The following is a 113448-nucleotide window of genomic DNA, read 5'->3' as shown; positions in this document are numbered from 1 at the left end:
ACGCCGAGCACGCGGCGCAGGTGCGTTCCCTCGGTGGCGGATGCCGCGTGGCCGGGCGTTCCGGCGACGGTGGTCTGTGACATCGCGGGGTGGGTCCTTTCAGGGGTGGAGCGCGACGCTGCGCTCGGATTCTGCGTGGGGGTCCGGTGCGGAGGCGGTCGGAACCGCGTCCGCCGGCGTGAGTCGTGGTGCGCCGGCGAGGTAGGTCTCGCGCACCGCGACGGCGGGCAGGTCGTGCGGGTCGACCGTGCGCGGGTCGCGCGCCAGCCGGACGAGGTCGGCGCTCGCACCGGGGACGATGCGTCCCCACGGTGCGGCGGCGTGGTCGGCGAACGCCTGGTGGGCGACCGCCGAGGTGTAGGCGCCGAGCGCGGCCTCGATCGGCACGATCTCGTGCGGGGTCCATCCGCCCGCGGGCTCGCCGTCGATCGTGCGACGGGACGCCGCGATCGCGAGCCCGTCGCGCGGGTCGCCCGACGAGACGGGCCAGTCGGAGCCGAACGCGAGGGTCGCGCCCGTACCGGCGAGCGAGCGCATCCGGTACTGGCGGTCCGACCGTTCGCGGCCGAGCCGCGGCACGGTGAGCACGGTCATGAGCGCGTCGAGCTGCGCCCAGAGCGGCTGCATGTTGGCGATGACGCCGAGCTCGGCGAACCGGGCGAGGTCGGCGTCGTCGACGAGCTGGGCGTGCGCGATGACGGGGCGGCGGTCGCGCGGGCCGTTCGCGTCGATGGCGCGCTCGATGGCGTCGAGCGCCTGGCGCACGGCCGCGTCGCCGATGGCGTGGACGTGCACCTGGAAGCCCGCGGCATCCGCTGCGCGCACCGCCTCGGCGAGGCGCTCGGCGCCCCAGACCGACATGCCGTGCGAGTGCAGGCCCGAGCAGTACGGTTCGAGCAGGGCGCCGGTCTCGTTCTCGACCACGCCGTCGGCGAAGAACTTGATCGTGTTCGCGGTGAGCAGCGGCGACCCGGCCGCCGCGACGCGGTCGCGGGCCATGGCCATCTCGGGCAGCTCGCGGAGGAACCGCCGTGGGTCGGCGTACAGCGCCAGGTTGAACCGCAGCGGCAGGGCCCCGGATGCCGCGGCGGCGAGGTAGACGTCGAGGTCGGCGGGTTCGACCCAGGCGTCCTGCACCCAGGTCACGCCGCGCTCGAGGTAGTAGCGGCCGGCTCGCTCGAGGGCGCGGACGCCGGCCTCGACGGAACGCGGCGGCATGACCGCCGTCACGAGGTCGACGGCGCCCCACTCGCGGAGGGTGCCGAGGGGCGTGCCGTCCTCGCGGCGCGGGATCCCGCCGAGTTCGGGCTCGGGCGTCGCGGCGTCGATGCCGGCGAGCTCGAGCGCCCGCGAGTTGACCCACACCGTGTGGTAGTCCCAGGCGCGCAGGAGGACCGGCCGGTCGGCGACCGCGTCGTCGAGCCATCGCGCGTCGAAGAGGCCCTGCTCGGCGAGGCTGCCGTCGTACGACGCGCCGGTGATCCACTCGAGTTCGGGGTGCGCCTCGGCGTACCGGCGCACCTCCGCGACGATCTCCTCGACCGACCGGCAGGAGCGCACGTCGGGCCCGTCGGCCTCGAGCCCGCCGAACATCGGGTGGGCGTGCCCGTCGCCGAACGACGGCATGAGGAACTCACCCTCGAGGTCGATGCGCTCCACCTCGCCGGCAGCGGATGCCGCGGCCTCCGCCGCCGCGCCCACCGCGACCACCACGCCGTCGCGCACGAGCAGGGCGCGCTCGTCGCCGCCTCCGGCACCGGTCCACACCGTGCCGCCGTGGAAGAACGTCGTCGTCACCGCACCTCGTCTCGTCGGGGTCGTTCGCCGGACGTCGCGGACCGCGGCATCCGTTTACGAACAGTGTTCGTGTTTGCGTGCGGTCACGTTACACTCCGGAGCACGGCGACGGAAGACCCCGGGAGGGATTCGTGACACGGCTGAAACGCGAACAGCTCATCAGCGCCGCGCTCGACCTCGTCGACGAGGAGGGCGGCGACGCCCTCACCATGCGCTCGCTGGCCGCGCGGGTCGACCGGCAGGTGTCGTCGCTGTACAACCACGTGGGCAGCCGTGCCGAGCTCATCGAACTCGTCCGGGCGCGGATCGTCGAGGGCATCGACGTCTCGGCCTTCGGGGTGCACCCGTGGGATGCCGCCCTCGAGGCCTGGGCGCGCTCGTACCTCACCGCGTTCGCCGCCCACCCGAACGTCATCCCGCTGCTCGCGACCACCCCGATCCGCGACCGATCCACCCTCGAGATGTACGAGACCGTCGTGGGCTCCCTGCTCGAGGGCGGGTGGTCGACGCGCGACGCGGTCGCGGTCATGCGCACCGTCGAGGCGCACGTGCTCGGCTCGGCGCTCGACATCGTCGCCCCGGGCGACCTGCTCACGCAGGCGTCGGTGCCCGTCGAGCTCGCGTCGCTCCGCTCGGCCCTCGACCCGGAGCACGCCGACGCCTCGGGCGCCGAACGCGCGTTCCGCCTCGGCCTCGACGCGCTCATGCACGGCCTGCGCGCCCGGCACGCGCGCGCGGGCAGCGCCTGACGCGTCGCCGCCGAGCGCGCGGGCGATCACGAACGTGCAACACCGCGCACGAAAGCCGCGCCGGGTCGTGTCGCGGCGCAACGAACGGTCGTACACTCCCCACATGGACAACCTCGACCGCGCCATCCTCGACCTGCTCCGGCAGAACGCCCGGGCGGGGTACGGCGACATCGGGTCCTCGGTGGGCCTGTCCGCCTCCGCCGTGAAGCGCCGCGTCGACAAGCTCGTCGCCGACGGCGTCATCAAGGCGTTCACCATCCAGGTCGACCCAGCCGTCGACGGCATGAGCACGGAGGCGTACGTCGAGCTGTTCTGCCGCGGCACCGTCGCTCCGGACGAGCTCCAGCGGATCCTGCAGAACGTCCCCGAGGTGGTCTACGCGGGCACCGTCACCGGCAGCGCCGACGCCATCGTCCACATGCGGGCCCGCGACATCACCTCGCTCGAGGACGCCCTCGAGCGCGTGCGCATCGCCCCGAACGTCGACCACACGCGCAGCGCCATCGTGCTGTCGCGGCTCGTCAACCGGAACCGCGACTGACGCCCGCCGGCATGCGGTTCACGGTCGACGGCGACTCGGGCACCCCGCCCTACGAGCAGCTGCGCATGCAGGTCGTCGACGCCGTGCGCGACGGCCGGCTCCCCGCCGGCGCCAAGCTGCCCACGGTGCGCGCCCTCGCCGAGGAGCTCGGCCTGGCCGTCAACACCGTCGCGCGCGCCTACAAGGAGCTCGAGGCCGACGGCGTGGTCGAGGGTCGCGGGCGGGCCGGCACGTTCGTGCTCGCAACCGGCGACCCGGTCGAGCAGGCGCTGCAGGCCGCGGCATCCGTCTACGCCGACGCGGTCGGCCGGCTGGGCGTCGCCGCACCCGAGGCGCTCGCCGCGGTCGAACGGGCGCTCCGCTCGCGGTCGGCGACCGGCTAGCGCGCGGTCAGCCGGCGGCCTCGGCGGGCGCCGGGATCGGCTCCTTCGGCAGCTTGCGCACCTTCTGCCGGCGCCGCCGCCGCTCGGGGATCATCGAGCGCATCTCCTCGAGCTTGCCGAAGCACAGCAGCCGGTCCTCGGCCTCGAGCACGACACCCTTGCGCGGGTTCGGGATCACCGTCGTACCGCGGTGCACCGTGAGCACCGTGATGTCCCGGTCCCACAGCCCCGACTCGCCGAGCGTCGTGCCGACGAGGTCGGCCGCGCCGTGCACGACGAGCTCGGCCACGCCGTAGCCCGTCGAGACGGTGAGGCGCTGGCGCACGTCGATCTCGGGGAACGCGACCTGGTTGGCGATGTAGTCGATGATGGCGCCCGCGACATCCAGGTTCGTCGCCGTCTCGATGCCCTGCAGGCCGGGTGACGAGTTGACCTCCATCACGAGCGGACCCTCGTTGCCCTCGAGCATGTCGACGCCGGCGACCTTGAGGCCCATGATCTGCGCCGAGCGCACGGCCGCCTGCTCGTACTCGGGCGTGAGCTCGACGGCGGCCACGGTGCCGCCCCGGTGCACGTTCGAGCGGAACTCGTCGCCCGCCGCGCTCCGCCGCATGGCGGCCACGACGCGGTCGCCCACGACGAGGGCACGGATGTCGCGCCCGCGGCTCTCCTTGATGAAGCTCTGGATCAGCACGTTCTGCTTCGTCGAGTGCAGCGTCTCGATGATCGCCTCGGCGACCTTCACCTCGGGGGCGAGGATGACGCCGATGCCCTGCGTGCCCTCGAGCAGCTTGATCACGACGGGCGCACCGCCGACGCGCTCGATGGCGGGGCGCAGGTCGGCGCGGTTGCGCACGAACGTCGTGGCGGGCATGCCGATGTTGTGACGCGAGAGGATCTGCGTCGCGCGGAGCTTGTCGCGCGCGTTCGTGATGCCGTTCGCGGTGTTGGGCGTGTAGACGTCCATCTGCTCGAACTGGCGCACCACGGCCGTGCCGAAGTACGTGATCGAGTTGCCGATGCGGGGCAGGATCGCGTCGTAGTCCGACAGCTGCCGGCCGCGGTACTGCAGGTCGGGTTCCGGGCCGGACAGGTCGATGCCGAAGCGGAGCGTGTTCAGCACCTTGACGTCGTGACCGCGCTGCTGCGCTGCAGCACGGAGACGCTGGGTCGAATAGGCGTGGGGCGCGCGCGACAGGATCGCGAGTTTCATGGGGTGGTCCCTGCGAAGATGGTTCGGATGACAGAGCCCACCCATTCAAGCACCATCGCCGGATGGCGCGAGTGGGTGCGCCTGCCCCAGGCCGACGTCGAGTGGATCAAGGCCAAGCTCGACACGGGCGCGCGCTCGTCGGCGCTGCACGCGTTCGACGTCGAGGAGTTCACGCGGGACGGCGTCGACCGGGTCCGGTTCGGCATCCACCCGTGGCAGGACACCGACCAGGACGCCGCGACGGTCGAACTGCCGGTGCACGACCGCCGCGTGGTGCGCAGCTCGACGGGCCACACGCAGGAGCGGATCGTGGTCCTCATGGACCTCGTGCTGCTCGGCCGCGCAGTGACCGCCGAGGTGACGCTCACGAACCGCGACGAGATGGGCTTCCGCATGCTCATCGGCCGCGAGGCGCTGCGCAACGGGTTCCTCGTCGACGCCGGCCGGTCCTTCGTCGGCGGGCGGGCGCCGCGTGCCATCCGTCGCCGCAACCGCGGTCGCGTCTAAGCGGCCGCCAGCTCTCCCTCGAGCCGCGCCACGTCCTCCGCCCGGCACAGCTCCGTCGCCGGCAGCATCGCCGTCGCACTGCCCGCGGCGACCGCGGTCCGGAACGCGTCCGCGAGCGGGCGCCCCTCGGCGAGCCGCAGCACGAGCCCGGCCAGGAACGAGTCGCCTGCGCCCACCGCGCTCGCGACCTCCACGCGCGGGGTCGCGAGCCGGAGCGTCTCCCCCTCGCTCACGAGGATCGCGCCGCGGCCGCCGAGCGTGAGCGCCACGATGCGCGACCGCCCCGCCGCGACGAGCGACCGGGCGGCGTCGACCATCGCCGCGTCATCGAGTTCGCCGTGCGCGCCGACGAGCTCCGCGAGTTCGTCGCGGCTGGGCTTGATCAGGTGCACGCCCGCGTCGAGCGCGGCCGCGAGCGCCGGCCCCGAGGCATCCACCACCAGCCGGATGTCGTGGTCGGCCGAGATGCGCGCGAGCATCGCGTAGAAGTCGTCGGGCACGCCCGGCGGGAGGCTGCCGCTCGCGATGAGGAACCCGCCGACGGGCAGGTGGTCGGCGACGACCGAGAGGCACGCGCGCCACTCCGGCTCGCGCAGCGTCGGCCCCTGGAGCACGAACCGGAACTGCTCGCCCGTCGCGAGCTCGTCGACGGTGAAGCTCTCGCGGGTGTTCCCCGCGATGGTGACGACGCGCCCGATGATGCCCGCCTGCTCGAGGAACCCGCGATACGCCTGGCCGGTGGGCCCGCCCAGCGGGTACACCGCGATCGAGTCCCCGCCGAGGTTCCGGATGGCGCGGCTCACGTTCACGCCGCCGCCGCCCGGGTCGAACCGGCTCGGGCCGCACCGCAGCTTGTGCTCGGGCATCACCCGTTCGACCGTGCTCGACACGTCGAGCGCGGGGTTCATGGTCAGCGTGACGATCGGCGCGTGCACGGACATGCCCCGAGCCTACGGCGACCGCTTCCGACGTGCTCGGAGCACGCACTCGAGCGCAACGGAACCGGGTTCCGCCGACGGAACCACGTCGGTCCCCGGTTCGAGCGGCGGAACCTCGTTCGAACGGGACCCGGGGACGGGATGGGGGCGGCCGCTCGCGCGACCGCCCCCCTCGTGGCATCCGTTCGAGACGCCCTAGATGACGCCGTCGGAGATCGTCGTCGGGTTGCCGAACCGGTGGTTGGTGATCGAGATGGCCTGCTCGTGCAGGAACGGCAGCAGCTCGACCCGGCCCGACGGGGTCACCGGGTGCGCCCACACGGCGAGGTCGGGCGTGCCGTTCGTCGCGTCGGCGAGCGCCGCGGCCGAGCCGCCGACCAGGCGCACGCGCGAGGTCGTGATCTCGCCCTTGGCGGCGCGCGCCAGCCACCCAGCGTCGCCCTCGCGCACCACGCGGATGTCGCGGGCCGCGAGGATCGCCCGCACCCCCTTGGGCAGCTCGTGGGCGGTCGAGACCTCGAGCTTCGACTTGGCGAGCAGGCCCGCGGCGATCACGCGGAGGCCGTCGGCGAGGGTCGCGTCCTCGCCGATCCGGACGGTGACGGGCAGGGGCAGGTAGCGGAACAGGTTGCGCTCCACGCCGACGCCCGAGACGTCCTTGACGGTGCCGTACTCCTCGGCCCAGGCGACCTCGTCGGAGAGGGCGCCGCGGCGCAGCACCTCGTAGGACTCGTAGTCGAGCGACGACTGCGACGCCTCGATGAGCTCCGCGACGCGCTTCTCGAGGCCGCGCAGGTGGAGCGAGCGGCTGCCGTCGCCGTGGTCGGGCTGCCAGTCGCCGAGCCCGAGCAGGTAGTTCGGACCGCCCGCCTTCGCGCCGGCGCCGACCGACGAGCGCTTCCACCCGCCGAACGGCTGCCGCTGCACGATCGCGCCGGTGATCCCGCGGTTGATGTACAGGTTGCCGGCCTCGACGGTGTCGAGCCAGGTCGCGATCTCCTCGGAGTCGAGCGAGTGCAGGCCCGCGGTGAGCCCGAAGTCGACGGCGTTCTGGAAGCGGATGGCCTCCTCGAGGTCCTTGGCGTGCATGACGCCGAGCACCGGGCCGAAGAACTCGGTGAGGTGGAAGTACGAGCCGGGCTTCACGTTCGCACGGATGCCGGGCGACCAGAGGCGGTTCGTGTCATCCAGCGGCTTCGGCTCGACGAGCCACTCCTCGTCGGCGCCGAGCGTCGTGAGCGCGTGCAGCAGCTTGCCGTTCGCGGGCTCGACGATCGGGCCCATCTGGCTCGACGGGTGCTCGGGCCACCCGACGCGGAGGCTCGTCGCGGCATCCACCAGCTGGCGGCGGAACCGCTCGGACTTCGCGACCGAGCCGACGAGGATCACGAGCGAGGCGGCCGAGCACTTCTGGCCGGCGTGGCCGAACGCGCTCTTGACGACGTCGGATGCCGCGAGGTCGAGGTCGGCGGACGGCGTCACGATGATCGCGTTCTTGCCGCTCGTCTCGGCGAGCAGCGGCAGGTCCTTGCGGAACGAGCGGAACAGCTCGGCGGTCTCGTACGCGCCCGTGAGGATGACGCGGTCGACCTTCTCGTCGGAGACCAGCTTGGTGCCGAGTTCGCGCGAGCCGAGGTCGACGAGCGCGAGGAGGTCCTTCGGGATGCCGGCCTCCCACAGCGCCTCGACCATGACCGCGCCCGAGCGCTGCGACAGCTTCGCGGGCTTGATGATCACGCCCGAGCCCGCGGCGAGCGCGGCGAGCACGCCACCGGCGGGGATGGCGACGGGGAAGTTCCACGGCGGGGTGACGACGGTGAGCTTCGACGGCACGAACGTCGCGCCCTGCACGTGGTCGAGCTCGCGGGCGCGCTCGGCGTAGTAGTGCGCGAAGTCGATCGCCTCGCTGATCTCCGGGTCGGCCTCGGCGATCGTCTTGCCGGTCTCGGCGGCCATGACCTCGATGAGGCGGTCGCGGTTCGCGGCGAGCGCGAGGCCCGCACGGTGGAGGACGGCGGCGCGCTCATCACCCGACATCCGGCCCCACTCGGCGCCGTTCGCGGCGACGGCCGACATGAGCTCCTCGAGCTCGTCGGCGGTCTCGATGCGGTTGGCCTTCAGGGTGTCGATGCCGAGCGTGGAGGTGGGCACGCGCTCGAGGATGCGGCGACCCCAGTCGCGGTTCGCGGCGAGCGCCGGGTCGGTGTCGGGCTCGTTGCGGAAGCCGGGGGTGACGCCCGGGCCGGCCAGCGCGGCGGCCTCGTCGGCGTAGCCGAGCACGGGCTCGCCGTCGGAGCCGCGCGTGATGCCGAGCACCACGCTCGTCAGCGAACCCTCGTGCTGGTCGCCCGGGGCAGGGGCGCCGGTGACGGTGCCCGCGAGCTCCGCGGCATCCTTCTCGTCCCACTCGGTGCGGCGGTTCTGGGTGCGGTTCGGGCCGGGCGCGGGGTCCTCCGGGTCCTCGCCCTCGAGGGCGGCGAGCGAGGCGAGGTAGCGGTCGCGCTCGCGCTCGAACAGGGCGCGGTTCTCGCTCAGCTCGAACACGGCCGACATGAAGTTCTCCTGGCTCGCGTTCTCCTCGAGCCGGCGGATGAGGTACGCGATCGCGACGTCGAACTCCGACGGGTTCACGACCGGCGTGTACAGCAGCAGGCGGCCGACGTCGCCGCGCACCGCCGCGGCCTGGCCGGTGGCCATGCCGAGCAGCATCTCGAACTCGACGCCGTGCTCGACGCCGCGCTCCTTGGCGGTGAGCCACGCGTGGGCGACGTCGAAGAGGTTGTGGCCGGCGACGCCGAGCTTCACGGCGTCGATGCGCTCGGGGGTCATCGACCAGTGGAGGACGCGCTTGTAGTTCGTGTCGGAGTCCTGCTTGGTCGAGTACGTCGCGATCGGCCAGTCGTGGATGGCGGCGTCGACGTGCTCCATGGCGAGGTTCGCGCCCTTGACGACGCGCACCTTGACGGGTGCGCCGCCGGCGGCACGTCGGGCGAGCGCCCACTCGGTGAGGTCCTGCATGGCGCCGAGGGCGTCGGGCAGGTACGTCTGCAGGACGATGCCGGCCTCGAGGCCGCGCAGCTGCGGCTGGTCGAGCACCTTCTTGAAGACCGCGATGGTGAGGTCGAGGTCGCGGTACTCCTCCATGTCGAGGTTGATGAACTTCGCCTGGCCGCGCGCGGCGCCCTTCGCGGCGAGCTCGTACAGCGGCGTGAGCTTCTTCACGACCTTCTCGACGGCCTCGTCGAACGACCACATCGAGAGCTGGCTGACGACGCTCGACACCTTGATCGAGACGTAGTCGACGTCGTCGCGCGCGAGGAAGTCGTAGGTGCCCTTGAGTCGGCGGTCGGCCTCCTGCTCGCCGAGCACGGCCTCGCCGAGGAGGTTGAGGTTCAGGCGGTTGCCGGTCTCGCGGAGCTTCTCGATGGCCGGGCCGAGCTTGGCGGGCGTCGCGTCGAGCACGAGGTGGCCGACCATGGCGCGGAGCACCCGGCGGGCGATCGGGATGACGATCCACGGGAACGCGGGCGCCATCGCCCCGCCCAGGCGGATGGCGGCCTTGAGGTACGCGGGCAGGAACTTCGGGGTGAGCTTCGCGACCTGCGCGAGGTTGCGACCGGCGACGCCGAGGTCCTCGGGGCGCATGACGCCGTCGACGAAGCCGACGGTGAAGGCCAGGCCGTTCGGGTCCTTCAGCACGCCGGCGAGGCGCTGGGCGGCGGGGTCGACGGGGTGGGTGCTGCTCTCGGCGAGCCAACGCTCGACGAGGGCGACGACGTGGTCGGTGCTCGGCACGACGTTCGCGAGCGTGTTCTGAGTGGTCACGACGGCGATGTCCTTCGGTCTCTGGGTAGGGGGGAGTGCGCGGGGTGGTGCGCACCCGCCGATTCCAGTGTGCGCCCGCGGCATCCGTTCAGTACAGCGAACGAATCCGATGCATACTGTTCATGTTTCCCGAATGTTCGGTGTCCGTCATCCGGCACGCCGAACCTAACCCCGCGGATGCCGCACGAGGAGGTGCCACGCGATGCTCGACGTACGCCGCCTGCGCCTGCTCGTCGAGCTCAGCCGCCGGGGCACGCTCGCCGCGGTCGCCGACGCGCTCGCGTACAGCCCGTCGTCGGTCTCGCAGCAGCTCGCGCAGCTCGAGAAGGAGGCCGGCGTCCCCCTCCTGGTGCAGGTCGGCCGCCGGGTGCAGCTCACGCCGCAGGCCGAACTGCTCGTCGGGCACGCGCAGGCCGTGCTCGAGCGGCTCGAAGAGGCCGAAGCGGATGTCGCGCGGTCGCTCACGACCGTCAGCGGCACCGTGCGCATCGCCGTGTTCCAGTCCGCGGCGCACGCCGTCGTGCCGCAGGCGCTCACCCTCCTCGCGCAGGAGCACCCGGACCTGCGCGTCGAGATCACCGAGCGCGAGCCGGAGCTCGCCCTGTTCGACGTCGCCGCACGCGACTTCGACCTCGTCGTCGCGGAGCAGTACCCGGGAACGACGAGGCCGCTGCACCCGGAACTCGACCGGGTTCCGCTCGCCCGCGACGCCATCCGCCTCGCGCTCCCGCCGCATCCGTCGTCGCGCCGCCGTGCCGCCCGCCGGGTGGACCCCGCCGCCGCCCCGGTCGACGTCGACGCGCCGCCCGGGCCGGCGCCCGCCGATCCCCCGACGCCCGGCGGCGTCCGCTCGGCTGAGGACCCGGCCGCGGCCGCGACGGGACTCGGCGCGCTGCGGAGCAGCCCCGCCGTCGAGCAGCTGCGCGGCGCGGCCTCGCTGCCCTGGGTCATGGAGCCGCGGGGCACCGCCGCGCGCCGCTTCGCCGAGCAGCTCTGCCGCGAGGCGGGATTCGAGCCCGACGTGCGCTTCGAGACGGCCGACCTCATGGGGCACATCCGGCTCATCCGCTCGGGCAACGCGGTCGGCATGCTGCCCGACCTCGTGTGGGCCGGCGAGCCCCCGAGCGTGCACCTGGCTGAGCTCCCGGGCGACCCCGAGCGCGAAGTCTTCTCGTCGACCCGGCGGGCGTCGGCCCGGCGCCCGGCCGTCCTCGCCGCGCGCGACGCACTCGCCCGCGCCGCGGCGCGCAGCGACCGCCCGGATGCCGCGACCCCCTGAGGCCGGCGGCCCGGGCGCTCAACCCGGCTCGTGCATCCACGGCGTGTGGCTGACGCCGACGAGCAGCCCCTCGGGGCTCTGCAGCCGCGACGTGGTCTGCCCCCACGGCTCCTCGTGCGCCTCCACGAGGATCTCGAGGCCCTTGGCCCGCAGCTCCTCCACCGCCGGCGCGACCGCCTCGGGCGAGGCGACGTCGAACTCGATCCACGCCTGCGGCACCGGCCGGTCGGCCGGCCACTCGGCCGTGCCGAACGTCGCCTCGGCGGCCTGGTCGAGCGGCCAGATCGCGAACGCCCGGGCACCCGCGACCTCCTCGGTGTGGAAGTAGCGCGGCGCGTTCTCGTGGAACGGGATGCCGAGCGCGCCGGCCCAGAAGTCGTGCGAGGTCGAGTCGACGGTGCCGATCGGGCCGAACCCGGCGATGAAGGCGAAGTCCATGCGGCCATTCGACCGCGGGCCCCCGACACCCGCAAGGGTCACCCGGCGGCGGCCGCCGCGAACCGGGCCGACTGCGCGCGGAGGTACTCGTGCAGCTCGGGCGGCCCCTCGACGCGGTATCCGGCGCCCTCGGGCACCCAGAGCAGCGCGGCCGCCACCGCCGCGACCGACTCGCCCTCGATCGGCCAGACCGATCCGGCGCCATCCGCCGATGCCACCGCGTCGCGGGCCCACCAGCCGAGCCGCGACCGCAGCTCCGCGAGCGGCATCGCCACGTGCAGGGTCGCCCGCACGGTGGTCTCGCGCCAGCGCACCGCCTGCTGCACTCGCTCGAGGGCCTGCTCGTCGGTGAGCGGCCTCGGTGTGAAGCGCACACGGGTCGGGAACACGTCGCCGACGCGGTCGAGGCGGAACGTGCGCCAGTCGTCGCGGTCGCGATCCCACGCGAGCAGGTACCAGCGCCGACCGAGCGGCACCAGCCGGTACGGCTCGATCGATCGGGCGGATGCCGCGCCCGTGGCATCCGTGTACGTCATGCGCACGCGCTCGGCGTCGCGGCAGCAGAGGGCGAGCAGTCCGAGCAGTTCGCTGTCGACGGATGGCGCCGCCTGGCCGCCGCCTGGACCGGAACCGCCGCCGCCCGCGGGCCCCAGGGGCGCCGCCACCGACTGCATGGCCTCGATGCGCCGCCGAAGTGCGGGCGGCAGCACCTGCTCGAGCTTCGCGAGCGCGCTGAGCGTCGTGTGCTCGGCGCCGCGCAGCCCGGCCGCCGCCTGCGACCTGAGCCCGACCGCGATTGCGACGCCCTCGTCGTCGGTCAGCAGCAGCGGCGGAAGCCCGGTGCCGGCCTGGAGCCGGTAGCCGCCGGCGACGCCGCGGGTCGACTCGATCGAGTACCCGAGCTCGCGCAGCCGCTCGACGTCCCGGCGCAGGGTGCGCTCGGACACCTCGAGGCGATCGACGAGTTCGCGCGCCGTCCAGTGACGGTGGCTCTGCAGGAGCGAGAGCAGGTCGAGGGTGCGGGTGGTGGTCGCGGCCATGGGTCGATTCTCCTCGAATTCAGGACAGGAACTGACCGGATGCCTCGAGAGGCTCGAGGCATGACCAACCAGATGATCACGGCGCGGGGCCTCACCAAGACGTTCCGCGCGAAGGGCCAGGAGGTCGCGGCCGTGCAGGGCGTCGACCTCTCCGTCGCCGAGGGCGAGCTCGTGGCGTTCCTCGGACCGAACGGCGCCGGCAAGTCGACCACCGTGCGCATGCTCACGACGCTGCTGCCGCCGACCGCGGGCGACGCGGTCGTCGCCGGAAGCGACATCCGCCGTGACCCCGCCGGGGTGCGGCGCCGCATCGGCTACGTCGGCCAGGGCACCTCCGGCGGGCACACGCAGCGGGTGCGCGACGAGCTGCACGCGCAGGGCGCGTTCTACGGCATGGGCCGGCGCGAGACCCGCGCGCGGGCCGCGGAGCTCATCGACTCGCTCGAGCTCGGGCAGGTCGCGAACCGGCAGGTGCAGTCGCTGTCCGGCGGTCAGAAGCGGCGCGTCGACATCGCACTCGGACTCATCCACCGGCCCGAGCTGCTCTTCCTCGACGAACCGTCCACGGGCCTCGACCCGCACAGCCGCGCCAACCTGTGGGAGCACATCGTCGACCTCCGCCGCGAGACGGGCACGACCATCTTCCTCACCACCCACTACCTCGACGAGGCCGACCAGCTCGCCGAGCGCGTCATGGTCATGGACGAGGGACGGGTCATCGCCGACGACACCGCGCCCGCCCTCAAGCAGCAGCTCGCGGGCGACCGCGTGACGCTCGCGTTCGGGTCGGCGACGGATGCCGCGGCCGCGGCCGCTCGCGTCGGCGGCGAGTCGCACGGGGCCATCGTCACGGTCACCGCCCCGGACGGCGACCGGGCGCTCCCCCGCTGGATCCGCGAGCTGGCCGACGCCGGACTCGACGTGCACGCCGCGACCCACCGACCGCCGACGCTCGACGACGTGTTCCTCACCCTCACCGGGCGGAGCCTCCGCGAAGAGGGCGCCGCCGCATGACCCCGCTGGTCGAGTCGGACGCGAAGCGCCCGTATCGAGACCCCGCTGGTCGAGTAGGACGCGAAGCGCCCGTATCGAGACCCACGATCGAAAGGACCCCTCCCATGGACACCATCACCACCGACGCCGCCACCGCGGCGCCGCGCCCGGCCGACGCCCGCCCCGCGGCATCCGTCGCCCGCCCCACCGGATTCGCCCGCGACACCGCCGCCGTCTTCGTGCGGGAGTCGCGCCCGCTCGTGCGCGACCCGTTCAGCGTCGTGTTCTCGCTCGTGCAGCCGCTCGTGTTCCTCGGGCTGTTCGGGCCGCTCCTCGTCGGCGCGGCCGGCGGCGACGTCGCGGGCACCCTGCAGTGGTTCGTGCCCGGCATCCTCGTCATGGTCGCGCTGTTCGGCACCGCGGCGACCGGCTCGAACCTGCTCTTCGAGATGCAGACGGGCTCGCACGAGCGCACCCTCGTCGCCCCGCTCTCGCGCGGCGCGCTCCTCGTCGGCCGCGCGCTGAAGGACGTCGTGCCGCTCGTCATCCAGGGCACCATCGTGGTGCTCGTCGCGGTCCCGTTCGGGTTCCGGCTCGACGTGCCGGGCCTGCTCGTCGGCCTCGCCGTGCTGGCCGTGTTCGGCGTCGGGCTCGGTGCGCTGAGCTACACGCTCGCGCTCGCCTGCCGCAACCGGGACTGGATGTTCTGGATGGTGCACCAGACTCTGCTGTTCCCGCTTATGATCCTCTCGGGCATGCTGCTGCCGCTCGACGAGGGTCCGGCGTGGATGCGGGTCGCTGCGGCGGTCAACCCGCTGAGCTACGTGGTCGACGCCGAGCGGGCGCTGCTCGCGGGCGAGTTCGGGGACCCGTCGATCCTCGGCGGCGTGCTCGCGGCCGTCGCGACCTGCGCGGTCGGGCTCACCCTCGGGGTGCGCGCCATGCGCCGCGCCCGCTGACGGCACGGAGGATCCCGGCGGCGGTCCGGGATCCTCCCGTTCGTCTACGCTCGATGGATGCCCGACGCAGCGCAGCCGACCTCCGTCTTCCCCTCGCCCGCCCACGACCAGGGCGCTGCCCAGGACCACGACGTCGTCATCGTCGGCGGGGGCCACAACGGCCTCACCGCCGCGGCCTACCTCGCCCGCGCCGGCAAGCGCGTGCTGCTGCTCGAGCGCGACGACCACCTCGGCGGCGCCGCGGTCTCCGCGCAGGCGTTCGACGGCGTCGACGCACGCCTCAGCCGCTACTCGTACCTCGTGAGCCTGCTCCCCCAGCGCATCGTCGACGACCTCGGTCTCGACGTCCGGCTGGTGCGCCGCCGGTTCTCGTCGTACACGCCCGACCCGCGCGACCCGAGCCGTGGCCTCCTCGTCGACGTCGAAGCGGATGCCGCAGCCGCCCGCGACGCGTTCGCCCGGGTGGGCGCGGCCGATGACGCCGACGCGTGGCAGGCCTTCTACGCCGACACCGCGCGCGTCGCCGAGGCGCTCTTCCCGACGCTCACCGAGCCGCTGCCGACGCGCGACGAGGCGCGTGGGCTCGTCGGCGACGACCGCGTGTGGACGGACCTCGTCGAGCGCCCGCTCGGCGAGACCGTCGACGCGCGCTTCGCCGACGACCTCGTCCGCGGCGTCGTCGCGACCGACGGCCTCATCGGCACCTTCACCGACCTCGGCGACGCGTCGCTCGACGCGAACCGCTGCTTCCTGTACCACGTCATCGGCGGCGGCACGGGCGACTGGGACGTCCCCGTCGGCGGCATGGGCGCCGTCTCCGGCGAGCTCGCCCGGGCCGCACGCGAGGCCGGCGCGAGCCTCCGCACCGAGGCCGAGGTCACCGCGATCGACCCCGACACCGGCGAGGTCCGCTGGGTCGAGGCGGGCAGCGAGCGGATGGCGCGTGCGCACGTCGTCCTCGCGAACGTCGCCCCCGTCGTGCTCGACCGGCTGCTCGCGGCATCCGCTTCGCCCGACCGGACCGCCGCCGCACCCGGCGCGACCACCGCCGACGGCCCGGCCTCGATCGCCCCCCGCGACGAGCGCCCCACCACCACCGACCCCGAGGTCCCCCTCGACGAGTACGCGCGCCGCCGCGTCGAGCGCCTCGGCATCCCCGAGGGCGCCCAGGTGAAGGTCAACCTGCTGCTCACGCGCCTGCCCCGCCTCCGCGACGAGCAGGTCGCGCCCGAGCAGGCGTTCGCCGGCACGTTCCACATCAACGAGCTCGGCTCGCAGCTCGCCGAGGCCTACGCGAGCGCCGCCGGCGGGGTCCTGCCCGACCCGCTGCCGTGCGAGATCTACTGCCACACGCTGAGCGACCGCAGCATCCTCGGCCCCGAGCTGGCCGACTCCGACGCGCAGACGCTCACGGTCTTCGGCCTGCACGTGCCCGACCGCCTCGTCGACCGGTACGGCAACGACGAGCTGCGCGACCTCCTCCGCGACGCGGTGCTCGCGTCGCTCGACTCCGTCCTCGCCGAGCCGATCGCCGACGTGATCGCGACGGATGCCGCAGGCCGCCCCTGCATCGAGGTGAAGACGACCCGCGACCTCGAGGAGGCGCTCGGCATGCCCGGCGGCAACATCTTCCACGGGCCGCTCTCGTGGCCGTGGGCGGAGCCCGACGCGCCGCTCGCGAGCCCCGCCGAGCGCTGGGGCGTCGCGACCGCGCACGCGCGCGTCCTGCTGTGCGGTTCCGGGGCCGTGCGCGGCGGCGCCGTCAGCGGTGTCGGCGGCCACAACGCCGCGATGGCCGTGCTCGAGGGCGAGCTGCCGTGAGCGGACGCCGCGACCTCGCGCCGCGGCATCCGCTCGCCCGCGACTAGAAGACGAACATCTGGCCCAGCACGAGCACGGCGATGAAGAACGCCGCGACCACGCTGCCCACGATCAGCAGCGCGCGCGGCGACATGCGCGCGATGCCGTAGCCGACGAGCACCGGCAGCGCGAGGAGCATGAGCGTCACCACCCACCAGAACGCCTGGTAGCCCGCGCTCGTCGCGTCGGAGAGCCGCCCGGCGAACAGCTGCTGCGTGCCGGGGTTGGTCGCGAACGCGAACGCGGCGCTGAGGGGCACCGCGACCAGCGCGAACACGATGAGGCCGACGAACCACCCCCACATGTCCGGATGGCGTCCTCCGAGCCGGAGGCGGTCGTCGTCGTCATGATGCGGTGCCTGCGGGGGGTGGTGCCGGACCCGCGGCTTCGAACCGGAGCTGCCCATGCGCGTCACTCTAGCCCTGCGCTCGCACCGGGATTAGCCTGAAGCCAGGACGACACGCGGGGGGCGAAGATGACCAGCATCCGACCGACCGGCCACTACACGCAGAAAGCCGACGGGTTGTACCTCCAACTCGATCGCCTGTTCCGTGCCCCGATCGAGGAGATCTGGTTCTCGCTGACGAACCCCACGGCGCTGAACGGGTGGATCGGCACCTACACCGGCAGCCCGTCGACGGGTGCCGTGCGGTTCCGCATGGGCGCCGAGGGTGCCGAGGCGCCCTGGCAGGACGTCAGCATCCTCGAATGCGCCCCGCCGCACCGCGTGCACCTCGACATCGACCAGGGCGAGGACGCACCGCCGTGGCGGCTGCTCGTGCACCTCAACGAGGGCAGCGGCCTCACGACGCTCACGCTCGCGCACCGGCTTCCCCCGGGCGAGGACGTCGGCAGCCTCGGCGCCGGATGGGACTACTACCTCGACCGCCTCACGGCGGCGCGCGCGGGCGACCCGCTGCCCGACTGGGACCGCGACGGGTACCTCGACACGCTCGGGCCGCACTACCGCGACCTCCGGATCCCGGCCGCGTAGGCCGCCCGGTGAGCATCGAGCGCAGGCCGGGCGGTCGGCCCGGTCGCGCCGTCATCCGTTCGCGAGCCCGGAACGGGCGGGCGGTCAGCCCCGATTCGCCCCGACCGACCGAGGAGCTGTTCGCGCACCACCCGGTGGTGTGGGGCTTCCGCGTCGCGCTGGGCCTCCTCGCGGCGGCGCTGCTCGCCCTCGTCGTCGTCAACCTCAGCGACGTGCTGCTGTCGGTGTTCATCGCCGCGTTCGTCGCCCTCGGGCTCGATCCGCTCATCCGCTGGTTCGAACGTCGGGGGATGTCGCGGCCGACCGCCATCGTGACGGTGCTCATCCTGTTCATCGCGGTCGTGGTGGGCATCGTGTGGATCCTCATCCCACCCGTCGTCGCCCAGGCGACCGCACTGATCACCAACCTGCCGTCGCAGCTGCGCGGCCTCGAGGACTCCGGATGGTTCGAGCGGGTCAACGAGACCACCAACGGGCTCGCCGCGACCCTCGCGAACGGCATCGGCGACATCCTCTCCGACCCGAACACGTGGGCGACGATCGGCGGCGGGGCGCTCGCGTTCGGCGCCAGCATCCTCAACGCGGTGTCGACCGGGTTCTTCGTCGTGGTGCTCTCGATCTACTTCATCGCCACGCTCGACAGCTCGAAGCGCGCGATCTACACCCTCGTCGCGGCATCCGACCGGCCAGTGGTCGTGCCGCTCGCCGAGAAGATCATGCAGTCCATCGGCAAGTACCTCAGCGGCATGGTCGTGCTCGCCTTCCTGAACGCGCTGTTCTCGACGATCCTGCTCGTGCTGACCGGCAACCCGTACGCGCTGATCCTCGGCGTCATCGCGCTGTTCGTGACGCTGATCCCGCTCATCGGAACCGTGCTCACCACCGTGCTCATGACGGTCGTGTCGCTGTTCGTCTCGCCGACGGCGGCGCTCATCGTGTTCATCGCGATGCTCGTCTACATGCAGGTCGAGGCGTACATCCTCACGCCGCGCGTGATGGGCAAGGCCGTGCAGGTGCCGGGCACGATCGTGCTGATCTCGGCACTCGCGGGCGGCACCCTGCTCGGGCTGCTCGGCGCCCTCGTGGCGATCCCGATCTCGGCGGGCATCCTGCTGATCCTGCGCGAGGTCGTGGTGCCGCGGCAGGCGGTGTCGTAGGCCGGCCTCGCGGCCGTCGGCCGTGCTGCCGGTTCAGGCCCAGACGGACGGCGCCTCCGCCCGGGTCGCGGGCAGCGCGACATCCGCCCCCCAGCGCTCGATCCACTCGGGGAGCTCGTCGCTCACGGGCGGCGCGCCGAACGCCTCGATGAGTTCCGACACGGGAACCGTGCCGCCCTCCTTGCGCAGGAAGCGGGCGCGGATGAAGCCCTTCGCGTAGATCTCCGGCTCGCCGTCGGCGCCGGGGCGCACGAAGCGCTGCTCGCAGTACACCGCCTTCTCGTCGAAGCCGAGCAGCCGCGACTCGATCGTGAACCGCTGCCACGGCTCGAGCGACTTGCGGAACGTGATCGTCTCGCTCACCACCACCGGGTACCAGCGGCGCTGCCGCATGATGCGGAACACGTCGCTGCGCACGAGCAGGTCGAACCGCGCGACGTCCATGATCGAGAAGTACACGCCGTTGTTCACGTGCCGGTTGATGTCGAGGTCGGTCGGCAGCACGATGAACCGCGTGTGTGCGACGTCGTAGTGACCGAGGTCGGGCTTGCGTCGCGACAGGAAGAGCACGTGCAGCAGCGTGCGGAACAACATGTGCATAGTCCACGACTGTAGGCGCGATCCGTGGTGGATCCTCCATCGTTCGTGGTGGCGCACAGTGCGACGACGGATGCCGCGGCGCGCCGTTGTGCGCAGCCGCGAACCGCCGCCCTACGGCAGCACCGCCACCGCGAGGCTCGCCCGTTGCGCGGTGGTGTAGCCGGCCTTCTCGCCGGTGACCACGACCCTGAGGTTGCGGCCGGCGTCGCCGGGTACCGGGGTGTAAGTCGGCCCGGTTGACAGCACGGTCGTGCCGCGCATCCACTGGATGGTGAGCACATCGGGCTCAGGCGTCCACACCCCCAGGTCAACCGAGAGCTCGACGCCCACCTGCGGTGCCGGCACGATGACCGGCCGATCGGCGCGGAAGACCCCCTCCGTGACTGGCCCGCTCGGCGCGGTCACGGCGGTCGCCGCGGTGTAGCCGAGTCTGCTTCCGGTGATCTCGGCCCACAGGCGCGCACCGAGATCGTCGGCGCCGACGGTGTAGTACTCCCCCGTCGCACCGTCGATCGGGACGCCGTCGCGGTGCCACTGGTACGTCCACGCCTCCGCCGCGGGGCTCCACGCGCCGTGCACGGCACGCATTCGATCGCCGACGCGCGGCTCGGCCGCCATCCGATCCGTCTTGAGGACGGCCGACGGCGTCGCGAACGAACCTTCGGCGACCGGCGCGGTGGGACCGCTGGCCCGAACGGTCGTCCGATGCCCGTCGAGCACCCCCGTGACGACGAAGGTCAACTCGCCGCCCAAGTCGGTGCCCTTCGGCACATACCCGCGGTTCGTGGCGCCCTCGATCGGTTCGCCATCCCGGAACCACTGGAAGGTGCGGGTCGTACCGGTTGCCCAGCTGCCGAGGGTCGTGTCGAGTCGTACGCCCACCGTCGGCGAGCCCACGATCTGCGGGGTGGGCGCAGGGGCGATCTCGGGGTCGGTCGCGGGCGACACCGGGCCGACGGGCAGCGCCTCGATCCGGGTGCGGAAGTAGCCGAGCATCTGCACGGCGTCGGCGGTCGCGGTGATCTCACCGCCGACGGCGTCCGGAGGAACGACCAACGTCGGACCCACGGCGCCGAGGATCGGCTCACCGTCGAGGTACCAGGTGATGCGCCCGATCCGGGTGTCGTTCAGGCCCGGGATGTCGAACGGGTCGGCGAGGTCCGGCGCGAGGCTCAGTAGGCCGCCCTCGACGGGGTCGCCTTCGATGGCGAGCCGTTCGCCGGGCGCGGTCGTCTCGGGCGGGGCGAACGTCGCATCGATCGCGACCCATCCTCCGCCGGTCGACGGCACGTTCAAGATGTCGGCCCTCGATCGCGTCGCCTCGTACGGCCACCACTGGTCGACGCCTTCGGACACGAATCGGACCTGGTAGTTGCCCTGGGGTACGTCGTCGAAGACGTACTGACCGCGCTCGACCGTCGTCGTGCGCGCGGGCGCGCCCTGCCCGATCCGGTAGAGCTCGACGGTCGCCGACTCCGCGGCGGACTGCTGCTCGTTGAACACGACGCCGCCGAGGAACGCCGCCGAACGCGCGGCGAGGACGTTGACGTACGCCGGCTGCTCGAACGACTCGTCGCCGACCTCCACCTCGAGCACCGGGGCATCGGAGAATCCGCGCACGGGCGCGAACGGATGGTACGCGTCGATGAGGCCGCCGAGGCGACCCGGCTCGTCCGTCGCCTCCGCGCCACCGTCGGCCACCCAACCCGCCCAGGTCGGAAGGTAGCCCTCGACCGTGGCTCGCATCCGGTAGGAACCGTCGGGCAGGTCTAGCCACGTGTACTCGAAGAGGAACATGGGCCCGATGTCGACGGTCATGAGCGGCTCGGAGCCGTCGCCCGTCGCGTCGAAGACCTCGATGACCCCGGGCGGCAGCTCCTCACCGTCCGCGGGGCCGAAGAAGTCCGTCGACGCCAGCAGGACGCCTACGCCCACGTTGCCGTCCGCGGCATGAGCTGGCTGCGTCGCACCGACGCCGGCGACGACCAGCGCTGCGGTCGCGAGTGCGGCGAGGAGCCGTGTTCGTCGCGAGCCGGACTCCCGGGCGGGACGTTCGGGCATGAGCGGACCTCCATCGAGGGCCGGTCGGACGTCGGGTCGGCGTCGGCCGCTGAACCGAAGGATACTCAGCTTCGAAGGGGGAGGTTGGCCCCCGAAGGAGGCAGATCAGCGATTCAGGCCGCGGGCTCGCCCGTCGCCTTGCCGCGCGGCGGCACGTGCCGCTCGTCGGGGCCGTTGTAGACCGACAGCGGGCGGATGAGCGCGTTCGCCGCGTTCTGCTCCATGATGTGCGCGGTCCAGCCCGTGACCCGGCTCGCCACGAAGAGGGGCGTGAAGGTCTCCGTGTCCCACCCCATCAGGTGGTACGCCGGCCCGGCCGGGTAGTCGAGGTTCGGCTTGATGTTCTTGCGCTCGCCCATCGCCTGCTCGAGCGCGGTGTACACCTCCAGGACGTCCGGACGACCGTAGTGCTCCGCCATCCGCTCGAGCGCATCGCGCATGGTCGGCACCCGGGAGTCGCCGTTCTTGTAGACGCGGTGGCCGAAGCCCATGATCTTGCGCTTCTCGGCGAGCGCGGCGTCGAGCCACGTCACCGCCCGCTCGGCCGAGCCGTCGCCGAGGCCGATCTCGTCGAACGTGTGCATGACCGCCTCGTTGGCGCCGCCGTGCAGCGGGCCCTTGAGCGCGCCGATCGCACCGACGACCGCCGAGTACAGGTCGGACAGGGTCGAGGTGATCACGCGCGCCGTGAACGTGGAGGCGTTGAACGAGTGCTCGGCGTACAGGATCATCGACACGTCGAACGCGTTGACGACCTCGAGCTCGGGCGCCTCGCCGAACGCCTGCCAGAGGAAGTTGGCCGAGTAGCCGAGGTCGGCGCGCGGCTCGACGAACTCCAGCTCGTGTCGCCGGCGCTGGTCGTAGGTGACGATCGACGGGAGCTTCGCGAACAGGCGGATCGCCTTCTCGAGGTTCGCCTCGCGCGAGTCGTCGGGCGTGGTCGGGTCGCTCGCGCCGATGACGCTGACGGCGGTCCGCACGACATCCATCGGGTGGGCGGTGAGCGGCAGCTCGTCGACGATGCGCTTCACCTCGTGGTCGAGGCCGCGGTGGCTGCGCTCGAGCTCCTCGAACTGCGCCAGCTGCGCGTCGTCGGGCAGCTCGCCGTGCCAGAGCAGGTACGCGACCTCCTCGAAGGTGACGGATGCCGCGAGCTCCTGCACCGGATAGCCGCGGTAGAGCAGCGAGTTGGTCTCGGGGTTCACCTTCGAGATGGCGGTGTAGTCGACGGGCACACCGGCGAGGCCCTTGAAGATCTGGGGCTGGAAGGCCGCGGCCGCGGTGGTCTCCTGCGTCTGCTCGCTCATCGTGCTCCTCGTGGGATCTCGGCTCGCCCGCCGCGTCGCGGGCGCCACCCCAGCCTACGACGCCCCCTCGCCCTCCGGCGATCGGACAGTATCCGGCGCCTCCACTGCCACCCGGGCGTCCGATCCTGTCCGACCGGCGAGATGCGCGCGCGGGGGAACCCGTCCTCCACACGGTGAGGGGCGGCATGCCGGGCGGTGGCGGGCGGCCGGGGTCGACGGTGGGACGACGGTAGATCGGATGATGTGGGGATGCCGCATCCACGTCCGCTGCCGGCCCCGTTCGTCGACAGGCCCTTCACCGTCGCTGCCGCCCGGTCCGCCGGGGTCGACGCGGATCGGTTGCGGCGACGCGACCTCGCTTCGCCGTTCTCCGGGGTCCGGGTGCCGAATGGCGCACTCCCCGCGGCGAAGCTCGCAGCGGTGGCGCTGCTGGCCTGCGGACCGACGGCCTTCCTGTGCGGCGGGTCGGCGGCGGCGTGGCACGGCATGCCCCTTCCTCCCCGCCTCGCGCGGCGGACGGCGGTCGAAGTCGCCGTGCCCGCCCCCGGTCGCGCCATCCGTCGTCGGGGGATCATCGGGCGAGTGCTCGACGTGACCCCCGCCGAGGTGGTCGCTTCGCGCGATTCGGTGCGCGTCACCTCGCCGGCTCGCACCTGGTGCGACCTGGCCGTCCAGCTGACGGTGCCGGAGCTCGTGGCTGCCGGGGACCGCCTGCTGCGAAGCGGCCGAGTCTCACTCGGAGACCTGCGGTCCGCCGCCGACGCCCGACGCGACCGTCGCGGCATGGTGGCCATCCGGTCCGCCCTGCCCCTCCTGGACCCGCGGTCCCTCTCCCCGAAGGAGTCGGAACTGCGAGCCCTCGTCGTGCTCGCAGGGTTCCCGGTACCCGGCGTCAACGTCGACGTCCACGCGCCGACCGGCGAGTTCGTCGCCATGGTCGACCTGTTCTTCGAGGAGTTCGGCGAGATCCTCGAGTACCAGGGCGATCATCACCGGACCGACCGACGCCAGTGGCGACGGGATCGAACCCGCGAGGCGGAACTCGAGGCCCTCGGATACCACGTGATGGAGGTGACCGACGACGACCTGGCGAACCCCGAGGCGCTGCTGAGCCGCATCGCCAGAAACCTCGTGCGCCGCGGCTGGCGCGGCGAACTGCGCCCGTTGGACGAGATCCGGCGCCACCTTCGGATTCCGGGCGCCTGATTTGGTCTCATCGACGGGAGGGACGAGCTCAGAAGAGGCCGGTCGGGATCTCCACGTGGTTGAGGGCGCCGGGCGCGGCCGTGAGGGTCAGCTGGCCGAGCTCGTCGGGTCCGAGCTCCGGCAGGCGCTGCGCGACATCCAGGAACCGCTCGATCTCGGCCTCCTCGAGCACCCACTCGGCGAGCGTGCGGAACTTCTGCACGTACTGCTCGCGCCCGAACGGCCGGGCCCCCAGCGGGTGGGCGTCGGCGACGGCGATCTCCTCGACGATCTCGCTGCCGTCGGCCAGGCGGATGACGACGCGGCCGCCGAACGCCTTCTCGGAGATGTCGAGCGAGTGGTAGCGGCGGGTCCACTCCGGGTCCTCGACCGTCGACACCTTGCGCCACAGCGCCACCGTGTCGGGACGGTGCGCGCGCTCAGGCGCGTACGAGTCCGCGTGGTGCCACGTGCCGTCCTGCAGGGCGACCGTGAAGATGTACGGGATGGAGTGGTCGAGCGTCTCCCGCGAGGCATCCGGGTCGTACTTCTGCGGGTCGTTCGCGCCCGAGCCGATCACGTTGTGCGTGTGGTGCGACGTGTGGATGGTGATCGAGTCGACCCGATCGGGGTCGTCGAGCACGAGCGGGTACTCGTCGTGGATGCGGCGGGCGAGGTCGATGAGCGCCTGCGCCTGGTATTCGGCCGAGTGCTCCTTCGTGTACGAGTCGAGGATGGCGCGCTTGGCCTCGCCCTCCTCGGGCAGCGGCACCTCGTAGTTCGCTTCGGGGCCGCCGAGGAGCCAGGCGATGACGCCGTCCTCGCCCTCGTAGATCGGCACGGGGCTGGTCTCGCCGCGCATCGCGCGGTCGACCGCCTCGACGGCCATCTTCCCCGCGAAGGCCGGCGCATACGCCTTCCACGTCGAGATCTCGCCCTTGCGCGACTGGCGCGTGGCGGTCGTGGTGTGCAGCGCCTGCCCGATCGACTGGAAGATCGTCTCCTGGTCGAGGCCGAGCAGGGTGCCGATGCCGGCCGCGGCCGACGGGCCCAGGTGGGCGACGTGGTCGATCTTGTGTGCGTGCAGCGTGATCGCCTTCACGAGGTCGATCTGGATCTCGTAGCCCGTCGCGATCGCGCGCACGACGTCGCGGCCGGTGAGCCCGCGGCCCGCGGCGAGGTGCTGGGCGACGGCGACGATCGGCGGGATGTTGTCGCCGGGGTGCGAGTAGTCGGCGGCGAGGAACGTGTCGTGGAAGTCGAGCTCGCGAACCGCGACCCCGTTCGCCCAGGCGGCCCACTCGGGCGAGGTCCGCCGTGCGGCATCCGCGCCGAACACGGTGGCGCCGTCGCCGCCGATCGAGACGGGGTGCGCGAGCGCCTGGCTGCGCGCGGCGACGACCGGCTTGCGGGCGAGGGATGCCGCGGCGACGGCGGCGTTGTCGATCACCCGGTTCACGACCATGTCGGCGACGTCGTCCTCGACGTCGACGGGGTCGACGGCGACGGCCGCGAGCTGCCAGGCGAGCTGGCCCTCGCGCGCGAGGTTCTCGTCGCTCCGGTGGGTGCGCAGGTGGTGGGTCTTCACGTGGCCACGCTATCGAATGGGGTGACGGATGTCGCGGACCGGCCGCTCCCGTCCTCCCAGCCTCGTCCGCTATCGCGCGTGAGACCATTGAGGCGATGAATCACACCGACGCCGACTCGGTCGGCGGCCGCCCGGTCCGCGACATCCGCCTCGACTTCCCCGCCTTCGCGACGGCCGGCGACGCCCGGCCGACCGCCTACCTCGACTCCGCCGCGACCGCGCAGCGGCCCACCGCCGTGCTCGACGCCGAGCGCGACTTCCTCGAGCACCACGTCGCGGCCGTGCACCGCGGCGCGAGCGCCGCGACCGGCGACTCGACGACCCGGTTCGAAGCGGCCCGCGCCGACGTCGCCCGCTTCGTCGGCGCCGGCGAGCGCGAGATCGTCTGGGCGCAGAACGCCACCGACGCCCTGAACATGGTCGCGCTCGGCATCGCCGACGCGAGCGCCGGCATCGGCGGGGCGGATGCCGCGCGCTTCGCGCTCCAGCCCGGCGACGAGATCGTGCTGACCGAGGCCGAGCACCACGCGAACCTCCTCCCGTGGCAGCGCGTGGCGCAGCGGACCGGCGCGCGCATCGTGCCCGTGCGGGTCGACGAGCACGGCTGCTGGTCGGTCGACGACGTCGCCGCGGTGCTCACCGAGCGCACGCGTATCGTCGCGTTCGCGGAGGTCTCGAACGTCACGGGCCAGATCGCTCCCGTCGCCGAGGTCGCCGCGCTCGCGCACCGCCACGGTGCCCTCGTGGTGCTCGACGCGTGCCAGTCGGTGCCGCACCGCCCGGTGGACTTCGCGGGATACGGCGTCGACTTCGCCGCGTTCTCGGGCCACAAGATGCTCGGCCCGAACGGCATCGGGGTGCTCTACGGCCGCGACGAGCTGCTCGACTCGCTGCCCCCGGCGCGCACCGGCGGGTCGACGATCACGAAGGTCACCATGGAGGAGGCGCGCTTCCTCCCGGCGCCGCACCGCTTCGAGGCCGGCACCCAGGCCGTCTCGCAGGCCGTCGGCCTCGGCGCCGCCGTCCACTACCTCGAGGCGATCGGCATCGACGCCGTCGCCGCGCACGAGGAGGCGTTCGCGGAGCGCGTCGTCGCCGGCGTGAGCGCGATCCCCGGCGTCCGCGTCGTCGGCCCACAGGTCGGCGAGCGCCGCGGGGGCCTGGTGAGCGTCGCCGTCGACGGGGTGCACGCGCACGACGTGGGCCAGTTCCTCGACGAGGCCGGCCTCATCGTCCGCGTCGGCCACCACTGCGCGCAGCCGCTGCACCGCGCACTCGGCATCACCGCCACGACGCGCGCGAGCGCCCACGTCTACACGACCGCCGACGAGGCGGACCGGTTCGTCGACGCGATGGGCGAGGTCCGCGGGTTCTTCGGACTCGGACGGAAGGTGTCCTGATGGCCGGACTCGAGGGCCTCTACCAGCAGATCATCCTCGACCACTCGAAGGAGCGGCACGGTGCCGGCCCCCTCGACGGCGCCGACGGCGAGCACCACGAGTTCAACCCGACCTGCGGCGACGAGATCACCCTGCGGATCAAGCTCGACCCCGCGCACGAGCGCATCGAGCAGGTCGCCTGGGAGGGCGACGGATGCAGCATCTCGATGGCGTCGGCCTCGGTGCTGACCGACCTCGTGCAGGGCCGGCCCGTCGAGGAGGCGCTCGCGACCGCCGAGTCGTTCCGTGAGATGCTCCGCTCGAAGGGCGAGGGCGAGCCCGACGAGGAGGTCCTCGGCGACGCGATCGCGTTTCACGGCGTCGCGCGGTACGTGATGCGCATCAAGTGCGCCATGCTCGGCTGGGTCGCGCTCGAGGCGGCGGTGGCGAAGGCGCGGTAGGTCTCGGTACGCCGGCTTCGCGCGGTTACTCGACCACCTCGGCCGCGGGCCACACCGGCTCGTGCAGTTGCTCGGTGAGCACGCGCTCGGCGAGCCCCGGCGGCACGCCGTCGAGCGTGGGCGGATCCCACTTCGGGTCGCGGTCCTTGTCGATGACCTGCGCACGGATGCCCTCGTGCAGGTCGTGCTCCCCGATGAACCACGACACCGCTCGGAACTCCTGCTCGAGCGCCTCCTCGAGGGAACGCAGCGTCCGAGCCCGTCGCACCGCCTCGAGCGTCACGGTGAGTGCGGTCGGCGAGAGGGCCTCGAGCTCGTCGGCGGCGCCGGCCGCGTAGGCGGCGGCCGCGGCATCCGCTCGCCCCTCGGCGAACGCCCGCAGGCGCTCGATGATGTCGGCGACCGTCGGCGCCGAGTAGCACGCGTCGACCCACGGACGCGCGGCGGCGAGCGCCGACGGGCCGGGCGTCTCGTCGAAGAGCATCACGATCTCCCACGGCGTGCCCGGGTCGGCGCGCTCCTCGAGGGCCTGCAGCAGGTGCGGGATGCGGTCGGACGGCACGAACGCGTCGGCGAAGCCGGCGTGCATCGCGTCGGCGGCGTCCATCGTGCGCGAGTTCAGGGCGAGGTGCACGCCGAGCTCGCCCGGGGCGCGGCCGAGCAGCCACGAGCCGCCGACATCCGGGGTGAAGCCGATGCGCGTCTCGGGCATGGCGACCCGCGACCGCTCGGTGACGATGCGGATCGACGCATGCCCGGCGAGGCCGATGCCGCCGCCCATGGTGATGCCGTCCATGATGGCCACGACCGGCTTCGGGTAGCGGGCGATGGTCGCGTTCAGGCGGTACTCGTCGCGGAAGAACCGCAGCGCCTCGGCCGCGTGGCCGCCCGTGGTGTACCCGTAGAGCTCGCGGACGTCGCCACCTGCGCAGAACCCGCGCTCGCCCGCGCCGTCGAGCACGACCATCGCGACCTCGGGGTCGTACCGCCACGCGTCGAAGACGGCGCTGATCGAGCGGATCATCTCGTAGCTCAGCGCGTTCAGCGCCTGCGGGCGCTGCAGGGTGAGGCGCCCGACCCCGTCGGCGACGGTCGCGGAGATGTGCTCGGTCACCCTGCAACGCTAGCGGCATCGGTCGGGGCCGCGTAGCGTCGGGCGCAGGAGGGGTCATGATCGAATCCGCGTTCCCCATCGTCGAGGTGCCCGACATGGATGCCGCGATGCGCTTCTACCACGACGCGCTCGGCACGACGGTGGTCTACCGCTATCCGGCCGAGGGCGACCCGGTTTTCGTGACGCTGCAGGCCGGGTCGGCGCAGCTCGGACTGGGTCTCGCCGAGGGCGCGACGGCCGGCGAGGGCGCGGGCATGCTGCTGTGGTTCTACGTCGACGACGTCGACGAGACGACCGCCGCCCTGGCTCGCGCGGGCTACCCGGTCGTCGAGCAGCCCGACGACACCCCGTGGGGTGAGCGGATGTCGATGGTCGCCGACCCGTTCGGTACGCGCGTCCGGCTGGCGCGCGCCATCCGGCCGCAGCCCGAGGAGGAGTAGCGGCGCCCGACCGTCGACGGCCCCGCCTCGCGCGAGTAGCATCCCTGCATGCTCCCTCTCGAGAACGTGGCGGCGTTCGCAGCCGCATCGGCGCTGCTGATCGCCGTACCCGGTCCGAGCGTGCTGTTCGTGATCGGCCGCTCGATGGCGCTGGGGCGTGTCGGCGGACTCGTGAGCGTGGTCGGCAACCTCCTCGGCGTGCTGCTGCAGATCGCCCTCGTCGCCGCGGGCGTCGGAGCCCTCGTCGCACAGTCGGCGGCGGCGTTCACCGCGGTGAAGCTCGCGGGCGCCGCCTACCTGGTCTACCTGGGCGTGCAGACGATCCGTCATCGCCACGCGTCGGTGACCGCGCTCCGGGAGGCCGCGGAGGCCGGGACCCGACCGACGCCTGCCGGTCGTGCGACGCGACACGGGTTCTCGACGCGTCGGGTCCTGCTCGAGAGCGCCACGGTGGGCGTGACCAACCCCAAGTCGATCGTGTTCTTCGTCGCGGTGCTCCCGCAGTTCGTCGACTACGGCTCGGGCGCCATCCCGCTGCAACTCGCCGTGCTCGGCTCGGTGTTCGCCGTCATCGCCCTGGCCTTCGACGGCGCCTGGGCGCTCGCGGCCGGCACCGCACGCGACTGGTTCGCGCGGCGCCCCGCGCGCATGTCGAAGCTGTCGGCGACCGGCGGCGTGATGATGATCGGCCTCGGCGGCGCGCTCGCCCTCTCCGGCAACAAGAGCTGACGCCGTCTCCGCGCTCCGGAACCATGTTCCGGCGATCGAACCAGGTCGTCGGCCGGTTCCGCGGCCGGAACCTGGTTCCACGGCGAGTCACAACAGGAGGCCCGGGCGGGGGCGTCGGGTACGGGGGACGCCCATCGCTTCGAGTCGCTGCTCGATCGGCGTCCGCCGACGGACGTCCCGCCAGTCCCACCGGTCGAAGGCGCGGACGCGCCGCCGGATCGCGTTCTCACGATCCTTCTCGGCGATGACGGTGTCCGCGGACTCCGCGACCCCGTCGCGGCGGTACTTCCCTCGTCCGTCGGCTTCCGCGGCGGCATCCGCCTCGGGCCAGTAGAAGTCGAGGCGAGCCGTGCGCCCGAGTTCGGGGAGCGCGACGACGTGCTGCAGGACGGGCTCGGCGAACCCGAACTCCTCGAACACCAGGCGACTCGCCGTCTCGAGCACGGACTCGCTCCCGGTCGCCGCCCGCGCGAGCACCGCCTCGGTCCTCCGGCTGCCCTGGTAGGGCCGGAGCCGGTCGTGCTCGGCGCGGAGGCGGTCCATCGTCGTGAGCGGAGGGACACGACCGAACGGATCGACGCGCACGGCGGCGTCCGTCGCCGCCAGCGCATCGGCGAGGGGCGCGGTCCGGCAGAGTTGGATCAGCGAGAACTCGACGGCGGTCACGGCGACGCCCTCCACCATCGCGAGCGGCACCTCGGACCGGCGCGCGACCGAGATCACGCCGGGTCGCCGGCGGCCGTGCGGCCCGTCCGACATGACGTACACCTCGGTCGGCCAATCGCCCATGATCGGCAGTCCGTAGAGCGCCATGGCCGAGTACCCGGTGAAGACGGGTGCCTGCAGGGCCCCGGCAGCGGCGTGCACGAGTCGGACATATCGCAGGGCGTCGCGCTCGCGCGGGGAGCCGGGCGTGGCATCCGTCGACTCGTACGCCCCGCGGCGGACCCTGCGGACGCGACCCGCAGCGAGCGCCGCCCGGAGCTCGGGGATGAGGCCGGCGGCCTCGACCGCCTCGTAGCGGATGATGCCGTGCCGGTCACCGGTCAGTTCGCGCATGTGCCGAGTGTCGTCCCCGCGCACCCGTCCGACACCGCCTCGACCCCGAACTCCGTCCGCGTCGGCCGATTCGAACCGCTGTGGAGGACGGCTCCCCCTGGCGGAACCACCTTCCCGCGCCGGAACCAGGGAACGCGCGCGTTCCGCGGCCGGAACCTGGTTCCGGCGGGCACGGGTGAGGGGCCCTGGTGAGGGGAACGGGTGAGGGGAACGGGTGAGGGGGCAAGGGTGAGGGGACCGGGGCCGGTCGCGCGCCGGTCAGTCGCGGGTGGCGGTGCCGGTCAGGATGCCGCGGGCGAGCCCGTGGAAGAAGCAGCGGCTGCCGAGGATCGCGGGCGAGGTCGCGGGGTCGAGCTCGAGGCTCGGCACGTCGAGCGCGTGCACGACGAACAGGTAGCGGTGCATGCCGGTGCCGCGGGGCGGGGCGGCGCCGCCGAAGCCGCGCTCGCCATCCTCGTTGCGGAGCACCAGCGACCCGGCGGGGAGCGGCGGTCCACCGGCGGCACCCGCCCCCGCCTCGAGGCTCGTGGTGGTCACGGGCAGGTTGGCGACCGCCCAGTGCCACCATCCCGAACCGGATGGCGCGTCGGGGTCGAGGCACGTGACCGCGAAGCTGCGCGTGCGCTCCGGGAAGCCCGACCACGACAGCTGCGGCGAGCGGTCGACCCCGCCGGCGGCGGCGCTCCACTGCGGCCGGGCGAGGGGCCCGCCGTCGTCGAAGTCGGTGCTCGTGACCGTGAACGAGCCCACGGGCCGGAGCTTCTGCAACGCAGCGTAGGGGTCCACGTCGAGCATCGCGATCCTCCTCGTCGGGGGTGGTCGGCGTCGCGGTCAGGATACGACCGCGGGTCCGGCTCGGGCCGAGCACGCGCCGCGGGGCGGCATCCGCTCAGCGAACCCGCCTATGATCGGCCGGTGCCGCTCGCCAAGATCCTGCTCTTCTACGTGTTCACGCCCCTCGCCGACCCCGACGCGGTGCGGCTGTGGCAGCGCGACCTCGCCGAGTCGCTGGGCCTGCGCGGCCGGATCCTCATCTCGAAGGACGGCCTGAACGGCACGCTCGGCGGCGAGATGGGCGCGCTCAAGCGCTACGTGCGGAAGACGCGCGACTACCCGGCGTTCAAGGCGATCGACTTCAAGTGGAGCGAGGGCACCGGCCTCGACGACGAGGGCCGCAGCCTCGACTTCCCCCGGCTCAGCGTGAAGGTGCGCGACGAGATCGTGTCGTTCGGCGCGCCCGGCGAGCTGCGCGTCGACGGGGCGGGCGTCGTCGGCGGCGGCACCCGGCTGAGCCCCGACGCCCTCCACCAGCTCGTGGCCGAGCGGGGCGACGAGGTCGTCTTCTTCGACGGCCGCAACGCGCTCGAGGCGGCGATCGGACGGTTCCGCGGCGCGGTGGTGCCCGACGTCGAGACGACGCGCGATTTCGTCGCCGAGCTCGACTCGGGCCGGTACGACGACCTCAAGGGTCGGCCGGTCGTGACCTACTGCACCGGCGGCATCCGTTGCGAGGTGCTGTCGAGCCTCATGGCGAGTCGCGGCTTCGGCGAGGTGTACCAGCTCGAGGGCGGCATCGTGCGCTACGGCGAGCGCTTCGGCGACGACGGCCTCTGGGAGGGCTCGCTCTACGTGTTCGACGGGCGCGGCTCGGTCGACTTCAGCGACCACGCCGCGGTCATCGGCGTGTGCGAGGGCTGCGGCGGCGCGACGAACCAGACGGTGAACTGCACGGATGCCGCGTGCCGCACGCAGCTCGTCCGGTGCGCGTCGTGCGGGCCGGCGCCGTGCGGCCGGCACGCGGCATCCGTCGCCTGAGCCGCACTCTGCAGGGCCCCGCCGTCAGTCGCCGCGAATGACCCGCGCCATGAGGTCCTCGGCGAGCGCGTCCACGGGCTCGCCGCCGTTGGAGAGCACGATCACCGCGCGACCGGCCGTCCGGTCGATCATGAGGCTCGCCCCGAACCCGGCCGTGAGGCCGCCGTGCGACGCGATCTCGTGGCCGTCGTACCCGGTCGACAGCACCCAGAACCAGCCCGTCTCCGACCCCTCCCGGGACTGGGCGGGTTCGAGGGCCGGGCTGTCGGCGAAGGGGCCGTCGATGACGCCGCGGGCGTACGCGGCGAGGTCGTCGACGGTCGCGACGATGCCGCCGGCGGGTGCGAACGCCGCGAGCGTCGACGGCTCGGCCGGTCGGCCGTCGGCGAGGAAGCCGGGCGCGAGGGCGTCCGGGACCTCGTCGTCCTCAACGGGCAGGGTCGCGGTCTGGAGGCCGAGCGGCTCGAAGATGCGCTCCTCGAGCAGCGTGGCGTAGTCGGTCCCGGCGGCGGCAGCCGAGGGCCTGGCCGGCGAGGGCCGCGCCGAGGTTCGAGTACTGCGGCGGCGCGTCGGGCGGGATCGGCTCGGCGCGGGCGAGGGCGAGCAGCTCCGGCACGGTCTCGTCGAGCACGTCCGCGCCCGCGAAGAACCCCTCCTCGACGGACGCGACCCAGTCCGGGTCGCTCGGGAACGTCGGCAGGCCCGATGAGTGCGTGGCCAGTTCCTCGAAGGTGACGGATGCCGCGGGCGCGTCGCCGAGCTCGAGGTACTCGCCGATCGGATCGTCGGGGGCGACCTCGCCCCGGTCGACCGCCTCGGCCAGCAGCAGTCCGATGAACGTCTTGCTCACCGACCCGATCTCGAAGGCCGTGTCGGCGTCGGCGCCGATGAACGCCGTCCGCAGCTCGTCGCCGTCGACCACGGCGACCGCGACCACGTCCTCCGGGTCCGAGAAGGTCGGGCGGATGGCGCGCAGCAGCTCGGCGTCCTCGGTGGGCGTGACCGCTTCGCTCGCGCTCGGCGGGGCGGGCTCCCGGTCTCCGGCGCAGGCGGTGAGCGAGGCGAGCGCGGCGACGAGGGCGGAGGCGAGGACGACGGTCGGGGCGAGGCGACGCGGCGCGTCGCGGCGGGCGGAGGAGTCGTGGGGCACCAGCAGAACCTACGACGCCGTCGCGGGCGCGTCCTCAGGGTCGTCCCCGACGGGTCGGCGGGGATGCGAGGCCGCGGCGTGCCGCCCGTGGCGCCGCAGCCGGGCCCACGCGCGCGCGTCCCGGCTCGAGAGCGCGAGCAGGATCAGGATGTCGATCGCGACGGTCAGGAAGGTGGTCCGGATGGTGACCTCGGTGTCGCCCGTGAACGAGTCGATCGCCGCGACGCCGATGTTGATCGTCGCGAAGAGCATCACGGTGATGCGGGCCCAGTTGCTGCCGAACCAGATGAGCACGGCGAGCACGAGGTCGATGAGCAGCACTGTGCCGCCGATGAGCAGGACGACGGAGCGCGCGACGTCCGAGGCCGCCGCCTCGGCCGCGCCCCCGAGCTGCAGGTCGAACTCGCGCTCGATCGCCGACCAGTTCAGGGCCACCGCGGCGAGCCAGATCGCGCCGGCGATCGCGCGCAGCACCGCGAGCACCGCGCCGAACGAGGTCGCCGCCGGCCGCCGCATCCGTCGCTGCAGCGGTTCGTGCTCCGCGAGGCGCGCGGGCGGCTCGAACGCGGTGCGCTTCCCGACGGGCAGGTCGGGCCCGGTCGCGGCCGTCACGACGTCGCCTCCCCCACGACGGATGCCGCGGCATCCGTCACCCGCACCGATCGCACGTCGACCACCGGGAGGTCGCCGTCGGTGCGGATGGTGTCGCCGCCGCCGTTGCGGGAGTGGTACCCGGTCGAGAAGTCGTGCAGGACGCGCACGCGCACGCCGACGTCCGCGCCGGTGAGCGACGCGACGATGTGGTCGCGTTCGATGTCGATGTCGGCGTCGATCTTGTGCGTGACCTGCAGGGTGAACAGCGAGAACCCGACCGCGCGGTCGAAGGTCCCGGCGGCGAGCCAGTCGACGCGCAGCCCGCCGGGCAGCAGCCAGCCGTCGGGGGTGCGCCAGAAGCGCACGTGGTGGCGCCTGGCCGGGTTGCCCTCGACCTCCTGCTGGTAGGCGAAGTCCTGCTGGCGGCCGAACAGGAACAACGGGCTCACGGGCGCCTCGTCGTAGCTGCGGCGGCGGAGCGTGGAGGTGACGATGCGCCAGCTGGAGGCGAGCGTGATGTCGTCGGCGCGGGTCCACCCGGCGGCGCGCATGGCGGCGTGCACGGATGCCTCGGGCCCGTCGAACGCGATGTTCACCGGGTCGCCGAGCAACCCGTCGCTCGTGCGGGTGCGGCCGATGAAGTAGTCGGGCACGTAGATCGTCGTGAGGATCCGGTGCAGGCGGGGCAGGACGAGGTACGCGAGGACGAGCCAGAACACGACGAAGAACGCGATGCCCCACCAGCCGAACTCGAACGACTGCTGGAACAGCAGCCACGCCAGCCACACCGCGGCCGCACCGGCGAAGACGAAGAAGAACCCGTCGAGGAGTGCCGTGAACGACAGCCGCGGCGGCAGGTCGGGCGCCGGACGCTCGTCGCGCGGTTCGGGCGACTCCCCTGCCCCCTGCATGGGTGCATGCTAACCCCCGACGCCGGTCACGTGACCTAGGCTCTGGCGCATGGCCTACGACGTCGCCCGCATCCGCTCCTGGTTCCCCGCGCTCGACTACGGGTGGGCGCAGTTCGACGGCCCCGGCGGCACGCAGACCCCGCGGCAGGTGGGCGAGGCCGTGGCATCCGTGCTCACCGGCCCGCTGTCGAATCGGGGCATGACCGGAGAGTCGGAGGTGCGCGCCGAGGAGGCCGTGACGTCGTTCCGCCTCGCGGTCGCCGACCTCGTGAACGCGCACCCGCGGGGCGTCGTGCACGGGCGTAGCGCGACGCAGCTCGCGTACGACTTCTCGCGGCACCTCTCGCGCGACTGGGACGACGGCGACGAGGTCGTCGTCACGCGCCTCGACCACGACTCGAACGTGCGGCCCTGGGTGCAGGCCGCCGAGCGCGCCGGGGCGACCGTGCGCTGGGCCGACTTCGACCCGGAGACCGGCGAGCTGCCGGTCGAGGCGATCGCCTCGGTGCTCGGTCCGCGCACCCGGCTCGTCGCGGTGACCGCCGCATCCAACCTCATCGGCACGATGCCCGACATCCCCGCCATCGCCGCGGCCGTGCACGCCGCGGGAGCCCTGCTCTTCGTCGACGGCGTGCACTACGCCGCGCACGAACTGCCCGACATCGTGACGCTCGGCGCCGACTTCTTCACGTGCTCGCCGTACAAGTTCCTCGGCCCGCACTGCGGCGTGCTCGTCGCCCGGCCCGAACTGCTCGAGACCATCGAGCCCGACAAGCTGCTGCCGTCGACGAACGCGGTCCCCGAGCGGTTCGAGTTCGGCACCCTGCCGTACGAGCTGCTCGCGGGCGTGACCGCCGCGGTCGACGTGCTCGCCTCGCTCGACCCCGAGACGACGGATGCCGCGGCCTCCCGTCGCGCCCGCCTGGCGACGTCGTACGCGGCGCTGCACGAGCACGAACGCGCGCTCGCCGACCGGCTCCGGGCCGGGCTCGACGACCTCGACGTCGTCACCGTGCGCTCGCGCGCCGAGCGGCGGACGCCGACCGTGCTCATGACCTTCGAGGGACGCGCCGCGGCCGAGGTCACGCAGCGGCTCGCCGCCGACCGCGTGCTGGCGCCGAGCGGCAACTTCTACGCGCTCGAGGCGTCCCGGCACCTCGGCCTCGGCGACGAGGGCGGACTGCGCGTCGGGCTCGCCCCGTACACCGACGAGTCGGACGTCGACCGGTTGCTCGCGAGCCTCGCGGCCGCGCTCGGCTGATCGGCCGTACCCTCGTGCCATGAACGCCTCCCCCGCGGCGGCCGCCGAGCTGCGGCGCCTCCACGACGACCCGCGTCTGCTCCAGGTCGTCAACGTCTGGGATGTCGCGAGCGCCCGCACGGTCGCCGCGCTCCCCGAGACCCTCGCGCTCGCCACGGCGAGCCACGCCATCGCCGCGACGTTCGGCTACCCCGACGGCGAGAGGATCCCCATCGACCTGATGCTCGACATGGTGGGTCGGATCGCCGCCGCCGTCGACGTGCCCGTGAGCGCCGACCTCGAGGCGGGCTACGGCGACCCCGGCGAGACGATCCGTCGCGCCGTGGGCCTCGGCGTCGCCGGGGCGAACCTCGAGGACGAGCTGCGGCCGCTCCCGGAGGCGGTCGCCGCGGTCGAGGCCGCCGTCGCCGCCGCCGAGGCCGAGGGGGTGCCCTTCGCGCTCAACGCGCGCACCGACGCATGGCTGCGCGGCCACGACCGTCCCCGCGACGTGTGGGTGGCCGACGCGATCGAGCGGGGGCGCGCGTACCTCGACGCGGGCGCCACGTGCGTGTTCGTGCCGGGCGACTTCGGCGAGGACGTCGTCGCCGAGCTCGTCGACGGCCTCGGCGAGCGCCGCCTCAGCGTCATCGGGCTCCCGTCGATCCCGCCGCCGGCGCGGCTCGAGGAGCTGGGCGTGGCCCGAATTTCGTACGGGCCGTACCCGCAGCGCCTCGCGCTCGGGTCGTTGCAGGATGCCGCGGCGTACCTCTACCGCGGCGGGGTGCTGCCGAGCGGCATCCGCCCGCTCACCTGAGGCCGGCGCGGCCCCGTCGCGGCCGTGTCGATAGTCTGTCCGGGGCGCGCGACGGACGCGCGCCGCACCCGACCCGAGGAGTGCGCATGGCCGACGGCATCCCCATCGAGATCAGCGGTCTCACGAAGCGCTTCGGGCAGGTGACCGCGGTCGACGACCTCTCGTTCACCGTCGAACCGGGGCGCGTCACGGGGTTCCTCGGACCGAACGGCGCCGGCAAGACGACGACGCTGCGTGCGCTGCTCGGCCTCGTGCGCCCCACGGCGGGCACGGCCACCTTCGGCGGCACCCGCTACCGCGACCTGCCGCGCCCGCTCGAGACGGTGGGGGCCGCGCTCGACGCCGCGTTCCACCCGGGGCGCACCGCGAGGGATCACCTGCGCGTCGTGGCGAGCGCCGGCGGCATCCGCTCGGCCCGGGTGCCCGACGTGCTCGCCCAGGTGGGACTGTCGGAGTTCGCCGACCGCCGCGTGGGCGGCTTCTCGCTCGGCATGCGCCAGCGGCTCGCGCTGGCGACGACGCTGCTCGGCGACCCGCGCGTGCTCGTGCTCGACGAGCCGATCAACGGACTCGACCCCGAGGGCATCAAGTGGATCCGCGGGTTCCTGCGGAGCCTCGCAGGCGAGGGCCGCACGGTGCTCGTGAGCTCGCACCTGCTGAGCGAGGTGCAGCAGTCCGTCGACGAGGTCGTCATCATCTCGCGCGGTCGGCTCGTGAAGTCGGGATCGCTCGCGAGCCTCGAGCTCGAGGTCTCGCCGCGCACCGTCGTGGACTCCCCGCACCGCCTGCGGTTGGCCGCCGCGCTCGACCAGGCCGGCCTCGACTACACCGAGGGGCCTGAGGGGATGATCGTCGACGAGCCCGATCCGGGAGTGGTGGGGCACGCCGCCTTCGTGGGCGGCGTCGAGCTGAGTTCGCTGCATCGGTTGGCGTCGGGCCTCGAGGACTCCTTCCTCGCGCTCGTGGGCGAGGGTGAGGAGTGATGTCGTTCGTGCGTTCGATCGCCGCGGAGTTCCGGAAGGTCCTCACCACGCGCATGTGGTGGCTGCTCGCACTCGTGCTCGTCGCCTACGTGGCGGTGATGTCGGGCGGGTTCGGCGCGTTCCTCGGGTGGACGGTGCAGAACCCTGAAGCCGCGGCTCAGGCCGGCGGCAGCACAGCCATGCCGCCCGGGCTCGAGCTCGCGCCGCTGCTCTACAGCTTCGCGTCCTCGGTCGGGTACGTGTTCCCCGTGCTGCTCGGCGCCCTCGCGGTCACCGGCGAGTTCCGGCACCGCACCCTCACCGCCACCTTCCTCGCGGAACCGCACCGCGCGACGGTCCTCGGCGGCAAGTTCACCTCCCAGCTCGTCATGGGTGCCGTCCTCGGCGTCATCGGGTTCGCGACCTCGGTCGGGACGGGCGCCGCCGCCCTCGCCGCGTTCGACCTCGACACCGGGCTCGACTCGGCCGACACGTGGGCACTCGTGGGCCGCGGCATCCTCGCCATGGCACTCTGGGGGGCGATCGGCGTCGGGCTCGGCGCGCTCGTGCCCAACCAGGTCGCCGCGATCGTGATCGTGATCGCGTTCACCCAGTTCGTCGAGCCGATCCTGCGGCTCGCGGCATCCCTCAACGACGTGACCGCCGAGATCGGACGCTACCTGCCCGGCGCCGCGAGCGACGCCCTGGTCGGCGCGTCGTTCTACAGCGTCGCTGGCATGGGCGCGGTCGAGACGCTCGAGTGGTGGCAGGGCGGCCTCGTGCTGCTCGGCATCGCCGTGGTCGCGACGGTGCTCGGCGGCCTGACCACCTGGCGTCGCGACGTGTCCTGACGATCGCTCGGTCGTGCCCGCCCCGCCTACCGGGCGCATGCGCGCACGCCCTCGTGGGCGTAGCATCCGGCCATGGGGTTCCTCCAGGTCGCCGCGACGATCGTCGTCGTGCTCGCGGCGCTGCTGCACGTCTGGATCTTCGTGCTCGAGAGCATCCGCTGGTCGCATCCCTCGACGTGGCGGGCGTTCGGCGTCCGCACGCCCGAACAGGCCGAGGTGCTGCGGCCGATGGCGTACAACCAGGGCTTCTACAACCTGTTCCTCGCCGTGGGTGCACTCGGCGGGCTGGCCCTGCTGTTCTGGGCGGGGCTGCCGTACGCGGGGCGCGCGCTCGTGCTCTTCACGACCGCGTCGATGTCCGCGGCGGCGGTCGTGCTGACGACGACCGGGCCCGGCTACCTGCGGCCGGCGCTCATCCAGGGCACGCTGCCGCTCATCGGGTTCGTGCTGTTCCTGTTCGTCTGACCCCCGCGAGGCGCGCGGCTCGGTCGCCGCGGCTCAGTCGCCGCTGGTCTCCTCCTCGGCGAAGACCTCGCTCGATACGTGGTGCTCGGCGGGCTCGGCCTCCTCGGGGTCGGCCGCGTCGGCATCGGCGACGACGGGCACGCCGACCTTCAGCCGGTCGATGAGCTCGGCCGCGCGGCTGGTGCTCAGCACGAGTCGCGCGAACTCGCCCCCGGACAGCTCGAGCACGATCGCCTGCCGCTTGCGCTTGACGAGCACGAAGTCGCTGCCGCCGTGCGTCTTCCAGACGCCGACCGCGAGCACCAGGGGCACCTCGCTGCCGCGACGACGGATGCCGCGGATCCAGATCCACGGGTCGTCGGTGATGGTGGCCGAGCGGATGTCGTCGCGCTGGACGATGACGTCGGCCGACCGCATCGCGAGCGTCTTCTCGGCCGGCGTGAGGTGGACCTCGAGCCGGTCGTTGTGCACGCGGAGGTTGGCCATATGTTCCATCCTGCCCGACGGTCATCCCGGTCGCGTGGTCGACGCTCCACAAACGCGACATCCGTTTCGTGCACGAACCCGACCACCGCGGACCCGTTCTCAGGACCCGCGGCGAAAACCGCGCCGTTCTCAGGACGACACGCCGGTCGCCGCGGCGACCCGCCGCAGAACTCCTGAGAACGGGGTGTCGGTCAGAGGTGCGGGGGGCGAGCGGATGCCGCGGCGCGGGCCGCGGCGGGGAGGGCGTCGAGGATCCGCGAGACCGCCGCGTCGTCGTGCGCCACCGTGACGAACCATGCCTCGAAGACGCTCGGCGGCAGCGAGACGCCGGCCTCGAGCATCGCGTGGAAGAACGGCGGGTAACGCCACGACTCCTGCGCGAGCACGCCGGCGTAGTCGCGCGCACCGCCCGCGACCGCGTCGCCGAACAGGAAGCTGAACAGGTTGCCGGCCGTCTGCACCACGTGCGCGACGCCTTCGGCGGCGAGCGCCGCGGAGACCTCGCGCTGCAGCAGCGCCGCGACCTCGTCGAGGCGGGCGTAGACCGCGTCGTCGGCGAGCCGCAGTGTGGTGACGCCGGCCGTGACCGCGACCGGGTTCCCCGAGAGGGTGCCCGCCTGGTAGACCGGGCCCAACGGCGCGAGCCGCTCCATGATCTCGGCGCGGCCGCCGAGCGCGGCGACGGGCATGCCGCCGCCCACGACCTTGCCGAACGTGACGAGGTCGGGCGTGTACGCGGCATCCGTCTCGGCCTCGAGGCCCCACCAGCCGGCCTTCGAGACCCGGAACCCGGTGAGCACCTCGTCGCTGATGACGAGCGCGCCGTGCGCGTGCGCGAGCTCGACGAGCGCGCGGTTGAAGCCGGGCAGCGGCGGGACGACGCCCATATTCGCGGCGGCGGCCTCGGTGATGACCGCCGCGATGCGGTCGCCGTGCTCGGCGAACACGGCGCGCAGGGCGTCGAGGTCGTTGTACGGCACGACGAGCGTGAGCGCGGCGACCTCGGCGGGCACGCCCGCGGAGCCGGGCAGCGCGAACGTCGCGAGCCCCGAGCCGGCCTCCGCGAGCAGCCCGTCGGAGTGGCCGTGGTAGTGGCCCGAGAACTTCACGAGCAGGTCGCGGCCCGTGAAGCCGCGGGCGAGCCGGATGGCGCTCATCGTCGCCTCGGTGCCCGTCGACACCAGGCGCAGCTTCTCGATCGGCGCCACGCGCTGCTCGATGAGCTCGGCCAGCTCGGTCTCGACGGGCGTCGACGCGCCGAACGACAGGCCACGCGCCGCGGCCTCCTGCACGGCGGCGATCACCTCCGGGTGCGCGTGGCCGAGGATGGCCGGCCCCCAACCGGCGACGAGGTCGACGTACTCGCGTCCCTCGGCGTCGGTCACGTACGGTCCGCGCGCCGAGACGAGGAAGCGCGGCGTGCCGCCGACCGAGCGGAACGCGCGCACGGGCGAGTTCACGCCGCCGGGGATGGCCGCCTGCGCCCGGGCGAACAGGTCGGCGTTGGTCTGCGTGGCGGTGGTCATTCGATCCCCTCCCGGATCCATCCGGCGAGCTCGGTCGCCCAGTAGGTCAGCACGGCATCGGCACCGGCACGACGGATGCCGCGGACCGACTCGATCACCGCACGACGGCGGTCGATCCAGCCGTGCATCGCGGCGGCCTCGATCATCGCGTACTCGCCCGACACCTGGTACGCCCAGACCGGGACGTCGCTCGCGGCGGAGACATCCGCCAGCACGTCGAGGTACGAGCCCGCGGGCTTGACCATCACGACGTCGGCGCCCTCGTCGATGTCGATCATGGCCTCGCGGAGGCCCTCGCGGCGGTTGCCGGGATCGAGCTGGTACGTGCGACGGTCGCCCTCGAGGGTCGACTCGACCGCGTCGCGGAACGGGCCGTAGAACGCCGAGGCGTACTTGGCCGAGTACGCGAGGATCGCCGTGTGCGCGAAGCCGGCGCCGTCGAGCGCCTCGCGCACCGCGGCGACCTGGCCGTCCATCATCCCGGAGAGGCCGAGGAGCTGCGATCCGGACGCCGCCTGCACGATCGCCATCTCGCGGTAGCGCTCGAGGGTGGCGTCGTTGTCGACGCGGCCGAGCGCGTCGAGCACGCCGCAGTGGCCGTGGTCGGTGAATTCGTCGAGGCACAGGTCGGTCTGCACGACGAGGGCGTCGCCGACCTCGTCGGCCACGACGCGCGTGGCGACGTTGAGGATGCCATCGGGGTCGACGCCGCACGAGCCCGTCGCATCGCGCGTCTCCGGGACGCCGAACAGCATCACGCCGCCGACGCCCGCGGCCGCGGCATCCGTCACCGCCTGCTTCACCGAGTCGAGCGAGTGCTGCACGACGCCGGGCATCGAGGCGATCGGCAGCGGCTCGTCGACGCCCTCGCGGACGAAGATCGGCAGCACGAGCTCGGCCGGGTCGAGGCGGGTCTCGGAGACGAGGCGGCGGAGGGCCGGCGTCTCGCGGAGGCGCCGGGGTCGCACGCGGGGGGCGGGTGCGGAAGTCACCCGCCAAGCCTACGCGCGCCCGGCTGGACGCTCGGTGGGCGCGGACAAGCGCACGGATGGCGCGGGCGAGCGGATGCCGCGGGCTAGACCGTCTGCGTGGCGGCCTGCACGACCGCCTCGATGAGGGACTCGGCGCTGCGCTCGGCGGCGACGACGTCGACACGGAGGCCGAGCTTCGCGGCATCCTTCTGGGTCTGCGGGCCGATGGCGGCGACGAGCGTGCGCTCGGGGATGGGGCCGAGCTGCGCCTGCACCTGCTCGGCGACGCTGCCCGACGTGACGAGGATCGCATCGACCTTGCCGGCGCGCACGTCGTCGACGACCTTCTGCGCGACCGGGACGCCGACGGTGCGGTACGCGACGACCGCCTCGACGTGGTGGCCGATGCGCTCGAGTCCCACCGAGAGCACCTGCTTCGCGATCGCCGAGCGGAGCGCGAGGACCCGCAACGGTTTCACGCCCTCGGTCGCGGCCTCCCACTCCTCGAGGAGGCCTCGGGCGGAATTGTCTTCGCTGGGAACGATGTCGGCGCGGTAACCGGCCGCGACGAGGGCGGCCGCGGTGGTCTCGCCCACCGCGGCGACCTTCGTCGGCTCCGGGATGACCGCGCCGTACGAGGAGAGCACGTCGACCGTCGTCGCGCTCGTGACGGTGACCCAGTCGAAGCCGCCCGCGGCGAGCTTCGCGAGCGCCGCCTCGAGCGCCGGCTGGTCGTCGGTCGGCGCGAAGTTGATCATCGGGGCGATGATCGGCGACGCGCCGCGCGCCCGCAGCGACCCGGCGACCGAGTCGCCCCAGGGTCCGCCGCGCGGCACGAGCACGCGCCAACCGGCGAGCGGCTTGGATCCATCTGCGCCGGGCAGAAGGAGGGGGCCGGTCATCGGTTCGAATTCGGTCACGGCGACTCCAGGGCAGGGGCGAGGTCGGCGGCGCCGTTGCCGAGGAGTTCCGCGACGGCGCGTTCGGCGACATCGCGGGCCGCGTCCGCCAGATCGGCAGCCGAGCGGCTTTCGGGGGTCGCGGCGTGCGAACTCGTCAACCACCGCGTCCCGTCGGCACTGTACACCGTCGCCGTGAGGAACAGAAGTTCGTCCTCGATGAACGCGGTCGCGCCGATGGGCGCGGCGCACCCGGCCTCGAGACCCGCGAGCACCAGCCGCTCGGCGAGCACCGTGGCCCTCGTCGACGCGTGGTCGACGGCCTCGAGTCCGCGCTCGAGGTGGCGCGATCCGCGCTCGCGACGGACCTCGAGCGCGAGCGCGCCCTGCCCGGGTGCCGTGGGCCAGTCGGCGAGCTCGAAGCGCTCGGTCGCGGCATCCGCTCGACCCAACCGCTGCAGGCCGGCCGACGCGAGCAGCACCGCATCGAGTTCGCCCTGCTCGACGAACCCGAGGCGCGTGTCGATGTTGCCGCGCACGTCGACCGCGACCACGTCGGGTCGGGCCTGCCCGAGCTGCGCGATGCGGCGAGGCGAACCGGTGCCGATCCGCGCGCCCGCGGGCAGGTCGGCGAGCGCGAGCCCGTCGCGCGCGCAGAGGCTGTCGCGCGCGTCGGCGCGCTTGGGCACGGCACCGAGGCGCAGGTCGGGGTGTTCGCCCGTCGGCAGGTCCTTCAGCGAGTGCACGACCACGTCGCACTCCCCCGCGACGAGCGCCTCGCGCAGGGCCGCGGCGAACACTCCCGTGCCGCCGATCTGCTGCAGCGACGCGCGCGACGTGTCGCCCTGGGTCGTGACCGTCACGATCTCGATGTCGGCGTCGGCCGCCGCACCGAGCCGCTCGGCGATCTGCCGGGTCTGCGCGAGGGCGAGGGCGCTGCCCCGCGTGCCGACCCGGATCACGTCGCGCGCGGGACTCACGGCGCGATCCCCGCGAGCGCCGGCTTGAAGCCGAGGCGCACGTTCTCGCAGCAGCCGGGGCGGCACGTGTCGTACCAGGGGCCGAGGTCGGTCAGGTGCGGGCGGTCGGCGACGGGCGTGCCGTTCACGCGCTCGAGCACGAGATCGACGAGGCCGGCCACGTACGCGGGGTGCACGCCGGGCGTCGGGACGCGGACGGCGGCGAGCCCGTGCTCCTCGGCCGTCTCCATCGCCTCCTCGTCGAGGTCCCACATGACCTCCATGTGGTCGCTCACGAACCCGAGCGGCACGATCACGACGGCCTTGCGGCCCGCGGCGGGCAGCTCGGCGATCGCGTCGTTCACGTCGGGCTCGAGCCACGGCTGCGAGGGCGGCCCGGAGCGCGACTGGTAGACGAGCTGCCACGGCACGTCGGCGGCGCCGGCCTCGCGCATGACGACCTCGGCGACCGCGAGGTGCTGCGCCGCATACGCGCCGCCCTCGCCGAACCCGCGCTCGGCGGGGCCGGACTTCGCGGCATCCGCCGTCGGGATGGAGTGCGTGGCGAACAGCACCTCGACCTCGGTCGTGCGGTTCAGCCCCGGGTGCTCGGCCTCGAGCTTCGCGAGCCCGTCGCGCAGCCCCTCGACGAACGGGGTCACGAAGCCGGGGTGGTCGAAGAACTGGCGCACCTTGTCGATCTCGATCACCTCGCCGAGGCCGGTGTCCTCGAGCGCGTCGGCGTAGTCCTCGCGGTACTGGCGGCAGCTGGAGTACGAGCTGTAAGCGCTCGTCGCGATCGCGATGAGCTTGGTGTACCCGCGCTCGTTCGCCTCCCGGACCGCGTCGTTGAGGTACGGGTCCCAGTTGCGGTTGCCCCAGATCACCGGGAGGTCGATGCCGCGGCCCGCGAGCTCGGCCTCGAGCGCGGCCTTGAGCTGGCGGTTGTGCTCGTTGATCGGGCTCACGCCGCCGAAGTGGCGGTAGTGGTGGGCGACCTCCTCGAGGCGCTCGTCCGGGATTCCGCGGCCGCGCGTGACGTTGCGCAGGAACGGGATGACGTCATCCTGCCCCTCGGGCCCGCCGAAGCCGGCGAGGAGGATCGCGTCGTACGCGACGGGCTCCTCGACGTGCTCGGGTCCGGACCGGGCGGGCGCGGTCGCGCCGGGCACGACGGCGCCCGGTGCGCAGTATGCCGAGGTCGCGGGAGCGGGCTTGCGCCCGAGGTTCGTCGCGGCCATTACTGCAGTACCTCCACGAGTTCGGCGGTCGTGATGCGTCGACCGGTGTAGAACGGCAGTTCGTCGCGCACGTGCCGACGGGCGTCGGTGGCGCGCAGGTCGCGCATCATGTCGACCAGGTCGGTGAGCTCGTCGGACTCCATGGGCAGCAGCCACTCGTAGTCGCCGAGCGAGAACGCCGAGACGGTGTTGGCGATGACACCACGGAACGCGGCGCCCTTCCGCCCGTGCTCGGCGAGCATGCGGCCGCGCTCCTCGGGCGGCAGCAGGTACCACTCGTAGCTGCGGACGAACGGGTAGATCGTGAGCCACGCCTTGGGCTCGACGCCGCGGAGGAAGCCGGGCACGTGCGCCTTGTTGAACTCGGCGTCGCGGTGCACGCCCATCGCGTTCCACGTGGGCAGCAGCGCGCGGAACAGCCTGGCGCGCCGCAGCTCGCGCAGCGCCCACTGGAGTCCCTCGGCGGTCGGCCCGTGCAGCCACACCATGACGTCGGCGTCGGCGCGGAGTCCGGAGACGTCGTAGATGCCGCGCACGACGACGCCCTCGTCCTGGACGAGGTTGATCACGCCGTCGAGCTCGTCGACGAACCGCGGGACGTCGCGGCCGTCGAGGTCGTCGGGTCGAGCTGGGTCCTTCCGGAGCACGGCGAAGAGGGTGTAGCCCTCGTACGTCCGCTCGTCGGCGGTTTCGGGTCGGGGCGCGTCGGCTGCCCCTTCGGCAGCGGGGGAAGACATGCCCCTATCCTCCCCCTGCAACCTGAAAGGACGAAATGCGGTCGACGGATGCCGCGGGTCAGCGCGTCGCACGCACCACGACGAACTCCGGCGCCTCGGCGAGCGACTGCGCCACCACGCAGAACCGCTCGGTTCCGGTGCGGAGCCGCTCGAGCGCGGCGTCGTCCGCGTCGGTGTCGACGACGGCGGTGACCACCACGTCCAGGACGCCCACGGGGACCGTCCGGTCGAGGCCGAGCGTGCCCCGGGCGTCGAACACGCCCTCGGCGCTGAGCTCGGCCGAGCGGATGTCGACGCCCATCGCCGTGGCCACGGATCGGAGCGTCACGCCGGCGCATCCGAGGAGTGCCTGGAGGAGGAAGTCCGCCGAGCAGGCGTCGCCGCCGTCTCCGCCCGTCGCGGGGTGCAACCCGGTTCGGACCGGGCCCGCCCAGGTGTCGATGGTGGCGGTGATGCCCGGGTCGGCGAACGACCCGCGGGCGGCCACGGGCGTGACCGCCGCGTCGGGGTCGGCGCGGTAGCGCTCCTTGAGCGGGGCCTGCAGGGCCCGCAGTTCGGTCCGGTCCATGTCGTGCATCCTCAGGGGCGGCCGCTCAGTCGAGGAGCAGCCTGGTCGAGTGTTCGAGGTGGGCGCGCAGCGCCTCGGGCCCCCTCGTGGGGAGCTCGTCGAGGAGGCGCCGGTGCTCCTCGACGACCGACGCGACGCTGTAGTGCGTGCGCGCGTGCAGGATGAACAGCAGCAGCTCGCTGCCGAGGGTCGTGTGGATCTCGATGATCCGCGGGCTCCCCGAGGCGGCCACGAGGGCGGCGTGGAAGTCGGCGTGCAGCCGTTCGACCTCGAGCCAGGCCGCGTCCGTGGCGGATCCCGGCCGGTCGTCGCCGGTGCTCAACCGTTCCATCGCATCGATCGCCGCCCGCGCCGGCGCCAGCGCCGCCTCGGGCAGCGACCCGCCGAATCGCTGGAAGGCGATCCGCACGGCCTCGACCTCGAGCGCGGCGCGGAGCTGCTGCAGCGCGAGCAGCTGCGCGTCGTCGAAGCTCGTCACGCGAACGCCCCGGTAGGGCTCGGCGACGGCGAGCCGCTCGGCGACGAGTCGCTGGAACGCCGCCCGGATGGTGTGCCGGGAGACGCCGAGCCGCGCGGCGCACGACTCCTCCCTGAGCGGCTCGTCCGGCGGAAGGGTGCCGCTCAGGATCTCCTCGCGGAGCTGCGCCGTCGCGCGTTCGACCGCGGTGGGCGCGTTGCCGGCCGCGTCGGCCGACGCCGCGGCATCCGTCACCGGATCGTCACCGTTCGAGGTTGGCGCGGACCACGAGCCACACGCCGACCCCCACCGCGACGGCGACCCCGGCGGCGACCGCGATGGCCGTGCCGGGCTGGTCGTCGGCGAAGCGCTGCACGCGGAGCTTCGCCCGGGCGGTGGCACGCGCCAGGCGCTTCGGCACGTTGAGGTGCTCCTCGATCGCGCCGAGGGTCGCCGCGAGCTCGTCGCGTGCGGCGCGCGCGTTGTCGTGCGCCTGCAGGCGCGTCAGGTTCCGCTGCGTCTTCTTGTCGAGCGTCGCCACGTCAGTTCCGGCTGCCATACGCCCCCCGTCCGGTGATCGCGTCGAGGTCCTGACGGACGCTCTCGATCGATTCGAGCGGCTCGCTGCCGCGCTTGAAGTTGAGCACGGCCACCCCGAGGAGGATCAGGATGATCAGCAGCAGCACGCCCGACACGATGAGCGCCGCCGCCCATCCCGGCATCACGAGCGACAGCGCGAGGATGCCGGTCGCGATGAGGGTGCCGAGCAGGAAGATGCCGACGAAGGCCGCCACGACGACGAGGCCCGCGCCGATGCCGAAGTGCTTCGCCTTGTAGGTGAGTTCGGCCTTGACCTGGTCGATCTCGGCTCGGACCAGCGTGGAGATGCGGTCGGGCAGTTCCCCGAGCAGCGTGAACAGCCCGCGCTCGTCGTTCAGTGGTGAGGACATCGCGATTTCACTCCGTCAGGGATCGGTCAGGACGAGCTCGACGAGCCCGAGCCCGAACCCGATCCGGCGGACTTGGCGCTCGAGTTCGACGACGAGGAGCCCGACGACCCCTTGGTGCCGTTGCCGCTCGGCTTCGACGACGACCCGCTGGAGGTCGAACGCGAGGAGCCCGAGCCGGTCGACGCCGTACCCGACGAACCGGTCGACGAGCCCGAGGCGGACTTCGCGGCCGAGGACCGCGTGGATCCCTGCGTGCTGGTGAACTGCGACACGAGCTTCTTCGCGCCGTCGAGGACCTTGTCGCCGACGTCGCCCGCGCGGCTCATGGCGAAGCCCTTGACCGTGTCGACGCCCTCCTGGACCTTCGGTTGGTTCCAGACGTCCTCCGCCGCCTTGCGGATCTGCTCGTAGCGCTCGCGTCCGGCGCGCGTGCCCAGCACGTAGCCGACGCCGAGACCGACGACGAAGAGGAATTTGCCCTTCATGTGCACCCCATCCCCCGCTGCGGTTGTCAAGACAGCAGTGACACCCAGCGTAGACCCCGACCGGGCCGGCGCAAGGGGGTTGCGAGGTCTCCGGCGTCGTCGTATTCCCGTGCGGCTATGCGTCGTCGGCGACGTGGACGGCCAGGTGGCGGATGCGTCCGGCCGCCTCGGCCGCGTGCGGCACGACCGACGCCAGTCCCGTCCCGGCCACCCACGAGCCCGTGACGGCGAGGCCGGAGTGCTCGTCGATCGCCTCCTCGAGGGCGCGGACGCGGGCGCGCTGGCCGACGGCGGCCTGCGAGAGGGCGTCCCGCCAGGCGTTGCGTCCGGCGGCGCGCACGTGCGAGCGGTCCAGCGGAACGCCGAGCAGCGCCGACGCGTCGCGCACCGCGAGCTCGGTCACCGCGTCGTCGTCGAGGGCCGTGAGCGGTCCCGCGGCGCCCGCGCGGCCGTAGGAGAGGCGGACGACGTGGCGGCCCGATGCGGCATCCGCGAGCCAGGGCCACTTGGCGCTCGAGTGCGTCAGCGCCTTCGCCGTGACGCCCGGCGCGTCGGCCGCGACGAGCACCCCCGTGCCGCGGGGCGCCGCGTCGAGCGCCGGGGCGTCGAGCACGAGCGTGACCAGTTCGACGGATGCCGCGTCCGGCCACTCCTCGGCGAGCGCCTCCTCGCCGACGAGGCCCGCGAGGAGTCCGCGGGAGACGTGCGCCGGCGTCGCGACGATCGCGAAGCGCGCGTCGACCACGACGGAGCCGGGTGCGCCGCCGTCGGGGGCCGCGGCCTCGCCGACCGCGCGCCACGCGGACGCCGGCCGGCCGTCCTCCGTCGCCGCCGGCTCGCGCCGGTCGAGTGCGGTGACCCGCACCCCGGTGCGCACGTCGGCGCCGAACCGGTCGAGTTCGGCGAGCAGGGCGTCGACGAGGGTGTGCATGCCGCCGCGGAGCCCGAGGACCGCGCTGCCCGCCTTCCGCTCCCCGACGAGCTGCGCCACGCCGCCCGACAGGGACCCTGCACGCGTCATGGCCTCGTTCAGCCCGGGCGCGACGACGTCGACGTCGAGGTCGTCGGGATCGGTCGAGTACACGCCAGCCGAGATCGGCGCGACGAGCCGGTCGAGCACCGCCCGGCCCATGCGCTCGCGGACCAGCGGGCCGAGCCGTTCGGCCCGTCCGATCTTGAGGATCGGCCGCACCCGGTCGAGCCAGGCCCGCCAGGCGCCGCTCCACCCGATGATGGCGCGCACGTCGTCACCGAGTGGGTTCGCGGGGATGCCGAGCATGCCGGTGCGCGGCAGCGGCGCGGCCTTCGTCGCGCCGCCATCGCCCCAGACCAGCCAGGCACCCGACGGATTCGGCCGCTCGATGCGGTCGCCGAGCCCGAGCCGCTCGGCCAGGGCGGCCACCGACCCGTTGCGGGTCGCGAACGACTCGGCGCCGCTGTCGAGCGCGAGGCCGTCGAGCTCGATCCGGCCGACGCATCCCCCCGGCCGGTCGGCCCGCTCGAGCACGGTCACGCCGAGTCCGATCCGCGCGCACTCGAGCGCTGCGACCAGCCCGGCAACGCCGCCGCCGACCACGACCACGTCGGTCGTGCGGTGCTCGGCAGCTCCGGGAGCGGCGGAATCGGTCATCGCCCGGCCTCGTGCACGAGCTCCACGACGCGCGTCAGCACGGTCGGGTCGGTCTCGGGCGGCACGCCGTGGCCGAGGTTGAACACGTGCGCGGGTGCGACCCGGCCGCGGCCGAGCACGTCGCGCACCGCGCGTTCGAGCACGGGCCACGGCGCGGCGAGGAGCGCGGGGTCGAGGTTGCCCTGCAGCGGCACGCCACCGCCGACCCGAGCGGATGCCACGTCGAGCGGCACGCGGTAGTCCACGCCGACCGCGTCGACGCCGACCGAGGTCATCGCGCCGAGCAGTTCGCCCGTGCCGACCCCGAAGTGCACGACGGGCACGGCGCGACGGACCGGCGCGCCCGCGGCATCCGTCGCCCCCGGCACCTCGTACTCGACGTCGTGCACGTGCGCGAGCGCCGCCGCGGAGGCGGGAACCACGTGCGTCTCGTAGTCGGCGAGCGAGAGCGCGCCCGCCCACGAGTCGAACAGCTGCGCCGCGGACGCCCCGGCGAGCACCTGCGTGCGCAGGAAGCGGCCCGTGAGCTCGGCGGTCCAGTCCATCAGAGCGCGCCAGGCGCCCGGGTCGGCGTGCATGAGCGTGCGCGCGGCGAGGTGGTCCTTCGACGGCCCGCCCTCGGCCAGGTACGCGGCGAGGGTGAACGGCGCACCGGCGAAGCCGATCAGCGGCGTGCTGGTCGGGGCGCCGGGCGAGGTGAGCGTCGCGAGTTCGGCCACGGTGCGCTGGACGGCCTCGGCGATGGGGCCGGCGGCCTCGTCGAGCGTGGCCGGATCGATCCGCGTCAGCTCGGCGACGCCCGCCGCATCGCCGTACGACGACCCGAACACCGGGCCGCGGCCGGGCTGGATCTCGACGTCGACGCCGACGAGCTTCAGCGGCACCACGATGTCGCTGAAGAAGATGCCCGCGTCGACGCCGTGGCGGCGGATGGGCTGGAGCGTGATCTCGGCCGCCATCGCGGGGTCGAGGCACGCGTCCAGCATGCGGGTGCCGACGCGCAGCTCGCGGTACTCCGGCAGCGAGCGGCCGGCCTGGCGCATGAACCACACCGGCGTGGTGTCGCTGCGCTCACCGCGGTAGGCGCGCACGAGGCGCGAGTCGTGGGTGAGGCGAGAGGCCAGCGGATGCTGCGGGGAGAGGATCACGCGCAACATCCTCCCCCATTGCGACTGAACGCGTCCTGTTCCGCCGGCGACGCCGGATGTTGGACCAATGGAGAACGGGGTCTGGTGGACGCGCTCTCACGGCGCTACAGTCGGACGGTCGTGCATCCCCCGCGCACGGCGACGCACCGACGTCTCCCCAGCGACGGCGCGCCTCCGCCACCCACGGAGTCCCCATGTCCAGCACTGCACCGCGGCATCGCACCGGATCGATCGTCCTGGTCGCGCTCGCCGCCGTCCTCCTCGTGGCCGGCCTGGCGCTCGGCCAGGCCTGGGTGGAGCGGCTCGTGCCGCGCCTTCCCGAGGTGCCCGCCACCGAATTCGCGCTCGTGCTCGCGGCCGCGACGGCGATCGTCGCCGTCGCGGTGGCGCTGCGACGCGCCGCCGCGTCAGCACGCGCGACGGCACGGCGCCGGGCGCTCCAGAGCATCCATCGCGGCGAGATCGCGAGCGGCATCCGCAACCGCGAGCTCGTCGCGCGCCTGGCCGAGCTCGGCCATCAGGGCGGCAGCACCGCCGCCCTCCCGTCGCGGTTCTCGATCGTCGCCGACGACGGCGGCCTCTCGTTCTGGAGCGGCGGACGCCGGCCGCGCCGGGTCGCCCACTTCCCGTGGCGCGAGGTGCGCACCATCCGCTCGGATCGCGCGGTCGTCGGCAGCACCGAGGTGCCCGTCGTCGTCGTGCGGGTCCGCCGGGCCGGCATCAGCGTCGAGCTGCCCGTCATGCTGAGCGACCCGCGCCTCGGCCGGTACGCGCTCACCGACGCCCCGTTCTTCGCGACGGTGCGATCGTGGAAGGCGCGACACCGGGCCGCGCTCGCGGCCGAGGGGCTCGAACTGCCGCCGCTCACGGGCGCCATCCCCGTGATCCGGCCCCACGCCGCGGCCTGAACCCGATGATGACACGGCCGGTCGGAGCACCTTTCGACCACCGGTAGAATCGTCTGGTGCTCATCTGTCTCACCGCGAGTCACAAGAACGCCGGGTTCGACATGCTCGAACGGCTTTCGGCGACCGCCGAGCACGCCGCACCCCGTCTCCTCGACGGGCACCCGGCCGTGCAGGGCGCCGTCGTCGTGGCGACCTGCAACCGCTTCGAGGCCTACCTCGACCTCGACACCCCGGAGGGCGACTCCCCCGTCGACGCCGTCCACGACGCGATCCGCGCGGTCGGCGACGTCGCCGCCCTCGAGCCGGACGAGCTGCGCAGCACCTTCGGCTTCGTGCACGGCAACGCCGTCGCCGGTCACCTGTTCGCCGTGGCATCCGGTCTCGAGTCGGTCGTCGTCGGCGAGGGCGAGATCGCAGGGCAGGTGCGCCGCTCGCTCGAGCGCGCCCGCAAGGAGGGCACCACGACGCCCGAGCTCGAGCGGCTGTTCCAGCGCGCCTCGCAGACGTCGCGGCGCGTGAAGAACGCGACCGGCATCGGCAGCGAGGGCCGCTCACTCGTGCGCCTCGCACTCGACCTCGCCGAGAGCCGGGTCACCGACTGGTCGGCCGTGCGGGTCCTGCTCGTCGGCACCGGCCGCTACGCCGGCGCGTCGCTCGCCGCGCTGCGCGACCGCGGCGTGACCGACGTATCGGTGTACTCGCCCACGGGGCGCGGCGCGAAGTTCGCCGCGAGCCACGACATCGCCGCCGTCGAGACCGGCGACTACGCCATGGCGGCTGCCGGCGCCGACCTCATCGTCACCTGCACCATGGTCGAGCACCACGTCGTCGACCGCTCGCTGATCGAGCTCGGCCGCACCGAGCTCGCGGTGGCCGAGCGGCCCGTTCCCGTCGCCCTGCTCCGCCCGCGCGAGGGCACGGCGACCACGGTCGGGGTCGAAGCGGATGACGCGGCGCAGGCCGAGGCGCCGCGCCAGCTCATCATCGACCTGGGCCTGCCCCGCAACGTCGACCCCGACGTCGCCGGCGTACCCGGCGTCGACCTGCTCGACCTCGAGACCATCAAGATCCACGCGCCGCTCGAGGAGTTCGGTGCGACGGATGCCGCGCGCGAGCTCGTCGAGCGCGCCGCCCGCAAGTTCAGCCGCGTCGGTGAAGAGCTCGACCTCGCGCCCGCGGTCGTGGCCCTCCGCAAGCACGTGTTCGACGTGCTCGACGCCGAGATCCGCCGCGCCCGGGTGCGCGGCGACGACGACGGCCGCACCGAGGCCGCGCTCCGCCACATGGCCGGCGTGCTGCTGCACACCCCCATGGCGCGCTCGCGCGAGTACGCCCGCGCGGGCGAGCAGCAGGCCTGGCTCGACGGCCTCGAGGCGATGTTCGGCATCCGGCCCGAGCCCGAGGCGGCGGCCTCCGCCGGCGCCGACGAGCGGCCCGAGGACGAGCGCGGGCGCCGCGCCGGCGGCACCCGCTGACGCCTCCCGCGCGCTACGCTGTCGCCCCGTGACCGTGCACGAACGACCGGATGACGCGGCCGACGCCGGCCCGCCCGCACTGCGGCTCCCGTTCGACGTGGCCGAGCTCGACCGCCGGCCGATCCGGACCGAACGACTGCGGCTGCGACCCCTCGCGACCGCCGACGCCGACGACGTCTGGGAGTACCAGTCCCTGCCCGAGGTGCTGCGCTACATCCCGTGGCCCGAGCGCGACCGCGACCAGGCGCGCGAGCACACCGAGACCCGCGCGGCATGCCGCCGCCTGGCCGACGACGGCGATGCGGTGTTCCTCGCGATGGCCCTCGTCGGCGAGCCCTCGACGACGGATGCCGCACCCGGCCGCACCCGCGGGGACCGCGTGGTCGGCGACATCATGCTGCGGCTCGCGTCGTCCGCCCACGCACGTCTCGAGGTCGGCTGGGTCGTCCACCCCGACTTCCACGGGCGCGGTCTCGCCGCGGAGGCGGCCGCCGCCACACTGGATCTCGCCTTCGGGCGGCTCGTCGCGCATCGGGTCGTCGCGCACCTCGACGCCCGCAACGCGGCATCCGCTCGACTCTGCGAACGGCTGGGCATGCGCCGCGAGGCGACCCTCGTCGAGGAGGAGTGGAACGACGGCGAATGGCAGGACACGGCGTCGTACGGCGTGCTGCGCCGCGAGTGGCGGGCGCTGCGCGCCGGGCGGGCCTGACGCGGGGAGCTCAGTCCCAGAGGGGACGCGGCGCCGGCATCCGCTCGGCACACCCCGCACCGCGGGACGCGCGAGTGTCCACGAATGGCGGGGTCAGCGCCCGCGGGGCGACGTTTCGTGGACACTCGACCGCGAGCGAGCGAGCGAGCCGGCGCGACGCCGCCGGCGCTCAGGCGCCGACGAGGCGCGAACCGAGGTACGACTCGAGCTCGGCGAGCGGCACGCGCTCCTGCTGCATGGTGTCGCGGTCGCGCACGGTCACGGCGTTGTCATCCAGCGAGTCGAAGTCGACCGTGACGCAGAACGGGGTGCCGATCTCGTCCTGGCGGCGGTAGCGGCGGCCGATGGCGCCGGCGTCGTCGAATTCGACGTTCCACAGCTTGCGCAGGCGGGCGGCGACGTCGCGGGCGAGCGGCGACAGCTTCTCGTTGCGGGAGAGCGGCAGCACCGCGGCCTTGACGGGCGCGAGGCGCGGGTCGAGCTTGAGCACGGTGCGGGTGTCGGTGCCGCCCTTCGCGTTCGGCACCTCCTCGACGTGGTACGCGTCGACGAGGAACGCCATGAGCGAGCGGGTGAGGCCGGCCGCAGGCTCGATCACGTACGGGGTCCAGCGCTCGTTCTTCGACTGGTCGAAGAACGAGAGGTCCTTGCCGGAATGCTCGGCGTGGGTCGACAGGTCGAAGTCGGTGCGGTTCGCGACGCCCTCGAGCTCGCCCCACTCGCCGCCGGTGAAGCCGAAGCGGTACTCGATGTCGACGGTGCGCTTCGAGTAGTGGCTGAGCTTGTCCTTCGGGTGCTCGAACAGGCGCAGGTTCTCGGGGTCGATGCCGAGGTCGACGTACCACTGGAAGCGCGTGTCGATCCAGTACTGGTGCCATTCCTCGTCGCTGCCGGGCTCGACGAAGAACTCCATCTCCATCTGCTCGAACTCGCGCGTGCGGAAGATGAAGTTGCCGGGCGTGATCTCGTTGCGGAACGACTTGCCGATCTGGCCGATGCCGAACGGCGGCTTCATGCGCGCTGCCTGCAGCACGTTGGCGAAGTTCACGAAGATGCCCTGCGCGGTCTCGGGGCGCAGGTAGTGCAGGCCGGACTCGTCGTCGACGACGCCGAGGAAGGTCTTCAGCAGGCCGGAGAAGGCGCGCGGCTCGGTCCACTGGCCGCGCGTGCCGCAGTTGGGGCAGACGATGTCGGCGAGGCCGTTCTCGGGCTCGCGGCCCTTCTTCTCCTCGTACGCCTCGACGAGGTGGTCCTCGCGGAAGCGCTTGTGGCAGTGCAGGCACTCGATGAGCGGGTCGGTGAACACGGCGACGTGGCCCGACGCCTCCCACACCTGGGTGGGCAGGATCACGCTCGAGTCGAGGCCGACGACGTCGTCGCGGCCCTGCACCATCGAGCGCCACCACTGGCGCTTGATGTTCTCCTTCAGCTCGACGCCGAGGGGGCCGTAGTCCCACGCCGACCGGGATCCGCCGTAGATCTCACCCGCCTGGAAGACGAAGCCCCGGTGCTGGGCGAGCGTGATGACGGAATCGAGACGGGTGGGTGCGGCCACGGTGGCTCCAATGGTCCAGTGCGGAGGGGATCGGGCGAGACGCCCGCAAGTCGGTGTCCTTATCCTACGGTCGAGCGGATGCCGCCCTGAAACGCGCACGCGTTCCGCATCCGTCACCCGCTCGGGCCGGCCCTAGGCTGAACGGATGCCGCTGCCCGACCTGCACGTCGCCGCGATCGCCGTCGTGCGCGACCGTCGCGTGCTGATGGTCACGGCTCGCGGGCGCGAGGTGCACTACCTGCCGGGCGGCAAGATCGACCCGGGCGAGACGCCGGCCGAGGCGGCGGCGCGCGAGGCGCGCGAGGAGGTCGGGCTGGTGCTCGACCCGTCGACCCTCACCGAGGCGTTCACGGTGCGCGAGCTCGCCCACGGGCAGGGCGAGGGGCGCCACGTGCGCATGCACGTCTTCCTCGTCGAGACGGATGCCGCGCCCGAGCCCGACGGCGAGATCGACGCCGTGCACTGGGTGGGCACCGACGAGGCGCATCGCTGCCCGCCGGCGGGCGTCGAGGTGCTGCGCCGGCTCGCGGCATCCGGGCTGGTCGACTGACTCGGTCGCCCGCGCGCCGCGCAACCCCCTGCCCGATCCCAGCCGTCACCGGCCGGCATCCGGCATGATCGCTACCAGCACGCAGGACGACAGGGGGTGCGGATGTCGCGGACGCGCGAGTTCCGCCTCGGCGACCGGGTGACGGTGATCACCGAGTCGGGCGAGGCCGACGCCCCCGTCTTCGTGCTCGTGCACGGCATCGGCATGGGCCACCGCTACTGGTCGGAGCTCGCCGACGCGCTGGCCCGCCACGGACGCGTGCTCGCCCTCGACCTGCCCGGGTTCGGCGCGGCGCCGGAGCCCGACCGCCCGCAGACGATGTCGGAGTCCGGGGCGTACCTCGCCGAACTCATCGAGGCGGAGCGGTTCTCGGCGCCCGTCGTGCTCGTCGGCCACTCGATGGGGACGCAGATCGTCGCCGAGACCGCCGCGCAACGGCCGGAGCTCGTGTCATCCGTCGTGCTCATCGCCCCGACCGTGAACCCGCGGGAGCGGTCGGCGTTCGTGCAGGCGATCCGGCTGGTCGCCGACCCGTCGCTGCTGCGGCCGCGCGTGGTGGCGCTGGGCATCCAGTCGTACCTGCAGGCGGGGCCCCGCTGGTACTTCAGGAAGCTGCGGCAGATGCTCGACCATCGCCTCGAGCTGGTGCTGCCGGATGTCGCGGCGCCGACGCTCGTGATCAGGGGCGAGCACGACCGCCTCGCACCGAAGCCGTGGGCCGAGCAGGTGACGCGGATGCTGCCGAACGGGCGGTACGCGGAGGTGCCCAATCGCGGCCACGAGACCATGGTCACGGCCGGCGACCGGGTCGCCGATCTCGTCGCCCGGCATGCGCGCGGCGAAGCGGTCGGTCGGGAGGTCGCGCGTGTCTCGCAGCCCGAGCCGCCGTCTCGGATCGAGCGCGCGTGGTGGTGGGCCGGCGACTACGTGTACGCGGGCTGGCGGCAGGCGGCGGTGCTCGTCGACGGATGGCACCCACCCGAGCGGTGGCGGCACGCGGACCCGTCGCTGCCCGAGGTCGTGCTGCTGCCCGGCATCTACGAGCACTGGTCGTTCATGCGCCCGCTCGGCGATGCGCTGTCGGTCGCGGGGCACCGGGTGCGCGTCGTGCACGGCATGGGCACGAACCGCCGCGGCGTCGCCGACACGGCACGGCGGCTGGAGCGCGCGCTGGCGAAGGTGCCGGCGCCGAACGCCGGGCGGGTGATCGTCGCGCACAGCAAGGGCGGCCTGATCGCCAAGCACCTCATGGTGGCTGAGGCCGAGGCCGGGCGTGACGGCGAACCCGCCGCCGAGGGCCGGCGCGGGCTCCTCGGGGTGGTCGCCGTGTGCACGCCCTTCGCGGGGTCGCGCCTCGCGCGGCTCATCGTGGACCCGAGCGTGCGGGCGCTGCTGCCGAGCGACGAGACCATCGTGATGCTCGGGCGCGCGGCATCCGTCAACGCCTGCATCGTCTCGGTGTTCGGGCGGTTCGACCCGCACATCCCGGACGGCAGCATGCTCGACGGGGCGACGAACATCCGGGTGCCCGTGCCCGGCCACTTCCGGATCCTCGGGTCGGGCGAGACGCACCGGGCGGTGATCGAGGGGGTCGGCCTGCTGGCGACGGCGGATCGGCGCGTGTCCTGACCGGCCGCGGCGCGCGTCGCCGCGGGGTCACGAGAGCAGGAACGGCACCGCGGCGACGGCGACGGCCGCGGCGAACAGCAGGACGGCGAGCGGCACCGAGCGCCGGACCGTGCCCTGGCCGAAGCGCGCCACGATCCGCTCGAGCCGCGCCCGCGTGCGCTCCCGCGCGAGCAGGCCGACGACGAGCAGCACGAGGCACGGCAGGCAGTAGACGAGGGTGTACCCCGCGAGCACCAGCAGCCCCTGCCAGGCCGGGGCACCGGCATCGACGAGGCGCTCGATGGCGATGAAGTACGGGAACGCGTTCGGGAGGTCGGCGGCGGTGACGACGGCGCCGAAGGGCAGCGCGGTCCACGGTCCGAACCAGGCCGGGAGGGCGACGGGTCGTCGGGGCCGGTCCCGGAGGCGGCGGACCCCGGCGACGACGAGGCCGACCGCGGCCGCCCCGAAGGCCGCGAACCGCAGCACCGTGATGACGCCCTCGACCGCGCCCACGGCGGCGCCCGCGGTCAGGTAGAGCGCCGTCCCGACCGCGAACACCGTGAGGGCCGCTCCCGCGACGGTCGCGAGCGCGATCAGCCCGGGTCGTCGCGGCGCCGCGAGGAGGATGAGCGCGACCGACACGATCGTCGCCGGATTGAGCGCGTCGAGTGCGGCGAGGCCGGCGATCCCGGCGAGGAGCGCGGGGGTCACGGCCGGCGGTCCGCGACCCCGAGGTGGTCGAGCAGCGTCGCGAGGTCGACGTCCGCGACGGGGTCGTCGAGGCCGGCGAGGGCGTTGCCCGCCAGCCCGTCGCCGACGAGCCGGATGATGCGCGCGCGCACGGGGTCGCCGACCTCGTCGGCGATGAGCCGTTCCCACCGGGCGATCGCGGCGGCGGCGTCGGCGAGCACCCCGGACTCCGGCCCCTCCAGCGCCCGGTGGGCGACGGCCATGGCCCGGAACAGGTCGAGGTCGTCGCCCCTGGGCACCGAGAGCCCGAGCCACGCGGCGGCGGCACGGCCCTCGGCCGCCGCCTCGCGCATGGCCACGTCGATCTCGTCGAGCGCCCGACGGGCGAGCCCGTCGACGAGCGCCGCGCGGCTCGGGAAGTGGTGCATGAGCCCGCCCTTGGAGACGCCGGTCGCCTCGGCCACGGCGTTCAGCGACGGAATCGTGCCGTGCTCGAGCGTGAGGCGCCGGGTGGCGTCGAGGATGCGATCGCGGAGGTCCATGCCCTCATGCTAGCCGACAGACCGACCGGTCGGTCTGTCAATTCCGGTTCATAGGAGATGCATTGGCGCCGCGCAGGCCCTCTGCAGCGAGCGCAGCCATACTTGCAGTCACTGCACTACGATGTGTAGCGACTGAAAGGAAGGCCCATGACCCCCGCCGCAGCACCGCCCCGAGGCGCCCCGGTGATCCGCGCCGTCGACCTCGCCAAGACCTATGGATCCGGAGAGACCCGCTTCGACGCGTTGAAGGGCGTGAGCCTCGACGTGCAGCGCGGCGAATCGCTCGCGATCGTCGGCCGATCCGGCTCGGGCAAGTCGACGCTCATGCACCTGCTCGCGCTCCTCGACCGCCCCAACGCCGGCCGGATCGAGGTCGACGGCGAGGACGTCGCCGGCGCCGGGGCGCGCACGCTCAACCGACTGCGCAACGAGCGCTTCGGCTTCGTCTTCCAGCAGTTCTTCCTCACCGCCCAGCAGAGCGTGCTCGAGAACGTGACGCTCCCGCTGCTCGTCGCGGGCGTCGCACCGCGCGAGCGCACCCGGCGCGGCATGGCGGTGCTCGAGTCGCTCGGCCTCGCCGACAAGGCGAAGAACCGCGCCACCGACCTCTCCGGCGGCCAGAAGCAGCGCGTCGTCATCGCACGCGCGCTCATCAACGAGCCCGACGTGATCTTCGCCGACGAGCCGACGGGCAACCTCGACACGGCCACCGGCCGCCAGGTCGAGGATCTCCTCTTCGGCCTGCAGCGGGACCGCGGCATCACGCTCGTCGTCGTCACCCACGACGAGGAGCTCGCCGCCCGTTGCGACCGGCGCATCACCATCGCCGACGGCCGCATCATCGCCAGAACGGATGCCGCGGCATCCGTCGTCACGGAAGGAGCGGCCCGATGAGGACCGCCGACGTCATCACCACCGCGACCCGCAACGCGTTCCGCAGCCGGCTGCGGACGACCCTCACCGCGCTCAGCCTCTTCGTCGGCGCGTTCACCCTCACCCTCACCACCGCGCTCGGCGCCGGGGTGAACGACTACGTCACCAAGCAGGTCGAGACGCTGAGCACCGGCGACGTGCTCCTCGTCACGCCGGCCGCGTCGACCGACACGACCGACGGGCCGAACGAGTACGACCCCGACGGGCGGCAGCAGTCGGGCCAGGCGAACCCGCTCGGCTCGGGCACCCTGCTGAACGACGACGACCTCGACGCGACGCGTGCGATCGCCGGCGTCGACCGGGTCGAACCAGTCCGGCAGATCAGCGTCGACTGGATCGCCGGCGACGCCGACGCGGCCGCCGACGGTCGCTACGAGCTCGACGTGAACCCCACGTCCTCGATCGGCCGCAGCGACCTCGTGGCCGGCGCGCAGCTCGACCAGGAGGCTGGCGACCTGCAGATCCTGCTGCCCGAGGACTACGTCGACGCGCTCGGCTTCGCCGACGCCGAGGACGCCGTCGGCGCCACGGTGACCCTCGGGTACACCGACGCCGCGCTCGAGGAGCAGACCGTCGAGGCCGAGGTCGTCGGCGTGGCGCGGACGAGCCTGCTCGCCGCAGGATCCGGCGTGAACCAGGCGCTGACCGACGAGATCGCCGACGCGCAGGCGGTGCCCGGCCAGCCGAACGCCTACGCCGTCGCGGTCGCGTACCTCGAGGGCTCCGGCGCCGACGGCGCGGTCACCACGGCCGACGTTGACGCCGTCAAGGCCGACCTCGCCGACGCCGACCTCGCGGGGCAGACCGTCGAGGACCAGCTCGGCGTCATCCAGACCGTCATCACCGGCATCATCGGCGTGCTCAGCGCCTTCGCGGTGGTCGCCCTCATCGCGGCATCCTTCGGTATCGTCAACACGCTGCTGATGAGCGTGCAGGAGCGCACGCGCGAGATCGGCCTGATGAAGGCCATGGGCATGTCGAACGGCCGGGTGTTCGGGCTCTTCAGCCTCGAGGCGGTCGTGATCGGCCTGCTCGGCTCGGCGATCGGCGCACTGGCGGCCATCGGCGTCGGCACCGCGATCTCCGCGGGCGCCGCGTCGACCGTGCTGGCCGACCTCCCGGGTCTCACGCTGCTGCTGTTCGAGCCCGCCACGGTGATCACGGTCATCGTCGTGATCATGGTGATCGCGTTCCTCTCGAGCGTGCTGCCGGCGCGGCGCGCGGCCCGGCAGGACCCGATCGAGTCGCTACGGTACGAGTAGACCGAGGAGCAGATCATGTCGACCGAGCCGGGTGCACGCCGCCGAGGCGTCGCCGAGACGACCGCCGCGATCGAGCGCGCCACCGTCGACCTCGTGCTCGAGCACGGGTACGACGGGGTCACGGTCGACATGATCTGCCGGGCGGCGGGCGTCAGCCAGCGCACGTTCTTCAACCACTTCAAGACGAAGGATGCCGCGCTGCTGGGGCCCGACCTCCCCCGCATCGACGAGCGGGCGGCCCGCGAGTTCATCGTCTCCGACGGGCCGCTCCTCGCCGAAGCCGTCGGCCTGGTGCGCATCGACCCGTCGAAGCTGCCCGGTGACGCCGGGCTCATGGCGCGCCGCATCCGCGCCATCTCGGGCAACCCGCTGCTCATGGCCCGGCAGATGGAGCGCCTCGCCGAGATCGAGGGCGAGCTGCGCGAGATCGTCGAACTGCGGCTCCGCCAGCAGGCGATCCGCGCGGGCGCCGACGAGGCCGAGCTCGCCGCGATCCCCGACGAGGCCGAGATCACGACGCACCTGCTCGCGGGCGTGATGCGCTACGTGGGCCTCACCTGGTCGCGGCGCGCCGAGCAGGGTGCGCCCCCGCCCGACGGCGCCGAAGTGGCCGACGCGCTCGGCCGCGTGCTCCGCAAGCTCGCCTGACGGCGCCGGCGCCGGCGGAAGCTCAGCCGGCGCGGACCTCGCGCTCGCTCCCCCGCACGCGGACGCCGCGGACGGCGATCCGCCCGAACGAGGCGATCGGGTTCGTGCGCAGCTCGTCGCCGTCGGGCTCGAGGCCCAGCACGGCGGTGAGCACGGCGACGGATGCCGCGGCCGACCAAGCCTGCGGACGGCACGCGGCCGGATACGGCACGGGCACCGACACCTCGGTGGCGGGGTCGCCCGAGTGGAGCTCGGGCATGCGGTACCCGAAGCCCGCGGCCGCCCGGAGGAGGCCCTCGACCAGCCCCGCGGCATCCGCCCCGCGACCCTCGCGCGCGAGACCCAGCACGGCGATGGCCGTGTCGTGGGCCCACACCGTGCCGCCGTGGTAGCTGAGCGGCCAGTACCCGCCGGACGCGGTCGACATGGTCCGCAGGCCGTACCCGGAGTCGAGGGTCGGGTCGGTCAGGCGACGCACGACGAGGTCGACCTGGTCGGCGTCGAGCAGGCCCGTGCCGAGCAGGTGGCCGATGTTCGAGGTGACCGTGTCGACCGCGCGCTTGTTCGCGTCGAGCGCGATCGCCGGGTAGGCGCCGTCGGGGTCGTCGATCCAGAACTCCTCGTGGAACCGGTCTCGCAGCCGCGCGGCCCACGCCCGCCACTCGTCGCCGCCGTCGACCTCGAACGCGTCGAGCAGGTCGGCGCCGTGCACGGCCGCCTCGTAGGCGTACGCCTGCACCTCGGCGAGCGCGATCGGCCCCTCGGCGAGGGAGCCGTCGCGCCACTGCACCGAGTCGCCCGAGTCCTTCCAGCCCTGGTTCGCGAGGCCGCGCCCGGAGCGATCGACGTACTCGAGGAGTCCGTCGCCGTCGGCGTCGCCGTGGTCGCGCATCCACGCGAGGGCGGCCTTCAGGTTGGGCAGGAGCGCGCGCACCTCGTCGGCGGGCAGGCCCCAGCGCCAGGCGTCGTGGAGGAGCGCGATCCAGAGCGCGGTCGCGTCGACGGTGCCGTAGTAGAGCGGCGGCAGCTCGCCGTCGGCGCCGTCGAGCGACAGCGCGGCGCGGCGCAGCTCGTGCATGATCTTGCCGGGCTCCTCGGCCGTGGCGTCGTCGACGCGGGTGCCCTGCAGTCCCGCGAGGACGCGCAGGGTGTCGCCCGCGAGCTCGGTGCCGAGCGGCAGCATCATGCGCGCGGTCCAGATCGAGTCGCGGCCGAACAGCGTGAAGAACCAGGGCGCGCCCGCGGCGATGAACTCGGCGCCCGGCTGTCGCACCGTCGTCATGCGCAGCGCGTCGAGGTCGGCGAGGCCCTGCGCGATCCAGCGCGCGAGGCGGTCGTCGGCCGCCGCCACCTCGGGTGACGACCACGGCGCGGGCGTGTCGACGCCGCGCACGACCGCGGCCTCGTCGACGGCGTCGAGGCGCCATCCCGCGGTCGCCTCGCCGGCGGCCGGCACGACCAGTTCGGCGGTGAGGCGGATGCCGCGGTCGTCGACCGAGACCTCGAAGCCGGGTGCGGTGAGCCGGGCGGCGACCTGCTCGCCGGACCATACGGCCGCGCCCGCCTCGAGTCGGGCGCGCGCCGACGACGTGTCGGCGCCGCCGAGCTTGACGTGGTCGACGGGGGTCGCGTCGGGCTCGAGCTCGATCTCGACGCGCGCCCGCACGTCGATCGGCTGCCGGTTGCGGAGCGTGAGGGTGTCGGCGATGCCGGCCGCGTCGACCGAGCGCTCGATCACGAGCCGGACGCCGGGGTCGGGCGTGGGGTCGTCGAGCGTGCGCACGAGCGCGTCGATGCGCACGTGGTCGCTGCGGTCGCCCCCGGTCGCGAGGTGCTCGGGCGCGCGCCCGTCGACCGTCAGGCGCAGCGCGCGGACGAGTCGGACGTCGGCGCTGTAGACGCCGTGCACGGGTGCGTCGCCGATGGCGCCGTCGTGCGCGGACCAGACCTGGGTGGGCGCCCTGAGCACCGCCAGCGCGTCGTGCAGCAGTGGCTGGAGTGGTGCGGTCACGTGGTGCTCGCTTCCGGTTCGTGATGGAACGGTGACCGCCTCGTGGCTTGACACCGCTGTCGGATGTCGGCAACATTAGCAAAGATTTGATCGATCAAATCGGCGGATTCCGAAGATCGTCACCGATGACGACCCGCGCACAGCCGAAGGAGGCGACGTGTCGAGGATGCCGACGGTCGACGACGTCGCCCAGGCCGCAGGGGTCTCCCGGCAGACGGTGTCGAACGTGCTGAACAGCCCCGAGATCGTCCGCGAGGCGACGCGTCAGCGCGTGCTCGAGGCCATCTCCAGTCTCGGGTACCGGCCCCACGCGTCCGCCCGGCGCCTGCGCACGCGCAAGTCCGCCACCATCGGGGTCCGCATCGACCCGTGGCGCGACGGCATCTCCGGCGCCGTGCTCGATCGGTTCCTCCACAAGCTCACCGAGCACGCCGACGCCAGGGGGCTGCGCGTCATGGTCTTCTCGGCCGCCGACCCCGACGACGAGCTCGCCCGCATCCGGCGTCTCCGCGAGGGATCCGACGTCGACGCGTTCGTGCTGACGGCGACCACCCACGGCGACGAGCGCATCCGCGCCCTCACCGAGCAGGGCGTCCCGTTCGTCGCGTTCGGTCGCCCGTGGGACCCCGAGACCAGCGCCGTGCGGCACCGCTGGGTCGACGTCGACGGTCGCGCCGGCGTCGCCGGGGCCGTCCGGCACCTGCGCGAGCAGGGCGCGCGGCGCGTCGGATGGATCGGCTGGCCGCACGGCTCCGGCACGGGCGACGAGCGCCGCGCCGGCTGGGAGGCCGCGTGCGGCGTCGACGCCGACGCGCGGGCGGCGCTCGCCCGGCACGTCGAGGACGGCGTCACCGAGGGCTCCCGCGCCGCCGCCGAGCTGCTCGCCCTGCCCGAGCCGCCCGACGCGATCGTCTGCGCGAGCGACTCCCTCGCCCTCGGCGCGATGATCGCCGCCCGCACCGCCGGGCGCCCCGCGCTTCCCGTCGTCGGCTTCGACGACACCCCCGTGGCCGCGGCCGTCGGGCTCTCGAGCATCGAGCAGCCCCTCGACGACGTCGTCGCCGCGGCACTCGACCTGCTGTTCGGGCCGGCGGGCGACGACGTGCGCCCGAATCCGAGCAGCGACGAGGAGCCGACCGATCGGCTCCTCGCGCCCCGACTCGTCGAGCGACGGCCTGGACACCTGGCGCTCGACGCGATCCCCGGCACCTGAGGCCGGCAATCACCAGAAGGGATACATCGTGAGGACATCACAATGGAGCGCCGTCGCCGTGGCGACGGGACTCGTCATCACCCTAGCCGCCTGCTCCCCGGGCGGGAACGACGGCGGCGAGACGAGCGGACAGGACCTCAGCATCCTGATCGGTTCGTCCGGCCAGGCCGAGACCGACGCGGTGACGCAGGCCGCCGAGGCGTGGGCCGAGGAGACCGGCAACACCGTCGAGGTCATCGCCGCCAACGACCTCGTGCAGCAGCTCGGCCAGGGCTTCTCGGGCAACAACCCGCCCGACCTGTTCTACATGCCGTGGGACCAGTTCCAGACCTACGCCGACCAGGGCTTCATCGAGCCCTACGCCGAGGACCTCGAGAACGCGGGAGACTTCCTCCCGGCGCTGCGCGAGCAGTTCACCTACGACGACCAGTTCTACTGCGCGCCGAAGGACTTCTCGACGCTCGGGCTGCAGATCAACACCGACGCGTGGGAGGCCGCGGGCCTCACCGATGCCGACGTCCCGACCGACTGGGACGGACTCCAGTCGGTGGCCGAGCAGCTCACGACCGGTGACCAGGTCGGCCTCTCCATGGGCCGCGAGTACCAGCGCATCGGCGCGTTCATGGGCCAGGCCGGCGGCGGCGTCTACGAGGACGGCGAGGTGACGGCCGACTCCCCGGAGAACGCGGAGGCGCTCGAGTACCTGCAGGGCCTCATCGACGCGGGTGCGCTCGCCTACCCGCAGGATCTCGAGGCCGGCTGGGCGGGTGAGGCGTTCGGCCTCGGCCGCGCCGCGATGGTGATCGAGGGTCCGTGGATCAACGGCGCGATGGTCAACGACTTCCCCGACCGCGAGTTCATCAGCGTCGAGCTGCCCGAGGGTCCCGGCGGCCCCGCCACCTTCGCGTTCAGCAACTGCTGGGGCATCCCCGCCGGTTCCGACACGCGCGACGCCGCCGTCGACCTCGTCGAGTACCTCACCGCCGACGAGCAGCAGCTCGGCTTCGCGGAGGCGTTCGGCGTGATCCCGTCGACCGAGTCGGGTTCGGCCGCGTACGCCGAGCAGTTCCCGGAGAACGCCGCCTTCGTCGCGGGCGTCGAGTACGCCCAGAGCCCGGTCGCGTTCGCGGGGGCCGCTGCGGCCGTGGCGGACTTCAACTCCTCGCTCGAGACGCAGGGCCTCGCCGACCCGGCGGCCGTGCTCGGGCCGTTCCAGGAGAACCTGCAGGCCGCCGCCGACGAGGCGAACGGCTGATCATGAGCACGACCGCGTCCGGGTCTCGTCGCGGCGGTGGCATCCGCCGCGGCGAGGCCCGCGCGGGCTGGCTCTTCGTCACGCCCGCCGTCGTCATCGTGGTGGTGTTCCTCGCACTCCCGATCCTGCTCGCGCTGTGGGTCAGCTTCAGCGACTGGAACGGCTTCCGGTCGCCGCTGAGCCCGAACGTGAACTTCGTCGGGCTCGAGAACTACGCCGCGATCACCACCGAGCCAGGCCTCGACCAGGAGAACTTCGGCCGGTCGGTCCGGAACAACCTCTGGTACGTCGTCTTCGTCGTGCCGCTGCAGACGATCGTCGCCCTGCTGCTCGCCGTGCAGGTCAATCGCGCGGTGATCCGCGGGCGCGGCTTCTTCCGCACCGCGTTCTACTTCCCGTCGGTCACCTCGACCGTCGCGATCGTGATCGTCTTCCAGTTCCTCTTCACGGCATCGGGAGCAGTCAACGCGCTCCTGGGCTTCTTCGGCATCGACGGGCCCAACTGGCTCAACGACGCGAGCGGCGTGTTCCACAACGTGCTCGCCGCGTTCGGCGTCACGGCTCCGCCGGAGGCCCTGGCCCAGGACGGCCCGCTCGGGATCACCTGGTGGGAGTGGCTGGCCGGCCCGTCGGTCGCGATGAGCACGCTGATCATGCTCGCGATCTTCACGACCTCGGGCACCTTCATGCTGCTGTTCCTCGCGGGACTGCAGGCCATCGGCGGAGAGATCGATGAGGCAGCGCGCATGGACGGCGCCGGCGCCTTCCGCACGTTCTTCTCCGTGACGATCCCCATGCTTCGGCCGACGCTGTTCACCGTGCTCACACTCGGGCTCATCGGCTCGTGGCAGGTGTTCGACCAGATCTACGTGCTCGGCGGCTCGACCGCGGGCGGCACCATCACGACGCCCGCCTTCCTCGCGTACGAGACCTCGTTCAACGACCTCCAGTGGGGTCAGGGCGCCGCGATCGCCTTCATCCTGTTCGTCTTCATCATCCTGCTCACGCTCCTGCAGCGGTGGTGGCTGCGCGAGCGGGACCCCAAGGGCATGGGCGGGGCGTCGCGGCGCACCCGCCGATCGGCCGGCAGCGATGAGCTCCGGCGCCACGAACCCGACACCGCCTCGGCGGTCGTGGGGGCCGACGCCACCGACCGCGCCCTCCTCTCGGGGGCCGACGCCTCCGAGCACGACGACGGCGATCGACGGGAGAGGAGCTGACGATGACCGATCTCAGCACGCGCGCGGTGGTCACCGCCGGCGGCGACGAGGGCGCGGCATCCGCTCGCCCCACGCCACGGCGCCGCCGCACGCCCGCCAAGGTGCGCGCAGGACTCTGGACGAGCTACCTGATCCTCGTCGGATTGGCGCTCATCTACATCTACCCGTTCATCCTCTCGGTCGCGGGCAGTTTCAAGACCGACGCGGATGCCACCCAGAACGGCCTCTCGCTCATCCCCGAGACGGTCACGTTCGCCGCGTACGAGCGGCTCTTCACGGGCTCGCCGTTCCCCCTCTGGTTCGGCAACACGATGCTCGTGACCGTGATCGTCACCCTGGGGCGCGTGTTCTTCGACTCGCTCGCGGGGTACGCGCTGTCGCGCCTGAAGTTCCGTGGGCGCACCGTGGTGTTCCTGTTCTTCATCGGCGTGCTCGCGGTGCCCGGCGTGGTGCTGCTCATCCCGCGCTTCCTCATCCTGCAGCAGCTCGGCATCTACGACACGTACGCGGGCATGATCATCCCGCTGCTGTCGACGGCCGCCGGCGTGTTCATCATGAAGCAGTTCTTCGACTCGATCCCCGTGTCGATCGAGGAGGCGGCGCGGATCGACGGCGCCGGCCAGTTCCGCACGTTCTGGTCGGTCGTGCTGCCGATGGCGCGGCCGGCGCTCGTGACGCTCATCATCCTGAGCTTCCAGGGCTCGTGGAACGAGCTGCAGCACTTCATCGTGTCGCGGCAGAGCCCCGAGCTGAACACCCTCACGACCGGTGTCGCGTCGCTCGTGTCCGGACAGCTCGGCTCGGGCAACCAGTTTCCGCTGCAGCTCGCTGCGGCCGTGCTCATGACCATCCCGGTCGCGGTGCTGTTCTTCATCTTCCAGCGCCGCATCATGAACACCACGGCAGGTGCCGAGAAGGGCTGACGAAGGCCCGGTGCAGGGGCGGGGCGGATGGCGCGTGGCGATCACGCCGCGGCATCCGCCCCTCGTTCGCGTCGCCCCGGTCGTCCGGTGGTGGCCGCGGGTCAGTGCACGTACTCGAGCAGGTCGGCGCCGACCTGCCGCATGCCGTCGAGCACCGCCAGCCGCGTGGCCAGCTGCGTGTCGGCGTAGTACATCGAGACCGCGTAGGCGACGCTCGCCCGCGGCCCGCGGAGGACGCCGACCTCGCTGCGCACGCCGCCGTCGGTGCCGGTCTTGTTCATGAGCAGCAGCCCGTGGTCGGGCATGCGGTGCGCGAGCGGGTCGAGGCCGAACGCCGAGGCGACCATCGACAGGTCGGCGTTCAGCGAGAGCCACCCCACCACGCGCTGCGACACCTCGGGGCTCACGATCTCACCGCGCGCGAGGGCGGCGAACAGCCACGTGAGCTCCTTGGCGGAGCCGATCGACAGCTGCGGCGCGTCGTCGGGACCGCGGTGGTCGCGCACCAGGTCGAGCAGCGCGGTCCGCGTCAGGCCGAGCGCCTCGGTGCGCGCGCGGACCGACTCGAGGCCGATGTGGCGGATGAGCACGTTGGTCGCGAGGTTGTCGCTCGTCGCGCCGACGAGCGCGGCGAGGTCGGCCATGGGCAGCGACGGCGTCTGCAGGTGCTGCCAGATGCCCGAGTCGCCGACCGCGTCGCGGGGGTCGCGGTCGAGCACGGTGAACGCCTCATGGCCCGTCGTGGCCAGGCGCGTGGCGACCTCGACGAGGAGCAGCACCTTGCCGATCGACGCGGTGGGCATGACGACGTGGTCGTCGACCGAGAACAGCACGCGACCCGTGGCGAGGTCGGTCGCGCGCGCCGACACCTGGACGCCCGCGAGGGCCAGCTCGCCGAGCGCGTCGAAGCCGCGCGTGAAGTCCTCGGCGTGCTCGTCGGTGCGGTGACGACCGCGTCGGAAGCTCGCGTGCCGAGCACGGCGTTCGGAACCCTGCGACGAGGTCACCACGGTGGCTGGACGACTTCCTGTGCGGGCCGGGCGCTCCCCCACCGCGGCATCGCGGTGCGCTCGACTGGATCGGACGGGGGTGGACGGAGGGATTACCAGATGCGGACGCGCTCGGCCGGGTCGAGCCAGAGCGCGTCATCGGGTGCGACCTCGAAGCCAGTGTAGAACTCGTCGATGTTGCGCACGATCTGATTGCACCGGAATTCGTTCGGCGAGTGGGGATCGATGGCGAGGAGGCGGATGACCTCCTCGTCGCGACCCTTCATCTGCCAGGCCTGCGCCCACGAGAGGAAGAAGCGCTGCGCCCCGGTCATGCCGTCGATCACGGGTGGCTCGGCGCCGCCGAGCGAGAGCTCGTAGGCCTTCCAGGCGATCGCGAGCCCGCCGAGGTCGCCGATGTTCTCGCCGATGGTGAGCGCGCCGCTCACGTGGTGCGGGGCGCCGCCCTCGCCCTCGACGGACCCGCCGTCGAGCTGGACGGGGACGAGCACGTCGTACTGGTCGATGAGCGCCTTCGTGCGCTCCTCGAAGGCGGCCCGGTCGGCCTCGGTCCACCAGTCGATGAGGCGCCCGTCGCCGTCGAAGCGCGACCCCTGGTCGTCGAAGCCGTGGCCGATCTCGTGTCCGATCACGGCGCCGATCGCGCCGTAGTTCGCCGCGGCATCCCGCTCGGCGTCGAAGAACGGGAACTGCAGGATCGCCGCGGGGAACACGATCTCGTTGAAGCCGGGGTTGTAGTACGCGTTGATCGTCTGCGGCGTCATGAACCACTCGTCGCGGTCGATCGGGTTGCCGATCTTGCCGAGCTGCCGCTGGAACTCGAACTCGGCCGTCGCCCGCACGTTCGCGACGAGGTCGGCGGCGTCGACCTCGAGGGTGGAGTAGTCGCGCCACTTCACGGGGTAGCCGATCTTCGGCGTGAACTTCTCGAGCTTGTCGAGCGCCTTCGCGCGGGTCTCCTCGCCCATCCAGTCGAGGCCCGTGATCGACTGCCGGTAGGCCTCGACGAGGTTCGCGACGAGCTCGTCCATCGCCTCCTTGGCGGCGGGCGGGAAGTGCCGCTCGACGTAGATGCGGCCGACGGCCTCGCCCATGGCGCCCTCGACGAACGAGACCGCGCGCTTCCACCGCTCGCGCAGCTGCGGCGTGCCGGTGAGCGTGCGGCCGTAGAAGTCGAAGTTCGCGTCGACGAAGTCCTTGGAGAGGTACGCGGCGCTCGAGCGGATCACCTGCCATGCGAGCCAGTCCCGCCACGCGGGCAGGCGGTCGTCGGCGAGCAGCCGCCCGATGCCCTCGACGAAGCTCGGCTGGCGCACGACGAGCTCGTCGAACGCGCGCGCGGGCACGCCCATCGCGTCGCGCCAGCGGTCGAGGTCGACGGATGCCGCGGCCGCGACGTCCGACCACGGCATCAGGTTGTACGTCTTCTGCGAGTCGCGGGACTCCACGTTGGTCCAGTGGGTGGCCGCGATCTCGGTCTCGAGGTCGAAGACGCGCTTGGCCCGCGCGGCGACGTCGTCGAGCTTCGCGAGGTCGAACATGCGCTCGAGGTGCGCGCGGTACTTGTCGCGGATGTCGGCGAAGCGCTCCTCGCGGAAGTAGCTCTCGTCGGGCAGGCCGATGCCGCCCTGCTCGACGAACACGAGGTACCGCTCGGGGTCGCCCGGGTCGTTGTCGACGAAGAGCTGCGCGAACCCGGAGATGCCCTGGCGCTCGAGCCGGCCGACCGTCTCGAGCAGCTCGTCGATCGTGCCCGGCAGCGACGCCTCGACGAGCTGCGCCGCGATGGGGGTGGCCCCCAGCAGCTCGACGTGCTCCTCGTTCATGAACGACGCGTACAGGTCGCCGACCTTGCGCGCCTCGGTGCCCGGCTCGGCCTGCTGCGCCTCCTCGATGATCTCTCGGACGGCCCGCTCGGCCTCCTCGTACAGCACGATGAAGCTGCCGTAGCGCGCCTTGTCGGCGGGGATCTCGGTCCGCTCGATCCACTTGCCGTTGACGTGGCGGAACAGGTCGTCCTGCGGGCGGACCCGCGGGTCGAGCTCGTCGAGGATGATGCCGGAGGGCTTCGTCGCGTCGGTCATGCCTCCCACCCTAAGCGGGCACCCCTGACGATCGCTGCGACGGATGCCGCGGCATCCGCTCGACCCGATCAGCGGAGCTGCGCGAACCCCTCGGCCTTGCGGGTGGGGCCGACGATGAGGATCATGTCGCCGTCGGCGAGCACCGTGTCGGCGTCGGCGTTGTGCCACTCGCCCCCGGGCTTCTTGAACGCGGCGACCGTGACCCCGAACTCCTTCCGGAGGCCCGACTGGCCGAGCGGCACCCCGTGCAGGCGTGCGGGGGGGGCGGTCTTCACGATCGCGTACCCGCTCTCGATCTCGATGTAGTCGAGGGCCGCACCGCGGACGAGGTGCGCGACGCGCTTGCCCATCTCGGCCTCGGGACGGATGACGTGGTGCACGCCCAGCTGCTCGAGGATCAGCGCGTGCTGCTCGGTCACCGCCTTCGCCCAGATCACCGGCGTCTTCATGCCGAGCAGCACCGAGCACGTGAGGATCGACGCCGTGATGTCCGAGCCGATCGCGACGACCACGCGATCGAACTCGTCGACCGCGAGCTGCTTGAGCGCCTCGGCCTTCGTCGAGTCCGCCCGGACCACCTGGGTGAGCTCGCCGTTCAGCGCCTGGACGATCTCCTCGTCGGCGTCGATGCCGAGCACCTCGGTGCCGGCGCGCATGAGCTCGAGCGCCAGCGAGCTGCCGAAGCGGCCGAGCCCGACGACGGCGACCGAATCGGCCTCCGCGATGCGGCGGGACGTGTCGGCGGCACCACCGCCGAAGATCGAGAACCTAGCCAATGGCGGGCCTTTCCTTGGGGAGTTCGTAGAGGATGCGACGCTCGCGGAGCGCGATCGCCGAACCGAGCGTCAACGGGCCGATGCGGCCGAGGAACATGAGCAGCACGAGCACGATCTCGGCTGCGGGCGGCAGGTCGTAGGTGATGCCGGTGGACAGCCCGACCGTCGCGAAGGCCGACACGGCCTCGAACACCACCCGGTCGAACGCGAGGCCGGTGAGGTGCATGAGCACGACGGTGGCGAGCATGACCGCGCCGACGGCGACGAGCACGACCGTGATCGCCTGGCGGTGCACCGCCCGCGAGAGGCGCTTGCCGAAGATGTTCACGGCGCCCTCGCCGCGGAACTCGGTGAGCAGGATGAAGAACAGCACGGCGAACGTCGTCACCTTGATTCCGCCCGCCGTGCCCGCGGGACCGCCGCCGATGAACATGAGCACGTCCATCGCGACCCAGCTCTCGTCGTGCATGAGCCCGATGTCGACGCTGTTGAAACCCGCCGTGCGCGTCTGCACCGACGCGTAGAACCCCGCGAGGAGCTTCGCGGCCGGGTCGAGCGGCCCGAACGTGTCGGGGTTCGACCACTCGACGATCGTCAGGTACCCCCAGCCGCCGAGGAGCAGGACGACCGTTCCCCAGAGCACCAGCTTGGTGTTCATCGTCCAGTGCAGCGGACGCGTGAACTCCTTGCGGAGCTGCATGATCACGGGGAACCCGAGCCCGCCGAGGATGATCGCCGCACTCATCGGCAGGCAGATGAACGGGTCGGCGACGAAGTCCATCATGTTGTTCGAGTAGAGGGCGAAGCCGGCGTTGTTGAACGACGACACCGAGTGGAACAGCGCGTGCCAGGCCGCCTCCCCCGGGTCGTAGTCGTAGCCGAACAGGAACCGCGGGAACAGGAACGCCCACGTGATCGCCTCGATCGTGAACGAGATGAGCACGATGCCGCGCACCAGCCCACGCACGTCGTCGAAGCCCACCGCCTTGGCCTCCGTGGCCGTGTTCAGCCGAGCCCGGACCGACAGCCTGCGCGCCAGGACGAGGCCGATGAGCGACGCGAAGATCATGATGCCGAGCCCGCCCAGCTGGATCAGCAGCAGGATCACGGCATGCCCGAGCGGACTCCAGTGCACGGCCGTGTCGACGACGACGAGCCCGGTCACGCACACCGCGCTCGTCGCCGTGAACAGCGCGTCGACGAACGTCGTGCCGCCCGGTTCGACGGACATCGGCGGCAGCCACAGCAGGAGGGTGCCGATCAGGACGGCGGAGGCGAATCCCGCCACCACGGCCTGCGCCGGATGGAGTCGGAAGCCCCGCCGGAAGCGAAGGCGCCGCGGGATGCGGACCGCCTGCTCGCGGAAGGTCACCGCGGAATCATACGCCCGCTTAGGTGTGCGTCAAGTCGGCCGCGCGGCATCCGTCGCTTCCTCGCGCGGGCCGACCGCCGGTGGCATGATCGAGCCACCATGAACACGCTGCTGAACGTCATCTGGTTCGTGCTCGCCGGCATCTGGCTCTGGATCGGCTACATGCTGGCGGGGGTGCTCATGTGCATCCTCATCGTCACCATCCCGTGGGGCCTCGCGTCGTTCCGCATCGGCAACTACGCGGTGTGGCAGTTCGGCCGCGAGGTGGTCTCCAACCCGCGCTCGGGCACCTGGTCGTTCCTCGGCAACGTGGTGTGGGTCATCCTCGCCGGCTGGTGGCTCGCGCTCGAGCACCTCATCACGGGCATCATCATGTGCCTCACGATCATCGGCATCCCGCTCGGGATCGCGAACTTCAAGCTCATCGCCGTGTCGCTCGCCCCGCTCGGCAAGGAGATCGTCGAATCGAAGTGAGCACGGCGCGCGACGGGCGCGTCGGCGGCGCCGCGTAGGCTCGATCCGCCATGAGCTCCCCCTCCGTCCCCGCCCCGGAGGTCGCGCGCCGCGTCGTCGACCGCGACATCCTCCGCCTCGCCGTGCCCGCGCTCGGAGCGCTCGTCGCCGAGCCGCTGTTCCTGCTCGCCGACACGGCCATGGTCGGCCACCTGGGCGCGACGCCGCTCGCCGGGCTCGGGCTCGCGAGCGCCATCCTGCAGACGATCGTGGGGCTCATGGTGTTCCTCGCCTACGCGACGACGCCCTCGGTCGCGCGCCGGCTCGGCGCGGGCGACGAACGCGGGGCCGTGGCATCCGGCATCGACGGGCTGTGGCTCGCCCTGGGGCTCGGTGCGCTGCTCGCCCTGGGCGGGTGGGCCGCGTCGCCGTGGCTCGCCGGGGCCTTCGGCGCCTCCGCCGCCGTCACCGCCGAGGCGGTCACCTACCTCTCGATCTCGATGATCGGCCTGCCCGCCATGCTCGTCGTGTTCGCGGCGACGGGCCTGCTCCGCGGCCTTCAGGACACCCGCACGCCCCTCTGGGTCGCCGGGCTCGGGTTCGGCGCGAACATCGGCCTCAACGCGCTCTTCATCTACGGCCTCGGACTCGGCATCGCCGGCTCCGCGATCGGCACCGTCATCGCCCAGTGGGGCATGGTCGCGGTGTACCTCGTGGTCGTGGCCCGGCACGCGCGCCGCGTCGGCGCGAACCCGTGGCCGCATCACGCCGGCGTGCTCCGCGGCGCCGCATCGGGCGGCTGGCTGTTCCTGCGCACCGTCAGCCTGCGTGCGGCGCTGCTCGTCGCGACGTGGTCGGCCACCGCGCTCGGCTCCGACGAGCTCGCCGCATTCCAGGTCACGATGACCCTGTACGCGACGCTCGCCTTCGCCCTCGACGCCCTCGCGATCGCGGCGCAGGCGCTCGTGGGCAAGGGGCTCGGCGCCGGCGACGTCGCCCAGGTGCGCGCGGTGCTCCGCCGCTGCCTCGAGTGGGGCGTCGGCGCCGGACTGGTGCTCGGGGCGCTCCTCGTGGCCGGCGCGTGGGCGCTGCCCGTGCTCTTCACCTCCTCCGCCGAGGTGCGCGACCTGCTTCCGCTGTCACTCGTCGTGCTCGGGGTGTCCACGCCCCTCGCCGGCGTCGTGTTCGTGCTCGACGGCGTCCTCATCGGGGCGGGCGACGCCCGCTACCTCGCCTGGACCGGCCTGGTGAACCTCGCCGCCTACGCGCCGATCGCGTTCGCCGTGGTCTGGTGGGCGACGGGCGGGGCGGATGCCGCGGGCTCGGCCGCGGACGGGCCGGTCGCGGCATCCGTCGCCCTCGCCTTCGTCACCGGCGCGTTCGTCATCGCGTACCTCCTGGCCCGCGCGGTCACGCTCTCGCTCCGGGCCCGCGGCCGGGCCTGGATGGTGACCGGCGCGCCCGCCTGACGTTCCTTGCGGAGTGACCAACGACCCTCCGCTTCGTCGCCCGTCCCGAGTACGCTCGGCGGGTCGCCTCCGCAGGACCCGGGGGCGGGGAGGGGTCGACATGCACCGCGCATCGCTGCGCCGAGTCGCCGTGACGGCGGTCGGCGCGACCGTGCTCGCCACGCTCACCGCGTGCGCGCCGTTCGTGACCGCGGGGCAGACCCGCACCGAGGATCGCGAGATCGACGACGCGTCCTCCGTCGTGCTGCGCACGGGCGGCGAGGTCGAGATCCGCCTCGGCGACGAACCCGCGCTCACGGTCACCGGGGGCGAGAATGTGCTCGACCGGCTCGTGACCGAGGTCGACGGCGGACGGCTCGTCATCGGCATCCGACGCGGACCCCTGATCGTCGGGGAGCGCGACCTGCGGATCGAGGTCACGGTCAGCTCGCTCGAGTCGGTCGTGATCGACGGATCGGGCGACGTGACGGCCGAGTTCGGCGACGCCGAGGAGGTGGCGGTCGACATCCGCGGCTCCGGCGAGATCGAGGCCGACGACCTCGACGCGCAGTCGGTGCGCGCGTCGATCAGCGGGTCCGGCAACCTCGAGCTCTCGGGGCGCACCGACTCCCTCGTCGTCGAGGTGAGCGGTTCCGGCGACGTCGACGCGGGCGACCTGGAGGCGTCGTCGGCGCAGGTCGTGCTGTCGGGTTCGGGCAACATCGGCGTGAACGCGTCCGACGAGCTCGACGTCACCCTCTCGGGCAGCGGCGACGTGCGGTACTCGGGCCGGCCGCAGGTGCGCAGCAGCGTCTCGGGCTCCGGCGAGGTCGCACCCGAGTAGCCCCGACTGCGGATGGCGCGAGCCGCCCTTCGGGCGAGTGCGCGGAACCGCGACGAGTGCGTGATGCACGCGCCGCGCACTCGTCGCGCAGCCGCGCCCTCGGCAGCGCGGAGGTCGCTCCGCGGGGCGCCCTCAGGCGCGCGGCGGTGCCGTCGTGTCGCCGACGTGGAGGGTGCTCGTGAAGGCCGTGCCCGCGGCATCCTCGCCTGAGAGCATCTGCACGATCGCCTCGCCCGCGGCCCGACCCTTCGCGACCGAGGGCTGCACGAGCGTCGTGAGGTCGTGCTGCAGGCCGTCGACGCGGATGCCGTCGAAGCCGATCACGCTGAGGTCGCCGGGCACCGCGAGCCCGAGCTCCTCGGCGGCCTGGATGACGCCGGCGGCGAGCAGGTCGGACTGGGCGATGATCGCGGTGGGCCGGGTCGCGGCATCCGCCAGCAGGCCGCGTGCGGCCTCGAGTCCCTCCTCGATCGAGCTGGCCGCGGCCACCTGGGCGCGGATGCCGGGGTACACGTCGCGCGCGCCGCGCAGGCGCTCGACCGAGGTGTCGACCGTCGCGGCGGCCTCGATCTCGGGGGTGAGCGGACCGCGCACCCGCCCCGGCTCGAACGGCAGGGTCACGGTCGCGACGTCGGTGTGCCCGAGCTCGCGGAGGTGCTCGGCGCCGAGGCGCGTCGCCTCGCGGTTGTCGATGGTGATCTCGGGCGCCCCGCCGCCCGGCGCGCCCTCGATGGCGACGATCGGGATGCCGCGGCGCTGGAGCCGCTCGGTCTGCCGGTGGAACTTCGGGCTGCACCCGATGAGCACGACGGCGTCGAGCGGCGCCGTGTCGAGGCTGACCGGCGCGTCGGGGTCGCCGGAGTCGGTGAGCAGCAGCAGCCCCGCGCCGAGCGGCGCGATGCCCTCGGTGAGGCCGTCGAGGGTCTGGATCTTCACGGGGTCGAGGAAGGCCGCGCGCACGCGCTCCTCGAGGACGACGCCGACGATGCCCGATCGGCCGCGGCGCAGCGAGCGCGCCCGGGGGTCGGGGCCGGCGTAGCCGAGCTCGGATGCCGCGGCGAGGACGCGCTCCTTCGTGGCATCCGACACCGGGCCCGAGCCGCTGAACGCGAGCGACGCGGTCGACGCGGAGACCCCGGCGCGCGCGGCGACGTCGGCGAGCGTCACGCGCGGAACGGCGCCGGTGGTCGTGGCGGACTCGGGGGTCATGACTTCGATTCTACGGTCGAATCGATTCGAGCCGGGCATGCGGGCGCCGCCGGATGACGCGAACGGCGCTTCGGGCGTCGCCGAAGCGCCGTTCGCGTCATCTCGCAGGGCTGAGTCCGTCAGGCGGGGACGGCGTCGCGGGCCTCGATGAAGGCGGCGACGCAGCGGCGGATCTCGTCCTCGGTGTGCGCGGCGGAGAGCTGCACGCGGATGCGCGCGCGACCCTTCGGCACGACGGGGTACGAGAACGCGGTCACGTAGACGCCGCGCTCGTTGAGCGCCGCGGCGATACGGGCCGTGAGCGCCGCGTCGCCGAACATGACGGGCACGATCGGGTGCTCGCCGGGCAGCAGCTCGAAGCCGGCATCCGTCATCAGCTCACGGAACAGCGCCGCGTTCGCGACGAGCCGCTGTCGCAGCTCGCCCGACTCGGCGACGAGGCGCAGCGCCTCGAGCGTGCCGGCCACGATCATCGGCGCGAGCGTGTTCGAGAACAGGTACGGCCGGGCGCGCTGGCGCAGCAGGTCGACGATCTCCCGGCGAGCGGCGACGTATCCGCCGGATGCCCCGCCGAGCGCCTTGCCGAACGTGCCGGTCGTGATGTCGACGCGACCCTCGACGCCGCACAGCTCGGGGGTGCCGCGTCCGTTCGAACCCACGAAGCCGACGGCGTGCGAGTCGTCGACGAACACGAGCGCCCCGTACTCGTCGGCCAGGTCGCAGATCTCGCGGAGCGGCGCGATGTAGCCGTCCATCGAGAAGACCCCATCGGTGACGATCACCTTGCGACGCGCGCCCGAGGCGGCCTGCAGCTGCGCCTCGAGGTCGGCCAGGTCGCGGTTGCGGTACCGGAACCGCTGCGCCTTGGACAGCCGAATGCCGTCGATGATCGACGCGTGGTTGAGCTCGTCGGAGATGATCGCGTCCTCCGGCCCGAAGAGCACCTCGAACACGCCGCCGTTCGCGTCGAAGCACGACGAGAACAGGATGGTGTCGTCGTACCCGAGGAACTCCGACACCCGCCGCTCGAGCTCCAGGTGCAGCTCCTGCGTGCCGCAGATGAACCGCACGCTCGCCATGCCGTAGCCCCACTCGTCGAGTCCGCGGTGCGCGGCCGCGACGATGCGCGGGTCGTTCGCGAGGCCGAGGTAGTTGTTCGCGCAGAAGTTGAGCTCGGGCCGGCCGGCGACCTCGATCTCGGCCGACTGCGGGCCGTGGATGCCGCGCTCGCGCTTGGTGAGGCCCGCGGCCTCGATCTCGTCGAGCTCGGCGCGCAACTGCGCCTGCACCGATCCGTACATGCTCAGACCTCCGTCCAGTCGAGGATGACCTTGCCCGCCCCGCCCGAGGCGGCGGCGTCGAACGCGGCACGCCAGTCGCGTGCCGGGTAGCGGTCGCTGATGATGGATGCCACGCGCTCGCGCAGCTCGCCGCTGGTCTGCAGCATCGCGCTCATGGAGTTCCACGTCTCGAACATCTCGCGACCGTAGATGCCCTTGAGCGTCAGCATGTGCGTGACCACCTTGCCCCAGTCGACCGCGAACGGCTCGCTCGGCAGGCCCAGCAGCGCGATGCGTCCGCCGTGGTTCATGTTGTCGATCATCTCGGGCAGCGCCTTCGCCGAGCCCGACATCTCGAAGCCGACGTCGAAGCCCTCGCGCATGCCGAGGCGCGGCTGCAGGTCGCGGATGCGCTCCCGCGAGACGTCGACCGTGGCATCCGCGCCCATCTGCATGGCCAGTTCGAGGCGGGCCGGGCTGACGTCGGAGGCGACGATGAAGCGGGCGCCGACATGACGGGCCACGGCGATCGACATGAGCCCGATGGGGCCGCAGCCGGTGACGAGCACGTCCTCGCCGACGACCGAGAACGCCAGCGCGGTGTGCACCGCGTTGCCGAACGGGTCGAAGATCGCGCCGACCTCGGGCGCGACCTCGGCGTGGTGCACCCAGACGTTCTCGCCCGGGATGACGACGTACTCGGCGAACGCGCCGTCGCGGTGCAGGCCCACGCCCTTGGTGCGGATGCACATCTGGCGGCGACCCGCGCGGCAGTTGCGGCACATGCCGCAGACGATGTGCCCCTCGCCCGACACGCGGTCGCCGACGGCGACGTCGTGCACCAGCTCGCCGACCTCGACGACCTCGCCGTAGAACTCGTGCCCCGGGATCAGCGGGGTGCGGATCTCGGACGCGGCCCAGTCGTCCCACTGCTCGATGTGCAGGTCGGTGCCGCAGATGCCCGTGCGCAGCACCCGGATCTTCACGTCGGCGGGGCCCGGTTCGGGCTCGGGACGGTCGACGAACTCGAATCCCGCTCCGGGCGCGGACTTGTACAGGGCCTTCATCGGCGGTGCCTTCTGCGTACGGGCGCCCGCGGGGTGGGCCGGCGCCGGCTTCGTGCGCCGAGGGTCACGGCGCAGCGTCGAGGTGACCCGCCCATCGTAGTCGCGGGCGGCGAGCGGATGACGCGGGCGCGGAGCCTGCGCGCGGCTCTCGGGTGACCGCGCGGGGCGGCGGTTGCGACATCCGCTCACCGTCGATATCGTGTTCGAATCGATTCGAGTCGAATCGATTCGACCCCGCAACTCCCAACACGAGGCAGTAATGTCGCACCAGCCGGACACCGGATCCACCATGGCCGAGAACCTCGACCCCCACGCCCACATCACCGCCGACGCCGCGCGCGCCGACGGCACGCCGACGAGCGCCCGGCCCCGCCGCGAACTCGTCGCCTGGCGCAACGCGATCTTCGCGATCTTCTTCCTCTCGGGCCTCAGCCTCGCGAGCTGGGTCGCGCGCCTGCCCGCCGTTCGCGACCAGGTCGAGCTCAGCACGCAGGGCGTCGGGCTCATCATCCTCGCGGGTTCGATCGGGTCGATCGTGGGCCTCATCGCCGCGCCCGCCATCATGGCGCGCTTCGGCGCCCGCCTCGGGATGTCGGCCATGCTCGTCACCGTCGCGATCGGACTCGTGCTCGTCGGCATCGGCGGCTCGATCGCGCCGAGCGTGCCGCTCGTCGCCATCGGCCTCGTCCTGTTCGGCTTCGGCAACGGCTCGGTCGACGTGATGATGAACGTCGAGGGCGCCGAGGCCGAGCGCGAACTCGGCAAGACGGTCATGCCGCTCATGCACGCGTTCTTCAGTTTCGGCACGGTCGCGGGCGCCGGACTCGCGGCCGCGGCATCCGCCCTCGGGCTCATCGTGGCCGTGCACCTCGGCGTCATCGCGGCCGTCATCGCGGTCGCCGTGGTCGTGGCGGTGCGCTTCGTGCCGCTGCGCGCCGAGCTCGGCGACGACACCCACGCCGACGCGCCGCGCGACCCGTGGACGGTGCGCCTGAAGCGGAGCCTCTCGGTGTGGACCGACGCGCGCCTGCTCCTCATCGGCGTCGTCATGCTCGGCATGTCGTTCGCCGAGGGCAGCGCCAACGACTGGCTCGCCCTCGCGGTCGTCGACGGGCACGGCTTCGACGAGACGACCGCGGCCGCCATGTTCACCGTCTTCACCGTCGCGATCACGGCGGCGCGCGTGCTCGGCGGGCCGTTCATCGACCGGTTCGGGCGCGTGGCGATGCTGCAGTCGATGGCTGCGATCGGCGTCGTCGGGCTCGCGCTGTTCATCTTCGGGTCCGAGCCGTGGGTGCTGATCGTCGGCACGCTCCTGTGGGGCATCGGCTGCTCGCTCGCGTTCCCGGTCGGCATGTCGGCCGCCGCCGACGTGCCCGACCGAGCGGATGCCGCGGCGCGCGTCTCGGCGGTCGCGATGATCGGCTACTGTGCGTTCCTCGTCGGCCCGCCGCTCATCGGCTTCCTCGGCGAGCAGTTCGGCATCCTCAACGGGTTGCTGCTGCTGCTCGGGCTCATGGTCGTCGCGGGGCTCGCCGCGCCGGCCGCGCGCGAGCGGTCGCGGCAGCGCCGCGCCGGCTGACGCAAGGGGGTGCGCGCGCGGCATCCGCTCGGCAGGATGCAGCCATGAGCGAACGCGACGACACCGCCCCCGACGCCCCCCTGCCCGAGCACACCCGCCCCGAGGGCACGACGGATGCCACGATCGAGGCCCTCGGCAAGTACTCCGAGGCGCTCGAGGTCATCGAGGACGCGCGCGGTTCGCTGTACCGGTTCCACCGGCTCACGGGGAAGGCCGACCTGGCGATCGGCGAGGCGGTCGAGCTGTTCCGGAAGGCGGGGCACGACGGGATCGCCGACCGGATCGAGCGCGAGATCATCGGGCGCAACGTGCTCGAGGGGCGGTGGACCTTCCAGGTCATGGAGGAGTACGACGACGGGTACTACGCCGCCGTGAGGGCCTCGGAACGGGCCGCGCGCGAGGAGCTCGTCGGCGGCCGCCGCCACATCTTCGAGGCGGAGATGAAGGAGCGCGAGCGCACGCGCGGCCTGCGCCACCACGAGGCGCGTCCCCGCCCCGCCGAGTGACGCCGCCGGCGACGACGGATGCCGCTGCAGCCGCATCACCGCGCGCGAACGGCCGCACCCGTCACGTCGTGACGCGACGGTACGCGAGCCCGACCACACCGCGGTCGTAGGTGCGCGTCTCGGCGAGCGCGAGGTCGAGCCGCGCCTCGGGGAAGGCCGGCGTGCCGCCGCCGACGAGCACCGGGAACACGTGGAGCAGCACCTCGTCGACGATCCCGGCGCGGAACGCCGCGCCGGCCAGGTCGGGCCCGCCGATCGCGACGTCTCGACCGAGCGACGGGACGAGGCGCCGCACCTCGTCGACGTCGAAGTGCCGTTCGACGCGGGTGCGCGGGGCGTCGACGTGGTGGAGCGTCCGCGAGTAGACGACCTTGTCGGCCGACCGCCAGATGCGTGCGAAGCCGACCACCACCTCGGGCAGCCCGTCGAGGTCGATGGCGTCCCAGGCGCGCATGACCTCGTACGTGCGCCGCCCGAGCAGGAAGACGCCGACGCCGTGCATCCGCGCGTTCACGGCCGCGTGCACGTCGTCGCCCGGCAGCGCCCAGTCGAATCCGCCGTCGCGGTCGGCGATGCAGCCGTCGAGCGAGGCCAGTGCGGAGTAGATCAATCGGCCCATCGGTCCCCCTCCGACCACGTCCCACCTCCAACGTAGACTCGCAGGGTGCGTCTCGTCATCGCCCGTTGCTCCGTCGACTATGCCGGTCGGCTCTCGGCGCACCTCCCGCTCGCGACGCGCCTGCTCATGGTGAAGGGCGACGGCAGCCTCCTCGTCCACTCCGACGGCGGCAGCTACAAGCCCCTCAACTGGATGAGCCCGCCGTGCACGCTCGAGACCGCGGTGCCCGACGACGACCAGCGTGCGGCGGGCGTCGCCGAGGTGTGGACCGTCACCCACCGCAAGACGGCCGATCGCCTGATCGTGTCGATCCACGAGGTGCTGCACGACTCGAGCCACGAGCTCGGGGTCGATCCCGGGCTGCAGAAGGACGGGGTGGAGTCGCACCTCCAGCAGCTCCTCGCCGAGCAGATCGAGGTGCTGGGCGACGGCTACCGCCTGGTGCGGCGCGAGTACATGACCGCGATCGGCCCGGTCGACATCCTGGCGACGGATGCCTCGGGCCGCTCGGTCGCGGTCGAGCTGAAGCGCCGCGGCGACATCGACGGCGTCGAGCAGCTCACGCGCTACCTCGACCTGATGAACCGCGATCCGCGCCTGGCGCCGGTCACGGGGGTGTTCGCCGCGCAGGAGATCAAGCCGCAGGCGCGCACGCTCGCGGAGGACCGAGGCATCCGCTGCGTGGTGCTCGACTACGACGCGATGCGCGGCGTCGACAGCGGTCACGCCCGCCTGTTCTGACCGAGCCCGGACGTTTCCTGAGTGTTCCTCGAACAACGGGTCGTAGGATGACTCGGTGACCTCCCCCCTTTCCACGACCCCGACCACGGCCGCACCCCCGCGCGTCTGGTCCGCAGTGCTGTTCGACCTGGACGGCACGATCGTCGACTCCGCGAGCGAGATCATGGACTCCCTCGCCCACATGTTCACCGAGATGGGCGTCCCCGTTCCGGATGTCGACACGCTGCGCTCGTACGTCGGCCCGCCGCTGCTCGACAGCCTCCAGATGACGGCCGGCTTCACCGACGTCGAGGCGTGGGAGGCGCTCAACGTCTACCGCGACCACTACGACCAGCACCTGCTCCGCTCCCCCGTCTTCCCCGGCGTCGAGGGCGTGCTCCAGCGCGTGCAGGCGGCCGGCATCCCCATCGCGCTCGCGACGAGCAAGCCCGAGTCGATGGCGCGCGAGGTGCTCGAGCACAACGGGCTCGCGAAGTACTTCACCGACATCGCCGGCGCCAGCGAGGACGAGACGCGCAGCACCAAGGCCGACGTCGTCGCCGAGGCGCTGCGGCGCCTGCAGGCCCGCGGCATCGACACGACGGATGCCGTCATGGTGGGCGATCGCGGGTACGACATCCTCGGCGCGGCCGCCCACGACGTGCCGACCATCCTCGTCGAGTGGGGCTACGGCTCCCCCGCGGAGGCCGGCGACGCGCTCGCGGTCGTGCACTCCGCCGACCAGCTCCGGAGTTTCCTCGTCGGCTGACGCCGACGGCGCAGGACCTGCGCCATCCGTCGCCGTCGCTCGCACGACCGGCCTGCCATCGAGATATTCCGTGAGGATGCCTCGATAGCAACGATTCCGGTCGCTTCCTCAGCAGGGACTTCCCACCGCCCCCGTTCGGGGGGCAGGATTCCCCCTACGTCCGCCCACCGGCGGACGACGATCGTGTCCGCGGCCACCGCTGCGGGCACTCGGAGGGAGAACCATGGCTGGAACCAGCTCGCGCGCGCGGAAGCGCGCCGCGGCAGCCCTGCCGGCGCTCGCCCTCGTCGCATCCGGACTCGCGGCCACGGGCGCGGGCGGGATGGCGACGGCGGCACCGCAGGGGGCCGAGACGTCGATCGACGCCTCGGAGTACTACATCAACTACGTCGAGCCGCGCGCCGAAGAGGCGTTCGGCAGCGACCTGGAGGTCGTCGAGGGCGAGGCGGCGCAGAAGCGTGCCATCGAGCTCGCCGAGGAGGTCGACGCGAAGTTCGCCTCGGGCAACCCGATCGCCGCGCAGGGCCTCGCGAAGCTCGAAGCCGAGGCGATGAAGACCGGCAAGAGCCCCAAGCAGCTCAAGAAGGACAAGTACGAGAAGCGCTACAAGAAGGCGCCCTCGACGCAGGAGGCGAAGCTCCTGACGATCCTCGTCGAGTTCGACGACCAGGCGAACGACGACTTCACGGGCGTATACGTGCCGACCGCGTTCGGCGCGACCGACTGCAAGCCCGGCGACGTGCAGAACGGCCCGCTCCACAACAACATCCCGAACCCCGCCGACGCATCGATGCTCGACAACAACTCGATGTGGGTGCCCGACTTCTCGTCGGAGCACTTCGACGCGATGCTCTTCAGCGACGAAGGCATCACCGAGCGCGTGCGCACCGACCTCACGGGCCCCGACGGCAAGCCCGGATTCGACATCTCGGGCTACTCGATGAAGGCGATGTACGAGGAGATGTCGCGCGGCGCCTACACGGTGACCGGCAAGACCACCGAGTGGATCACCGTCCCGCACTCCGAGGCGTACTACGGCGCCAGCCGCTGCACGCAGGACGAGAACGGCACCTGGGTCGCCGGCGCCATCCAGGACATGAAGGGCCACCCGGACAACCCGATGGGTCCGCAGCAGCTCGCGATCGACGCCGTCAAGGCGCTCTCGGAGCAGCAGCCGGACTTCCCCTTCGCCGACTACGACATCGAGGACCAGGGCGACCGCGACGGCGACGGGAACTACTCCGAGCCCGACGGCGTGATCGACCACGTCGTGCTCGTGCACGCCGGTGAGGACAAGTCCGGCGGTGGCGGCGCGGAGGGCACGTACGCCCTCTGGGCGCACTCGTCGGCCGTTCCCGGCGGTGCGGAGATCCCGGGCACGGGCCTGAAGATCTCGAACTACATCGTGCAGCCCGAGGACTCCGGCGTCGGCGTCTTCGCGCACGAGTACGGCCACGACCTCGGCCTGCCCGACCTGTACGACACCACCGGCGGCGGCAACTCCGACGTCGACTTCTGGGACCTCATGTCGTCGGGTTCGCACGCCGGCCCGATCTTCCAGTCGATGCCCACGCACATGGGCCTCTGGGACAAGTGGGTGCTGGGCTGGGCCGACCCGCTCGAGCTGAACCCGGGCGATGAGCGCCAGACCGTCAAGGTCGGGCAGAACTCGCGTCCGCTCAAGGGCACGCACGACGGCGTCAAGGTCAACCTGCCCGACAAGGTCATCACGCTGACCGAGCCGCACAGCGGCGAGAACGCGTGGTACACCGGCGCCGACCAGGACTGGGCCGACATCACCCTGACGCGCAGCGTCGAGGTGCCCGCGGACGCGAAGTTCTGGATGTGGAACGACTACATCATCGAGGCGGACTGGGACTTCGGCTTCGTCGAGGTCTCGACCGACGGCGGCTCCTCGTGGACCGAGCTGAAGGTCTACAACCAGGACGGGTCCGAGGCGACCACCTCCGACACGTACGCAGACCCGAACGGCAACATGGCCACCTTCGGCGGCAAGAAGTACGGCCTGACCGGTGACTCGCACGGCTGGGTGCACCAGTACGTCGACCTCGGCGCGTACGCCGGCGAGACCGTCGACGTCCGTCTTCGCCAGGTGACGGATGCCGCCTACCTCGACCGCGGCTGGTTCGCGGACGACTTCTCGGTCACGAGCGGCTCCGAGACCGTGTGGACGGACGACGTCGAGTCGGGTGCGAACGGCTGGACCGCGGCGGTGTCGTCGTGGGCCGGAACGACCGGTCCCGGCTGGCGGATCGACTCGGGCACGTCGGTGAAGGCGCACTACTACCTCGTGGAGTGGCGCAACTTCGACGGGTTCGACGAGGGCCTGAAATACGCCTACGACACGATCTACAGCACCGACGCCTGGAAGGTCGACAAGATCGCCTACAACGCACCGGGCGCGCTGGTCTGGTACCGCGACACCACGTACGGCGACGCGAACCACGTGGCGAACAACCTCACGGCCCTGCCGAGCGCGGGCGCCAAGGGCGGCCTGTTGATCGTCGACAGCCACTTCGACCCGCTGCGCCGCACCGGCGAGGCGGCGGCGAAGGACCCGTCGACGCTGAAGAACCTGCCCTCGCGGGCGCAGTCCTCGAACGCGGCCTTCGGCCTGCAGGACACGTACCCGTTCACGGAGTGCATCACGGACGCGGCGTTCACCGAGTACTGCACCGAGATCCCGGCGCTGCCGGCGGTGCGCACGTTCACCGACGAGCAGGGCTGGACGCCCGGCATCGAGTACCGCAACGGCAGCCTGTTCTGGCGTCACTCCGACGCCTCGGTCGTCGTCCCCTCGGTCGACAACCAGCCGTACTCGACGCGGGTCGTCGACGCGGACGGCAAGCCCGTGACGGACCTGTACGGCACCGACCTCGGTTGGACCGTGCTCGGTTCGGGCAACCCGAAGGACGCGGGCGTCGGCTACGGCACGGTGATCACCGTGAAGAAGGCGATGAACGGCAACCGTTCGGCGCAGATCGAGATCACCCCGCCGCGCGCGGACTGATCGCGGACTGACACCGGCGAGGCGCCGGCCCCCTCGGGGGTCGGCGCCTCGTCTCGTGTCAGCGGGCGGCGGGGCCGGAGCCGGCGAGCAGCCCGTCGAGCAGCCGGTCGAGCCCCCAGGCGAAGCGTCCGGCGGGATCGTCGTCGAGGTCGCGCGACCGGCCGCTGAGCGGGAAGGACTCGAGGTCGTCCCAGAGCGTGTCGGATGCCGCGGCCGACGCGGACCCGGCCGCCGGATCGGGCGCCACCTCGGCCTCGCGCGCGGCGTCGGCCTCGCGGACCGCGTCGGCGGCGTCGAAGGCCACCGCGCCGAGGACGTGCACGCGCACGGCGTGCGCGGCCCGTCCCGCGGAGGCGAGGTCGAGGCCGGCATCGGTGAAGGCGGTGAGCAGGTCTTCGTCCATGCGGGCGGCGTTGGGTCCGTCGAGCGGCGTCGCGAGCAGGAGTCCGACCGCGCCGGGGCGCTCGACGAGCAGGTCGCGCAGGGCCGAGGCGAGGGCCTGCACACGGTCGCGCGGCTCGAGGGCCGGCGCGGGGGCACCGGCGTCGGCGGCATCCGTCGTCGTGGGGTCGACGCCGTGGAGGCGGCCGAGCACCTGCTCGACCATGCCAGCGAGCAGCGCCTGCTTGTTGGGGTAGTACGTGTACATAGCGGTCGGCGTGAGGCCGAGGGCACCCGCCACGCCGCGAACCGACACCGCGTCGAACCCCTTCGTCTCGAGCAGCTCGAACGCGGCGTCGAGGATCTCGGGGTGGGTGAGGCTGCGTCTGGGTCCGGGTCTCATTCGACTCCTCTGGGGCGGGAACGCGTGACACCGTACTGTATTGCCGCCGGGGGCCGCGGGGCCACTCCGCGCCATCCGTCGACGAGGAACCGGGCAGCGACGCGGCCGCAGTTGACGGGTGCGCCGCACGGCGTGAGGCTGGGCACATGGCATCCACGTCTCGAGCCCGGATCAGCGTCGTCGGCGACGCACTCATCGACGAACTGCGCGACCCCTCCGGCGCCCGGGAGTTCGTGGGCGGCGCCGCGCTGAACGTCGCGGTGGGCCTCGCCCTCCTCGGCGACGACGCGACCCTCATCGCGATGGTCGGCGACGACGAGCCGGCCGAGCGCATCCACGCCTTCCTCGACGACTACGGCGTCCGGCTCGTCGCGAGCCCGTCGCAGCACGGCACGTCGCGTGCGGTCTCGATCCGCACCGACGGGGAGCCGCGGTACGAGTTCAACGAGGCGGCGCAGCACCGGCAGCTGCGCTTCGACGACGACACGCGCGCCGCCCTCGCCGACGCCGACCTGGTGGTCGTCAGCTGCTACCCGTTCGACGACGACGAGCAGGTCGACCTGCTGCTCGACGCGATCGAGGGTTCCGAGCACCGCCTGATCGTCGACGGCAACCCGCGGTCGGGCATGCTGCACGACCGCGACCGGTTCCTCGCGAACTTCGAGCGCGTCGCCGCCCGATCGCTGCTCGTCAAGGTCGGCGACGAGGACGCCGACCTCCTGCTCGGAGCGCCGCTCGACGAGTTCGTGGCGCGTCTCGGGGGCGGGGGGTCGACGGATGCCGCGGGGCCGGCCGTCCTCGCGACCGCGGGCCGCCACGGCGCATCGCTGCACCACCGCGGCATCGAGGTGCACGCCGACATCGTGCAGCTCGACGGCCCGGTCGTCGACACGATGGGCGCCGGCGACGCGACCCTCGCCGCGGTCGTGCACCGCATCGCCGCGGACGGCGTGCCGGCGGACGCCGAGGCGTGGTCGCGGGCCCTCGGCGAGGCGATGGAGATCGCCGCGGCCACGGTCCGGCACGAGGGGGCGCTGCTGCGCACGGGCGTCGCCTCACCCCAGATCGGCAGCTGAGCCCGAGTGCTCATCCGAGCACCGCGCCAACTGGGTCTTGCGGAACGCCCGGTCGAGGGTCGTAGACTCGGGCGCATCCGTCGGGCCGCACCCGGCATGCACGTCGAGGAGCGCGACGCCGACCACCGGCGCCCCCCTCGCACACGCCGAATCGGGCCGGACGGACAGCAACCCCGATCGCGCCGCGACCCGGCGCATCCCCCGGACGGGCAGCGAGCCACCGCCTCCCGTGCGTCCAGGGGCGGAGAGGAGTGGACGTGGAGGACGCGGCGAACCGCGAACCGTCACCCCTCGACGCACCCTCGGTGATCGAGACCCCGACCGACGCGGAACTCGTCGACGCCGCCCATACCGGCGACTCCTTCGCCATCACCCGCCTCTGGCAGCGCCACCGCTCGGTGGCGTGGCGCGCGGCCCGCGCCGCAACCGGCCGGCCCGACGCCGAGCCGGTCGTCGTCCGCACCGCCGAGCGCCTCGTCGCCGAACTCGGCGACGGCGGAGGTCCGGCGGGCGCGACCCGGCCGCACCTGCTCGCCCTGACCCGCCAGGCGATCGCGGATGAGAGCGCGATGCCGCCGCCCGAGCCGGCCGCCGGTGCCGCGTCGGCGGCGCACCCCCCGCTCGAGCTCGCGCCCGTCGAGACGTACCAGGACGTGCTCCCCGACGGCATGGGCGACGGGTCCGCTGCGGCCGCCGCCTTCGCCGCGCTGCCCACCCGGTGGCAGGAGGCCCTCTGGCTCACCGAGGTCGACGGCCTGACCACCGCCGAGCTCGCCGCGGAACTCGGCCTCACGGCCGACGACACCGAGACGATGGTCGCCGACGCGCAGGCGGCCCTTCGCGCGGAGTGGAACTCCCTCCGGCTGGCCGAGCTGCCCGACGACGCCGAGTGCCGCACCGCGGCGGCCGCGGCGGGGCGTCGCGCCCGTGCCCACCTCGATGAGTGCCCGCGCTGCCGGGTCGTCGCCGCACCGCCCGAGGCCGTCGCCCGTCGCGCCGTGACGACCCTGCCGATCCTCCTGCTGGGTGCCGGCGGCGGCATCGCGTTCCTCGAGTCCGTGCGCGGCGGAGCCTCCGCCGCGGCGACGGAGCCGGTGCCGACCCTCGCCGAGACGGCCGCCGAGTCGGAGGCTGCGGCCGACGCCGACACGACCCCCGGGATCGGGCGCGTCGCCGGACTCGTCGCACTGCCCGCTGCCCTCGTCACCGCGCTCCGCACGAGCCCCCGTCGACGCGCGGCCGCGGTCGGCGCCGCCCTCGGCGGCATCGCGGCCACCACCGCACTCGTCGCCGGGCTGTCCCTCTGGAACGGCGGCGGCGAGGAGGACCCCCGGATCCTGGCCGATCCCGGGTCGACGAACGACGTCGCGGCCTCCGCGCCGCGCCTGCTCCCGCCCGTCGTGGTCTCGACCGAACTCCCCGACGAACCGAGCCCGACCGCGCCGGCACCGACGGAACCGGACGCCGGCCCGCAGCCGTCCGCCGGCGCCGCGCCGGCGCCGGACGCGGCGGAGACGCCGCAGGGCAGGAGTTCGGGTGCACCCTCCCGCAGCACGACGGACGACGACCAGGCCGCCGCGCCCCCGGCCGGGACGACGCCCGCGACCGGTGGTGGTCGGACGCCGGTCTCCGAACCGGCGCCGCCGACCGGCAGCACGCCCATCACGGCCGAGCTCAGCCGACCCGGCCCCAACGGATGGCGCACCCTGACCGTGACCGGCGAGCCCGGCGCGCCGTTCACGGTCTCGAGCGGTGGCGAGGTGCTCTTCTCGGGCGTGCTCGACGCGAGCGGCACGGCCACCCTCCAGGTGCGCGGGACCATCAGCCTCGACTCGCTCTCGCTCGCGTACGGCGTCCTCGGCGGCACCGCCTACGCCCTCACCGACGGGCTGCTCGGCTCGCCCGACGGGGCGCTTCGCAGCACGGAGACGCCGGCGCCCTGACCCCGCGACCGTGGGCGCGGTGGGATCGCAGCGGATCCACCCGGTCCGCTCGACCCGTGGGGACCTTGGTCCGATCCGGACGGGCCGGTCGGTCCTAGCCTGAGCGCATGTCCTCCTCGACGGTGCCGGCGGACCGGGCTCGACCGAGCGCCGAGGCGCGACCGCCCGGGCCGGGACGAGGTCGGGCCGCGGCATCCGCTCGCCGACGCCTGGCCGTCGAGACCGAGGCCCTCGTCGGCGGCCTCATCGCGGCGACGACGAGCGCCGTGGTGGCGTGGCTGTTCTTCCGCGGGCTCGTGTGGCCCCTGTGGGGGCGGTGGTCGGTCGGCGCGGTGGCCGCCATCAGCGTCCTCGTCACGACGCTCGTGATCGGCGCGGTCGCCTACGCGCGCTCGCGCGACCTGCCGGGGCAGGAGTGGCGCCGTCGACTGCGACCCTGGAAGACCGCGCTCGACGTCGCGACGGTCGCGGCCGTCCATGCCGTGATCGCCGGCATCGTCACCGTGGTCGTCTTCACGACGCTGCAGCGCGCCTTCGAGGGCATCATCGTCGACGCGTTCACCGCGACCGGGGCCACCGCGGCATCCGCCGGCCTCGCCGCCTACTGGGTCGCGCTGTCGGCATCCGCGGTCACCACCGGTCGCCTCGCCTCGCTGCTCGTGATCTTCATGTCGTCGTCGGTGCTCGCGAGCATGGCGACCGCGCAGGACCCGGCGTGGTGGGAGTACCACTTCAGCCAGCTCGGCACGAGCAACGACGTCTCGAGCTCGCTGTTCAACCTCGCCGTGCTCCTCGGCGGTGCGTTCGTCACGACGTTCGCGCTGTACGTCCACCGCGATCTCACCGCGCTGGTCCGGCAGGGCGTGCTCGTGCACGCCTGGACCCCCCGGTTCGTATCGACGGTGTTCGTCGTCATGGGCACGCTCCTCGCCTGCGTGGGCGTGTTCCCGCTCGACGTGAGCATGCTGCTCCACAACCTGTCGGCGATCGGGATGTCGTTGACCTTCCTCGGGCTGCTCGCCTCGGCGCCGTTCACCCTGAAGGGGATGCCGTCGCGGTTCTTCTGGCTCTGCGCGGGCGGCATCGTGCTGCTGCTCGGCGGCGCGCTGCTGTTCGAACCCGTCGGCTACTACAGCCTCACCGCCTTCGAACTGCTCGCCTTCGCGACGATCTTCGGCTGGATCTCCGTGTTCATCCGGTTCGTCGACGCCCTCGCCGACCGCGGCGAGCGCGATGTCGCCGCCGCTGTCGAGGACTACTCCGTCTGACCGGCATCCTCGGGCAGCCTCGGCTCGGCGGCATCCGCTCGCGAATGCGCGGCCGCGAACGATCGCGCCCGGCGGGTGGCGAACTCGATGAGCACGAGGAGGGCGACCACGGCGAGCGCGCTGAGGATCGCCGCGACGGGATCGCGCTGCGCGGCGGCGATGACGGCGTTCACCGTGGCCAGGCCGAGGACGCCGTAGAGCGTCGCCCACATCGCCCCGCCGACGACGAGCGCGGGCAGGTACTTCACCAGCGGCATCCGCAGCACCCCCGCAGCGAGGTTGACCGCCGTCTGGAAGCCGACCGTCAGGAACGACAGCGCGACCACCGGGGCGCCGAAGCGCTCGATCACCGTCTCCGCGCGTGCGAGCTGCGGCGCCATCCGGCCGCGCCGCTCGAGCAGCCGCTTCACGCCCGCGCGCGACCCGCGACCGAGCGCATAGGTGCCGCCCGCGCGGAGCAGCACGATCACGAACAGCACGCCGATGGCCGCCGGAAGGGGCCAGCCCTCGAAGATCTCCACGTCACCGCCCTGTCGCCGTCATCGACCGCGGCGGGCGGCCGACCTCGCGCGCCCGGACGTCGCGGTCGTGGGTTCGAGCGCAGTCTAGCCGCGCGTCCTCGGAGAAGGCCGGGACGAAGGTCTCGGCCGGACCGGTGCGCCGCTACTCGGCGAGCGCCGGGTCGGCGGTGAGCTCGACCGTCGCCCACACGTCGAACGGCAGCGGGTCGAGGGCGCTGATGACGGCCCGGCGCACCTCGTCCTCCTGCCCGATGGTGGCGGTGTCGTGGTCGAGCACGAACACCACGTCGACGTAGAGCTTCGCCCCGAGCTTCGTCGAGCGCACGTCGGGTCCGGGCAGGTCGAACCGTCCCGCGACGCCGTCGACCGCGCGTTCGATCGCGAGCAGGGTGTGCCCGTCGGGCTGCCCCTCGAGCAGCTCGGCGACGCCCCGTCGCAGCATCCGGATCGGGATCGGCGCGATGAGCGCGCACGCGACGAGCACGAGCACGGGGTCGATGTAGTCGAGCGGCCATTCGATGCCGACGAGCGCGAGCACCACGGCGAGCGCCGCGCCCACGGCGATCACGAACCGGCGCACGGCCGCCGCGTTCCACTGCGACGCCTCGACGGCGATGAGCTCGCTGCCCTCGGCGTTCCTGCGGAGCCACACGGCGAAGACGACGGATGCCACGGCCGCGACGAGCGCATAGACCGCCACCGCGAGCGCCGACACCCGTTGCCCGCCGCTCAGGATGACGATGACCGCGTCGCTCGCGGCGAACACGATCGTCGCCCCGACCGCGAGCCCCTGCACCGCGCCGACGAGCGGCGTCAGGCCGTCGCGCCCGTACGGGTACCGTTCGGTCGGGCCGGCGTCGGCGGCGCGGGAGGCACGCAGCGCGAGCCACGACATCGCGACGCCGATGACGCCGACCGCGGCGACGAGGACGAGCACGCGCGAACCCGCCCAGATGCCCAGTCCGATGGCCGTCACCGAGAGCACGATCGCCAACCACATCGAGGCCTTGAGGCCGCGCTCCTCGGCGAGCGCACGGGTGGCGGATGCCGCGGCCCGGATGGAGCCGGTGTCCGGTCCTGTCGTCATCGACGCGGCCCTCTCGTCGTCATCGCCACGGGGTCCATTCGCACAGAGTAGCGCCGCGGCATCCGTTCGGGGCCCCCGTTCGGTGCTCTACCGCTCCCCGGCGCGGCGGGTTACTGTCGGAGCGACGCCCGGCCCCCCGCGAAAGGGGAGCTTCCCGAGCAGCACGAGCCCGACGACGACGATCCGATCGACGAGGTCGTCGATCCCGACCACCTGGAGGCACGCCCGTGACCCGCAGCCCGCACAAGCTCATCGCCGAGGACTTCTCGCCCGTCCCGTCGCTCGCCGCGTTCGACGCCGTCGAGGTCGTGGCCGTCGACGAGTTCGGCGGCGGCACCGGCGGCGCCGGACTCGACGCGATCGGCGTGATCGTGCACGACGAGGGTCCCCTGCCCGAGGGCGTCGGGCTCGACCGGGACGCCCTGAAGCGCGCCGGGTTCGAGGCCAAGGCCGGACAGACGCTGCTGATCCCGCAGGCCGCCCGGACGCTCATCATCGTCGTCGGCGGCGGGCCCGCCGCCGAGGCCAGCGAGGCCACGCTCCGCGACGCGGCGGCCGCCTTCGTGCGAGCGGTGCCGAAGGCAGCGACCGTCGGCCTCCGCGTGCCCGCCCTCGGCGGGATCGACGCGGAGGCGGCCGGACGAGCCCTCACCGAGGGCACCACGCTCGCCCGGTACCGGTACGACGCGCTCAAGGCCGAGCCGCGCGAGGCCCGGCTCACGCGCGTGGAACTCCGCATCGACGACGCCGACCGCGACGCGGCATCCGCCGGCATCGCCACGGGACTCGTCGCCGCACGGGCCACCGCCGTCGCCCGCGACCTCGCGAACACGCCGCCGAGCCACCTCACCGCGACCGACCTGGCCGACGTCGCCGAGCTCCTCGGCGGCCGGTTCGGGTTCCACGTCGAGGTCTTCGACCGGCAGCAGCTCATCGAGCTCGGCTGCGGCGGCCTGCTCGGCGTGAACGCGGGCAGCGCGGATGAGCCGCGCATGGTGGTGCTGCGGTACGAGCCGGCTGGCGAGCCGACCGGACACCTCGGGCTCGTGGGCAAGGGCATCATGTACGACTCGGGCGGCATCAGCCTGAAGCCCAGCGACCCGATGCACCTGCTCATGAAGATGGACATGGGCGGCGCTGCGGCCGTGCTCGGCGCCTTCACCGCGCTGCGCGGCCTCGGCACGACCGCGAAGGTCACCGGCTGGCTCATGTGCACCGACAACATGCCGTCGGGTTCGGCGTACAAGCTCGGCGACGTCCTCACCGCCCGCGGGGGCAAGACGGTCGAGGTGAAGAACACCGACGCCGAGGGCCGGCTCGTGATGATGGACGCGCTCGTGCTCGCGACCGAGGAGGGGGTCGACGCGATCGTCGACATCGCGACGCTCACGGGCGCCGCGATGCGCGCGCTCGGGGAGACGCACTCGGTCGTGCTCGGCACGAGCCAGCCCCTCGTCGACCGGGTCCGCGACGCCGCCGAGGCGGTGGACGAGCCCACGTGGCAGTTCCCGCTCGTGCGGAAGTACCGCAAGCTCATGGACTCCGACGTCGCCGACATCGCCAACCTCGGCGGCACGAACGCGGGAGCCACGACCGCGGCGCTCTTCCTCGCCGAGTTCGTCGGCGACACCCCCTGGGCGCACCTCGACATCGCGGGCACGATGAGCGCCGACGCCGACGACGCATGGCGGTCGAAGGGTGCGACCGGCTACGGCGCGCGCATCCTCGCCGAGGTGGCGCGGGGGTTCACTCCGGTCGACTGAGCGGATGCCGCGGCCCGGCCGCCCTCGGCGGCCGGGTCGGGCCTCGGCTAGTAGAGCCCGAGCTCCGCGCCGGCCGCCTCGATGCGCCGCATCCGCTCGGACGCGTCGTCGCCGAGCCGTTCGAGGCAACCGGCGATGACCGACTCGACCAGCGCGAGCACGGGCGTCATGGCGTCGAACGCCGACGGCGAGCCCGTCTCGCTCGGCAGCACCACGTCGGCGTCCGACGCGATCGGCGAGAGCCACGAATCGGTGAAGAGCACCACCTGCGCGCGGCGTTCGCGCGCGGCCGCGGCGACCTGCAGGGTCGGCTCCTCGTACCGGCGGTAGTCGAAGAGCACGACGACGTCGCCGCGCCCGAGCCCGGCGATCGCCTCGGCGCGGCCGCCGGCGTCGTCGGGCAGCATGGACACGCCGGGGCGCATGAGTTGCAGGTGCTGCGCGAGGAATCGCGCGAGGAGCCCGCTGAAGCGCCCGCCCGCGACGAGCACCCGCCCCTTCGCCGAGGTGAGCGCCTCGACGCTGCGTTCGAACTCGTCGGGCGCGAGGTTGGCGAAGGTGCGCTCGAGCGTGGTGCGCATGATCGCGCCCGCCTGCTCGAGCCGCGTGCCCTCGCCGCCGAGCGCGGTGCCCTGCCCCCGGTCGTACAGCGCGAGCGGCGACGCCGAGCGCTCGTCGAGGTCGTCGCGGAGCGCCTGCTGGAACTCGGGGAAGCCCCGGTAGCCCATGCGGTTCGCGAACCGCAGCACCGTGGGGCCGCTGACCCCGGCGCGCGCCGCGAGCTTCGCGACGGTCTCGAAGCCCGCCGACGGGTACGACGACAGCAGGACCCGGGCGACCTTGCGCTCCGCGGGCGAGCAGTCGGCCATGCCGCGGCGGATCGCCTCGGCCACCGACGTCCGGCCCTCCGGCCCGGTCGTGCCCGCTCCTGCGTCCAGCGTCATCGACGACCCCCTTCCGCGTCTCACCGTACTGCCCTCCCCCGGCGCTCGCGGGTCACGCCGCGTCGGACGCCCCGGCGGTCGGTGCCCCGGCGTGCGCCTCAGCCACGGCGACGACGAGCCCGGCGAGCAGCGCGACCCGTTCGGGCACGGTCGCGAGGTCCAGCCACTCGTCGACGCCGTGGTCGCCCCCGCCGACCGGTCCGAGCCCGTCGAGGGTCGGCACCCCGAGCGCGGCCACGAAGTTCGCGTCGGACGCGCCCCCCGTCGCCGCGACATCGAACGCGAGTCCCAGCCGGGCGCCCACCCCGCGGGCGAGCGCGGCCAGGTCGTCGGTCGCCGACCGTTCGAGCGGCGGGCACACGTCGAGCCGCGTGACCTCGATGCGCGCGCCGTCGACGAACGGATGCCGCCCCCGCTCGTCGATCGCGTCGAGCGTGGCGACCAGCTCGGCGAGCCCGGTCGCCCGCACCTCGACGTGGAGCTCGGCGTGCTCGGGCACGATGTTCGCGCGCGAACCCGACGCGACCCGGCCGACGTTCACCGTCAGCCCGGGCTCCGCGCCCGACAGCGCCTGCACGTCGAGCAGCAGCCGGGCCGCCTCCACCGCGGCGTTGATGCCGCGCTCGGGCTCGACGCCCGAGTGCGCGGCACGGCCGTGGATCGAGACGAGGACGTCGGCCACGCCCTTGCGGGCGCCGACCAGGTCGCCGTTCTCCCGCGCGCACTCGAGGCACAGCGCGGCATCCGCCCCTCGGGCCACCTCGGCGAGGATCTCGCGGCTCGCAGGGGAACCGATCTCCTCGTCGGGCGTGAGGGCGATGACGAGCTCGCCGTAGGCGGCGTAGCCGAGCCGGTCGAGCACGCGCGCGGCCGCGATGCCCGCGGCGATGCCCGCGACGTCGTCGCACACGCCGGGGCCGTACGCGATGCCGTCCGCGATGCCGAACGGGCGGTCCGCCGCCGTCCCCGCGGGGAACACCGTGTCCATGTGCGCGAACAGCACCACGCGTGCGGTGCCGGTGCCGCGTCGCCGGGCGACGACCACCGGGCCGTAGCGGCGGCCGTCGTGCTCGGGCGTCGGCACGGTCTCGACGTCGAAGCCGTCGGCGGCGAGCGTCGCCGCCGCCCACTCCGCGACCCGCGTCACGCCCTCGGCGTCGTGCGACCCCGAGTCGATCCCGACGAGGTGCGCGAGGTCGTCGCGGTATCGGCCGTCGACCGCGTGGGCCGCGTGGCGCAGCTCCTCGGCGGTCGGGGCGCCGCGCGCGTCGGCGCGGTGGTCGACGGTGACGGATGCGGCGGCTCGGGGTCGAACGGTCGTCCCCGCCACGTCAGAGCACCTTCGACAGGAACGAGCGCGTACGCTCCTCCGTCGGGTCGCCGAGGACCTGGGCCGGGTCGCCGGCCTCGACGACCACGCCGCCGTCCATGAACACGGCCACGTCGCCGACCTCGCGCGCGAAGCCGATCTCGTGCGTGACGACGATCATCGTCATGCCGCTCTCGGCGAGCCCGCGCATCACGTCGAGCACGTCGCCGACGAGCTCCGGGTCGAGTGCCGACGTGGGCTCGTCGAACAGCATGACCTCGGGCTCCATGGCGAGCGCGCGCGCGATCGCGACGCGCTGCTGCTGGCCGCCCGAGAGCTGCGCCGGGTAGGTGTCGGCCTTCTCGGCGAGCCCGACCTGGGCCAGCAGGCGCTGCGCCTGCTCCCTGGCATCCGCCTTCGAACGACGCGCGACCTGGACGGGCGCCTCGATGACGTTCTCGAGCGCGGTCATGTGCGGGAACAGGTTGAAGCGCTGGAACACCATGCCGACCTTGCGGCGCTGGGTCGCGACCTCCCGCTCGCGGAGCTCGTAGAGCTTGCCGTTCCGCTCGCGGTAGCCGACCGTCTCGCCGTCGACGCGGATCATGCCGGCGTCGATCTGCTCGAGGTGGTTGATGCAGCGGAGGAACGTCGACTTGCCCGAGCCGGACGGGCCGAGGAGGCACACGACCTGGCCGCGGTCGACCGACATGGTGATGCCCTTCAGCACCTCGAGGTTGCCGAAGCGCTTGTGCACCTCGACGGCCTCGACCATGGGTCGCTCCGACGTCGCCGCGAGCGGCGCGGCGTGGGGAATGGTGGCGGTCATGAGGCCGACTCCTTCTTCGACGCGCGGGCGGTGCGGGCCGGCAGCGCGATGCTCTGCGTGAACGTCGACACGCGCGAGCCGATCGTGGGCCGGGCGCCGTTGAAGCCGCGGCCGTAGCGACGCTCGAGCCACATCTGCGGGATCGACAGGATCGAGGTGAGCGCGAGGTACCAGATCGCCGCGACGATGAGCAGCGGGATGATCTTGTAGTTCTGCGTGTACGCCTCGCGGATGTTCGACATGAGGTCGTCGCCCGCGACGATGGCGACGAGCGAGGTGCTCTTCAGCATCGTGATCGTCTCATTGCCCATCGGCGGGATGATCACGCGCATGGCCTGCGGGAGCACGACCCGTCGCAGCGTCTTGGCGGGCGACATGCCGAGCGAGTGCGCGGCTTCGGTCTGGCCCGGGTCGACCGACTGGATGCCGGCGCGCACGATCTCGGCGGCGTACGCCATCTCGTTCAGGCCGAGCGCGAGCAGGGCGGCGACCGTCGCCGGGATCAGGTCGCTGGTCGTGAACGACCAGAACTCGATCGAGGTGAACGGCACGCCGATGACGATCTTCGGGATGAACGCCCCGATGAAGCCCCAGAAGATGAGCTGCAGCAGCAGCGGCGTGCCGCGGAAGACCCAGATGAACAGCATCGCGGCGACCGACAGCACCGGGTTCGCCGAGAGTCGCATGACCGCGACGACGATGCCGCCGATGACGCCCATCACCATCGACGCGGCGGTGAGCCACAGCGTGATGAGGACGCCGTTGATGGTCAGCGGCTTGAAGAGGTACTCGCCGACCGTCGGGAGGTCGAGGTTCGGGTTCTGGAGGATCGACGCGAAGGCGCCGATCCCGAGGACCAGGACGAGGACGGCGGCGATCCACCGTCCCGGGTGGCGCACGGGTACGGCTTCGATGGGTCCGGGGCGGGCGGCGCCCGAGGGGCCGGTGGGCCCCGCGGGCGCCGCCGTGGCCGACGGCTGCGTTGCGGTCATGGGTGGTGCTTCCGTTCCGATCGGGTCGAGGCGGACTACTTGGCCCCGGCGGCGCCGTTGATCGTGGCCTCGTCGATGCCGATGCCGGTCACGCCGTACTGGTCGAGGATGGCCTCGTAGGTGCCGTCGTCCATGAGGGACTGCAGCGCGGCCTGGATCGCCTTCGCGAGGTCCTCGTTCGCCTTGAGGACGCCGATGCCGTTCAGCGTGGCGTCGTAGCCGTTGGGGGCCTTCGGGTCCTCGATGACCTCGAAGGTCTCGCCGTCGTTCGTGGTCTTGGCGACGTAGCCGGCGCTCGGCTTGGTCAGCAGCGAGGCGACGACCTTGCCGCTCGTGATGGCCAGCTGCGCGTCGGCGTCGGACGGGAACTCGGAGAGCTCGATCGGGTCGAGGCCCTCGGCCTCGCACTCGGCCTGCCAGGTGCCGTTGACCAGGTCGACCTGGCTCGTGGCCGCCTGCACCGCGACCGGCTTGCCGCACAGGTCGAGGTAGCTCTCGATGTCCTCGGGGTTGCCCGCGGAGGTGAGGATGCCGGTGCCCGATGCGGAGTAGTCGACGAAGGTGAGCACCTCCATGCGCTCGACGCTCGAGGTCATCGCGGTGATGGTCACGTCGAAGTTGCCGGCCTGCAGGGCGGGGATGATGCCGTCGAACGCCTGCTGCTCGAACGCGAAGTCGATGCCGAGCTTCGCCCCGATCGCGTGGCCCAGGTCGACGTCCACGCCGGTGAGCTCCTTCGAGCCCTCCTCCTTGAACATCTCGAACGGCGCGTAGGGCGCGTCGGTCGCGACCTTGACCTCGCCGACCTCGGCGATGTCGGCGGGCAGCAGCTCGGCGGCCGCGTCGTCGACGGCGATCTCGATGCCCGCGACCTCGACGGCGCCGGACGCGGACTCACCGGAGTCGGCGTCGGACGCCGTGGCACAGCCGGCGAGGACGAGGAGCGAGCCGGCGGCGAGCGCGGTGGCGGCGATCGCGCGGCGGGCGGGGGTACGCGGGGGGAGTGCAGTCATGTCGAGCCCTTCGTGCGGGTCGCTCGTCGGTGAGCGACGTCTGCGCACGAGTATGTAACAGATGTTTCAGGATTACTAGTGCTTCACCAATTTGTAACAATCGCGACAAACGAGGAAAGCACGGTTCCCGAGTCTACGTGGGCTCGGCGGGCTCGCCGGACGGCGGCCGTCCGGCCGGGCGGCGCGGAGGCTCCGCGGAGCGGGTCAGGCCGATGCGCCGAAGCCGCCGGCCGCGGCATCCGCTCGGCCCGACTCGGCGAGCCCCGCCTCGATCGCCTGAACGATCGCCGGGTCGTCGGGCTCGACCGGCGGCCGGAACCGCCGCACCTCGCCGGAGGGCAGCACGAGGAACTTCTCGAAGTTCCAGACGACCGGGCCGGCCAGCCCCGCCGAGTCGCGCGATCGCTTGAGCTCGGTGAAGAGCGGGTGCGCGCGCCGGCCGTTCACCCGAACGCGGTCGAGGATGGGGAACGTCACGCCCCACGTGGCCGAGCAGTACTCGGCGATCTCGTCGTTCGACGAGAGCTCCTGGAAGAACTGGTTGCTCGGGAACCCGAGCACCGTGAACCCCCGGTCGGCGTAGCGCCGCTGGAGCTCCTCGAGCTTGGCGTACTGGGGCGAGAGTCCGCATCGCGAGGCGACGTTCACGACGAGACGCACCTGACCCGGCCAGTCGCCGAGGGTGCGGGTCTCGCCGGTCATGGTCTGGAACGGGATCGTCTCGAGCGAGGTCATACCGGTCGGTCTCCTTCGTCAGCCATCGTCGGCCCGGCAACGGATGCCACGGTAGCCGGACGGGCTGGGAAGCGGCTCCGGATGCGCGCGCAGGAACCTCAGTGCAGCGCCCTCGCCCGGTACACGGCCTCGGTGCGACTCGACGCGCCCAGCTTGCGGAGGATCGCCGACACGTGGACGCTCGCGGTCTTGCCGCTGATGTAGAGCCGCTCGCCGATCTGGCGGTTGCTGAGCCCCTCGGCGATGAGCTCGAGCACCTGCCGCTCGCGCGACGTGAGCTCGGCCACGGCGTCGCCCGGGTCGTCCGTTCCCGCGACGCCGGCCGAGCCCCGCGTCGCCTCGCCTCGCGTCGCCCGCCCGAGCGCGACGCCCGCCTGCATCGCCACGTGGGCGACACGCGACTGCACGGCGGTGACGCCACCGGCGACCGCGGCGTCGTACGCCTCCTGCAGCGTGTCGCGCGCGGCGAGGCGATCGCCGGCGTCGAGCTGCGCCTCGCCGAGGCGGAGCAGGGCGTACGGGCGGAGGAAGCCCGGCGCGGTCTCCGGCGTCGCGGCGCCCACCGCCGCACGCCACGCCGCCTCGGTGGGCTGCAGCTCGGCCTCGACGAACGCCGACCAGAGCGGACGCGTCGGCCAGAAGTGCAACCGCTCCATGGCCGAGCGCAGCGTCGGCTCGGCCTCGAGGATCTCGGCGGCCTCGGCCTCGGGCACCCGCGTGGGATCGGCGCGGACCGCGGCGATGACCCGGGCCAGCGCCCAGAGCAGCGGCTCGGCGTACCCGGCGAGCGGCAGTTGCCGCTCGTGCAGGACGCCGCGGCCGTCGCGCCACGCCTGCGACAGGTCGCCCACCGCGAGGCCCACCTCGGTCGCGACCCTCGCGACGCCGAGCCGCGTCTGCATCTCGACCTCCATGATGGGCGCCATGTTCGCCCGGAAGGTGCGGAGCAGCTCGGCCGCGCGCTCGGGCTCGCCACGCCAGACGAGACCCCAGATCTTGGCGCGCTGCAGGTACACGCGGAACGGCGCCGACGGCTCGAGGGCGAGCGCGCGGTCGATGAGGGCGCCGGCCCGCTCCCATTCGCCGAGTGCGAAGAGCGGGTCGACGGCGTTCGACGCGAGGATGACGCCCGAGCTGCGCTCGACGCCCTGGCGTCGCGCCCGCTCGAGCCCCTCCTCCGCGAGGCGCACCGCCTCGCGGTGGTCGCCCACGAGGTGGTACATGTCGGACGCGTTGACCCAGTACCGCAGCAGCGCCGCACCGTCGCGCGCCGCCAGTTCGCGGGCGCGCTCGAGGTCGGCGAGCGCGCGCTCGACCTCGCCGCGAGCGGCACGGCACACCGAGGCGATGTTCATGGCGATGGAGGCGTACCGCGGGTAGCCGATCTCCTGCGCGAGCTCGAAGGCCTCGTCGGCGACGCGGACGCCGTCGTCGATGCGCCCCTCGATCATGAGCCGGCCCGCGAGCCCGGTCAGCACCGTGACCCGGAGTTCATCGGCGCCCTCTGCGGGGAGGGCGGCGAGCGCCTCCTCGAGCAGCGGGATCGAGCCGCCACGGCCGACCGTCGCGAGGTAGAGCGCCTTGTCGCGCAGCAGCCGCGGGAACTGCGGATCGTCGCGCGGGCACTCGGCGAGCGCCGCCTTCACGAGGGCGAGCCCGCGTTCGCCCTCGCCGGCGTGACGCAGGTGGGAGGCCGTGCGACCCATGAGCTCCAGGCGGGTCATGCCGGAGACCCGCTCGGGCTCGGGCACGAGGCTCCAGAGCTCGAGGGCGCGTTCGCCGAGCTGCGCCGCCGAGGCGTAGGCGACCGCCGATCGCGCCTCGCGCATGGCCTGGATGGTGGCGGGGAACGCCCGCGCGGGGTCACGCGCCCCGAGCCAGTGGTACGAGATCTCGGCGGCGAGGCGACGCCCGCCCGCCGCGGCCTGCGCCTCGTAGGCCTCGGCGTACCGGGCGTGGTACCGCGCGCGCTCGCCCGGCAGCAGGTCGGCGAGGATCGCCTCGCGCACGAGCGCGTGCCGGAACGCGTAGTCGTCGCCGTCGATCTCGATGACGCCGTAGCGGACGCTCTCGCGCGCGGCCGCATCGAGTGCGGCCTCGTCGCCGCGGTGGACGGAGGACAGGAGCGCGTGCGAGACGCGGACGCCGCCGGTGGACAGCAGCCGGAGGAACTCCTGCGCCTCGTCGGGCAGTCGCTCGTACCGGGCGAGCAGCAGGTCGCGGAGGGTGTCGGGCACGAAGCCCTCGTCGCGGCATCCGTCGATGCCCACGAGCTCCTCGACGAAGAAGGGGACGCCGTCGCTGCGCAGGAACACCGTGTCGAGCACCCGTTCGCTCGGCGCCTCGTCGACGATGAGCGAGCGGACGAGCTCGTGCACCTGCGCCTGCGAGAGCCGGGTGAGCTCGCGGCGCTCGACCCACCGGTCGCGCTCGGCCTCGGTCAGGAAGCCGCGGAGCGGGTGACCGCGCGGCACGTCGTCGGTGCGGTAGGTGAGCAGCACGAGCAGGCGGCTGGACCCGAGCGAGCGGAGCAGGAACCGCAGCAGCGCGAGGCTCGCGGCGTCGACCCAGTGGAGGTCTTCGATGACGAGCACGATGGGCTCGTCTCTCGAGAGGGTCTCGAGCAGCACGGCGACCGCCTCGTGCAGCTGGCCGCTGCCGGCGCCGCCGGGGGTGATGACGATCTCGCCGGTGCCGTCGGCGACGGAGGCCGCGAGCTCGGGTAGCAGCGCGACGAGGGCCGCCCGGCCGGGCCCGACCGCGTCGAGCGCCCGGTCGGCGCCGACCTGCGCGACGAGCTGCCGCAGCGCGCCCTTGACCGGTGCGTAGGGCGCGGCCACGTCGCCGAGGTCGACGCACTGGCCGCGGACGAGCCGCACGTCGGGCCCCAGGCCGGCGGTGAACTCGGCCACGAGCCGGCTCTTGCCGATGCCGGCCTCGCCGCCGATCACGGCGGTCGCCGGCGTGCCGGCGCGGACCGTCTCGATGAGGCTGCGGAGCCAGTCGAGGTCGCCGTCGCGGCCGACCATGGCGGGGCTCGTCGAAGAGCTGGACACCATCCCATGGTCCCACCGACCGACGACATCGGCACCGGGTCCGTGGACCCGGTGCCGATCGTCGTGCGAGGGGTCGGTCGCGCCGTGGGCGGCCGCGGCCGCGACCCCGTCTCCGGTGCCGGTCACCGCGCGAGCAGCGGGGCCTGACGACGGGCGTGACGCCGGCGGGCGACGCGGAGCCACGAGCCCCGCGACGCGAACCCGGTCGGGTCGGCGCCCGCACCTCCGGCCCGCTCGGCGGCGGCGCGCTGCATGGCGATCCGCTCCTCCGCCCGGCGCACGTCGGCGGTGTGAACCTGCATGGCCACGAAGCCTGCGGTGTAGTCCATGATCTCCTCCTGAGGTGGGCGATGATCCGAGCCTGCGCTCTGAGGTGGGGGCGGCTCATCGGGAGATGTGCCTATTTCGTGCCGGTCCGGGCGGTGAGTGGGCCTCAGACGGGACTGATGCGGATGTTCGGGTCGCTCCGTCCTCAGTGCGCGAGGGTGGGCGTGCGGCGGTATCCGTCGTTGCGGAACTCGACCACGGCGGCGGACACGGCCCACACCGAGATGAGGGCGAGCACGAGCATCGCTGCGAACATCACGCACCTCCTTCCATTGATTCCTGGTCGCCCGGGCGGTGCCCCGGGACGTCTCGAGCCTCGTTCCTGAGGCACCCTCAGGACATCGGGCGATCGGCGTATTCGCCTACCTCAGCGTGGCGTCGGCCCCGTTCACGGTCGACAGGGCGATCACCGAATCCGGAACGGGCGTCCCAGCAGGGGTGAGCCCTGAGGCGATCGGCGCGCCCCAGCGCCGCTCGAGGGGCACGACGCCGGCCCACGTCGAGTGGTCCTCGCCGTCGTCGGGCTCCTCCGACGGGCCGCCCGATCGCTGCTTCATCACGACGTCGTCGAGGGCCAGGCGCAGCACGCGGGTCGCCGCGACCTCCTTGCGGTGCATGCCGCGCACCTCGGCCGGACGGCCGGGCATGAGCCGTTCGGAGAGCGCCAGCAGCGCGGCATCCGTCTCATCGGCCGGCACGACCTCGAGCACGCCCTGCACGGTCGCGCTGCGGTAGTTCATCGAGCTGTCGAACAGGCTGCGCGCGTAGACCAGGCCGTCGAGCGCCGTCACCGAGAAGGCGACGGGCCGACGAGCGGATGCCGCGCGCAGGGCGAATCCACCGCCGGTGGAGCCGTGCAGCAGCACGTGCTCCCCCACCCGCGCGTAGCCCATGGGCACGATGACCGGGACGCCGTCGACGGCGACCGCGAGGTGGCCGACGAGTTCGCTGTCGAGCAGGTCGTGGAGGGCGAAGCGGTCGGTGGTCTGCCGGTCGGGCAGGCGACGGATGCGGCGGGCGGGGGCGGTGGCGGTGGTCATGCGTCCAGCATGCGAGCGCGGCTGGTATGGTTGCCAGACCAGTTCCCGCGCGCTCGACCAGTCCAGTGCGCCGCGAAGGAGGTCCCGATGGACGGACCCCTGCTCGTCATCGACCGCGACGACGCCCGGCCGCTCGGCCAGCAGCTCGTGGAGGGCCTGCGCCGCGGCATCCTCGACGGGCGGCTCCGCCCGGGCGACCCGGTGCCCTCGACGCGCGCGCTCTCGAGCGAGCTCGGGGTTGCACGCAGCTCGGTCGTCGCCGCGTACGACCAGCTCGCCGGCGAGGGTTACCTCGAGCTGCGCCAGGGTGCGCCCACGCGCGTCGCGCCGCTCGTCGCGCCCGACCCCGCCGTCGGGGCCGACCCCGCCGTCGATGCTCCTCCCGCCGCCGCCGCGGACGCGGATCGTCGCTTCGCGGGCGCCGAAGCGACGATTCGCGACCGGCGCGCGCGCGTGACGGATGCCACGTCCACGGGGAGCACCGCGGAAGTGCTCGAGTTGCGGCCCGGGCTCCCGTCGACCGCGCGGCTCGACGAGCGGGCCTGGCGCGCGGCCTGGCGACACGCGTCGCGGATGTCGGTCCCGGGCGACATCCCGACCGACTTCGGCTCGCCGCGCCTGCGACGGGAGATCGCCGACCACCTCCGCCACGCGCGCGGGCTCGCCTGCTCGCCGGACGACGTCGTCGTGACCGCGGGCACGAGCGACGCGGTGGCCCTCCTCGCGTCGGCACTGCGCATGCTCGTCGACGGCACGCCGCACGTCGCGGTCGAGCACCCCGGGTATCCGTCGGCGCGGCGGGTCATCGAACGCCGCGGGGCGCTCCGCACCGTGCCCGTGCCCGTCGACGCCGACGGCATCGACGTGGCGGCACTCCGCGGCATCCGCCCCGCCCCGCACGCGGTCATGGTCACGCCGCACCACCAGTACCCGCTCGGCGGGCGGCTCCCGGTCGCCGCCCGGCTCGAACTGCTCGACTGGGCCGCGGCATCCGGCGTCGTCGTCATCGAGGACGACTACGACAGCGAGTTCCGTCATGTCGGCGCCCCGCTGCCGGCGCTCGCCTCCCTCGACCGGGCCGGCCGCACGGTGCTGGTGGGCAGCTTCTCGAAGGTGCTCACGCCCTGGCTGCGACTCGGCTACCTGGTGCTGCCCGGCGACGCCGCGCTCCGCGAGGCCGTCGCGAGCGTCCGCGACGACGAGACGTGCCCGGTGCCTGGCATCGCCCAGGAGGCGATGGCCGAGCTGCTCGCCAGCGGCGCGGTCCGCCGGCACATCGCCGCGGCCCGTCGCGACTACGCGCACCGCCGGCGGATGGTGCTCGACGGGCTGTCGCGGATCGCGGGCGCGAGCCTCACCGGGCTCGACGGCGGACTCCACGCGGTGCTCCGACTGCCGTCGCACGAGGTGGCGGCCCGGGTGGTCGCCCGACTCGCCGCCGACGGCGTCGCCGTCTCCCCGCTCGCCGACTACTCGGCCGTGCCCGGCCAGGGCCCCGCGGGCCTGGTGCTCGGCTACGGCTCCCCCACCGACACCCGGCTCGCCGAGGCCCTCGCGCGCGTGCGCGCCGCCGTGGAGGTCGAGCTCGCGGCATCCGTCGCCTGACTCGGCCCCGCCGTCGCGACCGCTCCGCGCCGCCCCCGGCGAGCGTCGAGTGTCCAACGGATGCGGGGCGGGGCACCGGGAAGCGGCATCCGTTGGACACTCGCGGCACCGAAGGGCGGGGCGACCGCCGGGGGTGGGCGCGCAAACGGTGACGGGCCGCACGGCGTGCGGTCGCGGCATCCGCTCGCCCCGTGAACGCTGTGAACGGATGCCGCGAAGCCGGCGGGCCGCGTAGCGTGGGGTCGTGCTGACTCCTCCGGTGACCGAGAAGCGACCGACCGAACGCACCCACCACGGCGACGTCGTGGTCGACCACTACGAGTGGCTGCGCGACAAGGACGACCCGACGGTGATCGCCCACCTCGAGCAGGAGAACGCCTACACGAAGGCGAAGACGCGTCACCTCGCGATCCTGCAGGAGCAGGTGTTCGAGGAGATCAAGCGCCGCACCAAGGAGACCGACCTCAGCGTGCCCACCCGCGAGGGCGACTGGTGGTACTACTCGCGCACCGTCGAGGGGCTGCAGTACGGCATCCACTGCCGCGTGCCCGTGCGCGGCGCCGGCGACTGGGAGCCGCCCGCCATCCCCGAGGACGGCTCGCCCCTGCCCGGCGAGCAGGTGCTGCTCGACGACAACGTCGAGGCGAAGGGCCACGAGTTCTTCTCGCTCGGCAGCTTCGACCTCACCGCCGACGGGTCGACCCTGCTCTACGCGGTCGACGTCGAGGGCGACGAGCGGTACACGATCCGGCTGCGCGCGCTCGACGGGTCGGGGCGGGTGCTCGACGACGAGATCCCCGGCACCGCGGCGGGCGCCGTGTTCGAGCCGTCGGGGCGGTACCTGTTCTACGCGACCGTCGACGACGCCTGGCGGCCCGACACCATCTGGCGGCACGAGATCGGCACGCCCGCGTCATCCGACGTGCGGGTGTTCCACGAACCCGACGAGCGCTTCTGGCTCGGCGTCGGCCTCACGCGCAGCCGCAAGTACCTCGTGCTCGAGGCCGGGTCGCACGTGACGAGCGAGACCTGGCTGCTCGACGCCGACGACCCGGCGGGCGAGTTCCGGGTCGTGTGGCCGCGTCGCGACGGCGTCGAGTACGACGTCGAGCACGTCGTCGCCGGCGGCCGCGACCGGCTGCTCATCGTGCACAACGAGGGCGACGCCGTGAACTTCGAGCTCGTGAGCGTCGCCGCCGACGACCCGCAGGGGGCCAGGCGGATGCTGCTCCCCCACGACCCGCGCATGCGCATCGAGGCGGCGCACGCGTTCCGCGACTTCGTGGCGCTCGAGTACCGGCGCGACGGCCTGCCGCGGGTGGCGATCGCCAAGGTGCCGCCGCAGGGACTCCCCGCCGACGCCACCCCCGACGACACGCTCCACGAGCTCGCCTTCGACGAGGAGCTGTGCTCGGTGGGCGTCAGCGGCAACCCGGCGTGGGAGCAGCCGTCGCTGCGCATCGGGTACGGCTCGTTCGTGACGCCGTCGACCGTGATCGACGTCGACGTGGCATCCGGCACCCGGACCGCGCGCAAGCAGCAGGCGGTGCTCGGCGACTACCATCCCGAGCGGTACGCGCAGAAGCGCGAATGGGCGACGGCTCCGGATGGCACGAAGGTGCCGATCTCGCTCGTCTACCGGCACGACCTGGTGACCCTCGGCGAGCCCGCGCCGACGCTGCTGTACGGCTACGGCTCGTACGAGCACGCGATCGACCCGGGCTTCGGCATCCCGCGGCTGTCGCTGCTCGACCGCGGCATGGTCTTCGCGGTGGCGCACGTGCGCGGCGGCGGTGAGATGGGCCGCCTCTGGTACGAGCACGGCAAGAAGCTGCACAAGAAGCACACGTTCACCGACTTCATCGCGGCCGCCGAGCACCTGGTCGACAACGACATCACGACGCCCGATCACCTGGTGGCGCAGGGCGGTTCGGCGGGCGGCCTGCTGATGGGCGCCGTCGCGAACCTCGCGCCGCGGCTCTTCGCGGGCATCGTCGCGGAGGTGCCGTTCGTCGACCCGCTCACGTCGATCCTCGACCCGTCGCTGCCGCTGACCGTCATCGAGTGGGACGAGTGGGGCAACCCGCTCGACGACCCCGAGGTGTACGCGTACATGCGCTCATACTCGCCGTACGAGAACGTGCACCCCGTCACCTACCCGCGGATCCTCGCGATCACGTCGCTGAACGACACGCGCGTGCTCTACGTCGAGCCCGCGAAGTGGGTCGCGCGCCTGCGCGAGGTCGGCGCCGACCCGCTGCTGAAGGTCGAGATGGCCGCCGGGCACGGCGGCGTCTCCGGCCGGTACGCGGCCTGGCGCGAGCGCGCGTTCGCGAACGCGTGGATCATCGACGCGGCGGGGGCGCACCCGAGCGGCGAGTGACCCTCCCCGCTCGAGGAAGACCGGGGGCCCGCGCCGGGATCCGCCCCGCTGGTCGAGTAGGACCGAAGGCCCGTATCGAGACCGGCATGGCGGAATCTGCACGATTCGTGCCCTGATCGGGGCTCGCAGGATGTCGGCGGCCGGGTCCAGACTGACCCCCATGTCGTTCATCGCCGAACTGAGTGAACGGATGCCGCAGCGCGTGCACGCGCCCGGCACCCCCGAGTACGAGGCCGGCGCCGCGGTGTTCGCCGGCTCCGGAACGCCCGACGTCGTCGTGCGCCCCGCCTCCGCCGCCGAGGTCGCCGAGGCCGTGCGGGCCGCCGTCGCCGCCGGCGCGCCGATCGCCGTGAAGAGCGGCGGCCACGGATCGGCCCCCGTCACCGGCGGGCTCGTCATCGACCTCTCGGCACTGAACGCCGTCGAGCTCGCCGACGACGGCTCGCGCCTGGTGCACGTCGGCGGCGGCGCCCACTGGGGTGACGTGGCCGCCGCACTGACCCCGCACGGGCTCGTCGTCACCTCGGGGGACACGACGGATGTCGGCGTGGGCGGGCTCGCGCTCGGCGGGGGCCTCGGCTGGTTCGCGCGCACGCACGGGCTCACGGTCGACCTCCTCCGCGAGGTCGAGCTGGTGACGGCCGCGGGCGAAGTGCTGCAGGTGAACGCCGACTCGCACCCCGAGCTGTTCTGGGCGCTCCGCGGCGGTGGCGGCAACTTCGGCGTGGTCACGAGGTTCACCTTCGAGGCCCAGCCGGTCGACGGGCTCGTCGGCGGGCACGTGCGCTTCGACCAGTCCGACGTGCGCGCGGTGGTCGGCGCCTGGCGCGACGTGTTCCGCGATGGGCCCGACGAGCTGAACTCCACGCTGCTCGTGATGCCGCCCCTCATGCCCGAGATGCCCGCCGGCCCCCAGATGTCGGTCGCGCTCGTCGGTTCGGAGGACGACCTCCGACGCCTCCTCGAGCCGCTGCTGTCACTGCCCTCGGTCGCCGACGTGTCGCTCGGTCCCGTCGCGTACCCCGACCTCCTCGAGGCCGCGCCGCCCGGCGAACCGCCGTTCCGATTCGTCGGCGGCAACGGCTTCGTCCCCGACCTCTCCGACGCGGCGCTCGACGTTTTCGTGAGCGCGCTCGACCGCGAGGTGCCGACGATGCTGCTGCTGCGCGCGCTCGGCGGGGCGTTCTCCCGCGTGCCGACGGATGCCACGGCGGTCGCCCATCGCGACGGCCGCGCGCTCGTCGCCGTCAACGGCATCCTCCCGGCCGACGCGACCGACGATCAGGTCGCGGCGGCGCGCGCGGGCGTGGATGAGGCGATCGCATTCACGAGCGGCGCGTACTCCAACTTCTCGCCGGAGTTCGGCGACGACGTGACGGCGATCTACCCGCCCGCCACGCTCGACCGCCTCCGCGCGGTGAAGCGCGAGATCGACCCGGGCGACGTGTTCCGGGCGAGCCACCACATCGCGCCCTAGCCGTCAGGCGGCGGGCGGGTCCTCGTGCAGGTCGACGTCCGCGGGAACGAACGCCCACCCGGTGAAACGCACCTCGAGGCCCGCCCGCGTCGGAGCGCAGACCATGGGCCCGGCGGTCGCCGCGTTCGCGTCGAAGGGCGCAACCCGGATGGTGCGCCACTCGCCCTCACCGGCGCGGGCGCGCAGCGTGATCGTGTCGGCCTCGACACCCGAGCGGCTCGCCCGGATCGTCACGACCTGCCCCGCCCACTCGGGCACGGGCGCGAGCGACCAGTCCGACATCCGGTTCGTCACGACCGCGCCGAGGTGCGGCACGCCGTCACTCATCTCGATCCCGGCCTTGACCCAGTTCTCACCGTCGAGGTGCAGGAACAGGCCCGCCTGGTCGTAGAGGCCCGTGAGCGTCGACGTGTCGAACGAGACCTCGACCGCGGCATCCGTCGGCCATGGGGCCAGCAGGGCGTGCCCGTCGTCGTGCACGAAGCCGTAGTGGGTGGTGCGCCAGTAGTCGCTGCCCTCGGCGGCCTCGACGACGATCGCATCGCCGTCGACGTGCACCGCGACGGGGTCGCGGCTCCAGCGTCCGGCGTTCCAGGGGGCGGCGGGGGCGCGGTCGGCGTCGCTCATGCGCCCACGCTATCGGCCTCGGCCCGGCGCGCCGCCAGCCGGCGCTCGCGCATCGCGAGCCACAGCGGGAACGTGAACGCGAACGCGGTGAGCGCCGACCCGAGGATGTACGCCCACGCGAAGCGCATCCCGAGGCGCCGCGACTCGACGACGATGAGGGTGCTGCCCGCGACCGCGACGACGAGCAGGTCGGTCGTGATCGACGACACCGCCGGTCCGCTCGAGACGAGGTCGCCGATGAAGTCGTTTCCCTGCGCGATCGCGATGGCGTTGTAGGTCCAGGTGCCGACGAGGCCGGCGACGGCGACCACGAGGTACACGACGGCGAGCGGGGTCCAGTTGCGCGTCATCCGTTCAGTGTGGCGGATGCCGCACCCGACCGTCAGTACTCGGGGATCGCCTCGACGGCCCGCTGCGCCTCGAGTCGGGCGAGGTCGCGCAGGAGGTCGTCGCCGACATTCGCCATCCGCTCGGAGCGGTGCTCGGCGTAGTCGGGCTCCTCGTCGTAGCGCGGCCAGCGACGGTCGAGCTCCTGCTCGATGACCCGGCTCAGCTCGTCCCATGCGTCGTCGCGGGCGCGCTCGATGAGCCCGGCCACGTACGCGTCGTCGGACCGGCGGGTCCACAGCTCCTTCGCGATGGCGGCGTGCACCTTCTCGCGTCGCCGCAGGTTCAGCAGGTCGTCGCGGTGGTAATCGTGCTGGTGCTGCGACCGGCCCTCGCGCTTCGCGGCGACCTCGCGTTCCTCGGCCACGTGCTCGGCGGCCTCGTCGGCCTCCTGCACGAGCTCGTAGAGCACCGAGCGGGCGCGGTCCGCGGCGCGCTCGTCGGAGTACGGCTCGTCGCTGCGGAGCGCGTCGACGATGAGGCGGTTCTTCAGCGCCATCCGTGCCGCCGATTCGGCCATGAGCAGGCCCTCTTCGAGCATCTCGT

Annotated in this window: 108 protein-coding genes (2 of these 108 running past the window's edge); 48 read left to right on the top strand and 60 right to left on the bottom strand. The window is 73.0% G+C overall.

The window, feature by feature from the left end:
• Positions 1 to 83, bottom strand: partial view of an APC family permease gene (locus RH861_RS02415; protein WP_310519591.1) — the beginning only. 1378 nt of this gene lie to the left of the window's left edge; the window shows 83 of its 1461 coding nt (coding positions 1-83); it begins with the start codon at positions 81 to 83; its stop codon lies beyond the left edge, outside the window.
• 16 nt (positions 84 to 99) lie between these two features.
• A complete protein-coding gene (locus RH861_RS02410; RefSeq protein WP_310519590.1) occupies positions 100 to 1797 on the bottom strand; it encodes an amidohydrolase in 1698 nt (565 codons plus the stop codon).
• Positions 1798 to 1928: 131 nt separating this feature from the next.
• On the opposite strand from RH861_RS02410, the gene RH861_RS02405 reads away from it, so the two are divergent.
• The 3 genes from RH861_RS02405 to RH861_RS02395 all read left to right on the top strand — a co-directional run bounded on the left by RH861_RS02405 (position 1929) and on the right by RH861_RS02395 (position 3470).
• Positions 1929 to 2546: a TetR/AcrR family transcriptional regulator C-terminal domain-containing protein gene (locus RH861_RS02405; RefSeq protein WP_310519589.1), complete on the top strand. Its 618-nt coding sequence runs from the start codon at positions 1929 to 1931 to the stop codon at positions 2544 to 2546.
• Between the two features lie 103 nt (positions 2547 to 2649).
• Positions 2650 to 3087, top strand: a complete 438-nt coding sequence (locus RH861_RS02400; protein ID WP_067946799.1) for an Lrp/AsnC family transcriptional regulator — start codon at positions 2650 to 2652, stop codon at positions 3085 to 3087.
• Positions 3088 to 3098: 11 nt separating this feature from the next.
• A complete protein-coding gene (locus RH861_RS02395) occupies positions 3099 to 3470 on the top strand; it encodes a GntR family transcriptional regulator (protein ID WP_067946801.1) in 372 nt (123 codons plus the stop codon).
• 7 nt (positions 3471 to 3477) lie between these two features.
• Here RH861_RS02395 and RH861_RS02390 read toward each other — a convergent pair whose 3' ends face one another.
• A complete protein-coding gene (locus RH861_RS02390; RefSeq protein ID WP_310519588.1) occupies positions 3478 to 4683 on the bottom strand; it encodes a RimK family alpha-L-glutamate ligase in 1206 nt (401 codons plus the stop codon).
• Positions 4684 to 4710: 27 nt separating this feature from the next.
• On the opposite strand from RH861_RS02390, the gene RH861_RS02385 reads away from it, so the two are divergent.
• On the top strand, positions 4711 to 5190 hold the full coding sequence (locus RH861_RS02385) for an ATP-dependent zinc protease family protein (protein WP_310519587.1): 480 nt from the start codon (positions 4711 to 4713) through the stop codon (positions 5188 to 5190).
• Here RH861_RS02385 and RH861_RS02380 read toward each other — a convergent pair.
• Positions 5187 to 6131 (bottom strand): 1-phosphofructokinase family hexose kinase, encoded by a 945-nt coding sequence (locus RH861_RS02380; protein WP_310519586.1) that lies wholly within the window; start codon positions 6129 to 6131, stop codon positions 5187 to 5189. The two genes, RH861_RS02385 and RH861_RS02380, sit on opposite strands and share 4 nt — an antisense overlap.
• A 192-nt stretch (positions 6132 to 6323) precedes the next feature.
• Positions 6324 to 10037: a proline dehydrogenase family protein gene (locus RH861_RS02375; RefSeq protein ID WP_374760942.1), complete on the bottom strand. Its 3714-nt coding sequence runs from the start codon at positions 10035 to 10037 to the stop codon at positions 6324 to 6326.
• 118 nt (positions 10038 to 10155) lie between these two features.
• Between RH861_RS02375 and RH861_RS02370 the strand changes: the two genes are divergently transcribed.
• Positions 10156 to 11232, top strand: a complete 1077-nt coding sequence (locus tag RH861_RS02370) for a LysR family transcriptional regulator (RefSeq protein ID WP_310519584.1) — start codon at positions 10156 to 10158, stop codon at positions 11230 to 11232.
• A gap of 18 nt (positions 11233 to 11250) precedes the next feature.
• Here RH861_RS02370 and RH861_RS02365 read toward each other — a convergent pair whose 3' ends face one another.
• Complete coding sequence (locus tag RH861_RS02365) at positions 11251 to 11670, bottom strand: VOC family protein (protein WP_310519583.1); 420 nt, start codon at positions 11668 to 11670, stop codon at positions 11251 to 11253.
• A gap of 38 nt (positions 11671 to 11708) precedes the next feature.
• Entirely contained in the window at positions 11709 to 12710 is a 1002-nt protein-coding gene (locus RH861_RS02360; protein ID WP_310519582.1) for a helix-turn-helix transcriptional regulator, read from the bottom strand.
• A 60-nt stretch (positions 12711 to 12770) separates the two neighbouring features.
• Here RH861_RS02360 and RH861_RS02355 point away from each other — a divergent pair, with 60 nt between their 5' ends.
• From RH861_RS02355 to RH861_RS02345, 3 genes are all read left to right on the top strand, one after another.
• Positions 12771 to 13724 carry an ABC transporter ATP-binding protein gene (locus RH861_RS02355; protein WP_310519581.1) on the top strand — a complete coding sequence of 318 codons (954 nt, stop codon included), beginning with the start codon at positions 12771 to 12773 and terminating at the stop codon, positions 13722 to 13724.
• A 104-nt stretch (positions 13725 to 13828) separates the two neighbouring features.
• Positions 13829 to 14662 carry an ABC transporter permease gene (locus RH861_RS02350; RefSeq protein ID WP_310519580.1) on the top strand — a complete coding sequence of 278 codons (834 nt, stop codon included), beginning with the start codon at positions 13829 to 13831 and terminating at the stop codon, positions 14660 to 14662.
• 57 nt (positions 14663 to 14719) lie between these two features.
• The gene (locus RH861_RS02345; protein WP_310519579.1) at positions 14720 to 16483 is read left to right on the top strand and encodes a phytoene desaturase family protein; all 1764 of its coding nucleotides are present in this window, start codon (positions 14720 to 14722) and stop codon (positions 16481 to 16483) included.
• Between the two features lie 43 nt (positions 16484 to 16526).
• Here the strand turns inward: RH861_RS02345 and RH861_RS02340 are convergent, their stop codons facing one another.
• Positions 16527 to 16928, bottom strand: coding sequence for a hypothetical protein (locus tag RH861_RS02340; RefSeq protein WP_310519578.1), 402 nt, complete (start codon positions 16926 to 16928; stop codon positions 16527 to 16529).
• 69 nt (positions 16929 to 16997) lie between these two features.
• Between RH861_RS02340 and RH861_RS02335 the strand changes: the two genes are divergently transcribed.
• Together RH861_RS02335 and RH861_RS02330 are read left to right on the top strand one after the other, a co-directional pair.
• Entirely contained in the window at positions 16998 to 17516 is a 519-nt protein-coding gene (locus RH861_RS02335; protein WP_310519577.1) for an SRPBCC domain-containing protein, read from the top strand.
• Positions 17517 to 17524: 8 nt separating this feature from the next.
• The gene (locus RH861_RS02330) at positions 17525 to 18673 is read left to right on the top strand and encodes an AI-2E family transporter (RefSeq protein ID WP_310519576.1); all 1149 of its coding nucleotides are present in this window, start codon (positions 17525 to 17527) and stop codon (positions 18671 to 18673) included.
• 33 nt (positions 18674 to 18706) lie between these two features.
• Here RH861_RS02330 and RH861_RS02325 read toward each other — a convergent pair whose 3' ends face one another.
• From RH861_RS02325 to RH861_RS02315, 3 genes are all read right to left on the bottom strand, one after another.
• A complete protein-coding gene (locus tag RH861_RS02325; protein WP_310519575.1) occupies positions 18707 to 19273 on the bottom strand; it encodes an acyl-CoA thioesterase in 567 nt (188 codons plus the stop codon).
• A gap of 111 nt (positions 19274 to 19384) precedes the next feature.
• Complete coding sequence (locus tag RH861_RS02320) at positions 19385 to 21334, bottom strand: carboxypeptidase regulatory-like domain-containing protein (protein ID WP_310519574.1); 1950 nt, start codon at positions 21332 to 21334, stop codon at positions 19385 to 19387.
• A 113-nt stretch (positions 21335 to 21447) separates the two neighbouring features.
• The gene (locus RH861_RS02315) at positions 21448 to 22641 is read right to left on the bottom strand and encodes a bifunctional 2-methylcitrate synthase/citrate synthase (protein WP_310519573.1); all 1194 of its coding nucleotides are present in this window, start codon (positions 22639 to 22641) and stop codon (positions 21448 to 21450) included.
• Positions 22642 to 22890: 249 nt separating this feature from the next.
• Here RH861_RS02315 and RH861_RS02310 point away from each other — a divergent pair, with 249 nt between their 5' ends.
• Complete coding sequence (locus tag RH861_RS02310) at positions 22891 to 23847, top strand: type IV toxin-antitoxin system AbiEi family antitoxin (protein WP_310519572.1); 957 nt, start codon at positions 22891 to 22893, stop codon at positions 23845 to 23847.
• A 28-nt stretch (positions 23848 to 23875) separates the two neighbouring features.
• On the opposite strand, the gene RH861_RS02305 is transcribed toward RH861_RS02310, so the two are convergent.
• On the bottom strand, positions 23876 to 25414 hold the full coding sequence (locus RH861_RS02305) for an MmgE/PrpD family protein (RefSeq protein ID WP_310519571.1): 1539 nt from the start codon (positions 25412 to 25414) through the stop codon (positions 23876 to 23878).
• A gap of 95 nt (positions 25415 to 25509) precedes the next feature.
• Between RH861_RS02305 and RH861_RS02300 the strand changes: the two genes are divergently transcribed.
• Positions 25510 to 26814, top strand: coding sequence for an aminotransferase class V-fold PLP-dependent enzyme (locus RH861_RS02300; protein ID WP_310519570.1), 1305 nt, complete (start codon positions 25510 to 25512; stop codon positions 26812 to 26814).
• Positions 26814 to 27254, top strand: a complete 441-nt coding sequence (gene sufU / locus RH861_RS02295) for a Fe-S cluster assembly sulfur transfer protein SufU (RefSeq protein WP_310519569.1) — start codon at positions 26814 to 26816, stop codon at positions 27252 to 27254. Before RH861_RS02300 ends, sufU begins: the two co-directional genes overlap by 1 nt.
• 25 nt (positions 27255 to 27279) lie before the next feature.
• Here sufU and RH861_RS02290 read toward each other — a convergent pair whose 3' ends face one another.
• The gene (locus RH861_RS02290; RefSeq protein WP_310519568.1) at positions 27280 to 28368 is read right to left on the bottom strand and encodes an enoyl-CoA hydratase/isomerase family protein; all 1089 of its coding nucleotides are present in this window, start codon (positions 28366 to 28368) and stop codon (positions 27280 to 27282) included.
• Between the two features lie 56 nt (positions 28369 to 28424).
• Here RH861_RS02290 and RH861_RS02285 point away from each other — a divergent pair, with 56 nt between their 5' ends.
• Positions 28425 to 28808 (top strand): VOC family protein, encoded by a 384-nt coding sequence (locus tag RH861_RS02285; RefSeq protein ID WP_310519567.1) that lies wholly within the window; start codon positions 28425 to 28427, stop codon positions 28806 to 28808.
• 48 nt (positions 28809 to 28856) lie between these two features.
• Positions 28857 to 29537, top strand: a complete 681-nt coding sequence (locus RH861_RS02280; RefSeq protein ID WP_310519566.1) for a LysE family translocator — start codon at positions 28857 to 28859, stop codon at positions 29535 to 29537.
• 87 nt (positions 29538 to 29624) lie between these two features.
• On the opposite strand, the gene RH861_RS02275 is transcribed toward RH861_RS02280, so the two are convergent.
• Both RH861_RS02275 and RH861_RS02270 read right to left on the bottom strand, forming a co-directional pair.
• The gene (locus RH861_RS02275; RefSeq protein ID WP_310519565.1) at positions 29625 to 30596 is read right to left on the bottom strand and encodes a type IV toxin-antitoxin system AbiEi family antitoxin domain-containing protein; all 972 of its coding nucleotides are present in this window, start codon (positions 30594 to 30596) and stop codon (positions 29625 to 29627) included.
• Between the two features lie 258 nt (positions 30597 to 30854).
• On the bottom strand, positions 30855 to 31391 hold the full coding sequence (locus RH861_RS02270; RefSeq protein ID WP_248597877.1) for a YbhB/YbcL family Raf kinase inhibitor-like protein: 537 nt from the start codon (positions 31389 to 31391) through the stop codon (positions 30855 to 30857).
• 120 nt (positions 31392 to 31511) lie between these two features.
• Between RH861_RS02270 and trhO the strand changes: the two genes are divergently transcribed.
• Complete coding sequence (trhO, locus tag RH861_RS02265; protein ID WP_310519564.1) at positions 31512 to 32411, top strand: oxygen-dependent tRNA uridine(34) hydroxylase TrhO; 900 nt, start codon at positions 31512 to 31514, stop codon at positions 32409 to 32411.
• Between the two features lie 24 nt (positions 32412 to 32435).
• Here the strand turns inward: trhO and RH861_RS02260 are convergent, their stop codons facing one another.
• Genes RH861_RS02260 through RH861_RS02245 form a run of 4 tightly spaced genes read right to left on the bottom strand, consistent with a single transcriptional unit; the run spans position 32436 to position 35066 of the window.
• The gene (locus RH861_RS02260; protein WP_310520267.1) at positions 32436 to 32882 is read right to left on the bottom strand and encodes a serine hydrolase domain-containing protein; all 447 of its coding nucleotides are present in this window, start codon (positions 32880 to 32882) and stop codon (positions 32436 to 32438) included.
• Positions 32839 to 33561 carry a serine hydrolase domain-containing protein gene (locus RH861_RS02255; RefSeq protein ID WP_310519563.1) on the bottom strand — a complete coding sequence of 241 codons (723 nt, stop codon included), beginning with the start codon at positions 33559 to 33561 and terminating at the stop codon, positions 32839 to 32841. The genes RH861_RS02260 and RH861_RS02255 overlap by 44 nt, the downstream gene beginning before the upstream one ends.
• Positions 33562 to 33570: 9 nt before the next feature.
• Entirely contained in the window at positions 33571 to 34173 is a 603-nt protein-coding gene (locus RH861_RS02250) for a hypothetical protein (RefSeq protein WP_310519562.1), read from the bottom strand.
• A complete protein-coding gene (locus RH861_RS02245; protein ID WP_310519561.1) occupies positions 34170 to 35066 on the bottom strand; it encodes an LssY C-terminal domain-containing protein in 897 nt (298 codons plus the stop codon). Before RH861_RS02245 ends, RH861_RS02250 begins: the two co-directional genes overlap by 4 nt.
• Before the next feature lie 49 nt (positions 35067 to 35115).
• On the opposite strand from RH861_RS02245, the gene RH861_RS02240 reads away from it, so the two are divergent.
• The 5 genes from RH861_RS02240 (at position 35116) to RH861_RS02220 (ending at position 39401) form a co-directional block, all read left to right on the top strand.
• Complete coding sequence (locus RH861_RS02240) at positions 35116 to 36327, top strand: cysteine desulfurase-like protein (protein ID WP_310519560.1); 1212 nt, start codon at positions 35116 to 35118, stop codon at positions 36325 to 36327.
• Positions 36328 to 36346: 19 nt separating this feature from the next.
• Positions 36347 to 37123, top strand: coding sequence for an isocitrate lyase/PEP mutase family protein (locus tag RH861_RS02235; RefSeq protein ID WP_310519559.1), 777 nt, complete (start codon positions 36347 to 36349; stop codon positions 37121 to 37123).
• An 86-nt stretch (positions 37124 to 37209) separates the two neighbouring features.
• Positions 37210 to 38106: an ABC transporter ATP-binding protein gene (locus tag RH861_RS02230; protein WP_310519558.1), complete on the top strand. Its 897-nt coding sequence runs from the start codon at positions 37210 to 37212 to the stop codon at positions 38104 to 38106.
• Positions 38106 to 38936 carry an ABC transporter permease gene (locus RH861_RS02225; RefSeq protein ID WP_310519557.1) on the top strand — a complete coding sequence of 277 codons (831 nt, stop codon included), beginning with the start codon at positions 38106 to 38108 and terminating at the stop codon, positions 38934 to 38936. Before RH861_RS02230 ends, RH861_RS02225 begins: the two co-directional genes overlap by 1 nt.
• Before the next feature lie 72 nt (positions 38937 to 39008).
• On the top strand, positions 39009 to 39401 hold the full coding sequence (locus RH861_RS02220) for a DUF1304 domain-containing protein (protein WP_310519556.1): 393 nt from the start codon (positions 39009 to 39011) through the stop codon (positions 39399 to 39401).
• 33 nt (positions 39402 to 39434) lie between these two features.
• On the opposite strand, the gene RH861_RS02215 is transcribed toward RH861_RS02220, so the two are convergent.
• The 14 genes from RH861_RS02215 to hemE all read right to left on the bottom strand — a co-directional run bounded on the left by RH861_RS02215 (position 39435) and on the right by hemE (position 51467).
• On the bottom strand, positions 39435 to 39887 hold the full coding sequence (locus tag RH861_RS02215) for a hypothetical protein (protein ID WP_310519555.1): 453 nt from the start codon (positions 39885 to 39887) through the stop codon (positions 39435 to 39437).
• Between the two features lie 191 nt (positions 39888 to 40078).
• Positions 40079 to 41413: a glutamate-1-semialdehyde 2,1-aminomutase gene (hemL, locus tag RH861_RS02210; protein WP_310519554.1), complete on the bottom strand. Its 1335-nt coding sequence runs from the start codon at positions 41411 to 41413 to the stop codon at positions 40079 to 40081.
• Positions 41410 to 42405 (bottom strand): porphobilinogen synthase, encoded by a 996-nt coding sequence (gene hemB / locus RH861_RS02205; RefSeq protein ID WP_310519553.1) that lies wholly within the window; start codon positions 42403 to 42405, stop codon positions 41410 to 41412. The genes hemL and hemB overlap by 4 nt, the downstream gene beginning before the upstream one ends.
• 83 nt (positions 42406 to 42488) lie before the next feature.
• Positions 42489 to 43286: a uroporphyrinogen-III synthase gene (locus tag RH861_RS02200; protein ID WP_310520266.1), complete on the bottom strand. Its 798-nt coding sequence runs from the start codon at positions 43284 to 43286 to the stop codon at positions 42489 to 42491.
• 14 nt (positions 43287 to 43300) lie between these two features.
• Positions 43301 to 44263, bottom strand: a complete 963-nt coding sequence (hemC, locus tag RH861_RS02195; RefSeq protein WP_310519552.1) for a hydroxymethylbilane synthase — start codon at positions 44261 to 44263, stop codon at positions 43301 to 43303.
• A complete protein-coding gene (locus RH861_RS02190) occupies positions 44260 to 45483 on the bottom strand; it encodes a ferrochelatase (protein WP_310519551.1) in 1224 nt (407 codons plus the stop codon). Before RH861_RS02190 ends, hemC begins: the two co-directional genes overlap by 4 nt.
• The gene (gene hemQ, locus RH861_RS02185; protein WP_310519550.1) at positions 45483 to 46220 is read right to left on the bottom strand and encodes a hydrogen peroxide-dependent heme synthase; all 738 of its coding nucleotides are present in this window, start codon (positions 46218 to 46220) and stop codon (positions 45483 to 45485) included. Before hemQ ends, RH861_RS02190 begins: the two co-directional genes overlap by 1 nt.
• A 58-nt stretch (positions 46221 to 46278) precedes the next feature.
• The gene (locus RH861_RS02180; RefSeq protein ID WP_310519549.1) at positions 46279 to 46788 is read right to left on the bottom strand and encodes an OsmC family protein; all 510 of its coding nucleotides are present in this window, start codon (positions 46786 to 46788) and stop codon (positions 46279 to 46281) included.
• Between the two features lie 25 nt (positions 46789 to 46813).
• The gene (locus tag RH861_RS02175) at positions 46814 to 47500 is read right to left on the bottom strand and encodes a GntR family transcriptional regulator (RefSeq protein ID WP_310519548.1); all 687 of its coding nucleotides are present in this window, start codon (positions 47498 to 47500) and stop codon (positions 46814 to 46816) included.
• Between the two features lie 7 nt (positions 47501 to 47507).
• Entirely contained in the window at positions 47508 to 47804 is a 297-nt protein-coding gene (locus RH861_RS02170) for a hypothetical protein (protein ID WP_310519547.1), read from the bottom strand.
• A complete protein-coding gene (locus RH861_RS02165; RefSeq protein ID WP_067947752.1) occupies positions 47788 to 48195 on the bottom strand; it encodes a phage holin family protein in 408 nt (135 codons plus the stop codon). Before RH861_RS02165 ends, RH861_RS02170 begins: the two co-directional genes overlap by 17 nt.
• A gap of 26 nt (positions 48196 to 48221) precedes the next feature.
• Entirely contained in the window at positions 48222 to 48680 is a 459-nt protein-coding gene (locus tag RH861_RS02160; protein WP_310519546.1) for a YtxH domain-containing protein, read from the bottom strand.
• A 115-nt stretch (positions 48681 to 48795) separates the two neighbouring features.
• Positions 48796 to 50310, bottom strand: a complete 1515-nt coding sequence (gene hemG, locus RH861_RS02155) for a protoporphyrinogen oxidase (protein WP_310519545.1) — start codon at positions 50308 to 50310, stop codon at positions 48796 to 48798.
• Positions 50307 to 51467: a uroporphyrinogen decarboxylase gene (gene hemE, locus RH861_RS02150; protein WP_374760941.1), complete on the bottom strand. Its 1161-nt coding sequence runs from the start codon at positions 51465 to 51467 to the stop codon at positions 50307 to 50309. Before hemE ends, hemG begins: the two co-directional genes overlap by 4 nt.
• Positions 51468 to 51652: 185 nt before the next feature.
• Here hemE and RH861_RS02145 point away from each other — a divergent pair, with 185 nt between their 5' ends.
• The 3 genes from RH861_RS02145 to RH861_RS02135 are packed head-to-tail and all read left to right on the top strand — an operon-like array spanning position 51653 to position 54553.
• Entirely contained in the window at positions 51653 to 52366 is a 714-nt protein-coding gene (locus RH861_RS02145) for a hypothetical protein (protein ID WP_310519543.1), read from the top strand.
• A gap of 56 nt (positions 52367 to 52422) precedes the next feature.
• Entirely contained in the window at positions 52423 to 53841 is a 1419-nt protein-coding gene (locus RH861_RS02140) for a glutamyl-tRNA reductase (RefSeq protein ID WP_310519542.1), read from the top strand.
• 28 nt (positions 53842 to 53869) lie between these two features.
• Positions 53870 to 54553: a GNAT family N-acetyltransferase gene (locus RH861_RS02135; RefSeq protein WP_310519541.1), complete on the top strand. Its 684-nt coding sequence runs from the start codon at positions 53870 to 53872 to the stop codon at positions 54551 to 54553.
• Positions 54554 to 54722: 169 nt separating this feature from the next.
• Here the strand turns inward: RH861_RS02135 and RH861_RS02130 are convergent, their stop codons facing one another.
• Positions 54723 to 56108, bottom strand: a complete 1386-nt coding sequence (locus RH861_RS02130) for a glycine--tRNA ligase (protein WP_310519540.1) — start codon at positions 56106 to 56108, stop codon at positions 54723 to 54725.
• 145 nt (positions 56109 to 56253) lie between these two features.
• Here RH861_RS02130 and RH861_RS02125 point away from each other — a divergent pair, with 145 nt between their 5' ends.
• Positions 56254 to 56658 (top strand): NUDIX hydrolase, encoded by a 405-nt coding sequence (locus RH861_RS02125; RefSeq protein ID WP_310519539.1) that lies wholly within the window; start codon positions 56254 to 56256, stop codon positions 56656 to 56658.
• 102 nt (positions 56659 to 56760) lie between these two features.
• A complete protein-coding gene (locus tag RH861_RS02120; protein WP_310519538.1) occupies positions 56761 to 58287 on the top strand; it encodes an alpha/beta hydrolase in 1527 nt (508 codons plus the stop codon).
• A gap of 27 nt (positions 58288 to 58314) precedes the next feature.
• Here RH861_RS02120 and RH861_RS02115 read toward each other — a convergent pair whose 3' ends face one another.
• Positions 58315 to 58980: a GAP family protein gene (locus tag RH861_RS02115; protein WP_310519537.1), complete on the bottom strand. Its 666-nt coding sequence runs from the start codon at positions 58978 to 58980 to the stop codon at positions 58315 to 58317.
• Complete coding sequence (locus RH861_RS02110) at positions 58977 to 59501, bottom strand: TetR/AcrR family transcriptional regulator (RefSeq protein ID WP_310519536.1); 525 nt, start codon at positions 59499 to 59501, stop codon at positions 58977 to 58979. Before RH861_RS02110 ends, RH861_RS02115 begins: the two co-directional genes overlap by 4 nt.
• A 147-nt stretch (positions 59502 to 59648) precedes the next feature.
• Between RH861_RS02110 and RH861_RS02105 the strand changes: the two genes are divergently transcribed.
• From RH861_RS02105 to RH861_RS02095, 3 genes are read left to right on the top strand one after another with little or no spacing between them, the layout of a single operon-like run.
• Positions 59649 to 60395, top strand: a complete 747-nt coding sequence (locus RH861_RS02105) for an ABC transporter ATP-binding protein (RefSeq protein ID WP_310519535.1) — start codon at positions 59649 to 59651, stop codon at positions 60393 to 60395.
• On the top strand, positions 60392 to 61696 hold the full coding sequence (locus tag RH861_RS02100; RefSeq protein WP_310519534.1) for an ABC transporter permease: 1305 nt from the start codon (positions 60392 to 60394) through the stop codon (positions 61694 to 61696). The genes RH861_RS02105 and RH861_RS02100 overlap by 4 nt, the downstream gene beginning before the upstream one ends.
• 15 nt (positions 61697 to 61711) lie before the next feature.
• Positions 61712 to 62344, top strand: a complete 633-nt coding sequence (locus RH861_RS02095) for a TetR/AcrR family transcriptional regulator (RefSeq protein ID WP_310519533.1) — start codon at positions 61712 to 61714, stop codon at positions 62342 to 62344.
• A gap of 22 nt (positions 62345 to 62366) precedes the next feature.
• Here RH861_RS02095 and RH861_RS02090 read toward each other — a convergent pair whose 3' ends face one another.
• Entirely contained in the window at positions 62367 to 64355 is a 1989-nt protein-coding gene (locus RH861_RS02090; RefSeq protein WP_310519532.1) for a glycogen debranching N-terminal domain-containing protein, read from the bottom strand.
• Between the two features lie 166 nt (positions 64356 to 64521).
• On the opposite strand from RH861_RS02090, the gene RH861_RS02085 reads away from it, so the two are divergent.
• Genes RH861_RS02085 through RH861_RS02070 form a run of 4 tightly spaced genes read left to right on the top strand, consistent with a single transcriptional unit; the run spans position 64522 to position 68966 of the window.
• Entirely contained in the window at positions 64522 to 65568 is a 1047-nt protein-coding gene (locus tag RH861_RS02085; RefSeq protein ID WP_310520265.1) for a LacI family DNA-binding transcriptional regulator, read from the top strand.
• 28 nt (positions 65569 to 65596) lie between these two features.
• Complete coding sequence (locus RH861_RS02080) at positions 65597 to 66823, top strand: sugar ABC transporter substrate-binding protein (RefSeq protein ID WP_310519531.1); 1227 nt, start codon at positions 65597 to 65599, stop codon at positions 66821 to 66823.
• Between the two features lie 2 nt (positions 66824 to 66825).
• Positions 66826 to 68043: a carbohydrate ABC transporter permease gene (locus tag RH861_RS02075; RefSeq protein ID WP_310519530.1), complete on the top strand. Its 1218-nt coding sequence runs from the start codon at positions 66826 to 66828 to the stop codon at positions 68041 to 68043.
• A 2-nt stretch (positions 68044 to 68045) separates the two neighbouring features.
• The gene (locus RH861_RS02070) at positions 68046 to 68966 is read left to right on the top strand and encodes a carbohydrate ABC transporter permease (RefSeq protein ID WP_310519529.1); all 921 of its coding nucleotides are present in this window, start codon (positions 68046 to 68048) and stop codon (positions 68964 to 68966) included.
• Positions 68967 to 69067: 101 nt separating this feature from the next.
• On the opposite strand, the gene RH861_RS02065 is transcribed toward RH861_RS02070, so the two are convergent.
• The 4 genes from RH861_RS02065 to RH861_RS02050 all read right to left on the bottom strand — a co-directional run bounded on the left by RH861_RS02065 (position 69068) and on the right by RH861_RS02050 (position 74208).
• Positions 69068 to 69976: a serine hydrolase gene (locus RH861_RS02065; RefSeq protein ID WP_067947722.1), complete on the bottom strand. Its 909-nt coding sequence runs from the start codon at positions 69974 to 69976 to the stop codon at positions 69068 to 69070.
• Positions 69977 to 70068: 92 nt separating this feature from the next.
• Complete coding sequence (locus RH861_RS02060; RefSeq protein ID WP_310519528.1) at positions 70069 to 72060, bottom strand: M13 family metallopeptidase; 1992 nt, start codon at positions 72058 to 72060, stop codon at positions 70069 to 70071.
• A gap of 68 nt (positions 72061 to 72128) precedes the next feature.
• Positions 72129 to 72836 (bottom strand): potassium channel family protein, encoded by a 708-nt coding sequence (locus RH861_RS02055; RefSeq protein WP_310519527.1) that lies wholly within the window; start codon positions 72834 to 72836, stop codon positions 72129 to 72131.
• Positions 72829 to 74208 carry a TrkH family potassium uptake protein gene (locus tag RH861_RS02050; RefSeq protein ID WP_310519526.1) on the bottom strand — a complete coding sequence of 460 codons (1380 nt, stop codon included), beginning with the start codon at positions 74206 to 74208 and terminating at the stop codon, positions 72829 to 72831. Before RH861_RS02050 ends, RH861_RS02055 begins: the two co-directional genes overlap by 8 nt.
• A gap of 99 nt (positions 74209 to 74307) precedes the next feature.
• Between RH861_RS02050 and RH861_RS02045 the strand changes: the two genes are divergently transcribed.
• From RH861_RS02045 to RH861_RS02035, 3 genes are all read left to right on the top strand, one after another.
• Positions 74308 to 74682, top strand: coding sequence for a YccF domain-containing protein (locus RH861_RS02045; protein WP_310519525.1), 375 nt, complete (start codon positions 74308 to 74310; stop codon positions 74680 to 74682).
• 50 nt (positions 74683 to 74732) lie between these two features.
• Positions 74733 to 76130, top strand: coding sequence for an MATE family efflux transporter (locus tag RH861_RS02040; RefSeq protein ID WP_310519524.1), 1398 nt, complete (start codon positions 74733 to 74735; stop codon positions 76128 to 76130).
• A 100-nt stretch (positions 76131 to 76230) separates the two neighbouring features.
• The gene (locus tag RH861_RS02035) at positions 76231 to 76953 is read left to right on the top strand and encodes a head GIN domain-containing protein (protein ID WP_310519523.1); all 723 of its coding nucleotides are present in this window, start codon (positions 76231 to 76233) and stop codon (positions 76951 to 76953) included.
• Positions 76954 to 77085: 132 nt separating this feature from the next.
• Here the strand turns inward: RH861_RS02035 and RH861_RS02030 are convergent, their stop codons facing one another.
• The 3 genes from RH861_RS02030 to tdh form a co-directional block, all read right to left on the bottom strand.
• Positions 77086 to 78162, bottom strand: coding sequence for a LacI family DNA-binding transcriptional regulator (locus RH861_RS02030; protein ID WP_310519522.1), 1077 nt, complete (start codon positions 78160 to 78162; stop codon positions 77086 to 77088).
• A 119-nt stretch (positions 78163 to 78281) separates the two neighbouring features.
• The gene (locus RH861_RS02025) at positions 78282 to 79463 is read right to left on the bottom strand and encodes a glycine C-acetyltransferase (RefSeq protein WP_310519521.1); all 1182 of its coding nucleotides are present in this window, start codon (positions 79461 to 79463) and stop codon (positions 78282 to 78284) included.
• Positions 79464 to 79465: 2 nt separating this feature from the next.
• Positions 79466 to 80509: an L-threonine 3-dehydrogenase gene (tdh, locus tag RH861_RS02020; RefSeq protein ID WP_248597843.1), complete on the bottom strand. Its 1044-nt coding sequence runs from the start codon at positions 80507 to 80509 to the stop codon at positions 79466 to 79468.
• 259 nt (positions 80510 to 80768) lie between these two features.
• On the opposite strand from tdh, the gene RH861_RS02015 reads away from it, so the two are divergent.
• A complete protein-coding gene (locus tag RH861_RS02015; RefSeq protein ID WP_310519520.1) occupies positions 80769 to 82091 on the top strand; it encodes an MFS transporter in 1323 nt (440 codons plus the stop codon).
• Positions 82092 to 82135: 44 nt separating this feature from the next.
• Positions 82136 to 82597 (top strand): hypothetical protein, encoded by a 462-nt coding sequence (locus RH861_RS02010; RefSeq protein WP_310519519.1) that lies wholly within the window; start codon positions 82136 to 82138, stop codon positions 82595 to 82597.
• A 61-nt stretch (positions 82598 to 82658) separates the two neighbouring features.
• Here the strand turns inward: RH861_RS02010 and RH861_RS02005 are convergent, their stop codons facing one another.
• The gene (locus RH861_RS02005) at positions 82659 to 83216 is read right to left on the bottom strand and encodes a dihydrofolate reductase family protein (RefSeq protein ID WP_310519518.1); all 558 of its coding nucleotides are present in this window, start codon (positions 83214 to 83216) and stop codon (positions 82659 to 82661) included.
• A 45-nt stretch (positions 83217 to 83261) separates the two neighbouring features.
• Here RH861_RS02005 and nucS point away from each other — a divergent pair, with 45 nt between their 5' ends.
• The 3 genes from nucS (at position 83262) to RH861_RS01990 (ending at position 87736) form a co-directional block, all read left to right on the top strand.
• Entirely contained in the window at positions 83262 to 83957 is a 696-nt protein-coding gene (nucS, locus tag RH861_RS02000; protein WP_310519517.1) for an endonuclease NucS, read from the top strand.
• 55 nt (positions 83958 to 84012) lie between these two features.
• On the top strand, positions 84013 to 84705 hold the full coding sequence (locus RH861_RS01995; protein WP_310519516.1) for an HAD hydrolase-like protein: 693 nt from the start codon (positions 84013 to 84015) through the stop codon (positions 84703 to 84705).
• Between the two features lie 223 nt (positions 84706 to 84928).
• Positions 84929 to 87736 carry an immune inhibitor A domain-containing protein gene (locus RH861_RS01990; RefSeq protein WP_310519515.1) on the top strand — a complete coding sequence of 936 codons (2808 nt, stop codon included), beginning with the start codon at positions 84929 to 84931 and terminating at the stop codon, positions 87734 to 87736.
• A 58-nt stretch (positions 87737 to 87794) separates the two neighbouring features.
• On the opposite strand, the gene RH861_RS01985 is transcribed toward RH861_RS01990, so the two are convergent.
• Positions 87795 to 88520, bottom strand: coding sequence for a TetR/AcrR family transcriptional regulator (locus tag RH861_RS01985; protein WP_310519514.1), 726 nt, complete (start codon positions 88518 to 88520; stop codon positions 87795 to 87797).
• 146 nt (positions 88521 to 88666) lie between these two features.
• Here RH861_RS01985 and RH861_RS01980 point away from each other — a divergent pair, with 146 nt between their 5' ends.
• The 3 genes from RH861_RS01980 to RH861_RS01970 all read left to right on the top strand — a co-directional run bounded on the left by RH861_RS01980 (position 88667) and on the right by RH861_RS01970 (position 92807).
• Entirely contained in the window at positions 88667 to 89596 is a 930-nt protein-coding gene (locus RH861_RS01980) for a carbohydrate kinase family protein (RefSeq protein WP_310519513.1), read from the top strand.
• 257 nt (positions 89597 to 89853) lie between these two features.
• Positions 89854 to 91539 (top strand): hypothetical protein, encoded by a 1686-nt coding sequence (locus RH861_RS01975; RefSeq protein WP_310519512.1) that lies wholly within the window; start codon positions 89854 to 89856, stop codon positions 91537 to 91539.
• Positions 91540 to 91646: 107 nt separating this feature from the next.
• Positions 91647 to 92807 carry a hypothetical protein gene (locus tag RH861_RS01970; RefSeq protein ID WP_310519511.1) on the top strand — a complete coding sequence of 387 codons (1161 nt, stop codon included), beginning with the start codon at positions 91647 to 91649 and terminating at the stop codon, positions 92805 to 92807.
• On the opposite strand, the gene RH861_RS01965 is transcribed toward RH861_RS01970, so the two are convergent.
• Complete coding sequence (locus RH861_RS01965; RefSeq protein ID WP_310519510.1) at positions 92795 to 93328, bottom strand: DedA family protein; 534 nt, start codon at positions 93326 to 93328, stop codon at positions 92795 to 92797. The two genes, RH861_RS01970 and RH861_RS01965, sit on opposite strands and share 13 nt — an antisense overlap.
• 142 nt (positions 93329 to 93470) lie before the next feature.
• Entirely contained in the window at positions 93471 to 94415 is a 945-nt protein-coding gene (locus RH861_RS01960; protein ID WP_310519509.1) for a cation efflux transmembrane domain-containing protein, read from the bottom strand.
• A gap of 227 nt (positions 94416 to 94642) precedes the next feature.
• Between RH861_RS01960 and RH861_RS01955 the strand changes: the two genes are divergently transcribed.
• Positions 94643 to 96178, top strand: coding sequence for a leucyl aminopeptidase (locus tag RH861_RS01955; RefSeq protein ID WP_310519508.1), 1536 nt, complete (start codon positions 94643 to 94645; stop codon positions 96176 to 96178).
• A 47-nt stretch (positions 96179 to 96225) separates the two neighbouring features.
• On the opposite strand, the gene RH861_RS01950 is transcribed toward RH861_RS01955, so the two are convergent.
• The 9 genes from RH861_RS01950 to RH861_RS01910 all read right to left on the bottom strand — a co-directional run bounded on the left by RH861_RS01950 (position 96226) and on the right by RH861_RS01910 (position 106423).
• Positions 96226 to 97122 (bottom strand): MurR/RpiR family transcriptional regulator, encoded by an 897-nt coding sequence (locus RH861_RS01950; protein ID WP_310519507.1) that lies wholly within the window; start codon positions 97120 to 97122, stop codon positions 96226 to 96228.
• Positions 97123 to 97174: 52 nt separating this feature from the next.
• On the bottom strand, positions 97175 to 98452 hold the full coding sequence (locus tag RH861_RS01945) for a M20 family metallopeptidase (RefSeq protein WP_310519506.1): 1278 nt from the start codon (positions 98450 to 98452) through the stop codon (positions 97175 to 97177).
• 1 nt (position 98453) lies between these two features.
• On the bottom strand, positions 98454 to 99260 hold the full coding sequence (locus RH861_RS01940; protein ID WP_282573705.1) for an amino acid ABC transporter ATP-binding protein: 807 nt from the start codon (positions 99258 to 99260) through the stop codon (positions 98454 to 98456).
• Positions 99257 to 100252 carry an amino acid ABC transporter permease gene (locus RH861_RS01935; protein ID WP_082847074.1) on the bottom strand — a complete coding sequence of 332 codons (996 nt, stop codon included), beginning with the start codon at positions 100250 to 100252 and terminating at the stop codon, positions 99257 to 99259. The genes RH861_RS01940 and RH861_RS01935 overlap by 4 nt, the downstream gene beginning before the upstream one ends.
• Before the next feature lie 35 nt (positions 100253 to 100287).
• Entirely contained in the window at positions 100288 to 101265 is a 978-nt protein-coding gene (locus tag RH861_RS01930; protein WP_310519505.1) for an ABC transporter substrate-binding protein, read from the bottom strand.
• A gap of 204 nt (positions 101266 to 101469) precedes the next feature.
• Positions 101470 to 102000, bottom strand: a complete 531-nt coding sequence (locus RH861_RS01925) for a glutathione peroxidase (RefSeq protein WP_310519504.1) — start codon at positions 101998 to 102000, stop codon at positions 101470 to 101472.
• Positions 102001 to 102098: 98 nt separating this feature from the next.
• Positions 102099 to 105056 (bottom strand): helix-turn-helix transcriptional regulator, encoded by a 2958-nt coding sequence (locus tag RH861_RS01920; protein WP_310519503.1) that lies wholly within the window; start codon positions 105054 to 105056, stop codon positions 102099 to 102101.
• Positions 105057 to 105178: 122 nt separating this feature from the next.
• Positions 105179 to 105385 (bottom strand): hypothetical protein, encoded by a 207-nt coding sequence (locus RH861_RS01915; RefSeq protein ID WP_310519502.1) that lies wholly within the window; start codon positions 105383 to 105385, stop codon positions 105179 to 105181.
• Between the two features lie 360 nt (positions 105386 to 105745).
• Complete coding sequence (locus tag RH861_RS01910; RefSeq protein WP_310519501.1) at positions 105746 to 106423, bottom strand: pyridoxamine 5'-phosphate oxidase family protein; 678 nt, start codon at positions 106421 to 106423, stop codon at positions 105746 to 105748.
• A gap of 87 nt (positions 106424 to 106510) precedes the next feature.
• Between RH861_RS01910 and pdxR the strand changes: the two genes are divergently transcribed.
• From pdxR to RH861_RS01895, 3 genes are all read left to right on the top strand, one after another.
• The gene (gene pdxR, locus RH861_RS01905; protein ID WP_310519500.1) at positions 106511 to 108028 is read left to right on the top strand and encodes a MocR-like pyridoxine biosynthesis transcription factor PdxR; all 1518 of its coding nucleotides are present in this window, start codon (positions 106511 to 106513) and stop codon (positions 108026 to 108028) included.
• 244 nt (positions 108029 to 108272) lie between these two features.
• Positions 108273 to 110411, top strand: coding sequence for a S9 family peptidase (locus RH861_RS01900; RefSeq protein WP_310519499.1), 2139 nt, complete (start codon positions 108273 to 108275; stop codon positions 110409 to 110411).
• Positions 110412 to 110571: 160 nt separating this feature from the next.
• Positions 110572 to 111888: an FAD-binding oxidoreductase gene (locus tag RH861_RS01895; protein ID WP_310519498.1), complete on the top strand. Its 1317-nt coding sequence runs from the start codon at positions 110572 to 110574 to the stop codon at positions 111886 to 111888.
• A gap of 3 nt (positions 111889 to 111891) precedes the next feature.
• Here the strand turns inward: RH861_RS01895 and RH861_RS01890 are convergent, their stop codons facing one another.
• The 3 genes in view from RH861_RS01890 to RH861_RS01880 are tightly spaced (at most 32 nt apart) and all read right to left on the bottom strand, a layout consistent with a single transcriptional unit that may run on beyond the window.
• A complete protein-coding gene (locus RH861_RS01890) occupies positions 111892 to 112515 on the bottom strand; it encodes a DUF1349 domain-containing protein (protein WP_310519497.1) in 624 nt (207 codons plus the stop codon).
• Complete coding sequence (locus tag RH861_RS01885) at positions 112512 to 112865, bottom strand: DUF2834 domain-containing protein (RefSeq protein ID WP_310519496.1); 354 nt, start codon at positions 112863 to 112865, stop codon at positions 112512 to 112514. The genes RH861_RS01890 and RH861_RS01885 overlap by 4 nt, the downstream gene beginning before the upstream one ends.
• Positions 112866 to 112897: 32 nt before the next feature.
• Positions 112898 to 113448 carry the 3' portion of a hypothetical protein gene (locus RH861_RS01880; RefSeq protein WP_310519495.1) on the bottom strand. It continues 130 nt past the right edge of the window, so only the last 551 of its 681 coding nucleotides appear in the window; its start codon lies beyond the right edge, outside the window — the gene reads right to left on this strand; the stop codon is at positions 112898 to 112900.

This window comes from Agromyces indicus (assembly GCF_031432295.1).
GTDB lineage: Bacteria > Actinomycetota > Actinomycetes > Actinomycetales > Microbacteriaceae > Agromyces > Agromyces indicus.
The sequence above is the reverse complement of the archived record's forward strand: the minus strand, read 5'-3'. Positions and strand labels throughout refer to the sequence as shown.

Coding starts and splice junctions, on each gene's coding strand:
- RH861_RS02400 (WP_067946799.1), top strand. CDS start 2,650: ATGGACAACCTCGACCGCGCCATCCTCGACCTGCTCCGGCAGAACGCC.
- RH861_RS02395 (WP_067946801.1), top strand. CDS start 3,099: ATGCGGTTCACGGTCGACGGCGACTCGGGCACCCCGCCCTACGAGCAG.
- RH861_RS02390 (WP_310519588.1), bottom strand. CDS start 4,683: ATGAAACTCGCGATCCTGTCGCGCGCGCCCCACGCCTATTCGACCCAG.
- RH861_RS02385 (WP_310519587.1), top strand. CDS start 4,711: ATGACAGAGCCCACCCATTCAAGCACCATCGCCGGATGGCGCGAGTGG.
- RH861_RS02380 (WP_310519586.1), bottom strand. CDS start 6,131: ATGTCCGTGCACGCGCCGATCGTCACGCTGACCATGAACCCCGCGCTC.
- RH861_RS02375 (WP_374760942.1), bottom strand. CDS start 10,037: ATGCCGCGGGCGCACACTGGAATCGGCGGGTGCGCACCACCCCGCGCA.
- RH861_RS02370 (WP_310519584.1), top strand. CDS start 10,156: ATGCTCGACGTACGCCGCCTGCGCCTGCTCGTCGAGCTCAGCCGCCGG.
- RH861_RS02365 (WP_310519583.1), bottom strand. CDS start 11,670: ATGGACTTCGCCTTCATCGCCGGGTTCGGCCCGATCGGCACCGTCGAC.
- RH861_RS02360 (WP_310519582.1), bottom strand. CDS start 12,710: ATGGCCGCGACCACCACCCGCACCCTCGACCTGCTCTCGCTCCTGCAG.
- RH861_RS02355 (WP_310519581.1), top strand. CDS start 12,771: ATGACCAACCAGATGATCACGGCGCGGGGCCTCACCAAGACGTTCCGC.
- RH861_RS02350 (WP_310519580.1), top strand. CDS start 13,829: ATGGACACCATCACCACCGACGCCGCCACCGCGGCGCCGCGCCCGGCC.
- RH861_RS02345 (WP_310519579.1), top strand. CDS start 14,720: ATGCCCGACGCAGCGCAGCCGACCTCCGTCTTCCCCTCGCCCGCCCAC.
- RH861_RS02340 (WP_310519578.1), bottom strand. CDS start 16,928: ATGGGCAGCTCCGGTTCGAAGCCGCGGGTCCGGCACCACCCCCCGCAG.
- RH861_RS02335 (WP_310519577.1), top strand. CDS start 16,998: ATGACCAGCATCCGACCGACCGGCCACTACACGCAGAAAGCCGACGGG.
- RH861_RS02325 (WP_310519575.1), bottom strand. CDS start 19,273: ATGCACATGTTGTTCCGCACGCTGCTGCACGTGCTCTTCCTGTCGCGA.
- RH861_RS02320 (WP_310519574.1), bottom strand. CDS start 21,334: ATGCCCGAACGTCCCGCCCGGGAGTCCGGCTCGCGACGAACACGGCTC.
- RH861_RS02315 (WP_310519573.1), bottom strand. CDS start 22,641: ATGAGCGAGCAGACGCAGGAGACCACCGCGGCCGCGGCCTTCCAGCCC.
- RH861_RS02310 (WP_310519572.1), top strand. CDS start 22,891: ATGCCGCATCCACGTCCGCTGCCGGCCCCGTTCGTCGACAGGCCCTTC.
- RH861_RS02300 (WP_310519570.1), top strand. CDS start 25,510: ATGAATCACACCGACGCCGACTCGGTCGGCGGCCGCCCGGTCCGCGAC.
- sufU (WP_310519569.1), top strand. CDS start 26,814: ATGGCCGGACTCGAGGGCCTCTACCAGCAGATCATCCTCGACCACTCG.
- RH861_RS02285 (WP_310519567.1), top strand. CDS start 28,425: ATGATCGAATCCGCGTTCCCCATCGTCGAGGTGCCCGACATGGATGCC.
- RH861_RS02280 (WP_310519566.1), top strand. CDS start 28,857: ATGCTCCCTCTCGAGAACGTGGCGGCGTTCGCAGCCGCATCGGCGCTG.
- RH861_RS02275 (WP_310519565.1), bottom strand. CDS start 30,596: ATGCGCGAACTGACCGGTGACCGGCACGGCATCATCCGCTACGAGGCG.
- RH861_RS02270 (WP_248597877.1), bottom strand. CDS start 31,391: ATGCTCGACGTGGACCCCTACGCTGCGTTGCAGAAGCTCCGGCCCGTG.
- RH861_RS02245 (WP_310519561.1), bottom strand. CDS start 35,066: ATGCAGGGGGCAGGGGAGTCGCCCGAACCGCGCGACGAGCGTCCGGCG.
- RH861_RS02240 (WP_310519560.1), top strand. CDS start 35,116: ATGGCCTACGACGTCGCCCGCATCCGCTCCTGGTTCCCCGCGCTCGAC.
- RH861_RS02235 (WP_310519559.1), top strand. CDS start 36,347: ATGAACGCCTCCCCCGCGGCGGCCGCCGAGCTGCGGCGCCTCCACGAC.
- RH861_RS02230 (WP_310519558.1), top strand. CDS start 37,210: ATGGCCGACGGCATCCCCATCGAGATCAGCGGTCTCACGAAGCGCTTC.
- RH861_RS02225 (WP_310519557.1), top strand. CDS start 38,106: ATGTCGTTCGTGCGTTCGATCGCCGCGGAGTTCCGGAAGGTCCTCACC.
- RH861_RS02220 (WP_310519556.1), top strand. CDS start 39,009: ATGGGGTTCCTCCAGGTCGCCGCGACGATCGTCGTCGTGCTCGCGGCG.
- RH861_RS02215 (WP_310519555.1), bottom strand. CDS start 39,887: ATGGCCAACCTCCGCGTGCACAACGACCGGCTCGAGGTCCACCTCACG.
- hemL (WP_310519554.1), bottom strand. CDS start 41,413: ATGACCACCGCCACGCAGACCAACGCCGACCTGTTCGCCCGGGCGCAG.
- RH861_RS02200 (WP_310520266.1), bottom strand. CDS start 43,286: ATGACCGGCCCCCTCCTTCTGCCCGGCGCAGATGGATCCAAGCCGCTC.
- RH861_RS02190 (WP_310519551.1), bottom strand. CDS start 45,483: ATGGCCGCGACGAACCTCGGGCGCAAGCCCGCTCCCGCGACCTCGGCA.
- hemQ (WP_310519550.1), bottom strand. CDS start 46,220: ATGTCTTCCCCCGCTGCCGAAGGGGCAGCCGACGCGCCCCGACCCGAA.
- RH861_RS02180 (WP_310519549.1), bottom strand. CDS start 46,788: ATGGACCGGACCGAACTGCGGGCCCTGCAGGCCCCGCTCAAGGAGCGC.
- RH861_RS02170 (WP_310519547.1), bottom strand. CDS start 47,804: ATGGCAGCCGGAACTGACGTGGCGACGCTCGACAAGAAGACGCAGCGG.
- RH861_RS02165 (WP_067947752.1), bottom strand. CDS start 48,195: ATGTCCTCACCACTGAACGACGAGCGCGGGCTGTTCACGCTGCTCGGG.
- RH861_RS02160 (WP_310519546.1), bottom strand. CDS start 48,680: ATGAAGGGCAAATTCCTCTTCGTCGTCGGTCTCGGCGTCGGCTACGTG.
- hemG (WP_310519545.1), bottom strand. CDS start 50,310: ATGACCGATTCCGCCGCTCCCGGAGCTGCCGAGCACCGCACGACCGAC.
- hemE (WP_374760941.1), bottom strand. CDS start 51,467: ATGTTGCGCGTGATCCTCTCCCCGCAGCATCCGCTGGCCTCTCGCCTC.
- RH861_RS02145 (WP_310519543.1), top strand. CDS start 51,653: ATGTCCAGCACTGCACCGCGGCATCGCACCGGATCGATCGTCCTGGTC.
- RH861_RS02125 (WP_310519539.1), top strand. CDS start 56,254: ATGCCGCTGCCCGACCTGCACGTCGCCGCGATCGCCGTCGTGCGCGAC.
- RH861_RS02120 (WP_310519538.1), top strand. CDS start 56,761: ATGTCGCGGACGCGCGAGTTCCGCCTCGGCGACCGGGTGACGGTGATC.
- RH861_RS02110 (WP_310519536.1), bottom strand. CDS start 59,501: ATGGACCTCCGCGATCGCATCCTCGACGCCACCCGGCGCCTCACGCTC.
- RH861_RS02105 (WP_310519535.1), top strand. CDS start 59,649: ATGACCCCCGCCGCAGCACCGCCCCGAGGCGCCCCGGTGATCCGCGCC.
- RH861_RS02100 (WP_310519534.1), top strand. CDS start 60,392: ATGAGGACCGCCGACGTCATCACCACCGCGACCCGCAACGCGTTCCGC.
- RH861_RS02095 (WP_310519533.1), top strand. CDS start 61,712: ATGTCGACCGAGCCGGGTGCACGCCGCCGAGGCGTCGCCGAGACGACC.
- RH861_RS02085 (WP_310520265.1), top strand. CDS start 64,522: ATGCCGACGGTCGACGACGTCGCCCAGGCCGCAGGGGTCTCCCGGCAG.
- RH861_RS02075 (WP_310519530.1), top strand. CDS start 66,826: ATGAGCACGACCGCGTCCGGGTCTCGTCGCGGCGGTGGCATCCGCCGC.
- RH861_RS02070 (WP_310519529.1), top strand. CDS start 68,046: ATGACCGATCTCAGCACGCGCGCGGTGGTCACCGCCGGCGGCGACGAG.
- RH861_RS02060 (WP_310519528.1), bottom strand. CDS start 72,060: ATGACCGACGCGACGAAGCCCTCCGGCATCATCCTCGACGAGCTCGAC.
- RH861_RS02045 (WP_310519525.1), top strand. CDS start 74,308: ATGAACACGCTGCTGAACGTCATCTGGTTCGTGCTCGCCGGCATCTGG.
- RH861_RS02040 (WP_310519524.1), top strand. CDS start 74,733: ATGAGCTCCCCCTCCGTCCCCGCCCCGGAGGTCGCGCGCCGCGTCGTC.
- RH861_RS02035 (WP_310519523.1), top strand. CDS start 76,231: ATGCACCGCGCATCGCTGCGCCGAGTCGCCGTGACGGCGGTCGGCGCG.
- RH861_RS02030 (WP_310519522.1), bottom strand. CDS start 78,162: ATGACCCCCGAGTCCGCCACGACCACCGGCGCCGTTCCGCGCGTGACG.
- RH861_RS02025 (WP_310519521.1), bottom strand. CDS start 79,463: ATGTACGGATCGGTGCAGGCGCAGTTGCGCGCCGAGCTCGACGAGATC.
- tdh (WP_248597843.1), bottom strand. CDS start 80,509: ATGAAGGCCCTGTACAAGTCCGCGCCCGGAGCGGGATTCGAGTTCGTC.
- RH861_RS02015 (WP_310519520.1), top strand. CDS start 80,769: ATGTCGCACCAGCCGGACACCGGATCCACCATGGCCGAGAACCTCGAC.
- RH861_RS02010 (WP_310519519.1), top strand. CDS start 82,136: ATGAGCGAACGCGACGACACCGCCCCCGACGCCCCCCTGCCCGAGCAC.
- RH861_RS02005 (WP_310519518.1), bottom strand. CDS start 83,216: ATGGGCCGATTGATCTACTCCGCACTGGCCTCGCTCGACGGCTGCATC.
- RH861_RS01990 (WP_310519515.1), top strand. CDS start 84,929: ATGGCTGGAACCAGCTCGCGCGCGCGGAAGCGCGCCGCGGCAGCCCTG.
- RH861_RS01985 (WP_310519514.1), bottom strand. CDS start 88,520: ATGAGACCCGGACCCAGACGCAGCCTCACCCACCCCGAGATCCTCGAC.
- RH861_RS01980 (WP_310519513.1), top strand. CDS start 88,667: ATGGCATCCACGTCTCGAGCCCGGATCAGCGTCGTCGGCGACGCACTC.
- RH861_RS01970 (WP_310519511.1), top strand. CDS start 91,647: ATGTCCTCCTCGACGGTGCCGGCGGACCGGGCTCGACCGAGCGCCGAG.
- RH861_RS01960 (WP_310519509.1), bottom strand. CDS start 94,415: ATGACGACAGGACCGGACACCGGCTCCATCCGGGCCGCGGCATCCGCC.
- RH861_RS01950 (WP_310519507.1), bottom strand. CDS start 97,122: ATGACGCTGGACGCAGGAGCGGGCACGACCGGGCCGGAGGGCCGGACG.
- RH861_RS01940 (WP_282573705.1), bottom strand. CDS start 99,260: ATGACCGCCACCATTCCCCACGCCGCGCCGCTCGCGGCGACGTCGGAG.
- RH861_RS01935 (WP_082847074.1), bottom strand. CDS start 100,252: ATGACCGCAACGCAGCCGTCGGCCACGGCGGCGCCCGCGGGGCCCACC.
- RH861_RS01930 (WP_310519505.1), bottom strand. CDS start 101,265: ATGACTGCACTCCCCCCGCGTACCCCCGCCCGCCGCGCGATCGCCGCC.
- RH861_RS01925 (WP_310519504.1), bottom strand. CDS start 102,000: ATGACCTCGCTCGAGACGATCCCGTTCCAGACCATGACCGGCGAGACC.
- RH861_RS01915 (WP_310519502.1), bottom strand. CDS start 105,385: ATGGACTACACCGCAGGCTTCGTGGCCATGCAGGTTCACACCGCCGAC.
- RH861_RS01910 (WP_310519501.1), bottom strand. CDS start 106,423: ATGACCACCGCCACCGCCCCCGCCCGCCGCATCCGTCGCCTGCCCGAC.
- pdxR (WP_310519500.1), top strand. CDS start 106,511: ATGGACGGACCCCTGCTCGTCATCGACCGCGACGACGCCCGGCCGCTC.
- RH861_RS01895 (WP_310519498.1), top strand. CDS start 110,572: ATGTCGTTCATCGCCGAACTGAGTGAACGGATGCCGCAGCGCGTGCAC.
- RH861_RS01890 (WP_310519497.1), bottom strand. CDS start 112,515: ATGAGCGACGCCGACCGCGCCCCCGCCGCCCCCTGGAACGCCGGACGC.
- RH861_RS01885 (WP_310519496.1), bottom strand. CDS start 112,865: ATGACGCGCAACTGGACCCCGCTCGCCGTCGTGTACCTCGTGGTCGCC.